Raw genomic sequence first — 113,481 nt, forward strand, 5'->3', positions numbered from 1 at the left:
TGCCCGGGGCGGATTCCAGTTGCTTGAGGGTTTTGCCGCTTTTGTTTTTCCAGGCGGTCAGACCGTTGGCGCTGCCCCCGTGAATGACGGCAGCGGCAGCGCTGGGGGAGGGAAATTCCTCATCCTGGGTGAAGCGCAGGGAGGTGCCGTCGTCCTGGAGGCAGCCGCTCGCCAATAGCTTTTGCCGCAGATGCTGTATCCATGGGCTTTTGACGGCGGAGGGCCGCTCTTCCCTGGACGCCTGGGAGCCTTTGAGTACGGTGAGGCCGCTGGAAGTGAGCTTGCCCTTGGCCACCAGCCCCTTGATTTCGCAATAGAGCAGATTCTGGTGTTCCCCCGGGCCCGTCACGGCGGGCTTGCTGAGAAAGTCTCCGCCCAGCACGGGCAGGAGCTGGTGGATTTTGCCGAGGAAAATCTCCATGTCCTCCCGGTCCGATTCGGGCAGCCGGGCGCCACTTTCCTGCCGGTTCTCAACGGCGGCCCGTTTGGCTTCCTGGGCTTGGGTGATGAGGCGCCCTTCCAGGTAACGGATGTGGGCCTTGGTCAGGTTGTCGTCTTTGCTGATGAAAAAATAGACGTGATTCCAGAAATCTTTGGTCCCCAGATGTTGCCGCAGGCGGTCCCGGATGGATTCTGCCTCGCCGATATAGACCTTGGCTTGGCCGGATTCGGCATCCACACCGGAGAGGAAATAGACTCCGGGGTTCTGGCTTTCTTCCCGCTTTAACAGGGCGTCGGCCTCGCTGCGCGGGGCAGCCACGGCTTTGCCGGTCCAGTTGGATATTTCGGCGGTGCGCAGGCTGCGGGCATCTCCATGAACGAGGAAGAGTTTGATGGTGGCGCTGGGCATGGGGGAGGGGGGCGGAGGTTTCAATGGCTGGGGAGTTTAACCTCTGCTTCCTTTGGGACCCAAATGCCCCCGTCCTGTCCCAGGCAAGGGCGCAAAAAAAAAGCCCCGGGATAAACCCGGGGCAATCCATATCGAGGGTGAGAGGGAAAAGGGTTAGTCCAGGGTGATGGGGACGTAGAGGCGGGCGCTGTCCCGTTGCACCAGGAGGGCGAAATGTTTGCCAGCGGCTTTCACCAGCTTGCGGAACTGGGCTACGTCGCTTACCCGGGTCTGGCCCAGGGCCAGGATTACGTCTCCGGCCTGGATGCCAGCCTTGGCGGCGGGGCCCGTGGCGTCCAGCACCAGGAGGCCGCCGCTGCTTTCGATCTGGGCCGCTTCCGTTTTGCTCAGGGGACGCAGGGCCAGGCCCACCTTGCCGCCGTCGCCGCTGTCCGTGGCGCTTTGCTGTTTGTCTCCGGGAATTTCCGCCAGGGCCACGGTCTTGGTCAGGTGCTTGCCGTCCCGCAGCAGGCCTAGATTGACCCGGGTGCCGGGGGCCGTGTCTCCCACCAGGCGAGGCAGGTCGTTGGCCTCGTCGATGGTCTGGCCGTTAAAGCTGAGGATCACGTCTCCGGGCTGGAGGCCCGCCTTGTCCGCCGGGCTGTCCTTATCCACGGCCGCCACCACCACGCCGCTGGCCTTGGCTAGGCCGAAGGATTCGGCCAGGTCTTTGGTGAGGGGCTGGATGGTGACGCCCAGACGCCCCCGCTTCACCGTCCCCGTGGTCTTTAGCTGGTCCATCACCTTCATGGCCACGTCGATGGGGATGGCGAAGGCGATGCCCTGATAGCCGCCGGTCTGGCTGTAGATTTGGGAGTTGATGCCTACTACTTCACCCCGCAGGTTGAAGAGGGGGCCGCCGGAATTGCCCGGGTTGATGGCCACGTCGGTCTGGATGAAGGGCACGTAGCTTTCATCCGGCAGGGCCCGGGATTTGGCGCTGACGATACCGGCGGTGACGGAGTTTTCAAAACCGAAGGGGGAGCCGATGGCGGCTACCCATTCCCCCACCTTGAGCTTGGCCGGGTCGCCCAGGCGCACGTAGGGCAGGTTTTTTGCGGCGATTTTAATGAGGGCCACATCGCTGCGTTTGTCCGCTCCCACCACTTTGGCCTTGAATTCCCGCTTATCCGTGGTTTTTACCGTCAATTCGGTGGCGTTGGCCACCACATGGGCGTTGGTGAGGATGTAGCCGTCACTGCTGACAATGAAGCCGGAGCCGATGCCGTGGGTCTCCCGGGGCTGCTGGGGCAGGGCGCCCAGGCCGCCGAAGCGGCGCAGGAATTCATAGAAGGGGTCGTCCGGGGACAGGGCGGCGGTCTTGGTGGTTTGGGTGGTGGCGATATTCACCACCGCGCCCCCCACCTGCTGGACCAGATTGCTGAAATCGGGCAGACCGGTGGGGGTGGCCAGCAGGGGCGTTTGCCCGGCGGGGTTGTCCCCAGCCGCCTGGGAGGGGGAAATAAAGGCGAAATCGGAATAGCTGGCGGCGGTGGCGATGCACAGGCCGGCGACGAAGGAGGCGAGGATGCCGTAGGCGGATTTACTCACAGGTTTCCTCCATGGAAAAAGAAAGGACGGGCGCCCGCGACTGATCAGAATCGGTGGGGCATGGCAACAAGATAACCCAAGACTTTTGGCAAAAAGCCCCATGTTACATACCGTTACAGCTTAAACCGGCCTGTTACCGAGATGGCTAAATGGGGACGTTGGCATTTTTCTCAAGCCCGGGGGGCGGTGTCCCGGCGGTGGACGGCACGGGGCGAAAATGCCCCCGGAAAAGGGGGCGGGGACGGGGATCTCAAGGGCCGGAGCAGCCGCCTCCATCCCCCGGGGCGCCCAGGGACGGGGGCGGGAGGCGGGGTGGGGCCGGGGGCCGTGTTAGAATATGCCCCTCTTTCCCGGCTTGGCCGGGGCTGGGGGCCGTTTCCCAGGGCGAAACGGCGGCGCCGCCGAGCTTCCCCGGTCAAACTTTTCCCCATCGGGGGTCCAATTGAGCCAAAACTCCGCCAATCCTCCCTCCCGCATCGTTATCGCCTCCCGGGAGTCCCGCCTGGCCATGTGGCAGGCCGAACATATCCAGAGCCGCCTCCAGGCCCTCTATCCCCGCGCTGAAGTGGTCATCCTGGGTATGACCACCCGGGGCGACCAGATCCTGGACCGTCCCCTGTCCACCATCGGTGGCAAGGGCCTGTTCATTAAGGAACTGGAAGTGGCTATGGCGGAAGGGGCGGCCGATCTGGCCGTCCATTCCCTCAAAGACGTGCCCATGGATATGCCGGAAGGCTTTTCTCTGGCCGCCATTTCCGCCCGGGAAAATCCCCGGGACGCCTTTGTTTCCTCCAAGTACGCCAGCTTGGACGAGCTGCCGGAAGGGGCCGTGGTGGGCACCTCCAGCCTGCGCCGTCAGGCTATCCTGGGGGCCAAGTATCCCCATCTGCAAATCCAGAGCCTGCGGGGCAATCTGGACACCCGGATGCGCAAGCTGGACGAAGGCCAGTACGACGCCATTATCCTGGCGGCGGCGGGCCTCATCCGTTTGGGGATGAAAGACCGTATCCGGGCCGTTTTGACCCCGGAACAGTCCCTGCCCGCCCCGGGCCAGGGCGCCCTGGGCATCGAAGTCCGGGCCGACCGGGCCGATGTGCTGGACTGGGTGGCGCCCCTCCACGACGCCCCCACGGCTCATTGCGTGCGGGCCGAGCGGGCCTTTTCCCGGGCCCTGGGCGGCAGCTGCCAGGTGCCCCTGGGAGGCTATGCCATTCTCACGGACCAGGGCCAGCTCTGGCTGCGGGGCTTTGTCGCCAGCCCGGACGGCCGGTCCATGGTGGCGGACGACATCCGGGGTAATCCGGCGGAGGATGAAATCCTCGGCCAGACCCTGGCGGAACGTCTGCGGGCGGCCGGGGCGGATGCCATTCTCGCCGGTCTGAACAGCGCCGCCTGAGGGCTCTCCCGGGGCCTTTGTCGCCCCGGACCTGCCCCTTTCCTGCCATGACGTCCCCCCCTTCCTCCGCCCCCGGCCCTTTGGCCGGGCGTACCGTGGTCGTGACCCGGCCCCGGGAACAGGCCGCTCCCCTGGCGGAGCGCATCCGGGCGGCGGGGGGCCAGGCCCTGATCTATCCCCTGCTGGAAATTTTGCCCGCCGATCCCCAGGCGGTGCGGGATCGGGTGCCGGATCTGGCCCGGGCCTACTGCGCCTTTTTCGTCAGTCCCAATGCGGTGCAACACAGCCTGCCCCTGATCCTGGCCCAGGGCCCCTGGCCTGCCACCCTGCTCCCGGCGGCGGTGGGGGGCGGAACGGCGGCGGCTCTGGCCCGTTTCGGTCTGGAGCGGGTGGTGGCGCCCCGGGAACGCTTTGATTCCGAGGGCCTCCTGGCCCTGCCAGAATTTGGGCCGGAGCGGGTCGCCGGCAAAGAGGTGCTCATTTTCCGAGGTGACGGGGGCCGGGAACTGGTGGCCCAGACCCTCACGGAACGGGGCGCCCGGGTGAGCTACGTGACCTGCTACCACCGTCGCTCTCCCCAGGATGGGGCCGCACCTCTCCTGGCGGCCTGGGGGGCGGGGAGTCTGGATGCCCTGGTGCTGTCTTCCAGCGAGGCCCTGACCAATCTCTGGTCCCTGCTGGACCCGGCGGGCCGGGCCCGGCTGGCGGCCACCCCGGTTTTTGTGGTCCATCCCCGCATTGCCCAGGTGGCCCGGGACCTGGGCCTGGTTCGGGTGGAAGTCACCGGCCCGGGGGACGAGGGCCTTTTTGCCGGGCTCTGCGCATATAATTGGTAAGCTCGGGTTTGCGCCCCTGCCGGCGGCCCCGGTAGCCCGATTCGGCCTGAAGGAGGGGGCTGCCGTAGGAAGCCCGGACTTTGGGATTTCGGGCCCTTGCCTAGTATTGGGAAGGGTCCCGCCCAGGCCGCCTGGGGCCCCTGTTTTGCTTTGTCCATTTCTATTTTTTCCCCAATCGCCATGCAAGCTGACGCTCCCGACGCCTCTTCTTCTTCCCCTTCCGCCGCTGCTCCGGCCTCTGGCCCGGAAGCGCCCCGGAATCCTGCCGCCGATCCGGCGCCGGGAGCCACGGGGGCGCCCGGTACCCCAGGCGCTGGGACGCCCTTGTTCCCGCCCGTTCCCCCCGTTCGGGCGCCTCGGCACTGGGGCCCCTGGCTGGTAGCCGCCCTGGTGGGGTTAGCCCTGCTCGGCTGGCAGTGGGGCGAGACCCGCTACAAACTGCATCAGGCCCAGGCCGAACTGGCCCAGCGGGTGGATGCGGCGGATAGCGCCAGCAAGGAAACCCGGGGGCTGGCCAAGCAATCCCAGGATGAGGTGGCCCAGCTGGAAGCCAAGGTGGGCGCCCTCCAGGCCAAGCAGGACGAATTCCAGAGCCAGCAGGCCTCCCTGGCCAATCTTTACCAGGACATGGTGCGCAACCGGGATGAATGGACCCTGGCGGAAATCGAGCAGAGCCTGACCCTGGCGGCCCAGCAGTTGCAGCTGGCGGGCAACGTGCCCGGGGCCATCCTGGCCCTCCAGGCGGCGGATGCCCGGCTGGCCCGCTCCGCCCAGCCCCAGTTCCTCGGCCTGCGCCAGGTTCTCAACCGGGATCTGGCCCGGCTGCGGGCCGCGCCCCTGGCCGATCTGCCCGGGATGAGCGTGGGTCTGGAAACGGTTCTGGGCAACGTGGATCGTCTGCCCCTGGCCTTTGAAGCCCGGCCCCGCCCGACCCGGGAAGGGGCCGCCACGTCGGCTCCCACCTGGTGGCAGCGCCTGGGCACGGGCCTCTGGGATGAGTTGAAAGGCCTGGTACGGGTGCAGCGCCTGGACCGCTCCGAGCCCGCCCTGCTGGCCCCGGAACAAAGCGCCTACCTGCGGGAAAATCTCAAGCTGCGCCTGCTTAACGCCCGGCTGGCCATGCTCTCCCGGGATCAATGGACCTTCCGCAGCGAACTGAAACAGTCGGAAGCCTGGCTGGAACGTTACTTCAACACCCAGGACCCGGGGGTGGCCAATGCCCTGAGCACCGTGCGCCAGCTGGCCGGCACCGATCTGATGATTAAGCTGCCGGACCTCAATGAAAGCCTGGGAGCGGTGCGTAGCGTCAAGCTGGGCAAGGAGGCGGGCAAATGAAAGGCCTTTCCTGGTTTATCCTCCTCTTTGCTCTGGCCGCCGGGCTGGCTCTGGCGGCCCAGGGCAACGGGGGCTATGTGCTGGTGGTGTTGCCCCCCTGGCGGGTGGAAATGACCCTGAATCTGGTGCTGGTGGCCCTGGGACTTCTGTTCCTGGCCGCCTACCTGGTGTTCCGGGGCCTTTCCCTGGCCTATGCCTTGCCGGGCAAGGTAAGTGAATTTCGTCTGCGCCGGACCCGGGAAAAGGCGGGCAATGCCTTTCAGGAAAGCGTTCAGCGCTGGCTGGAAGGGCGTTACGGCCAGGCCCAGAAGCGGGCCGGGGATGCCTGGGAAGGGGGCTATGCCCCCCTGCTTTCGGCCCTGGTGGCCGCCCGGGCGGCCCACGCCATGCGCCAGGAGGACAAGGAAGCCCAGTGGCTGGAACGGGCCCGGGGCGGGGAAACGGAACCCTCCGTGGCCCGGCTCATGGTGGAAGCGGAATTTTGCCTGGATGGTCGGGATTTCGATGGGGCGGCTGCCGCCCTGGAACAGGTTCAGGCCCGCTCCGGGCGCCATTTGGCGGCCATGCGCCTAGAACTGAAGGCCCAGCAGGGGCGCAAGGACTGGCCCCAGGTGCTGCGTCTGGCCCGGCAGCTGGAAAAGCGCCGGGCCCTGGCCCCGGAACTGGCCCGGGAAATCAAGCTGCAAGCCCATCGGGAAGCCATCCGCCTGCGGGAAGACGATGGCGGTCTGCTCCTGGCCTATCTGCGGGGGGTGCCGGAAGAGGAATTCCATCCCCGGCTGGTGGCCAGCGCCGCCCGGGCCCTGTATCAGCAGGGCGCCCGGGCCGAGGCCCTGGGCCTGGTGGAAAGCCGCCTGGAAAAGGCCTGTGCCGAGGACGCCTGCTGGAGTCCGGAACTGGTGCGGCTCTACGGGGAATGGGGCGAGGGGGATTTGACCGCCCGTATTGCTCGGGCCGGTAAATGGCTGCAACAAAGACCCCAGGATGGGGAACTGTTGCTGGCCCTGGGGCGTCTCTGTCTTAAGCAACGGCTGTGGGGCAAGGCCCAGAATTATCTGGAAGCCTCCCTGTCCGTGGCCGAAAGCCGGGAAGCCCATCGGGAACTGGCCCGCCTCTTTGAAGCGACGGATCGGAGCGAAGCGGCCAACACCCATTACCGGGCCAGTCTGGAAGTCCCGGCGGCGCCGGGCCGTTGATTTTTGTCCCCTTTTCCGGGGAAGATAAGCACACCGCCACCATACCTTCCGGGGGAAAGGACGCCACAATGCTGGGACTGGATTTACGCAAAATCTACAACTTCTATCCGGTGGAGCCCCCGCCGGACCCGGCGGCCCTGCCCACCGGGGGGGATATTTATTACGAGTGCCTGGATTGCACCACCATCGTCAATTCCGTGCCCCACTTGAAGAGTGCCTGCGCCTGCGGCAATCTGGCGGGGTGCGGTGGCAGTCTGTCGGTGAAAGACCCGAGCCGGGTCCGGGTGGTGCGAGGCAAGCTGAAGTAAGCACTCTCGGACCCCATCAAGGTTCGGACGAAAAAAGGAGCCCTGGGGCTCCTTTTTTTATGGCCGGAAAACGGGGGGAGGGTGGTCCCCGCCCCGTTTTTTCTAGGCAGACTTCCTGCCCTAGACCCAGTCCCGGGGCGGGAGAAAGTCGGTGTAGAGGGCCGCTTCCGGGCTGCCCGGCTCGGGCTGCCAGTCGTAGCGCCATTTCACCACCGGGGGCAGGGACATGAGAATGGATTCGGTGCGCCCCCCGGACTGGAGCCCGAACAGGGTGCCCCGGTCCCAGACCAGGTTGAATTCCACGTAGCGGCCCCGGCGATAGGCCTGGAAGTCCCGTTCCCGCTCCCCGTAGGGCAGGTTACGGCGCTTTTCCAGGAGGGGCGGGTAGGCCAGGAGAAAAGCATCCCCCACGCTGCGGGTCAGGGCGAAGCAGCGCTCGAAGCCCCCCTCGTTCAGGTCGTCGTAGAAAATGCCCCCCACGCCCCGGGCTTCCTGGCGGTGCTTCAGGTAGAAATATTCGTCGCACCAGCGTTTGTAACGGCCATGGACCTCCGGGCCGAAGGGGGCCAGGGCCGTCTGGCAGGTGCGGTGAAAGTGTTCCGCGTCTTCTACAAAGCCGTAGTAGGGGGTGAGGTCCATGCCGCCGCCGAACCACCAGATGGGCTGGTCGTCGGAACCGGCCCGGGGATGGGCGATGAAAAAGCGCACATTCATGTGGGCCGTGGGGCAATAGGGATTGCGGGGGTGGAGCACCAGGGAAACCCCCATGGCTTCGTAGCGGCGCCCAGCCATTTCCGGGCGCACGGCGGTGGCGGAGGCGGGCAGGGCGGCCCCGGCCACGTGGGAAAAATTCACCCCGCCCCGCTCAAAGAGATGGCCTTCTTCGATGAGGCGGCTTACGCCACCGCCCCCTTCGGGCCGCTGCCAGGCATCCCGGCGAAAGGGCTGGCCGTCCTGGGCCGAGAGGGCCTGGACCAGCCGTTCCTGGAGGTCGGTGAGATAGGTGAGGACGGGGGCGGTTTGGGGGGTGTCGGGGGTCATAGGGGCGCTTATTTTAGGAAGGGTCGGTACGGCGGCGCTGGGGGGTGCCGGGGGCCGGATGTCCCGGGTCGGGCTCGGGGGCGGCTAGCTGGTAACGGTTGCGGCCCGCCTGCTTGGCCTGGTACATGGCCGTGTCCGCCTGGCGGATGAGGGTGGCTACGCTGGGGGGCAGCCGGTCTTCCGGCCCGACGCAGGCGATGCCGATGGAAACGCCAATATGGATTTCCTGGCCGTTAATCAGGAAGGGCACGGCAATGGCGTCCAGGCAGCCCTGGGCAATCCGTTCCGCGACCCGGTGGGCGAGGTCGATGTCGGTGAGGAGAATGATGAATTCATCCCCTCCCTGGCGCACCACCATGTCGTCCCGCCGCACGCAGCTGCACAGGCGCAGGGCCACCTCTTGCAAGACCCGGTCCCCCATGTCGTGACCCCAGCGGTCATTGACCGTCTTGAAGCCGTCCAGGTCCAGGAATAGCAGGGCCAGGTGGTGGGGATGGGTGGCCATGATGGCCAGCTCCGCTTCCAGTTTTTCCGTCAGGGGGTCCCGGTTGGCCAGACCGGTGAGGGCGTCCCGGCGGGCCATGGCCGCCAGCTGGGCTTCCTGGGCGGCCAGTTTGTGCTGGAGCTGGTTGAAACTGGTGGCCACCCGGGCGATTTCCTTCAAGGGGGGCACGGGCAGGGGCTGGGCCGGCTGGGTGCCTTCCGCCATGCTTTGGAGCCGCTCCGCTAGTGCCGCCAGGGGTGCCATGAGCCGGTTCACCGCCCAGAGCAGGAGCAGGAGCAGGGGGAGGCCGATGCCCATGGCCAGCAGCACCGTATTCCGTACCGCATTGTCCGCCGGGGCCAGGGCTTCCTTGGCGGGCAGGCGGGCGGTGAGAACCCAGCCCACATGGGGGACGTCCACGCTGGTCACCAGTTCCTCGGCCCCCTGGGCATTGCGTTCGATACCCACGCCCCGGTGGCCGATGGCGATTTGGTCGTGGAGGGGGTCCTGGCCCGGCAGGGGCAGGGGGGCCATGGTCAGGGACGGGTCGGTGCCGGTGACAAAGGCGTTGTCCCGGGGCGCCATGAGTTCATAGGTGCCGCCCCGGCCGGGTCGGGCGGTGATGATCTGGTCCAGGAAGCCCGGGGTGTCCAAAGGGGTAACCCCGAGAACTACGGCCAGGAGATGCTGGCCCCGGTCATAGAGGGGGGTGGCCACGGCCAGGGAGGGGTGGCTGGTGGCCCGGGCCTTCAGGGGCTTACTGAAATAGGTGTGGCGGGTGGCGGTGGCGCCGATGAACCAGTCCCGGTCCGTAAAGCTCTGGGGCCGGTTGGGCATTACCGGGGTTTGGGCCAGCAGGGGGCCCCCGTCCGCCGGCACTATCATGAGGCCGGTGGGGAACAGGGTGTAAATGGCCCGCCGTTCTTCCAGCCAGCGTTGCAGGGCTGGTCTATCCTGGAGCAGTTCCTTGGGAATATTGGCCGCCACCTTTTCCAGGCCTTCCTTGCGCAGGGCCAGTTTGCTGCCGATGTCCCGGGCGATGAAGGTGGTGGTGTCCAACTGCTGCTGCAACACTTCCCGGACGATGTCCGCCTTCAGCCGGTAGGCGGCGATGAAGGTGATGCTGGCCCCGGTAATGAGGAACAGGGCGATGATCAACAGGGCAATACGTCCCCGCAGGCTGCGGGGACAGTAAGTACACCAGCGGTCGATCCAGGAAGCGGGGGCGGCCAGGGAGGGCTGATCGGTGTCCGCTGTCACGGCCGTTAGTGGGCGATGGCCCGGTAGCCGATGTCCCGGCGGTACTGCATGCCCTCAAAGCGGATTTGATTGACCACCTCGTAGGCCCGCTTCTGGGCTAGCTTGACGCTATCCCCCAGGGCGGTGACACAGAGCACCCGGCCCCCGGCGGTGACCGCCTGGTCCCCCTGGTGGGCGGTGCCAGCGTGGAAGACGTGCACGTCTTCACCAAAGCTGTTGCCCTGGGCCGGCAGGCCCACGATCACGTCTCCCTTTTTCGGAGTATCCGGGTAGTTGGCGGCCGCCAGTACCACCCCTAGGGCGATGCGCCGGTCCCATTCGGTTTCGATCTGGTCCAGGGTGCCGCTCACCCCGTGTTCCAAGAGCTTCAGGAAATCGGATTTGAGCCGCATCATGATCGGCTGGGTTTCCGGGTCCCCCATACGGCAATTGAATTCCAGGGTTTTCACCGAGCCGTCCTTGCCGATCATGAGACCGGCGTAGAGGAAGCCGGTGAAGGGAATGCCGTCCGCTTCCATGCCCCGCACCGTGGGCAGGATGATTTCCCGCATCACCTTGGCGTGGATCTGGGGAGTGACCACCGGGGCCGGGGAATAGGCCCCCATGCCCCCGGTGTTGGGGCCCGTGTCCCCTTCGCCGATGCGCTTGTGGTCCTGGCTGGAGGCCAGGGGCAGGACGTTTTTGCCGTCCACCATGACAATAAAGCTGGCTTCTTCCCCGTCCAGGAAGTCCTCGATCACCACCCGGGCCCCCGCATCTCCCAGCTTGTTGCCGGAGAGCATGTCGTCGATGGCGGCATGGGCCTCTTCCAGGCTCATGGCCACCACCACCCCCTTGCCGGCGGCCAAGCCGTCGGCCTTGATGACAATGGGGGCGCCCCGACCGTCCACATAGGCGTGGGCCGCCGCCGTGTCGGAGAAGGTTTCAAAGGCAGCGGTGGGAATCTGGTGCCGGGCCATGAAGCGCTTGGCGAAATCCTTGGAGGATTCCAGCTGGGCCGCTTCCTTGGTGGGGCCAAAAATTTTCAGGCCCCGGGCCCGGAACAGATTGACTACCCCGGCGGCCAGGGGGGCTTCCGGCCCCACCAGGGTGAGGTGAATGCCTTCCTTGACGGCGAAATCCGCCAGGGCCTCCGGATCCGTAATCGGCAGATTTTCCAGTTCCGGTTCCCGGGCCGTGCCCGCGTTACCCGGGGCTACGTAGATTTTCTGGACGCCGGAAGTCTGGGCCAGTTTCCAGGCCAGGGCGTGTTCCCGGCCACCGGAGCCAATGACGAGTAATTTCATGGTGAGGACTCTTGCAAGACGAAAGGGAGAGGGGGCTTCCCGGAGAAGCCGACCCGCTGGTCAGAAGCGGATCTTGCCCCAGAAAAAGAGAATGTTACCGAATCCCCGGCCCCCTGGCACGTAGGCGGATTCCAGGGAAAAGCGGCCGTGCTCCAGGGATGCCATGGGTAGCACGGCGGGAATGGGGCTGTAATGGCCGATGTCGGAGCGAGCGGTGAGAAAGGCGGTATAGCCCAGGCCCCCTTTCCACTCCCGGCCCAGGGGCCAGTAGGTTTTGTAGCCGTAGCCGGCCATGTATTCCGGCCGGCTGTGGGAATCCTGGAATTCCATCACATACAGGCCATGCCAGTCCCCATCCCGGTCATACATGCCTTTGCCGATGCCCAGGCCCCAGGGATCTTCGTTAAAGCTGTCGATCTTGTCCCGGGTATAGGCGAAGCGGAAATGGTGGGTATGGAGGGGAATGTACAGTTCCGGGGTGCCCTGCTGCCAGATGTCCTGGATGCGCTGGCTGGCCCGGTAGAACCAGCCCTGGGCTTCCACCGTCTTGGTTTCCAGGGGCGTGAGCTCGGGCGCCGGGGCCGCCCCTTCCCCCTGGGCGAAGCCAGCCAGCCCCAGGCCAATGGCCAGGAGCAGGGGGCGCCAGAAGGAAGGGGCAACCATGGGCGGGCCTAGTGGCGGAAGTGACGGGCGCCGGTGAAGACCATGGCCAGGCCATGTTCGTCCGCCGCGGCGATGACTTCCGCGTCCCGCACCGAGCCGCCGGGCTGGATCACCGCCAGGGCACCGGCTTCGGCCAGCACGTCCACCCCGTCCCGGAAGGGGAAGAAGGCGTCGGAAGCCACACAGGAACCGGCCAGGGAAAGGCCCGCATTCTTGGCCTTGATGGCGGCGATGCGGGTGGAGTCCACCCGGCTCATTTGTCCGGCGCCCACCCCCAGGGTCATGCCGCCGCCGCAGAAGACGATGGCGTTGGATTTAACGAACTTGGCCACCCGGTAGGCGAAGAGCAGGTCTTCCAGCTGGGCGTCGGTGGGGGCCTTCTTGGTCACCACCTTCAAGTGGTCGGGCTGGACATTGAACATGTCCGGGGTTTGGACCAGCAGGCCGCCGCCGATGCGCTTCAGCTCAAAGGCCTGGTAGGCCCGTTCCAGGGGCACTTCCAGAACCCGCAGGTTTTGCTTGGCGGCGAGCAGGGCTCGGGCCCCATCGGTGAAGCCCGGGGCGATGAGCACTTCGACGAAGTGCTTGCGGGCGCCCATGGCGTTCACCACATCCACATCCACCGTGCCGTTGAAGGCGATGATGCCGCCGAAGGCCGAGGTGGAGTCGGTCTGGAAGGCCTTTTCATAGGCTTCCAGATGGGCGGCGCCGATGGCTACGCCACAGGGATTGGCGTGCTTGACGATGACGCAGGCCGGGGTGGTGAAGGTCTTGACGCATTCCCAGGCCGCATCCGCATCCGCGATGTTGTTGTAGGACAGTTCCTTGCCCTGCAACTGGGTGAAGTTGGCGATGCCCCCGGCCACCGGCTCCGGATCCCGGTAGAAGGCGGCCTTTTGGTGGGGGTTTTCCCCGTAGCGCAGCACTTCGATACGGTCGTAGGCGGTGTGGAAGGCGGCGGGGAACTGCTGGGGCTGATTCTGTTCGTCCAGGCTGGTGAGCCAGTTGGCGATGGCGGAATCGTAGCGGGCGGTGTGGGTGAAAGCCTTCTTGGCCAGGGAGAAACGGGTCTCCAGGGTCAGGGCCCCTTCATGGGCGTGCATTTCGTCCAGCAGGGGCTGGTAGTCCGCCGGATCGGTGACGATGGCCACGCCAGCGTAATTCTTGGCGGAGGAGCGGACCATGGCCGGGCCGCCGATGTCGATGTTTTCAATAGCGTCCGCCAGGGTGACGTCGGGCTTGGCCACCGTTTCCCGGAAGGGATAGAGATTGACGCACACCAGGTCAATCATGGGAATGCCGTGCTTTTCGATGGTGGCCATGTGGGCGGGCAGATCCCGGCGGGCCAGGATGCCGCCGTGGACCTTGGGATGGAGGGTCTTCACCCGGCCATCCAGCATTTCCGGAAAACCCGTGTAGTCGCCGATCTCGGTGACGGTCAGACCGGCTTCCCGCAGCATTTTGGCGGTGCCGCCGGTGGACAGCAGTTTCACGCCCTGGGCGGCCAGGCCCCGGGCAAATTCGAGAACGCCCCGTTTGTCGGAAACGGAGATCAAAGCTTGACGGATTTTCATGATGTCAGTTGTGAAGTGAATGTGTGTGGCGGAATGAAAACGGTGGGCGAAAAAAAGGGGCGGGGCGGGCTCAGGCGATGAGCTGGTACTCCACCAGTTTTTTGCGCAGGGTGTTGCGGTTAATGCCCAGAATTTCAGCGGCCAGGGTCTGGTTGCCTCCGGCTTGGGCGAGTACGACTTGCAGCATGGGTTTTTCCACGCTCTTCAGCACCATGTCGTAGACGGCGGCGGGCTTTTCCCCGTCCAGGTCCCGGAAATACTGTTCCAGAGCCCCGTAAACGCAGGTGGAAATATCATTGTTACGGCTCATGGCCTCCCTGCCTTCTCTCAAAAATAACCCGTTGGCCGTCCCTTGCTCCGTCGAACTGCGGAGTTAGGCGGCCAGATTCCGGGGTGCTGCTTCGGATGCCGGAATCTCCCCTGCCTCCGGCGCGTACTGCAAACGTTCCCCCTGGTCCGCCAGGGAGAAAAAGAAGTCGTTGACCGCCTGCTGCTGCATTTCCAGAGTGGGCAACTGATTCATGTGATGGCGGAAATGGGCCGAGCCCACCAGGCCCCGGGTGTACCAGGAAATATGCTTGCGGGCGATGCGCACTCCGGCTTCCACCCCGTAGAAACTGTAGAGGTCGTCCAGGTGGGCCAGGAGAATCCGGTGGATTTCCCGGACTTCCGGGGCGGGCAGAGTCTGGCCGGTTTTCAGATAGTGTTCGATTTCCCGGAAAATCCAGGGGCGGCCCTGGGCGGCCCGGCCCACCATGACCCCGTCAGCCCCGGTGTAATCCAGCACCAATTTGGCCTTTTCCGGGGAGGTGATGTCCCCGTTGGCGATGATGGGAATGGTGGCGGCGGCTTTGACCGCCCGGATGGTGTCGTATTCCGCTTCCCCGGTGTATTGCTGGCAGCGGGTGCGGCCATGGATGGTCAGGGCCCGGATACCGGCGGCTTGGGCGATTTTCAGAATGGCCAAGGCGTTACGGTTTTCTGCGTCCCAGCCGGTGCGGATTTTCAGGGTGACCGGAGTGTCGGGCACGGCCTGCACCACCGCTTCCAGAATGCGTTGCACCAGGGGCTCGTCCCGCAGCAGGGCGGAACCGGCCATCACATTGCAGATTTTCTTGGCCGGGCAGCCCATGTTGATGTCGATAATCTGGGCGCCCCGGCTCACGTTGTAGCGGGCCGCCTCGGCCATCATGGCCGGATCAGCCCCGGCGATCTGTACGGAAATGGGGTCCGCTTCCCCTTCGTGATTGGCCCGGCGCTGAGTCTTTTTGCTGCCGTAGAGCAGGGAATTGGAGGTGACCATTTCGGACACCGCCAGACCGGCGCCCAATTGCTTGCACAGCTGCCGAAAGGGCCGGTCCGTAACCCCCGCCATGGGAGCGACGAAGAGGTTGTTGCGCAAAGTGTGGCCAACAAATTCCATGGCGGCAAAAAGCTCTCGGTTCAAGCGGTTAGCAAGGGGCAACGGGCGCAAAGGGGGCGGGACGTGCCGGTGGGACAGGGGAGGCCGCGTTCTTGGAAAGGGGCGGCAAGGGGGCGAATTGTACTCCACCCGGCGCTTAAAAAATAGTCACCACCCCGGGTTGGGGTAGGATTTTCCCTACCCGGTTCCCTGGGATGGGGGTGCCCCCTCCCCAGGGGGCGTCCCCTACCTTTTAAGGCCAGGCCCGGGCGCCCCAGATCATGCGCTTGGCGACGAAATGGCGGGCTCCCGGAAAGAGATCCAGGGCGGTGAGGCCCAGGCCCCGGATCAGGCGTAGGCCGGGCTGGTCGTTGGAGAAGAGACGCACGATGGTGTCCGTAAAAAGGGCGCCTCCCTGCCGGTCCGCCCGCCGTCCGGCGGCATAGGCCGCCAGGCGCCCGGCTTCCCCTGGATCGTCTCCGGGCCGTCCGGCATTGAGGCGCCGGGCCAGTTCCCAGGCATCTCGCAGGCCCAGGTTAAAGCCCTGGCCGGAGACCGGGTGCAGGGTCTGGGCGCTGTTGCCCACCCACACTTCCCGGCCCCGGACCAGGGTGGGGCGCACCCGCAAGGCCAGGGGAAAGTGGGAGCGGGGGCCCACGGCGGTAAAGCGGTGGCGCTGGCCGAAGCGTTCCTGGAGCACGGCCAGGAAGGCGGTGTCGTCCAAAGCCAGGAGGCTGTCTGCTTCCTTTTCCCTGACGGTGAACACGATGGCGAAACCGTCCTCCAGGGGCAGGAGGGCCAGGGGGCCGCCGGGGGTGAAGCGTTCCCAGGCCCGGCCACCGTGGCTGCCCTCAATGCGGACCTCGGCCAGCAGGGCCTGTTGGCCGTATTCCCGCACCGGCACCTCCGGGTCGTCGTAGGGCGTGCCTTCCCCGTGCACCAGCAGGGGGGCGCGGAGGATCGTGTTCCCGGTGGGGCCGGTGAGCTGGACGGTCATGGCCCCGTCTTGGGCTTCAACCCGGGTGACCTGGTGGCCATGCCAGAGACTGAGGCCAGGAGCCGTATCCAGCCGGGCGTCCAGGGCCTGGGCCACGGCACCGTAGCGCAGCACGTAGCCCAGGGCGGGAAGCCCGTAATCCCGGGCATGCATCAGGGTGCGACCAAAGCCGCCCCGCTGGGAGACGTGGATTTCTTCGATGGGGGTGGCGGCGGCCGTGTTCCAGGCGTCCAGTTGCCCCAGGAGCTGGCGGGCGCCGTGGGACAGGGCCAGGGCCCGGGGGTCGCCCCCGTAACTGCCCCGGGGGGCTTTATCCACCAGAGCCACCCGGCGACCGCCCCGGGACAGGGCCAGGGCCAGGGTCATACCCACCGGCCCGGCCCCCAGAATGATGATTTCCGGTGCTTCCCGGGGGGCGGCTGGGGTGTCCTGGCTGGTCTGGGGCTCAGGCGTCATGGCGCATCACCGCTTCAATGTCCGCCACGGTCTTGGGGGCGGTGGTGTAAACCGCACAGCCGTCGGCGGTAATGAGAATGTCGTCCTCAATGCGGATACCGATGCCCGCCAGCGCTTCGGGCACTCCCGGGCCCGGGCGCAGGTAGAGGCCCGGTTCCACGGTGACGGTCATGCCCGGTTGGAGCAAGGTCCAGCTGTCCCCGTCCTTGTAGGGGCCCGCGTCGTGCACATCCAGGCCTACCCAGTGGCCGGTGCGGTGCATGTAGAAACGTTTGTAGTCCCCATTCTCCAGCAGGCCGTCCACGCTGCCCTGGAGTAGGCCCAGATCCACCATCCCCTGGGTCAAGACCCGGACGGTGGCTTCATGGGGCGTCATAAACGGTACCCCGGGCCGGGAGGCGGCGATGGCGGCGGCCTGGGACGCCAGGACGATTTCATAGACGTCCTTCTGCACCGAGGTGAAACGGCCGCTCACCGGGAAGGTCCGGGTGATGTCCGAGGCGTAGCCTTCCACTTCGCAGCCCGCGTCGATGAGCACCAGATCCCCGTCTTTCAAGGCCTGGTGATTGCTGTCGTAGTGCAGGGTACAGGCGTTCCGGCCGCCTGCCACAATGGGATTGAAGGAGTGGCCGTCGGCGCCCAGGCGGCGGAATTCGTAGCTCAGTTCCGCTTCCAGCTGGTATTCCATCATCCCCGGGCGGCAGGCCCGCATGGCCCGCAGGTGCCCGGCGGAGCCGATGGCGGCGGCTTTGCCCATGACGGCGATTTCGTGGTGATCCTTGACCCGGCGCATGGCGTCCAGGCGGGAGCGCAAATCCCGAATTTCTTCCGGGGCCCGCTTGCCAGCCCGGGCCTGGGCCCGCACCCCGTTCAAGGCCGTGGCGATGCGCTCATCCCAGGCACTGTCGTGGCCCAGGGAGTGCCACAGGGTGGGGCGGTCCGCCATCAGTTCCGGCAGACGGGCGTCCAGTTCATTGATGGAATAGGCGGCGTCGAAGCCGAAGGCCGTCCGGGCCCCTTCCGGGCCGTAGCGGAAGCCCTGCCAGATTTCCTGTTCTTCATCCTTGTCCCGGCAGAAGAGAATGCTCTGGGGGGCTTCCCCCGGGTGGCGGGGGCCGGCCAGGACCAATACGGCTTCTGGCTCGGGGAAGGCGGTGAGATACCAGAAATAGGAATCCGCCCGGTAAGGGTGGTAGTTATCCCGGTTGCGGGGGCGTTCAGGGGCGGTGGGGATGATCGCTAGCCCGGCGCCCATGTCCGCCAGCAGGCGGGTCCGGCGGGCAGCGTAGGGGGCAAGGTGGGAAGGATGCATGGAAAATGTCCTGGCAAAAGGTCCGGGGATAAAAATTAGGGGGCGGAAGGGGCGGCGAGTTCCCGGTCCAGGCTGGCCAGCCGTTCCGGGGTGCCCACGTCTTCCCAGCGACCCGGGTGTAATTCGCCCCCCAGACGGTGGCCGTCGGCGGCCTGGCGCAGCAGGGGCGCCAGCTTGGCCCCCTGATGGGGCGGGGTGTGGGCGAACAGGGCCGGATGGTAAACCCCCAGGCCGCTGTAGGTGTAGCGCACCGGCCCGGTGTTACCCACCTGGCCCCGGTCATCCAGGGCAAAATCCCCCTGGGGATGGTGGGGCGGGTTGGGCACCAGGACGATGTGGGCTAGGTTGGTACCCAGGTCCAGCTGCCGGGCCCGGGCGAAGGGCCAATCGCAATACACGTCCCCGTTAACCACGAGAAAGGGCTCGTCCCCCAGGAGGGGGAGGGCGGTGGCAATGCCTCCGGCGGTTTCCAGGGCTCCGGGGGGTTCGGGAGAGTAGGCGATGTGCAGGCCCCAAGCCTGGCCCTGGCCCAGGGCGGCTTCGATCTGGGCGCCCAGGTGGGCGTGGTTGATCACCACTTCCCGGAACCCGGCGGCGGCCAGACGTTCCAGGTGCCAGACGATGAGGGGTTTGCCTCCCACGGCCAGGAGGGGCTTGGGGGTGTGGTCCGTGAGGGGGCGCATGCGTTCCCCCCGTCCGGCGGCCAGAATCATGGCTTTCATGGGCCGATCCTAGAAGGTGTAACCCACCTGGCTGACGCTGGGTTCCAACTCTTCCAGCAGGCGCCAGAGGGGGCGCAGCTCCCCGTAACGTTCGCAGGTGCGGCGCAGGTAGGCCATGACCCGGGGCATATCCGCCAGGTAGCCGTCCTTGCCATCCCGGTGATAGAGCCGGGCGAAAATGCCTAGAACCTTGAGCTGGCGCTGGGCCCCCATCCACTCGTAATCCCGGTAGAAGTCGTCGAAGGCGGCGGGCACGGGCAGCTTGGCCCGGCGGGCCAGTTCCCAGTAGCGGATCACCCAATCCAGCTCCTGTTCTTCCTCCCAGCTGATATAGGCGTCCCGGAACAGGGAGACGGGATCGTAGGTGAGGGGGCCGTACACCGCGTCCTGGAAGTCGATGATTCCCGGATTAGGGTCGCTGACCATGAGGTTGCGGGAGTGGTAATCCCGGTGCACATAGCCCTGGGGCTGGGCCAGTACATTGGCCAGGAGCTTCTCCTTGGCGGTCTGCCAGACCTTTTCCTGGGCCGGGGTGAGGGTTTTGCCCAGGTGTTTGTTCACATACCAGTCGGGGAACAGATCCAGTTCCCGTTCCAGTAGGGGCCGGTCATAGGCGGGCAAGACCCCGGGCTGGCTGGCTTGCTGGATGCGGACCAGGGCGGTGAGGGCCTCCCCGTAAAGGGCCGGGGCGTTGTCCTGGTTCAGTACGGCGAGATAGGTGGTGTTGCCCAGGTCGGAGAGCATGAGAAAGCCCAGTTCCAAGTCCTGGGCCAGCACCCGGGGCACATGGACCCCAGCGGCGGCAAACAGGGCCCCCACCTTCAGCCAGGGGCGGCAGTCTTCATGGCCCGGCGGGGCATCCATGACAATCAGGGAAGGCCGTTCGTCGGCGAATTGGAGGCGGAAGTAACGGCGAAAACTGGCGTCCGCGGAAGCGGGTTGAATGTCCAGGGATTCTCCCGGGTACTGGCGGGCAATCCAGTCCCGCAGCAGCTGATTGCGCGGCATGCCGCTTCTCCTTCAAGGGTTAATGCTAAAATGGCGCGATTTTAGCACCCGCGCCGGGCCTTCTTCCCCGGGCTAGAAAACGAATATTCCATGGTATTTCCCCGACGCCCGCTGGCACTTTTGATTTGCTGTGGCTTTGCCGGGGCCGTCGGCGGCCCCCTGGCGGCAACGGCCCAGGCCGGTACTCTGCCGCCCCTGGCGGTGGATCCGGCTCTGCTCGGCCTGCCCCCCTTACCTCCCAAAGCCACCGATCTGGCGCCGGCCCGCGCCGTGGTGCAGCCCGTGACGGCGGCCCCCCTTCCCGCTGCTAGCCCCCTGCCGGAAAGCGCGCCAGTTGCTCCAGCGCCAGCCCCAGCACGGCAGCCCCGGACTGTCGCCCCCGAAAGCAGCGCCGATCTGCCCCAGGCCGCTCCGCCCCGCCGTTCCCGCAAGACGGCCGCGTCCCGGCCCACGCCGGTGGCCGGACCAGCCCCGCTTCCCCAAGCCCAGCCAGCCGTTCCGGCAGCCACCGTGGCTGCTCCTGAGCCCGCCGTGGGGGAGGAAACGCCTCTGGACGTGAGTACCAATCTGCCCCTGGCCATGCGCCGGGCGGAGGATGAGAGCGGGGAAAATGCCCGGCTCACCGGAGCGGATACGGGCCCGGGCCTCTCCCTGCGCCTCGCTAAGTCCATGCCCCCCCTGCCCAAAAACGGGGATGCCCGTCCCACCTTCCTGGCGGCGGACAAAATGTACGGAGTCAATGACCGGGAATCCGTGCTGGAAGGCAACGGAGAACTGCGCCGCTACGGTTCCGTACTCACCGCCGACAAAATGACCTTCCATCAGGTGGAAGACGAGGTGGATGCGGAAAGCAACGTGGTGCTGACCCAGGAGAACAGCGTCATTTCCGGGCCAAAATTACACATGAAGCTGGGGGACAAGATTGGGGCGTTCCAAAGCCCCAGCTATACCTTCCAGCAAGAAGTGACCCAGGAAATCATGGGCCAGCCCATGACCGTGGGTAAGGTGTACGGCAAAAAAATCGTGGAGGGCCGGGGCCAGGCCGATTCCATCGATTTCCAGGGGGAAGACCATTACCAGTTGAACAATGCCACCTATACCACCTGTAAGCCGGGCAATGATGACTGGTATCTGAAAACCGATACCCTCAACCTGGATTACGAACGGGAAGTAGGGGAAGGCCGGGCTAGCACCTTGTACTTCAAGGATAAGCCCATTTTTTATGTGCCTTCCATGGACTTTTCCTTAGCGGACAAACGCCAGTCTGGCCTGCTGCCCCCTACCATCGGCAGTACCTCCACCGGGGGCATGGACATCACCCTGCCCTATTACTGGAATATCGCTCCCAATTACGACGCAACGGTAATCGGTCGGGAAATCACCAAGCGAGGTTTGCAACTGGGGACGGAGGTTCGCTATCTGAACTACGGCTATAACGGTACCTTCCGTTATGAGAATCTGCCCCAGGACAAGCTGGCGGGAATGACTCGGAGCGCGTTGTTCTGGCAGCATAATCAAACCTTTGCGAATGGCTTCTCCGGCCGCTTGGATATCAATAAGGTCTCCGACGACAACTACTTTACTGACTTGTCCAGTCGCATTGGCATTGCTTCCCAGAGCAATCTGGCCCGGGAAGGTAACCTCTTTTACAATTCCACTTGGTGGAATGCCCAGGCCCGGGTGCTCCATTACCAGACCTTGCAGACGGACCCGGCCAATCCGGTGACCAAGCCCTACAGTCTGCAACCCCAGCTGACCCTGAATGCCCGCCGCCCCGATTACCTGGGGGGCACGGATGTGGCCCTGTACGGCCAATACACGGACTTTGAGCATCCCACCTTTGACGTGGGCAAGCGGACCGTGCTTTATCCCCAGCTGTCCCTGCCCATGGTCACTTCCGGGTATTACGTCACCCCCAAGATCGGGCTGCACATGACCCGCTACGATCTGACCCGGCGTACCACCACGGGGGACGACAATGTTACCCGGGATCTGCCCATTTTCAGTGTGGATGCGGGGGCCACCTTTGAACGGCCCCTGGCCGTCTTTGGCCGGGATTACGTCCAGACCCTGGAACCCCGGCTGTACTACCTGAATGTGAAGGCCAAAAACCAGGACAACATTCCCCTCTTCGATACGGGGTTGGCGGACTTTAATTTCGGTCAGATTTTCTCGGAAAACATTTATTCCGGGCAGGATAGGATCGCCGACGCCAACCAGCTGACGGCGGCGCTGACCTCCCGTCTGGTGGATCCCAATACGGGGGTGGAATACCTGAAGGGCATGGTGGGCCAGCGGCTCTACTTCCGGGATCAGGTGGTGACTCTGAACCCGGGGGACGAAGTGCGGACCAACCGTACCTCCGATTTCTTGGCCGCCCTGTCCGGCCGGGTGCTGCCCAAGATTTATACGGATTCCGCCATCCAGTACAACCCCAATGACAAGCGTACCGAGCGCTTCACCCTGTCCGGCCGTTATCAGCCGGATACGGGGAAGGTCTTGAACGCGGGTTATCGCTTCACCCGGGATCTCTTGAAACAGGTGGACTTCTCCGGCCAGTGGCCCCTTTCCGGCGGCTGGAGCGGGGTGGGCCGTTATAACTACTCCATTCAGGACAAGCGCATCATCGAAGCGGTGGGGGGCATGGAATACAACGGGGGCTGCTGGGTCAGCCGGGTGGTGCTGCAACGCTATGCCACCACCACCGGTTCTTCCTCCACCGCCTTCTTCGTCCAGTTGGAGCTGAACGACTTCTCCCGGATCGGCTCCAATCCCCTGGATATTCTGCGCCGTTCCATCCCCGGCTACGGCCGCATCAATCAGCCGGCCGCCGATCCCGTATTCGGCAGCCAATAATTCCTAGCGAGATTGCCATGAAGCGTCTGCTGTTTTGTTTATTTCTCCTTAGCCTGGCGGGCCTGGTCCGGGCCGCCCCCCCTCTGCCCCAGGAGCCGGTGGAAGCGGATCGGGTGGTGGCGGTGGTCAACGATGAAGTGATTACCCTCCACGAACTGCAAAGTCGTCTGGATTCCGTGGTCAGCCAGCTGAAGCGCCAGGGCACGGAACTCCCCCCCCAGGAAGTGCTGCAAAAGCAGATGCTGGAACGGATGATCATGGATCGGATCCAGGTTCAGTACGCCAAGGAAAACGGCCTCCATGTGGAGGACGGGGAACTGGATATGGCTATCAACCGGATTGCGGCCAATAACAAAATGACTCCGGACCAGTTCCGTAAGGCCCTGGAAAAAGACGGGGTGGCCTTCGTCAAATTCCGGGAGGAAATTCGGGACGAAATGCTCATTTCCCGGCTGAAAAACCGGGAAGTGGATAGCAAGATCAACATTTCCGAAGGGGAAGTGGATAACTACCTGGCGGGTCAGGCCCAGGCGGGGGTTACCCCGGAATACCATCTGGCCCACATTCTGGTGCGTACCCCGGAAGGGGCCAGCCCGGAGCAGCTGCAAAAGCTCAAGGCCAAGGCGGAGCAGATCATGGAGCATCTGCGTAAGGGGGATGACTTCGCCCAGGTGGCGGCGGCCTATTCGGATGCCCCCGATGCCCTGGAAGGGGGCGATCTGGGCGTCCGTCCGGCGGACCGGCTACCCAACCTCTACGCGGAAGCGGCGGCCAAGCTCCAGCCCGGGGAAGTGTCGCCCCTGCTCCATAGCCCCAATGGTTTCCACATCGTCCGTCTGCTGGAAAAGCGGGGGGGCGGCGCGGCCCTGCCCCCGGTGCAGCAGACCCATGCCCGGCACATCCTTATCAAGGTCAATGAACTGGTGTCGGAGGACGAAGCCCGGCGCAAGTTGCAAGCGGTGCGGGAACGGCTGGAACATGGGGGCGACTTCGCCGAACTGGCCCGCCTCTATTCCCAGGACGGCACCGCCTCCAAGGGGGGCGATCTGGGCTGGGTTTATCCCGGGGATACGGTGCCCGAATTTGAGCGGGCCATGGACCAGCTTAAAGTGGGGGAAATCAGCCAGCCCGTCCAGACCCAGTTCGGTTTCCACCTGATCCAGGTGCTGGAACGGCGTACCCAGGACGTGTCCGACGAGCGGCGCCGGGTGCTGGCCCGGCAGGTGCTGAGGGATCGGCGGGCGGATGAGGATTATCAGGACTGGTTGCGCCAGATGCGGGACCGGGCCTACGTGGAAAACAAGCTGAACGAAGAATGACCCGCCCCCTGATTGCGGTCACCTCCGGGGAACCCGCCGGTATTGGCCCCGAGCTGTGCCGGGCCCTGACGGAAGAAGATTTCGGTGCCCGCCTGGTGGTGCTGGGGGACCGGCAGCTCCTGGCCCAGCGCTGCGCCGGAAAAGGGGCGGCCGTTGTCTGGCAGGACTATCGGGCGGACCCGGCCTACCTTCCTCCTGCCGGTACCCTGGAAGTGCTCCATCTGCCCCTGGCGGCCCCTGCCCAAGCCGGGGTTCTGGACCCGGCCAACGGGGCCTATGTGCTGTCCCTGCTGGATCGGGCCCTGTCCGGTTGCCGCGCCGGGGAATTTGCCGCCATGGTCACCGCCCCCGTGCATAAGGGGGTGATTAATCAGGCCGGGGTGCCTTTCACGGGCCATACCGAATATCTGGCGGACCACACGGCCACCCCCCGGGTGGTGATGATGCTGGCGGGCCAATCCCCCCTGGGGGGCCACGGTCCCCTGGGCCAGCCCGGCCCCCTGCGGGTGGCTCTGGCCACCACCCATCTACCCCTGCGGGCCGTGCCCGATGCCATTACCCCGGCCCTGCTGGAAGAGGTACTCACCATCCTGCACCGGGATATGGGGCGCAAGTACGGCATCCCCCGGCCCCGCATTCTGGTGGCCGGCCTTAATCCCCACGCGGGGGAAGGGGGCTATCTGGGACGGGAGGAGCTGGATGTGCAAATCCCCGTGCTGGAACGCCTACGGGCCCAGGGTATGGACCTGATCGGCCCCCTGCCCGCTGACACCCTGTTCACCCCACCCCAGCTGGCCCGGGGGGATTGCGTCCTGGCCATGTATCACGACCAGGGCCTGGCGGCCCTGAAATTCGCCACCTTCGGCCATGGCATCAACGTCACCCTGGGCCTGCCCATTATCCGCACCTCGGTGGATCACGGGACGGCCCTGGATCTGGCCGGGACCGGTCGGGCCGATACGGGCAGCCTGAAGGAGGCGGTGCGGGAAGCGGTGGCCATGGCTAAGCGTCAGGGCGGGGCGGTGTTAGTCTGATCCGGTGGCTGGAGCGTCCTGGCTCCAGGCAGAAAAAAGGGGGCGGATTTTTTCCGCCCCCTTTTTTCATGGAATGCCCGATGCCTTGAATGTGGCGATCTGGCCCGACCGCCAATTTTCGGGGGATACGGGCCAGGTTCCCCTGGGCGGCTCTAGCTCAAAGATGGGCCAGGGCAGTGAGGCCGATAACCACCCCGGCGGCCCCCACGCCCCAGGTGGCGTACTGGAGCCAGCGCCGCCGGGCGAGCAGGGTAATGGCGGCCAGGGAAATGGCCACCTGAATGGCGGTCATGGCCTGGGCCCAGCGATGGTGGCTGTGCATATCCACCTCGCTCTGTTCCTCCGCGGCCTTGGCCGACTGCTCCAGGGCCTCCGCCTTGGTTTTGATGTCCGCCTTTTCCTGCTTGTAGCGGGCGATGTCCTGCTGATAACGCTCCCGGGTAGCCGCCGGGCCCATTACCAGGGCCAGTTCCGCCAGATTCTGCTTATTGCTCTTGGCCTGGTAGAAATTCCATTGATCCGACGCCTCCGTCTTGCGGATGGTGGCTTCGTTCTTGTGTAGCAGGGCGTTGTTCTGGGTGGCACCCCCCTGGTAGCTGAAGAGGGCGCCCACGGTGGACAGCACGGCGGTCATGGCTGCCAGCCGGGAGGCGAAATTATCGCCGCTGGCCTCCTGGGTGGCGTGTTCCACCGCATGGTCATGGGGGCCGTGAACGTGAAAATGATCTCCGGACATGGGGGAGTACTCCTTCCAATCAAGCGAGGGAAAACGGGCGGAAGGCCCGGAAAGGGCGCCATTCTAGCCTGCCAAGCTGACCGTTGAATGAACGGTGGCGGGCTTTAGTGAAGACGGAAGCGTACCGGCAGCAGCAGCTCGTCCGGGGCATCTTGGGGCAGGGCTTTGAGGCGCCGGGCGGCGGCCACCGCCGCATCGTCCAGCAGGGCGGCCCCACTGCTCCGCTCCACCCGGGCGGCCAGGGCATTGCCCTGGGCGTCCAGAAACACCCGCACCAGGGTCTCTCCCTCCAGCCCCTGGGCCACGGCGGCAGGGGGGTAAGGGAGATATTCCGCCAGCTGGGCCTGGGCGGCCCGCAGCACCGGGTTGGGGGCTTTCATCACCACCCGGGGCTTGGCTGGGGCTTGCAACTTGGGGACCGGGGCAGGTGCCTGGGCCGGGGGGGAATGGGGGGCCGTTTCCTTGGTTTCTGCCGGGGCCTTGTGGACCACCGGGCTGGCTTTGGGTCGGGGGGGCGGTGCCGGGGGGAGGGACTTGGGGACTGGCTTGGCAGGCAGCGTCGCCCTTGGGGGCGGCGGTGGTGGCATCCGTAAGCGGGCCTCCAGACGGGGCATCCCCCGATCCGGGGACGCCCGCCCCATCCCCCGCCAGGGCGGTGTCACCACCAGACCGTGGAGCAGGAGGGACAGGCCCAGGGCCAGAATCAATCGGGAATTGGGGGAAAAGGGGGGCAAAACGTTGGCGTTTCCATGGACAGGGGGCGGGGAGCGGGTATGGCCTGGCTCCCAGGCTGGCGTAAGTTTAGACTACTGGCCCGGAAAATACAGACGGGCAATGGCGCTGGTAGGCTCGGTGAGCGCCGGGGAGCCCTATGATGAGGGCCTGGTTGGGGCTTATCTGTCCAGAAAGCCGTGGCTTTTCTTCTCCGGCCCTGGCCATACAATAACCCCAGCCGGGGGGCGTTTTGACTGGCGCCCCTATTACCCGTCATCCCCAGGGACTTAACCCCAGACAAGGAATCCTATCCATGAAGGTTTTTCTGCAAGGCAAGGGCCAGGGATTGGCCTGGACGCTGCCCTTTCTCCTGGTTTGGGGGGGGACGGCGGGGGCCCAGGACAGCACCCTCTTACAGGGCGCCAACCGCCCGTCGGTGGCCCGCCCCGCCTCGGCCTCCCAGCCGGAACCCATGGTGCTGCCGGACCCGGTGCGCTTCGGCCATGCCATGGAGCTGGGGGACATGTTCCAGGCCCGGCGCTGGCTGGAGGGGGGGCTGGACCCGGAGTTTGAGGCGGATCGGATTGGCACGGGGCTTATGATCGGCGCTTGGAGCGGCAATATTCCCCTCATGGAACTGTTTCTGGCCCACGGGGGAACGGTGGAACACCGCAACAGCCTGGGGGAAACGGCCCTGCTTCTGGCTGCCTGGAAAGGCCAGATCGGGGCGGTGAGCTGGCTTCTGGACCACGGGGCGGCGGTGAATCGGCCCAACGGGCAGTGGACCGCCCTCCATTACGGCGCCTTTGCCGGTCACCAGGAGGTGGTGGATTTGCTCCTGGCCCGGGGCGGGGACATCAATGCCCGTTCCCCCAACGGTTCCAGTGTGCTGATGATGGCGGTGTACGACGGCCATGAGGCCATGGCCAAGCACCTCCTGGAGCGGGGCGCCGACCCCAAGGTACGCAACGAGTGGGGAGATGGGGCCCTGGAATGGGCGGTGAAGTTTGACCACATGACCCTGGCCCGGGCCATTTCCTCCCCGGAAGAATTCGCCGCCGTGGCCAACCGGCCCCGTTCCGACTGGGGCCTGGCCCGTCGCTCGGAACAGGCGCCGGCGGAACTGGAGCGGCTCCTGCAAATCCGCCGCGCCATGCAGGCCAAGGGTTACAACGTGGAGCGTATCGACGGGCGCATTGCCGCCGCCCGGGCTAAATACGCCCGGATTTCCTCCCAGGCGTTACCGCCTAGCGCCATGGCTCTGGAGATCAGCGCCAAGCGGGCTAATCCCAAGGATCAATCCACCCGTCTGGTGGGCCAGGATAGTCGTAGCGGGCGGACTAAAAAAGCCAAGACCACCCCCTAAGGGGTCAGCGGCCCAAATCCACGCCCCGGGTCTCGGGCAGGTATTTGAGTCCCACCCCCAGGGCCAGGGCCAGGAATAGGCTGGGGTAGATCAGCCCGGCCAGGGGCTGGCCGCTTTCCACATTGATGAGGGTGACCAGGAAAGGAGACAGGCCCCCGATCCAGCCTGCCGCCAGATTGTGGGGCAGGGCCACGGCGGAATAGCGGAAGCGGGCGGGGAACAGTTCCGCCAGAACGGCGGTCTGGGGCCCGGTGATCAGGGCCACCGCCAGGATGGGAATGAGCAGCAGCAGGAACAGGAGGGCGTCCGAACCCGGGGCGGCCCGGGGTCCGGGCCAGCCCGCGGTCTGTAGGGCCGCCTTGATGGCGGCAGGATCGGGGCTGGTTAGCTGCTGGCGGCCTATGGTCAGGACAGGGTGGGGGGCGGGGGCCGTGTCATAGGCCACTCCCAACTGGGCCAGGGATTCCCGGAAGGGACGGCAGCTATTGTGCTCCCCAGGCCACAAGGTCGGGCCGCAGTCCGGCCCCTGGAGCCGTACCAGGGCCTGGGCGTTGAATCGGGCCAGATCCGGATTGCCTATCTGGAGCAGCCCGGCAAACACGGGTAGCAAGCCCACCGCCCCCACCAACAAGCCGGCCAGCAGCACCGGGCGGCGGCCGATCCGGTCGGACAGGGCACCGCAGGCCACGGTGAGGGGAAAGAGGGCCAGGGTGGCGGCCAGCACCAGGGCGCTGGCATGGCTGCTTTCCAGACCCACCACGGTTTTGAGAAACACGGTGCTATACACCTGGGCGGAAAAAAACAGCAGGGAGCCGCCGCTGGAAATGCAGAGAAACAGCAGGGCCATGCGTTTGCGGGTTTCCCCGTCCCCCAGGCAGTCCCGCAGGGGAGTGGCGGACAGCCGCTGTTCCCGGGCCAGCTGGCGGAATACGGGGGATTCGTGGAGGGCGATGCGGCTTTTCAGGGAAAGGGCCAGCAGCAGGGCGGACAACAAAAAGGGCACCCGCCAGCCCCATTGCTGGAAATCCGTGGTGGTCAGGCTGTGCTGGAGCAGCACCACCTGGAGGGTGGAGACCATCATGCCCAGGGGCCCCATGAGCTGGAGCACGCTGGTGAGCCGTCCCCGGGCCTCCGGTGCCGCATGTTCGGTTACGTAGACGGCACTGCCGCCGATTTCCCCTCCCACGGAAAGGCCCTGCAACAGGCGCAGGGCCAGTAATCCCAGGGGGGCCGCCAGACCTACCTGCCCATAGGTGGGCAGCAGGCCCACCCCTACCGTGGCCAGGCCCATGAGCACGATGGTCAGGATGAAAATTTTGCGCCGTCCCAGCCGGTCCCCCAGGGAGCCGAACAGGGCCGCCCCCAGGGGGCGCACTACCATGCCCGCGCCGAAGGTGGCCAGACTGGCCAGCAGACCGGTGGTGGGATGCTCCGGCGGGAAAAACAGGGGCCCGAAATAGGTAGCCAGGGTGGCGAAGGTGAGAAAGTCGTACCACTCCAGAAAGGTGCCGAAACAGGCGGCCAGGAGCACCTGCCGGGGCTGGGAGGAAGAATGGGGGGCGGTCATGGAGCGCCTATCAACAGGGGGAGGGCCATTATCCCTTGATCCCGGAAGCCCGGCCAGGGCGGGGCTTCCGGGATCAAGGGAGCCCGCACCCGCACCCGCACCCGCACCCGCACCCGCACCCGCATCCAAGCCCAAGCCCAAGCCCAAGCCCAAGCCCAAGCCACAGCCACAGCCACAGCCACAGCCACAGCCACAGCCACAGCCACAGCCACAGCCACAGCCACAGCCACAGCCACAGCCACAGCCACAGCCATTCTCGCCGGAGGGGCGCTTGTCAGCTTCCTTTAAGGTTGCTCCCCTATAGTTCCCAGCCGATTCCCCGGGGCGAATAAAGAAAATTCACCCTTCCATCTTGCCTGTCGGGGAATTTGTATAAATAATTATGAATTCAAAACTCAGAATTCAAAGAACTGTGCCCCCGGCTAGAACATTCGGATAAACTGGCTTTTCGTCCTTTGCCCCAGCATTTTTCCTGACTTTAAACGGCCCTAACCCATGCCCTTACCGCCGCCCGCCGCTCCCCGACAACGCCGCCATTGCCGCAGTATCCAGTTGCATGGATACAAGCGGGAAGACGGTTTGTGGGATCTGGAAGCCTGGATGACGGACACCAAGGACCATGATTACCCCCTCTCCACCGGGCTGCGTCAGGCCGGGGAGGCGATTCACCATATGGGCCTGCGCGTAACGGTGGATCGGCATTTCCAGATTTTGGACGCCCAGGGGGTGACCGAAGCCGCGCCCTACGGGGACCATTGCCGGGCCATTGTGCCCGAGTACCGCCGCCTGGTGGGCCTCAATCTGTTCCAGGATTTCCGCCGAGCCCTGCGCCAGCGCCTGGGCGGTGTGGCGGGTTGTTCCCATTTGACCGAATTGGCCATGGTGCTGCCCACGGTGGCGTTGCAGACCTTTGCCAGCGAAACACAAGACAACGAGGATCATGACGGCCGCCAGCCCTACCAGCTGGACCGCTGCCATGCCCTGGAAACCTCTTCGGAAGCGGTGCGGCGCTACTACCCGCGCTGGTATCGCGGCCAGGAACCGGCTAGGGGAGACGCTCCGGCCTTTTGCTCGCAACTTCAACCAAGCAAGGAAAGCGCATGAAAATTCATGAATATCAGGGTAAAGAAATCCTGAGAAAGTTCGGCGTGGTGACGCCGCGGGGCAAACCCGCCTTTTCCGTCGACGAAGCGGTCCAGGTGGCTGAAGAACTGGGCGGCAAGGTCTGGGTGGTGAAGGCGCAAATTCATGCCGGTGGCCGGGGCAAGGGGGGCGGGGTGAAGGTGGCCAAGTCCCTGGAGGAAGTGCGCCAATACGCTAACCAGATTCTCGGCATGCAGCTGGTGACCCACCAGACCGGTCCGGAAGGCCAGAAGGTGCGCCGCCTGCTCATCGAAGAAGGGGCCGACATCAAGAAGGAGTACTACCTGGCGGTGCTCACCGATCGGGCTAGCCAGAAGGTGGCGGTGATGGCCTCTTCCGAAGGGGGCATGGAAATCGAGGAAGTGGCCCACAAGACGCCGGAAAAAATTCTCAAGGAATTCGTGGATCCCCTGGTGGGGCTGACGGACGAACAGGCGGCCCGGCTTGCCCGGGGCATCGGTGTGCCGGAAGCCTCCGTGGCCAAGGCGGTGATCCTGTTCAAGAATCTCTACACCTGCTACATGGAAACGGACGCTTCCCTGGCGGAAATTAATCCCCTGATTCTGGAAGGGGACGGCAATATCAAAGCTTTGGACGCCAAATTCAACTTTGACGCCAACGCCCTGTTCCGCCATCCGGAAATTGTGGCCTATCGGGATCTGGACGAGGAAAACCCGGACGAAATTGAGGCATCCAAGTTCGATCTGGCCTATATCTCCCTGGACGGCAACATCGGCTGCCTGGTGAACGGGGCCGGTCTGGCCATGGCCACCATGGACACCATTAAGCTGTTCGGCGCCGAGCCGGCCAACTTCCTGGACGTGGGCGGTGGTGCCACCACGGAGAAGGTCACCGAAGCCTTTAAGATCATGCTCAAGAACCCCAAGGTGAAGGGCATTCTGGTCAATATCTTCGGTGGCATCATGCGCTGCGACACCATCGCCACCGGCGTGGTGGCGGCGGCCAAGGAGGTCCAATTGTCCGTGCCCCTGGTGGTGCGTATGAAGGGTACCAACGAAGACCTGGGCAAGCAGATCCTGAAGGAATCCGGTCTGCCCATCATCTCCGCCGACACCATGGCCGATGCGGCCCAGAAAATTGTCGACGCGGTCAAATAACCGGAAACGAGGAGTCACTGCATGTCCATTCTGATCAACAAGGACACCAAGGTCATCACCCAGGGCATCACCGGCAAGACCGGCCAGTTCCATACCGAGAAGTGCCAGGAATACGCCAACGGCAAAAACTGCTTTGTGGCCGGGGTGAATCCCAAAAAAGCGGGGGAAAAGGTGTTTGATATCCCCATCTACGCCACGGTGAAGGACGCGGCCCAGGCCACGGGGGCGACGGTTTCCGTCATCTACGTGCCTCCCGCCGGTGCCGCTGCCGCCATCTGGGAAGCGGTGGAAGCCGACCTGGATCTGGCCATCTGCATTACGGAAGGCATTCCCGTGCGGGATATGCTGGAAGTCCGCAACAAGATGAAGGCCAAGGAAGCCTCCGGTGGCAAGAAAACCCTGCTCCTGGGGCCCAACTGCCCGGGGCTGATTACGCCGGAAGAAATCAAGATCGGCATCATGCCCGGCCACATCCATCGCAAGGGCCGCATCGGCGTGGTTTCCCGCTCCGGCACCCTGACCTATGAAGCGGTGGCCCAGCTCACCGAACTGGGTCTGGGGCAGTCCTCCGCCGTGGGTATCGGTGGCGACCCCATCAATGGCTTAAAGCACATCGACATCATGCAGGCCTTCAACGACGATCCGGACACGGACGCGGTGATCATGATCGGGGAAATCGGCGGTCCGGATGAGGCGGATGCCGCCCGCTGGTGCAAGGAAAACATGAAAAAGCCCATCGTCGGCTTCATCGCTGGGGTCACCGCCCCTCCCGGGAAGCGTATGGGCCATGCCGGGGCCCTCATTTCCGGCGGTGCGGACACGGCGGAAGCCAAGCTGGCGGTCATGGAAGAGTGTGGCTTCAAGGTCACCCGCAATCCTTCCGAAATGGGTAAGCTGCTAAAGGCCCTGCTCTAAAGCGCTTCCTTCCAGCAAAAGGGGCGGACCGGTCACGGTCCGCCCCTTTTTTGTCTACAATGGCCGCCCATGAATCCTTATCTCGCACCCGATTCCCTGGCCTTCTGGTGGGCCCTGGCCCAGATTGTGGCGGTGGACCTGGTTTTGTCCGGGGACAATGCGGTGGTCATTGCCCTGGCCTGTCGCAATCTTTCCCTGGCCCAGCGCAAGCGGGGCATGGCTTACGGGGTGGCCGGCGCCGTGGTGCTGCGGGTGCTGCTGACCACCTTTGCCGCCCTGGTAATGCACCTGCCCTGGCTGAAAATGGCGGGGGGCTGCCTGCTGCTGTGGATCGGCATCAAGCTCCTGCTGCCGGAAGACGAAGGGGAGGGGGACATCACTGCGGCGGACAGCCTGTGGGGCGCGGTGCGCACCATCATTGTGGCGGACTTTGTCATGAGCCTGGATAACGTCATCGGCGTGGCCGGCGCCGCCCACGGGAGCCTGCTGCTGCTCTTCCTGGGGCTGGCCGTGTCCATTCCCCTGATCGTCTGGTCCAGTCAGCTGATTCTCCACTTCATGGAGCGCTGGCCCGTGGTGGTGACCCTGGGGGCCGCCCTCCTGGGCTACGTGGCCGGGGAAATGTTCTGGAGCGACCACGGCCTGGCCCGCTGGCTGGCGCCCTACCTGACCGGGGCCCCCCTATGGCTGCCCCAGGCCGTGGGGGTGCTGGGGGCCGTACTGGTGGTGGTTCTGGGAAAAGGCCTAGCCCGGCGTCGCCCGACCCGGCCCCAGCCCTTGGGGGGCGCCTGATAATTTTTTCCGCTGTCCCCTGGGGGCGGCTTTTCATTGCACGCTGTTTTTGAGGAGACCCGGGTGCCCCTTTACCTGAACGAAACCGACGTCCGGCAAATGCTGACCATGCCCCTGGCCCTGGAAGCCGTGGAAACGGCCCATCGGGCCCTTTCCCTGGAAGGCGCCCAGGCCGGCCAGGATACGCCCCGGCAGCGCACCCGCTTGCCCCAGACCGCCCTGCATCTGCTGCAGGCCGGGGTGCCCTCCCTGGGTATTCTGGGCTACAAGGCCTATACCTCCAACCGCAGCGGCAACCGCTTCAATGTTTTCGTCTTCGAGGCGGCCAGCGGCATTCTCCAAGGGGTGGTGGCGGGGGACTTTCTGGGCATGATGCGCACCGGTGCCGCCTCGGGCCTGGCCGCCCGGGTACTGGCCCGGCCGGATGCCCGGGTGGCCGGGGTGTTCGGCACGGGCTGGCAGGCCGGGGGCCATGTGGAGGCCCTGTGCACCGCCTTACCCCAGCTGGAGGAAGTTCGGGTGTTTGGCCGCAAGCGGGACAAGCTGGAAGATTTTTGTGCCCGTCAGGGGGAACGTTTCCCCTCGGTCCGCTTCCTGGCCGCCCCCTCTCCGGAAGCCACGGTGCGGGAGGCGGATGTGCTGGGCACCGTAACCACGGCGGCCAGCCCCCTGTTTGAAGCCGAATGGGTGGCTCCGGGCACCCACATTAACGGGGCGGGGTCCAACGCCATCATCCGCCAGGAACTCTCCGAAGCCATGGTGCGTAAGTGTGATCTGGTGGCGGTGGATACGGTGGACACGGCGGTCAAGGAAGCGGGGGATTTACTCCCCTTGCTGGAAAAAGGTCGGCTCCAGGCCCGGCAGCTGGTGGAACTGGGGGACATTCTGGTGGGCCGCCGCCCGGGGCGGCAAGACCGGGAACAGATCACCCTCTTTGAATCCCAGGGCCTGGGTATCCAGGATCTGGTGCTGGCCCACCGGCTCCTGACCCAAGCCCGGGAGCAGGGCCTAGGGGTGGAGCTACCCTTCGGCGCTTGACGGACCGATGGGACGATAAACGGAGATGTGGGCCGGGCCCGGACCCGGTATGCTAGGCGCCTGGAAACCGCCAGCCCGTCCGCCCTTTTTTGCGGCCCGGGTGCGGGGCACTTGAGGAATGAGGCAATGGCAAGGCTGATTTTGTCCATGGATGGCTTGGTGTTGAAGGAAATTCCCCTGAACAAGGAACGCCTCACCATCGGCCGCAAATCCCACAACGACATCCAGATCGACAATCTGGCCATCAGTGGGGAGCATCTGGCCCTGGTCTGTCTGGGGGAGGATTGCTTTCTGGAAGACCTGAACAGCACCAACGGCACCCTGGTCAATGGTCGGCCCGTGGCCAAGTGCGTGCTCAAGGACGGGGATGAGGTGGAGCTGGGCAAATACAAGCTCAAGTACCTGGTGGAAACCCCGCCCGTGGAGGGGGTGCCCCTTTCCGTTCTGGGGGAAACGGCCCTGCCCGGTCCGGGTAAAAACGGGGGCGCCGACCTGCCCCTGGGCAAAATGCGCCTGCTGACCGGGGCCAACCAGGGCCGGGAACTATCCCTGGTCAAGCCCATCACTACCCTGGGGCGCCCCGGGGTCCAGGTGGTGGTCATCACCCGCCGCCCCCTGGGCTATTCCCTGACCCCGGTGGAAGGTCCCGAACCGCCAAAAATCAACGGCCAGCCCGTACCCGAGGAGAGCCAGCCCCTACGGAATGGGGATCGGGTGGAGGTGGCCGGGGTTGCCATGACCTTCCTCCTGGAAGCTTGATCGCCTTAACCCCCATAAGCCGGAGTGACGCATTTTGAAAGTCAGGGTACTGGGCTGTAGCGGCGGTATCGGCGGGGCGGGGGACACCACCGCTCTGCTGCTGGACGAGGACGTGCTCATCGACGCGGGCACCGGGGTGGCCCGCCTGGAACTGGACTCCCTGTCCCGCATCGACCACGTTTTCCTGACCCATACCCACATGGACCACATCGCCTGCCTGCCCATGCTGGTGGATGCCCGGCAGGGGGAGACTCCCCTGGTGGTGCACGGCCTGCCCCAATCCCTGGAAGTGTTGCGCCGACACATATTCAACTGGCAGATCTGGCCCGATTTCACCACCCTGCCCGATCCCCAGCACCCCAAGCTGGCCTTCGCTCCCCTGGCGGTAGATGAGGCCATTGCCCTCTCCGGTGAGCGCTCCATCACCCCTCTGCCCGCCGTCCATTCCGTGCCCGCCGTGGGCTATTTGCTGGAAAACCCCGCCGGCAGTCTGGCCTTTTCCGGGGACACCTACCTGAACCCGGACTTCTGGCCCCGGATCAACCGCCAAACCAAGCTCCAGGCCCTGATCCTGGAAACCGCCTTCGCCGACACCCACCAGCCCCTAGCCCAAGCCTCCCGCCATCTCTGCCCCCGGTTGCTGGCGGCGGAGCTGGCCTGCTATACCGGGAAGGCCCCGGTGTTTTTGACTCATTTGAAGCCGGACCAAAAGGCAGAAATAGCCGCGGCGGTTCAAGACCTGCTGTCACCCGACCATGGGCTTCAGCGGGTGAGGGCTTTAACCGGGACGCACCGGTTTCAATGGTGATCCGGTATTTTTCCTAGTCGAGTGACCTTTTGCGGCGAAGACCTGCCGGAATTTGTCACTTTGAGATAGGGGGATTTTGGGATTGTGTATTTAGTGCGTTGATTTTTAATAATAAATTTTTTTGGCATCTTACTTGCGAGATAGAGTCCAACGCAACCAAGCGTGAAATTTTTCACATAGGAGGTCTTACCATGAAATCTATGCAAAAAGGCTTTACCCTCATCGAACTGATGATCGTGGTGGCGATTATCGGCATTCTGGCTGCTCTGGCCATTCCGGCCTATTCGGATTACATGAAGAAATCCCGCTTTTCTGAAGTTCAGGGCATTGCGGAAGCTTTGAAGAAGGATGTGGCCTTGTGTGCCGGGGACAATACGGCTAATCCGGGGACGTTTACCGGTTGTACCAATGGAGCTTTGGGTATTCCTCCCAAGCCCACCGCTACGACTAACACCGCCTCCGTTGCAGTGACAGATGGGGTGATTACCGGTACGGCGACAGCTGCTGCTGATGGTATCACTACGGTTTTAACTCCTACGTTGGATGCTTCTGGATCTGGTGTTATCACCTGGACTAATAGTGGTACGTGTGTTAACAAAGGCTGGTGCAAGGCAAATTAATTAAGCCCTGTTTTCCGGCCTGATTAGGCCGTCTGAAAAGCCCCCTCTGGGGGCTTTTTTATGCCTGGGCCGGGCCAGATTAGGTGAGTAAGGAGCGAATTTTAGAAACCGACCAGAATGTCCCTCTAATAAAGCCAGAGCCTGACCAAACCGGGTGACGACCGGGAGGCATTGGATTTGTGTAATGTCCATTCCGAAATTTTTTGCGTAAGTAGCCAATTGATCCAGGTCCTCTGGCGTTAACTTTAAATCGGTGACAGGCCGGCTAGACTGGAGCGCTTCCTTCTGTTGTGCCGCATAAGGGACGTAATACTTGGGGAAATTCTGAATCCCCATGCCTGCCAGGGCAGAGAAAGCTAGGTTGTTTTTTTCTTCTATCTCCGTTGGCGCTTGGGCTGCCACCAGTAGCGGGCCGCTCCAGCTAAGTTGGCGAAAACTGTCTTGTTTCCCCTGAGCCAAATCTTTGGGATCAAGTTCAATGGCCGAGACAACGTGAATTGCTCCATCGGCGTAGACGGCAAATACAGGGCGGCTGGCAAACATGGTGTATAGCCCATAGCTCATGGCGACCAATTGAATAAAGGCAATAACCCCTAAATCAAAGGGAAGGCTTTTTTTTCGGGGATTAAAAATGATTAGGGTGATCAGCGGGCCGAGAACTACATCAATGCCCCCAATTAGTAGCATGAGCTCTTTTCCCCCCATGGCGGAAAGTAGGGCAGGGGGATACCACAATAAAAGCATGGTGGCGAAAATGAGGGTGGAGATGCTGAGGCTGATTGCCAGGTGATAGGAAGCAGCTTGATAACGGGAAATTTTTCTTAAATAGGACATGGCTCTTTGTTAAGCAGCAAAGAACAAAAAGATGACGGAGTTTAAATTATAAAGTCAGGCGCAAGGACCGTCCGCAATACCGTTTGGGTTTCCCCGGCCCGTACCCGGTTAGAAAACCACCATAACGCCCCTTTTTTAATGGTCCAATTGGCTTCCTGTCCCGAGAGGAGTAGGGCGGCGAGGCGGCCCAGGGTGGGTTGGTGGCCCACCAGGAGGACGGCCTGGCTGGCGTCGGGCCAGCGGGCGGCGGCGAGGAGGTCGGCGACCCGGGCGTCTGGGGCCAGACGGCGGCTGGTTTCGTAGGGTAGGCCCAGGGCGTCGGCGGTCTGGCGGGTGCGCAGGGCCGGGCTGACGAGGATGTGCAAATCCGGCGGTAGGCGGGGACGCAGCCAGTCTCCCAGGTGCTTGGCCTGCTTTTGTCCCCGTTTGGTCAGGGGCCGGCTTAAATCCGGGTCTTCCCGGGAGGGCCCGGACTTTTCCCGCTCCCCCCCTTCCTCCGCTTCCGCGTGGCGCCACAGTATCAAATCCATGGATGTCTCCTCCTTTGATCTTATGGCGGTCTAGCTTACTCCCGGCCTGTTGCAGAGGCTTTGCGCTGGCCCCAGGGGGGCGAGGCCTTGTGGTAGTGGGCCAGGGCCGGCGGCAGCTGATCCAGCAGGGCGTCGCTCTTGCCCGCCAGCCAGCCCCGTAACAGAGGCGCCCGGCTGTCCGGCACCAGGGCATCCACCAGGGCCCGGGCCGTGGCCAGGTCGTTGAGTTGGCCCAACACGTCCTGGAGCCCGGTGAGGGCGGTCAGATAATCGGGTTTGCTCCCTTTGGGGGAGGCGGGGCGGTTGGCCGGGGCGAGAAATTCGCTGGTGTAGCGCAGCTTTTTGCAGGCGATGCGCAGACGGTGGCGGGCGGCGTGATCCCCCTTTTGCTGCTTGGCTTCCAGCTGGGTGACCTTGCTGGCCTGGCGTTGCAACTGGTGCTGGGCGAAATCTCCCCAGCGGCCCGGCCGTTCGGCTTCGGGCAGGGTGAACAGGGCGGTGGCGAAATCCAGCAACAGCCGGGAATAGGTGGGGCTGGCAAGGAGCCGCTCCAGGGCTTGTTGGCAGCGCAGCTGCCGGGCTCGGGCCAGGGCCTGGAAATGGGCCACATCCGGGTCTTCCGGAAAAGTGCCCAGGAGGGGAGGCAGGGTTTCCCCCAGGAGCACGTCCCAATTGCGGGCATCCCCCAGTTGGGCCCCCAGGGTCCGCCAGGGTTCTTCCCAATGATCCAGAAAAGAGGCGGGCAGGGCGGGGGCGAACAGCTTCAGGGCGGAGCGCAGGCGGCGAATGGCCACCCGGGCCTGGTGCACATATTCCCCATCCTGCCCCAGGCGGGCGCCCCGTTCATTGGCCTGGAGCTGTTCCAAGCAATTAAGGGCGATGGAGCGGAAAGCCTGGCGGGGCGTGATGTCTTCCCCCAGGGCCAGGGGACGGGCTTTGACCGGGGGGCTTTCCCGCCCGGTGAAGAGCCTGTAGCCCCGTTCCGCCTTGCTGGCCGCCACCGGATGGAGGATTTCCGCCTGGCCCAGGGCCTGGGCCAGGACAAAGAGCTGGGCTTCGTCCCCCGCCAGCAGTTCCAATTCCAGTTCGGTGAGGCTTTCCTTCTGGCCCCGGCTGGCGATCCAGCCCCGGTCCAGGGCCACTTCGATGCGGGTGCCGGGCACCGGACTTAGTTCCCAGGTGAGCCGGGTGAAATCGGTGGTGAACGCCGGTTCCAGGCGGGGCATCCGCTTTTCCAGCCAGCGGCGCAGGTCCTTGTCGTCCACGTGGTCAAAGTGAAACTGGCCAGGCTGGGTGGGGGCCTCCCATTCGCTGCGCCGGGCTAGACCCCCCTGGGCCGGGGCCGCCCCCTTGACCGTGAGCAGCCAGTCCCAGCCTTTGCGGCGCAGGCGCAGGGCCAGGCGGCGCTGCAACAGCTCCAGTTCCGGAGTGTCGTAATAGGTGTTGAGGAGCTTGGTGCGCTGGGGCGGAGTGGCTGTCAGCAGGGGGTGGGAGAGCAGGCGCCGGGCGGCGGTGGGACTTAAGCGGAGTTTCAGTTCGGTTTCAACGGCCATGGGATTGGGGCTCAGAGATCGTAGCGACGCAGGGCTTCCCCGTCGGGAATGTGGATATGGCGGCCTTCCACCCGGATCAGTCCGGCCTCGGCCAGCTCGTGGAGAATGCGGGAAAAATGTTCCTGGGTCAGGTTAAGGCGGGAGGCCAGGACCCCCTTGCTGGTGCTGAGGTGCAGGGTGACCGGCCCCCCGGCCTCCTGCTCCGGCAAATCCCGGAGCAGGAAACCAATGACCCGCTGACGGCCCGATTGGAGGGTGTAGGCCGCCACATCCGTGACCATCTGGTGCAGGCGGCGGGAAAGGCCCGCGATCATTTTGCGCCCCAGGCGGGGCTCCCGATCCAGTTCGGCAAACAGGGCTTCCTTGGCGATGAACAGCAGTTGGCTGTCCGCCAGGGTCTGGCCGTAGACGATGTAGGGCTTTTCCGCAAACATCAGGGCTTCCCCGAAGGTCTGGCCCTGGGACAGCACCTCCACCACCTTTTCTCCCCCCTGGGGCGAAGTAATGGCCAGTTTGACCTGACCGTACACCACCAGATGCATGCCGTTACAGGGATCTCCCTTGTGGAACAGGATCTGGCCTTTGGCGGCCCCCATTTCCCGGGTACCCCGGGCGATAGGGGCCAATTCTTCCGGGCTCAGGCCCTGGAACAGGGGGACGCGGGCCAGCAGGGTGGGAATATCCAAGGGGGCGGACATGGGCATGGGCAGAAAAACGGAGAGGCCCATGGTGACATTAGGGGGGCGGTGAAGCAAGCCGAGGGGGCCGAGCCGGGGCGTGGCCGCGGCCCCTTCGGCTCAGGTGGGACGCCGCAGATGGCGGTACAGGGTGTTGCGGCTGATGCCCAGGCGCCGGGCCGCCAGGGAGAGATTACCCTGGGCGGCAGCTACGGCCCGGGCAATTGCTGCCTCGGACTGGGCTTTGAGATTGTCCCCCGGCTCCCCGGCGGGGGCCGCCGTGAGGGGATCATGGGCCCCGTGTCGTTCCGTAGGGGTGACCAGGGCTTCCGCCAGATCGTCCGCCAGATGGCCCCAGTCGATAATGTCCTCTCCCTCATCCAGGAGGGCCACGGCGGTGTGCAGGGCGTTGGAGAGTTGACGCAGGTTGCCGGGCCAGGCGTAGGTGGCCATGGCCCGGGCCAGACCCGGGGCCAGCATTAGAGGCCGTCCCGGGGCGATCTGGGCGAGCATGGCCCGCACCAGATCGGCAAAGTCCTGGCGCTGGCGCAAGGGGGGCAGGGTTAGACTGAGACCGTTGATCCGGTAATACAGGTCGGTACGGAAATGGCCCGCCTCCACCGCATCCCGCAAATGGCAGTGGGTGGCGCAGATGAGGGCGAAATCCACATCCACCGGGGCGCCGCCTCCCAGGGGTACCACCTGGCGCTCCTGCAAGACCCGCAGCAGGCGGCTTTGCAGGCCCAGGGGCATGTCGCCAATTTCATCCAGGAACAGGGTGCCGCCCTGGGCTTCCCGGATGCGTCCCGGGCTGCCGTCCCGGCGGGCGCCGGTGAAGGCCCCGGGCCGGTAGCCGAATAGTTCCGCCTCGATCAGATGTTCCGGCAGGGCGGCGCAATTCACCGCCACAAAGGGCTGTTCCCGGCGGGGGCCGCTCTGGTGCATGGCCTGGGCGAAACGTTCCTTGCCCACCCCGGATTCCCCCTGGAGCAGGACCGGAATGGGTTTGCCCAGCACCCGGCGGGCCTTGTGCAGGAGCTGGCCGATCTGTTCGTCGGCGCCTCCCAGACCGGCCAGGGCGTCCTGGGGTGGCCGGGATTCCTGTACTGGGGTCAGGGCCGGGTGGGCGTTGCGTACCTGGACGAAAAGGGTCTGGCCCTGGCAACTCTGGACCGCCAGGGCCTGTTCCGGATGGCGCAGCCCCCATTCCCGCAGCCGGTCTTCCGGAATGTCCAGGAGCCGCTTCAGGGGTACGGCCCCCATGTCCCCCGGGGTGAGTCCGAGCCAGGTCAGGGCCGCCCGGTTGGCGGCTACCACCCAGCCATCCTCGCTCAGGGCCGCCACCCCCTCCGCCACGGTGCCGATGCCTTCTTCCCGGGGATGGAAGTGGAGGCGCAGCTGGCGCCGGTGGCGGGAGAGGAGCAGCCGGTTTTCGATCATCCGGGCGGCGGTCTGCACCAGGCCCCGGGTGTGGGGATGGTGGTGGCGCCGGTCACAGGAAATATCCACCACCCCCAGCAGCTGGCCGTCCGGGCCCCGCACCGGGGCGGCGCTACAGGCCAGGATGGCATTGCGTTCGAGGAAATGCTCCGAGCCCAGGATTTCCATGGGGGTGCCTTCCGCCAGGGCGGTGCCGATGGCGTTGGTGCCCCGGTCCCGCTCGTGCCAGGAAGCCCCCGGGGTGAGCAGTACCCGTTCGGCCTTGGTGAGGAAATCCGCATCCCCCAGGGCGTGGAGCAGCAGGCCCCGGCAGTCGGCCAGAATCACCATGCTGTGGGTGTCCCGCACCTGATCGTAGAGATATTCCAGAATGGGCTGGGCGTGGTCCAGAAATTCCCGGTGCTTGTCGAGGAAGCGGCTTAAGGCCGGGCCTCCCAGCCGGGATTCGCCCCGAGCCTGGCCCAGGGGTTGCAACCCGGCCTGGCGACTGCGTTGCCAGGAGAGGATCAGACGGTCATCCACCAGACCGGGGGGAATCTCCCGGCCTTCCAGAAAGAGGTGGCGGGCCTGGCGCAGGGCGGTGCCCGGCGGCCCAGCGGGATGGGCGGTGTGGGTCATGTCTCCTCCTATTGTGGTCGCTAAGCCTCTGATGGGCCTGGGAATCCGGCATGGGTCGGATCGAGTCAGTATAAAGCGGCGGATTTTGGGAGCAAGGGTTTTCCCGGAGTTTTTGAGGGGGCTGTATCACTTTGGGACAGTTGTGCTGATTCGGGGCGAACAGGAGGACAGTCCGGCATTTTTCGGGGCGGGGCAGAAAACGGGAAGTTATGGGGAATCATGGGGTTGGCAGGTGCGCTCCCGGCCGGTGTGGGATGGCACGGGCCTTGTATAGGCCTCCCGGCTCCCCAACAGGGGCGGCATTTACTTACACAATAAAGGAGACTCCATGCTTTATGCCTATCCCGGCACCCCCGGTGCCAAGCACGAGTTCAAAACCCGTTACGACAACTTCATCGGCGGCAAATGGGTTCCCCCCGTTTCCGGCGAATACTTTGAAGTTATCACCCCCATCAGCGGTAAACCCTTTACCCAGGCCGCCCGTTCCGGCGCTGCCGATATTGAACTGGCTCTGGATGCGGCCCACGCGGTCGCCGATTCCTGGGGCAAAACCTCCGCCACCGACCGGGCCAATGTGCTGCTGAAAATCGCCGACCGGCTGGAAGCCAATCTGGAAAAGCTGGCCTATGTGGAAACGGTGGATAACGGTAAGCCCATCCGGGAAACTCTGAATGCGGACGTGCCCCTGGCCATCGACCACTTCCGTTACTTCGCCGGTTGTCTGCGGGCCCAGGAAGGCGGCCTTTCCGAAATCGACGAAAACACCGTGGCTTACCACTTCCACGAACCCCTGGGGGTGGTGGGACAGATCATCCCCTGGAATTTCCCCTTGCTCATGGCCGCCTGGAAGCTGGCTCCCGCCCTGGGCGCCGGTAACTGCGTGGTGCTGAAGCCCGCCGAATCCACCCCCATCAGCATTCTGGTCCTGGCGGAACTGATCGCCGATCTGCTGCCGCCCGGGGTGCTCAATATCGTGAACGGCTTCGGTCGGGAAGCGGGCATGCCCCTGGCGACCAGCAAGCGCATCGCCAAGATTGCCTTCACCGGTTCCACCGCCACTGGCCGGGTGATCGGTCAGGCCGCCGCCCAGAACCTTATTCCCGCCACCCTGGAACTGGGGGGCAAATCCCCCAACGTGTTCTTCTCCGATGTGTGCAGCAAGGACGATGATTTCCTGGACAAGGCCATCGAAGGTCTGGTGCTCTTCGCCTTCAACCAAGGGGAAGTGTGCACCTGCCCGTCCCGCGCCCTGATTCAGGAAGACATCTACGACCAGTTCATTGAACGGGTGCTGGGCCGGGTCAAGGCCATCAAGCAGGGCAGCCCCCTGGATACGGAAACCATGATGGGTGCCCAGGCTTCCCAGATGCAGATGGACAAGATCATGTCCTACCTGCAAATCGGTAAGGAAGAAGGGGCCACCTGCCTCATCGGTGGGGACCGGGCCCAGCTGGGCGGGGATTTGTCCGACGGCTATTACATCCAGCCCACCCTGTTCAAGGGGCACAACAAAATGCGCATCTTCCAGGAGGAAATCTTCGGGCCGGTGCTGGCCGTGACCACCTTCAAGACGGAAGCGGAAGCCCTGGAAATCGCCAATGACACGCCTTATGGCCTGGGCTCCGGCGTGTGGACCCGGGACATGAACACCGCCTATCGCATGGGTCGGGGCATCAAGGCCGGTCGGGTGTGGACCAACTGCTACCACGCCTATCCGGCCCACGCCACCTTCGGCGGCTACAAGGAATCCGGTATCGGTCGGGAAACCCACAAGATGATGCTGGACCACTATCAACAAACGAAAAACATTCTGGTGAGTTACAGTCCCAAGGCGGTGGGCTTCTTCTAACCCGGAGCTTTTCACCCCTTGCGCCGGCCCCGCCATGGGGTGGGGTCGGCCTGAATCCACTACAACGAGGAGACAGGATTATGACTACCAGTACTTTTTTTATTCCCAGCGAAAACATCATGGGGGCGGGTTGCCTCAGCGACGCCGTACAGGTTATCCGCCAGAAGGGCTTTAAGAAGGCCCTGATCGTCACCGACAAGCCCCTGAAGGAACTGGGGGTGGCGGGCCGGGTTCTGAGCCTGTTGCAAGGGGCCGGCATGGACGGCGTGATTTACGATGGGGTCAAACCCAACCCCACCACCGCCAATGTGGACGCCGGTCTGGCCCTGCTCAAGGGGGACCAGTGCGATTTCGTGATTTCCCTGGGGGGCGGGTCCCCCCACGACTGTGCCAAGGGCATCGCCCTCTGTGCGGCCAACGGCGGCAAGATCGCCGACTACGAGGGGGTGGATCAGTCCGCCAAGCCCCAGCTGCCCCTGGTGTCCATCAACACCACCGCCGGCACGGCCAGCGAAATGACCCGCTTCTGCATCATTACGGACGAATCCCGGCACGTGAAAATGGCCATTGTGGATCGTCACGTCACCCCCATTCTTTCCGTCAATGATCCGGAACTGATGGCTGGTATGCCCAAGGGCCTGACCGCTGCCACCGGTATGGATGCGTTGACCCACGCGGTGGAAGCCTATGTCTCCATCGCCGCCACCCCGATTACGGATGCCTGTGCCCTGAAGGCGGTGCGCCTGATTGCGGACAATCTGCGTAGTGCCGTGGCCAACGGGGCCGATATGGGCGCCCGGGAACAGATGGCCTACGCCCAGTTCCTGGCCGGGATGGCCTTCAACAACGCTTCCCTGGGCTACGTCCATGCCATGGCCCACCAGTTGGGCGGCTTCTACGATCTGCCCCACGGGGTCTGTAATGCGGTGCTCCTGCCCCATGTGCAGGAATTCAATGCCCGGGACGTGGCGCCCCGCTTGAAGGAAGTAGGGGAGGCCATGGGCCTGAACCTCTCCGGACTGACGGCAGAAGCCGGGGCCAAGGCGGCCATCCAGGCCATTCGCCAGCTCAGCGTGGATGTGGGCATTCCCCCCAACCTCACGGCCCTGGGCGCCAAGGCGGAAGACATTCCCACCCTGGCCGCCAATGCCATGAAGGATGCCTGCGGTCTGACCAATCCTCGGCGGGCCAGCCAGGCGGAAATCGAAGGGATTTTCGCCGCCGCCATGTAACGGAACAACGGTGGGCGCCCGTCCCGGTGGATTTACGCCGGGATTGAAGGGGGCAAATACCCGGGGCGCCTACCCCCAATTGCATCATCTCCTCCTCTTTGGGGACGGTCGCAAGACTGTCCCCATTTTTTTCGGTGATGTTTCCCCGGTGCTTTGGGGGGCAATTCCTCCCTGTGGTGAACAAAAATAAGGGCATCCCGTGGGATGCCCTTATGGTTTGGCTTCAGGCTAAAAAAGGCCTGGGGGAGGCATAGGGGCGCTTGCGGGGGCCTAGCTCCACACCCCGGTGCGCCGGTCTTCCACCCGTTTGGCCTTGTGGGTGGCCCGGGGCAGGGTTTCCGGGGCCAGGATGGAGACTTCTCCCATAATCCCGGTGACCGCCTTCAGGCTGGTCTTGAAGCGGGCCGCTAGGTCGGCGTCGCTGCCCTGGTAGAGGTGGCTTTTTTCCACTTCCACGGTGAGCCGGTCCAGGTGATTCACCCGTTCCAGGATGAGCCGGTATTCCCCGGTGTAGAGGGCGTGGTCCTTGCGCACAATGGCTTCCACATCGCTGGGGAACACATTCACCCCCTTGATGATGAGCATGTCGTCCAGGCGCCCGTGTACCCCCAGCATGCGCATGGAGGTCCGGCCGCAGCGGCAGGGCTCCTTGGTGAAGGAGACAATGTCGTTGGTGCGGAAGCGGATCATGGGCCGAGCGGACTTTTTCAGGGTGGTGAGCACCAGTTCTCCCCGTTCCCCGTCCGCCACCGGTTCCCCGGTCTTGGGGTCCAGCACCTCCACCAGAATGTGGTCTTCCGCCCAGTGGAGGCCGTCCTTTTCCTCGCACATCCCGGCGCAGGAACCGAAAATGTCGGAAAGGCCGTAGTAGTCATAAACATCGGCGCCCCACAGGGCTTCGATGCGGCTGCGGGTTTCCGGAATGGAGCCGCCGGGTTCGCCGCAGACAATGACCTTATTTACCGCCAGATCTTTCTGGATATCCAGGCCCTGCTTGATGGCGGTTTCCCCCAGATACCAGGCGTAGGACGGGGTGGTCCAGATGGTGGTGGCCTGGAACTGTTGCAGGATGGCCAGGAGTTTTTCCGAGGGCAGGGTGCCTGCGTGGACGGTCAGGGCGCCCAGCTTCTGGGCCCCCAGGACGCAGGGACCGCCGACGAAGAGGGAAAAGTTCAGGGAGTGGCAGTAGCGGTCCGTGGGGCGCAGGCCGCTGGACCAGAACTGGCGAGCTTCATAATCGATCCAGTCGTCAAAGTCCTGGGCCGTGAAGGGGGAGGCGGTGGGCACTCCGGTGGAGCCGCTGGAAGCGGAGATATAGACGATGTCCCGTTCCGGCACAGCGACCAAATCGCCAAAGGGCGGCACGGCAATCTGCCGGTCCCGCACCAGCTTTTTGTCGATAAAGGGGAAGCGGCGCAGGTCATCCAGGCTTTTGACCTGATCCGGATGGACCCCGGCGGCGTCCCAGGTGCGGTGGTAGTAGGGGGAGCCCAGGTAAGCGTGGCGCAGGTGGCTCTTGAGCAGATCCAGTTTGAGTCGATCCCAATCGGCCCGGCTTTGGGTCTCCAGCTTCTGATCCCAGTAGGCGGGATCGGGGGCGGTGGATTGGAGGGCGATAGCCATGATGGTGTTTCCTGTGGGTGTCGCGAGTGCGGCGATGGGTATAACTGTAAAGTATCGATATTCCTCTTGTGAGAATGAATGGCTATAAACATGGTGCGGAAAGGAATAAGGACCCGGATGGCATGCACTGCCCATTTGCGCCCCTTTTGCTCCGGCAGGCCCGAGGCCGGGGACCGGGCGCGTTATACTGTGCCCCTTTTCTCAACAACCCTTACCGGCACCGGTCCCTGACCCCTGCCCTGGCTTCCTACCCCTGGAGATTTTCATGGCTGCTGCCGCCGATACCATCAACATGGCCGTTTTCTGCGACTTCGAGAACGTCGCCCTGGGGGTGCGGGACGCCCAGTACGAGCGTTTCGACATTAAGCCGGTGCTGGAGCGCCTGCTGGTCAAGGGCAATATCGTGGTGAAAAAGGCCTACTGCGACTGGGAGCGCTATAAAGGCTTCAAGGCGGGGATGCACGAAGCCAATTTCGAACTCATCGAAATTCCCCACGTGCGCCAGTCCGGCAAAAACTCCGCCGATATCCGGCTGGTGGTAGATGCCCTGGACCTTTGCTACACCAAAGCCCACGTGGATGCCTTCGTGATCATTTCCGGAGACTCGGATTTCTCCCCCCTGGTTTCCAAGCTGCGGGAAAACGCCAAACGGGTGATTGGGGTGGGGGTGAAACAATCCACCTCCGACCTGCTCATCGCCAACTGCGACGAATTCATTTTCTACGACGATCTGGTGCGCCAGCGGGAAGCCAAGCATGCCCGCAAGGAAGCCCAGGCCCCCCGGGAGCCCCGCAAGGTGGAAGGGGAGGGCAAGGAAGAAGGCAAGCGCCGGGACGACCTGGAAACCCGGCGCAACAAGGGGGTGGAGCTGGCGGCCACTACCTTCGAGGATCTCATGGCGGAGCGGGACGACAGCGACCGCATCTGGGCCTCCGTGCTTAAGGAGGCCATCAAGCGCCGCAGCCCGGGCTTCAACGAGTCCTACTACGGCTTCCGGGCCTTCGGCAATCTGCTGGAAGAAGCCCAAAACCGGGGCCTGCTCACTTTTGGCCGGGACGAAAAATCCGGGGCCTATGTGATGCGCCACCAGGGGGCGCCCCTGGTGAAGGCCGATAGCCAGCTCCGTCCGGCCCACCCGGTCCACGAGGTGACGGAAGTGGAATTGGCCAGTGCGCCGGAAGAAGCGCCGGTGTCGGTGGCCGCCCCGGAAAGCACCCCTGAGCCTCAGGTCACCCAGGCGCCCGTTAGCGCTCCCGTGGCCAAGGAAGGGGGCCGGGAGGGGGCTCGCAGCACTTCCCGGCGCCGTCGCCGCAATACCCGTTCCCCGGACGTGAAGGGAGCCTACGTGCCCGGCCAGGAAGAGGACATTAGCCCGGCGGAGGCCGCTGCGCCGGGGTCGAGCTCGGAGGAAGTCTCTGCCCCCGCCGAAGCCCCTCGGGCCGCAGCTCCCACCCCGGTGGTAGAAGAGGCTGCCTCCGCTCCGGCTCCGGCTAAGTCCCGAAACTCAAGAAGCGCGGGTTCCAAGACGGGGAAAACCGGGAAGAAAACCTCCGGCACCCAAAATTCCCGGCGCCGGAAAAGTGACGCTCCCGTCGTCAGCGAAGGGGCCGCCACGCCCAGTCCTGCCCCGGTAAGCGCTGCGCCTGCCAGTGCCGCCCCGGAAGGGAGCGGGGAAGCCGCCCCTGCCGGGAAAAAGCCCCGGGCCCGCCGTCCCCGCAAGGCCAAGGCCGCCACGGAATAAGCTCGGATCAGCTCCCAAGCCCCCGGCTAGTCCGGGGGCTTGTTGTCTTATCTGGGCAGAGAGCGGGGATCGGGGCGGTGGAATGGCGTTACGCCTGGCTCCCTGACCCGTTTGGGCGGCAGCCTACCGTCCCCGCCGTCTGCCAGAGAGCGCCTCTGCCCATGCCCAATAAAAAAGGGAGACCGGTTTCGGTCTCCCTGTGGCTGACGCCCGTAAATACTTAGGCGGCGGCTTGGGTCGGCACCTGGTGGCCCTTACGCACCACCCGGTTTTGGGAATCCACGTAAATCAGGGTGGGTTCCAGCTTGGCCAGTTCCACTTCGTTAAAAATCCCGAAGGTGGCGATGATGAGAATGTCTCCAGGAGCGGCCTTGCGGGCGGCGGATCCGTTCACGGAAATGACGCCCGATCCCCGTTCCGCCTTGATGGCGTAGGTGGTGAAGCGTTCGCCGTTATTCACGTTCCAGATGTCGATCTGCTCGTATTCGCGGATATTCGCGGCGTCCAGCAAATCCTCGTCGATGGCACAGGAGCCTTCGTAGTTAAGTTCCGAGTGGGTCGTGGTCACCCGGTGGATTTTGGACTTGAGCATGGTTCTTTGCATGGCTAACCCCTATGCAAGAAGTGTTGGGGGAAGGCATTGTAGCGGCTCAGGGTCGCCTGTCAACGCCCAGGGGTGAGAATCAAATCTCAATGTTATCAATGAGTCGAGTCTTGCCGAGACGGGAAGCGGCCAAAACCACAAGGGCTGGGTCATCGCTGCCGGGAGGCTGGAGGTCGGCTTGGCGCCGCACGGAAACATAGTCAGTTTTCCAGCCATGGCTGTCAAGAGCGGCGGCCGTGGCAGCTTCCAGGCGGGGGAAATCCCGTTCTCCCCGGCGTACCGCATCCGCCAGCTGGCTCAGTTCCTGATGCAGACGGGGAGCTTCCGCTCGCTCTGCCGCCGTCAGGTAGCCGTTCCGGGAGGAGAGGGCCAGACCGTCCGGGGCCCGGACGATTTCCCCGCCGATGATGCGGATGGGCAGGGCGAACTGGCGGGCCATGTTGCGCAGGATCATGAGCTGCTGATAATCCTTTTTGCCGAACAGGGCGGCCTGGGGCTGGACGATGTTGAAGAGCTTGAGCACCACGGTGGCGGCACCGACAAAGTGGCCGGGCCGGGTTTCCCCTTCCAGCCAGTGCTGGATTTCCGGCACTTCCACCCGATAGGTCTGGGGTTCCGGATAGAGGTCTTCCACCCCGGGGGCGAAGAGAAAATCCACCCCGGCGGCTTCCAGCTTGGCCTGATCCGCTTCCAGGGTGCGGGGATAGGCGGCGAAGTCTTCTTTGGGCCCGAACTGGAGGGGATTGACAAAAACGCTGGCGATCACGGTCTGGCCGTGCTGACGCGCCTGTTGCATGAGGGAAATATGACCGTCGTGGAGGTTGCCCATGGTGGGTACCAGGACGATTCCCTGCCGGTCCCCCAGGGCGGCCCGCAGGGCGGAGACGGCGGAAAGCACTTGCATCGGTTTGTTCTCCTGAAAAGGGCGGGCCGGACCTAGCGGCGCCGTCTTATGGGTGCTGCACAAAAAACCGCCGGTACGGGACCGGCGATGGAATGGTGCTGGGCGGGATGGGCCTCAATAACAGTGTTCCGGCGCCGGGAAGCTGCCGTCCTTCACCGCCTGCACATAGGCGGCCACGGCAGCGCCGATGGAGGGCTGGCCCGCCATGAAATTGCGGACGAAGCGGGCTTTTTTGCCCGGGGCCACGTCCAGCATGTCCTGGAGTACCAGCACCTGGCCAGCGCAGGCCGGGGAAGCGCCGATGCCGATGGTGGGAATGGTCAGGGTAGCGCTGATACGCTCCGCCAGGGGTGCGGGAATGGCTTCCAGCACCAGGAGGCTGGCCCCGGCGGCGGCAATGGCCTGGGCGTCATCCAGCACCCGGGCGGCGGCGGCCTCATCCCGGCCCTGGACCCGGTAGCCCCCCAACTGGTGTACCGATTGGGGGGTAAGGCCGATGTGACCGCAGACCGGAACGCCCCGGGCGGTGAGAAATTGCACCGTGGGGGCCATTTCCCGGCCCCCTTCCAGCTTCACCATCTGGGCGCCGGCGGCCATCAGGGGCACGGCGTTGCGCAGGGCTTGGGCCGGGGATTCCTGGTAGCTGCCGAAGGACATGTCGGTAACGATGAGGGGGCGCTGGCTGCCCCGGGCCACGGCGGCGGTGTGATAGGCCATGTGTTCCGTGGTCACGGGCAGGGTGGAATCGTGGCCCTGGACCACCATGCCCAGGGAATCACCGATCAACAGGGAATCCACTCCGGCGGCGTCGCAGCAGCGGGCAAAGCTGGCGTCGTAGCAGGTGAGCATGGCGATTTTTTCGCCGCTGGCCTTCATTTTGGCCAGGTCGGCGAGGGTCAGACGACGGGTCTGGGTCTGGGCGGACATGGATTCATACTCCCCGATTGAAATACTCCCGATGGCTGCGCAGGGTCGCCAGCCGTTCCAGCAACAGGGAAAAGTCGTCGTCCCGTTCCACGAAATTCAGGTGGTCCGAGTTCACGACCATTACCGGGGCCGCATTGTAGTCGTAAAAGAAGCGGCTGTAGCTTTGGGATAGGCGGGCCAGATAATCGTCTCCGATTTTTCTTTCCCGTTCCAGGCCTCGGCGGCGCACCCGGGCCACCAGTTGTTCCGGGCTGGCCTGGAGATAAATGACCAGATCCGGAGCCGGAATATGGGGCGCCTGGGCCTGGTAAATCTGCCGGTAGAGGGCGTACTCGTCGTCCTCCAGATTGAGCCGGGCGAAGAGGGCGTCCTTGTCGAACAGGTAGTCCGCCACCACGGTCTTGGCAAAAAAATCCGGCTGGCACAGGTCCCGGAGCTGATCCAGGCGCTGGAAAAGAAAGCACAGCTGGGTGGCCAGGGCGTAGCGGGGCCGATCCTGGTAAAAACGTTCCAGGAAGGGATTGAGTTCCGGCTGTTCCAGCACCAGTTCCCCCTCCAGATGGGCCGCCAGGCGGCGGGCCAGGGAGGTTTTGCCCACCCCGATGGGGCCTTCCACCACAATATGGCGGGCCCGCTCCAGCAGGCCCGGGGCCTGGCTCATGGCCGGGCCTCAGGGACCTGACGGGGGAAGCGGTAAAGCTTAGTCATGGCTCATGCAGAGAATATCTGGACTGGCCGCACCGGCCTGGGCCATTCGTTCCAGGCAGTCCAGCACCCCGTGACTGGAGGTTTCCATCTCTTCCAGCAGAGTCACGCCGCCGACAAAATCCCCGGTCTTGAGCTTTTCCAGGGCAGCCTTGCCGGTCTGGTGCACCTGTTGATGAGGGCCTTCCATGGCGGCATAGCCATCCAGTTGGGAGAAGCAGTCCCGCCCTTCCCCCTGGTAATACCATTTGCCCAGGCGGCAGGTGGTATGGCTGGAGAAGTCTTCCGCCGATTTGCCACTGGCCCCCATGAAGGCCTTGTACACCTCGAATTTGAAGACCAGGTGGTCCATCTTGGCTAGCTCGGTGAAGCTGCGCAGGGCGGAGACCGCCAGGGCCTGCTCAATGCGCTTGGAGAGGCCGATGATGTTGTCCAGGCTTTCCGTGGCCTTGGCTCCGTCGCTGCCGAAGGATTCCGCTTGCTCTGCCAGGGTGGCGATGGTGGTGTGGGCCGCGTGGGTGTCCTGCTGGATGGCATCCACCAGGATGGAAATGTCGTGGGTGGCCTTGGTGGTGCGCTCCGCCAGCTTGCGTACCTCGTCCGCCACCACGGCGAAGCCCCGGCCCGCTTCCCCTGCCCGGGCGGCTTCAATGGCCGCATTCAGGGCCAGCAGATTGGTCTGATCTGCCACTTCCTTAATCAGGTTGAGGATGCCGCCGATTTTTTCCGCATTGACGTTGAGGCCGTTCATCTGGGTCATGGCGGAACGGGAATGGTCCGCCAGATTGACCAGATCGGCGCTGATGCGGTGCATCAGGTCCTGGCTGCCTTCCGTGATGTGGCCAGCGCTTACCGCCTCGGATTTTTCTTCCCGCAGGGTGGTGGCCATGAGGGCGATGGTGTCCTGGGAATGGAGCAGGCTGTCCCCGAAACGGGCCATGTTTTCCAGAAGGTGGGCACTTTGGGCGGCCTGGAGCTCACTGCGGTTGCAACGCTCCGTCAGGGCCTGCTGCTCCGATTCCAGGGCGTTTAAGCGCTGGCGCAGCTGATCTGCCTCCGCCTGCAAAGCGGCGTTCTGGTTTTCCAGTTGTTGTTCCCGGGCGCTGGTTCCAAAAATTCCCAAAATAACCTCCTGTTTTTGTACAACGTTTTATATGCTGAAAGACATAGGCATCCCGAAGCCATCTTACCTGATGGTGGGGGACAGGGGGAGCTCAGGCACCGTTTAGGTGCGGAAAATGAAAAAGACTGCGCCAAAAATGCACAGGGCGGCCCACAGGTAGTCCAGCTTCACCGGCTGGCCCATGTAGAGCACGGCAAAGGGCAGAAATACGGTGAGGGTGATGGCTTCCTGGAGAATTTTCAGCTGGGGCAGGGTGAGGTGGGTGTGGCCGATGCGGTTGGCGGGCACCTGGAGCAGGTATTCAAAAAGGGCGATGGCCCAGGAGGCCAGGGCGGCGATCCACCAGGGCCGGTCCGCCAGGTTGCGCAGGTGGGCGTACCAGGCGAAGGTCATGAAAATATTGGAGGCCGTGAGGAGCAGCACGGTCTGCCAGAGGACGGGTAGGCGTTCCCACATAGCGGTCAGGGCGCTGGCGTCGCCAGGCGATCAATGCGTTGATTGGCAACTGCGGGCAGCCAAGCGGCCAGGCGGCCCCGGCCCGGTAGGGCCAGATCGGGGGCGATTTCCCCCAGGGGCACCAGGACGAAGGCCCGCAGATGGAGGCGGGGATGGGGCAGGATCAGGTCCGGGGTATGGACCACCGCCTGGTCATAGAGCAACAGGTCCAGATCCAGGGTACGGGGGGCATTGGGGTAGGACCGCACCCGGCCGAAACGGGCTTCCACCTCCAGGAGGGTGGCCAGAAGCCGGTGGGGGTCCAGGTCCGTGGCCAGTTCCGCCACGCCGTTGATGAAATCCGGCTGGTTGCGTACGCCCACGGGGGCGGTGCGGTAAAAGGAAGAGCGGCGTACCAGGGCGCTGTCCGGGAGTTCGTCCAGGGCGGCCACGGCCGCCTGCAACTGGGCTACCGGATCATTCAGGTTGGCCCCCAGGGCCACATAGGCCCGGTGGGCGTAAGGGGAGGAAGAGGTCACGACGGCAGAAACGTGTAAGGGAGAAAAGGCGGAGAAACGGGAGAGGTAAAGCGGCGGCGGCCGGATGGCCGCCGTCAGATCAGGCCTGGGCGGGAGCGTCCGGGGCACCGGCGGGTTTGCGGCGACGCCGCCGACGCCGGTTCTTGTCGCCGCTGGTGGCGGGCATGAGCAGGGCGTGGCGTTCATCCCCTTCCGCCTGGAGAAAGGCTTTCCACCAGTCGGCCAGTTCCTGGTCCACTTCCCCGGCGGCGGCCCGGAGCAGGAGGAAATCGTAGCCCGCCTTGAAGCGGGGCTGTTCCAGCAGGGCGTAGGGGCGCTTGCCGGAGCGGTTTTCAAAACGGGGCTGGAGGGCCCAGATGTCCTTGATGTCCCCGGCGATGCGGCGGGTGATGGCGAGTTTTTCCGCCTGGACTTCCAGAGCCTCGTCCATGGCTTCAAAGAGGGCGGGAATGGGCCGTTCCCCTTCCGTCTTGCGCTTTTCCCAATGGGCCAGCACCTCGTTCCAGAGCAGGGTGGCGAACAGGAAGCCGGGGGAAATGGGCTTGCCTTCCCGCACCCGGCGATCTGTGTTTTCCAGGGCCAGGGCGATGAAGCGCTTGCCTTCCGGCTGCTCCAGCACCACGTCCAGCAGGGGTAGGAGCCCCCGGTGCAGCCCCTCTTCCCGCAGCTGGCGCAGGCAGGCCAGGGCATGGCCGGAGGTGAAAAGCTTGAGCATTTCGTCAAAGAGCCGGGCGGCGGGGACGTTTTCCAGCAGGGCTCCCATTTCCCGGATCGGGTTGCGGGCCGCCGGGTCGATGGAGAGGCCCAGCTTGGCCCCCAGGCGCACCGCCCGGAGCATGCGCACCGGGTCTTCCCGATAGCGCACCTTGGGATCACCGATCATGCGCAGGGTTTTCTGCTGCAGATCCGCCACCCCGTGGTGGTAGTCGTGGATGGTTTCTTCCGTGGGGTCGTAGTACAGGGCATTGACGGTGAAATCCCGGCGCGCTGCGTCTTCCGCCATGGAGCCAAATTCATTGTCCCGCAGCACCCGGCCGAAGCTGTCCGTGGGGGCGTTGTTGGCGTGCATGGCCCGGAAGGTGGTGACCTCAATGGTCTCCGCCCCCATCATCACATGGACGATCTGGAAGCGGCGGCCGATGAGGCGGGAGCGGCGGAAGCAGGACTTGACCTGTTCCGGCGTGGCATTGGTGGCCACGTCGAAATCCTTGGGGGGCAGCTTGGCCAGCAGGTCCCGCACCGCTCCCCCTACCACGTAGGCTTTGAAACCCCGCTGTTGCAGGGTTTCCACTACCCGCCGACTGCCGGAACTGAGATGCTCCCGTTTAATGCCGTGGCGCTTGAAGGGAATGATGGCGGGGTCGCTGGCAGGGTCAGCGGGCGCGTCTTTCTTGCCGAAAACGCGGTTGAGAAATTTGCGGATCATCGCGATGTGAGGTGGGCGGAAAGCGCCGAAAAAATCAAAAAGGCCAAAGAAGGGGCCTGAAAAATCAATTGATTATAGCCCAGAGCGGCGGCTGCGTCGGGACAAACCTCAGCGCAGGCTGAGGATTTGCCAGTTTTCCTTCTCGGCCCGGCGCCGCAGGGTGGGGTCCGGATCCACCGCCACCGGGTGGCTGACCCGCTCCAGCAGGGGCAGATCGTTGTGGGAGTCGCTGTAGAACCAGCTGTCCGTGAAACTCCCCCAGCACAGGCCCAGGGATTCCAGCCAGGCCTCCACCCGGGTGATTTTGCCCCCCTGGAAGGAGGGGTGGCCCCGTACGTCGCCGGTGAATTGGCCCTGTTCCTGGGCCGGAATGGTGGCAATCAGGTGGGGAATGGCGAATTCCCGGGCGATGGGACCGGTGACGAAGGCGTTGGTGGCGGTGACGATGGCGGTGAGATCGCCCCGCTCCAGGTGGCGCCCCACCAGTTGTCGGGCCGGGGCGCCGATCATGGGCAGAATGCGCCGGGCCATGAAGTCCCGATGCCATGCATCTAGCCGTTCCCGGGGGTGGGCGGCCAGGGGCTGGAGCTGGAAGTCGAGGAATTCCCCGATGTCCAGGGTGCCTTCCTGGTATTGCTGGTAGAAGCGCTGATTGCGGGCTTCCTGGATTTCCCGGTCGAGAACGCCCTGTTCAATGAGGAACTGGGCCCATTCAAAATCGCTATCGCCGGAAAGCAGGGTGTTGTCGAGGTCGAAAAGTGCCAGATTCATGGGGATGCGGGATGAGGAGTGGAGGGGCGGTGAAAACCGCTATGGAAGAGGGGAACCCGGACCAGGGGGCAGCGGCCCCGCTGGGTGGGGGGCAGGGGGGCGACCCGGGGCCAGGCCCGGCGCAGGCGGCTGATGGCCGGGGGCGTGATGGGTTTCATCGGTTTTCTAAGCCTCCTTCGTGTTGCAGCACTTCCCGCAGCAGGGGCAGGGTGATGGGCCGTTGCTGTTCCAGGGAATAGCGATCCAGGGCCACCAGCAGGGCGCTTAAGCTGCCCATGTCCCGGGCGCTGCGGGAGAGGAGATAGGTGAGGGCGTCCCGGCCCAACTTGAGCTTGCGGGCGGCGGCCTGGGCCCCCAGGGCCGCCAGCTTTTCCTCATCGGAAAGGGGCAGGAGGCGGAAGATCAGGGCGGAGCCCAGGCGGGTGCGCAAATCTTCCCGCAGGGCCAGGGCGGCGGGGGGCTGGTCCGAGGCCACCAGCAGCTTGGCCCGGTGGCCGTTTTCTCCGGCCAGACGCAGGCGGTTGAAGTGGTTGAAGAGGGCCACCTGGCCCGCTTCGCTCAAGGCTTCCCCGTTATCCACCGCTAGGCCCGGGGCATCCCCGGGGAGGTTGGCCAGATCCGGGTCCTGCCGGGCATCCCCGTAGCAGAGGCCGGAAGCCCGCAGCAGGTGGGTTTTGCCGCTGCCGGTTTCACCCCAGAGGTGAAAGCTGAGCTGCCGGTCCCCCAGCCAGGCGGTGAGGGCGGCCAGGGCGGTGCCGTTGCCCCCGGGGACGAAATTGTCCAGGGTGGGCGGGGTGTCGGGAACCAGGTCCAGGAGCAGTTGGCGCATCAGGATTTCCGGTAGAAGGGGCTGGCCAGATAGGCGGCCTTCAATTGGCGCAGTCCCACCAGCAGGGCAGCGGAGGCGGGCAGGGCCAGGAGGATGCCGAAAAAGCCGAACAGCTGGCCGAAGGCCAGGAGGGCGAAAATGACCGCAATGGGGTGGAGGCCGATCCGATCCCCCACCAGCAAGGGGGTGAGGATAAAGCTTTCCAGCACCTGACCCAGGCCGAACACGGCCGCCACCCCCAGGGGGGTGCCCCAGCCGTCGAACTGGGCCAGGGCGGCCAGGCAGGCCAGGACCAGACCGGAGCCGTAGCCCACGTAGGGGACAAAGACCAGGAGCCCGGTGAGCAGGCCCACGGGCAGGGCGAAATTGAGGCCCACCAGCCACAGCCCCAGGCTGTAGTAGGCGGCCAGGATGACCATGACCAGGAGCTGGCCCCGGAGGAATTCGGCCAGCACCGCATCCACTTCCCCGCCGGTACGCCGGGCCCGTTCCTGGAAGCGGGGGGGCACGAATTCCAGCAGGCGGCCCACCAGCATGTCCCAGTCCCGGAGCAGGTAGAACAGCACCACGGGGAGGAGAAAGAGATTGGCCACAAAGGCCACCAGGGCCAGGCCCCCGTTACCCAGGGTGGCCAGCAGATGGCGGGCCAGTTCGGAGAGCACGTCCTTGTGTTCGCTGGCCAGTTGGCCCAGGGCGGCCCCGTCCAGGGGCAGGGCCAGGCCCAAGTGTTGCTGAACCCAGGGGGCCACCCGGGTCTGGAGCATGCCCTGGGCGGCGGGCAGGCCGTTGATGAGGCGGGTGGCCTCCTGCTGCACCATGGGCACCAGGGTGAGCCCTAGGAGCACCACCAGCAGCACCAGGCCGAGCAGCACCAGGAGGGCAGCGGCGCCCCGGGGCAGGCGGTGACGGGTCAGCCAGCCCACCAGGGGATTGCCGATGTAGGCCAGAATGGCCGCCAGCAGGAAGGGAGAAAGGACGGGCGCCAGTTCTAAAGCCAGCCACAGACAGGCGGCGGCGAAGGCCGCCCAGAGCAGGGACTGGAGACGCAGGGTACGGGAGTCGGGCATTTACGCTAAAATGCGGCTTTAACTCAGCTTTTCGGGCGCCCATTCTACCATCCGGGCCGTCCGTCCCACCCATCTATGAGCCAAGACGCCAAGCAAAACACCACCCAGTCCGCCTCCTCCGACCCCAAGACCGCCCTTTCCTACCGGGATGCGGGGGTGGATATCGACGCGGGGGACGCCCTGGTCGAACGCATCAAGCCCTTCGCCAAGAAAACCCTGCGGGACGGCGTCCTGGGCGGCATCGGCGGATTCGGTGCCCTTTTCGAGGTGCCGAAAAAGTATCAGGAACCGGTGCTGGTGTCCGGTACGGACGGGGTGGGCACCAAGCTCAAACTGGCTTTCCAGCTCAATCGCCACGACACCGTGGGCATCGACCTGGTGGCCATGAGCGTCAATGACATTCTGGTCCAGGGGGCCGAGCCCCTCTTTTTCCTGGACTACTTCGCCTGCGGCAAGCTCTCTGTGGATGCGGCGGCGGATGTGGTGAAGGGGGTGGCCACGGGCTGCGAACAGGCGGGCTGCGCCCTGATCGGCGGCGAAACGGCGGAAATGCCCGGCATGTACCCGGACGGGGAATACGATCTGGCGGGCTTTGCCGTGGGGGTGGTGGAAAAGCGCAAGATTATCGACGGCTCCACCATCGTTCCCGGGGACGTGGTCCTGGGCCTGGGCTCCCACGGGGCCCACTCCAATGGCTATTCCCTGGTGCGCAAGATTATTGAACGGGCCCAGCCGGACCTGAACGCCAAGTTCGACGGGGACAAAACCCTGGCCGACGCGGTAATGGCCCCCACCCGTATTTACGTGAAGCCCCTCCTGGCCCTGCTCCAGGCTCTGCCGGTTAAGGGCATGGCCCACATCACCGGCGGCGGCCTGACGGAAAACGTGCCCCGGGTGTTGCCGGACACGGTTACCGCCGTGCTGGACAAGTCCGCCTGGCAGCGTCCCAAGCTCTTCGACTGGCTCCAGGCCGAAGGCCAGGTGGCGGACGACGAAATGCACCGGGTCTTCAACTGCGGTATCGGCATGGTGGTGATTGTGGCCAAGGAACACGCCGCCCAGGCCCTGGCCCAGCTCCAGGCCGCCGGGGAAAAGGTGTGGGAAATCGGCACCATCCGGGCCCGGCAAGGGGATGAAGCCCCGACCCAGGTGATTTGATTTGCCTTAAAACCAAGAAGAGGAGCTTGTCCATGAAACTCGTCCTGACTTGCATCGCCACCCTGGCCGCCACCGCCCTGATCAGCGGTACGGCCCAGGCCTCCGAAGCTTTGGCCAAGTCCAAGAACTGCATGGGCTGCCACACGGTGGATAAAAAGCTGGTGGGCCCGGCTTACAAGGATGTGGCGAAGAAATACGCCGGCAACAAGGGGGCGGAAGCCGAACTGACCAAGCGCATCAAGGGCGGCAGCAGCGGCCTCTGGGGCGGCGCCCCCATGCCCCCCAACACCAATGTGTCCGATGCGGAGGCCGCTACCCTGGCCAAATGGGTGCTGTCCCTGAAGTAATCCGTCTCAAGATCGTTTCCCCAAGCCCTTCGCCCGCTGCCGCGGCCGGAGGGCTTTTTATTGGGGGCTTTTCCCGGCGGGTTGGCCCCAGGCTCAAGTCCTGAGCCGGGAACGGCGGGGGCGGGTCGGCTTAGGGGGCCTGGGGTTGCCCTGGGCGGCCCGGGCTCGGAGGGCGGCTCCCAGGGCGGAGCGGGCCCAGTCCAGGAGGACATCCGGGGAATCCAGGGCTTCTTCCGGCGCCCGGTAATAGTTCATGGTGGCGGTCTTGCCCGCCCGCTGATAGGAAAAGGGGGCTAGGTCCCGAGCCAGGAAGCGGGGCCGGTTTTCCCCATCCACCTTGAGCCAGAGTTCGTCGTCGATAACGATGGCGAACATCATGCCGTCCAGAAACAGGCCCTTGCCGCTGAACATACGCCGTACCCCCACCGGGCCCAGGGGGGCCAAGCCTTCCAGCAGATAGTCCAGATACTCCGAGCTGACCGCCATGGGTCTAGGCCTGGAGAAAGGCCCGCACCCGGGTGGCCACCTGGGCGCTGAGGTCGGGAGCCAGGCAGTCGAATACCTCCGCCGTGGGATCGGCCCGCAGCCAGGTGATCTGGCGCTTGGCCAGCTGACGGGTGGCGAAAATGCCCCGGTCCGCCAGTTCCACCGCCGGGGCCTGTCCTTCCAGCACCTCCCAGGCCTGGCGGTAGCCCACGCAGCGCATGGAGGGCAAGTCCCCATGGAGCTGGTATTTGGCCCGCAGCATGGCCATTTCTTCCATGAAGCCCGCCTCTAACATGGCTCGGAAACGGTCGGCGATACGCTGGTGCAGCGCCGACCGGTCCGTGGGAGCCAGAGCCAGGGGCAGCAGTCGGTAGGGCAGGGGGGCGGGGCGCTGTTCGGCCAGCAGGGCGGACATGGGCCGCCCGGTGAGGCGGATGATTTCCAGGGCCCGCTGGATGCGTTGGGGATCGGTGGGATGGAGACGGGCGGCGGTGGCCGGGTCGAGCCGGGCCAGTTCGGCGTGGAGGGTGGGCCAGCCCCGCTCCCGACCATCCGCCTCCAGGGCCGCCCGCAGGGCTGGATCGGCCTGGGGCAGGTCGGACAGGCCCTGGCGCAGGGCTTTGAAATAGAGCATGGTGCCCCCCACCAGGAGGGGAATGCGGCCCCGGGCGGCGCTTTCCCCCATGGCGGCCAGGGCATCCTCCCGGAAGCGGGCGGCGGAATAGGCTTCCTCCGGGCTGAGAATATCCACCAGCCGGTGGGGGAAGCGGGCCAGGGTGGCCCGGTCCGGCTTGGCCGTGCCGATGTCCATGTCCCGGAAGACCAGAGCCGAATCCACGCTGATCAGGTCCACGGGCAGGGCGGCTGCCAGCTCCAGGGCCACGGCCGTTTTGCCGCTGGCGGTGGGCCCCATGAGCAGCAGGGCGGGGGGCAGGGGGGGGCTCAGGGACATGGGGGTGTTTCCGGGCAAGGGGCGCGGCGGAGGGGGCGCCCGGGGGCTAGGGCCGGGCTGACGTGGGCCAGGGCCTTGGTGTTCGGAGACGGAGGCAGGGCTTCCGGATGGTCTAGTCCACCGGGGCTGGTGCGGCCCATTGCTTGAACGGGAGCCATTACTGGCCCCGTAAAAAGAGCTTGTCCAGGTCCGCCATGGTCAGCTCGGTCCAGGTGGGGCGTCCGTGATTGCATTGGTCTGCCCGTTCCGTGGCTTCCATCTGACGCAGCAGGGCGTTCATTTCCGGCACGGTGAGCAGGCGGTGGGCGCGCACCGCCCCGTGGCAGGCCAGGGTGGCCAGGAGTTCATTGCGTCGGGCGGTGGTCACCTGGGTCACCCCGTGTTCCTGCAATTCGGCCAACAGGCTGCGGCTTAAGGCCGCCGGGTCGCCCCCGGCGAGCAGGGCAGGCACGGCCCGCACCGCCAGCTGGGCCGGTCCGGCGGGGGCGATTTGAAAGCCTAGGGTTTCCAGCACTTCCCGGTGTTCCTCCACGGTGGCCAGTTCCAGGGGGGAGGCGCCGAACAGGGCAGGGATGAGCAGGGTCTGGGTGGCCACGGCCTTGCCGTCGTAGGCCGCCTTGAGCTTTTCGTAGAGGATGCGTTCGTGGGCTGCGTGCATATCCACCAGCACCAGGCCCCGGGGAGTCTGGGCGAGCACGTAGACCCCGTGGAGCTGGGCCAGGGCATAGCCCAGGGGAGGGACCCCTTCCTGCTCGGCGGGCAGGGCCACCGGGCCGGTGGGGGCGCTATTCCCGGGGGCCGAGCCAGGGGTAGGAGCGGCCCCATCCTCCCGGGCCTGGGCGGCCAGGGCCAGATAGGCGGTGGCGGCGGGCTCGGCCAGGCCCAGGGAGCTTTGCCGGGGCGTGTAATGACCCGGGGCGTAGGCAGCGGGGCGAAATCCCGGGGTGGGGGCGGCACTGTAGCTGCCCTGGGAAGCGGGTAGGGACCCCAGGGCCGGTACGCTTCCGGGCACGGTGCCCCCTGGAGAGCCCGCCGGAATCTCCCCCGCCCGTTCCCCGATGGCCCGGGAGAGGGCCTGCTGCACCCCGTGGAAGACGAACTGGTGTACCGCCCGGCCATCCCGGAAGCGCACCTCGGTTTTGGCCGGATGCACATTCACATCCACCGCCCCCGGGTCGATTTCCAGGAACAGGCAATAGCCCGGATGGCGGCTGTTGTGCAGCATGTCCTGGTAAGCCTCCCGCAGGGCGTGGGCGAGGAGTTTGTCCCGCACGAAACGGCCATTGACGAAGACAAACTGGGCGTCCCGGCCGGGGCGGGACCAGGCGGGCTGGGCGGCGTAGCCGGTGAGGGCGATGCCGCCGCTTTGGGCGTCCACCCGACGGGATTCGGCGAGAAAGTCGTCCCCCAGAATGGCCCCCACCCGGGCCGCCAGATCGCCCCGGGTCAGGCTCAGGCTGGCCCGACCGTTGTGGCTGAGGCTGAAAGCCACGTCCGGGTGGGCTAGAGCTACCCGTTTCAGGGCGTCCACGCAGTGGGCGAATTCGGTGGCAGCGGATTTGAGAAATTTGCGCCGGGCCGGGGTGTTGTAATAGAGATCCCGCATTTCCACCACCGTACCCCCTAGAAGGGCGGCGGGCTCCGGCACGCCGTCCCCATGGGCGGCCAGCTTCCAGGCATGGCCGGATGCAGGATCGTCCCCCAGGCGGCTGGTGAGGGTGAGGCGGGCCACGGAGGCCACGGAGGCCAGGGCTTCCCCCCGGAAACCCAGGGTGCCGACCCGTTCCAGGTCTTCCAGATTGCGAATCTTGCTGGTGGCGTGGCGGGTCAGGGCCAGGGCCAGATCGTCCCGGGCCATGCCCCGGCCATCGTCACTGACCCGGATCAGCTTGACCCCCCCTTCTTCCAACTGTACCTGGACGCTGGTGGCGCCTGCATCCAGGGCGTTTTCCAGCACCTCCTTGAGCACGGAGGCGGGGCGTTCCACCACCTCGCCGGCGGCGATCTGGCTGATGAGAAGGTCGGGGAGAACCTGGATGCGGGGTACGGGCATGGGGGGCGGCAAGGGCAAAGAAAGGAATTATAGCCGCAGGGGGCGGCGTGAATTGGTTTCCCGGCTGCCCGGTGCTTGCGGCTATAATCTTCCGAACGTCATGTACTGAACGGAAGTCCATGCTTGGAGACCCTGCCGCGCTAGGCCCCCTGCGCGTCCTCTTTGTTGATGATTCGGAATTCGACGTGGAATTGGCCGTGGGCGCTCTGCGCCAGGCTCAGCTCACGGTGGATTGGACCCGGGTGGATACGGCCGCGGGCCTGGAGTCCTGCCTGGCCCGGGGCGCCTGGGATGCGGTGGTGTGCGACCACAATATGCCGGATTTCGATTCGGTGAGCGCCCTGTCCCTGTTGAACGCCCGGGAGACGGACATCCCCTTTCTCATTGTCTCCGGCATGATCCCGGACGGGGTGGCCATCGAGGCCATGCGCCTGGGGGCTCGGGATTTTCTCAGCAAGGACCAGCTCAACCGGCTGGCCCCGGCCCTGCGCCGGGAGGTGGGGGAGGCCCGCAATCGCCACGCCCTGCGCCAGGCCCAGGCAAGCATTGACCACCTGCTCCATTTCGACGCCCTGACCGGGGTGGCCAACGGGGATTCCCTCCTGGAACATCTGGATCAGCGTCTGGCGTGCACCCCCCATCAACCCTTTTCTCTGGTGCTGGTGGATTTCAACCGCTTCCGCAAAATTATGCGGGGCCTGGGGGTGGTGGTGGGCAATCGGGTGCTGCGGGCGGCGGCCCAGCGTTTGGCCGCCCTGCTGGGCCCCGACGACTTCATCGCCCGCCTGTCCGGCGACCGCTTCGCCCTGATTTTTGCGGGGGCCGCCGAGGCGGCCGGTTGCCACGGAGCGGTGACCCGCATCCAGGAAATTTTCCACCAGGGGTTTACGGTGGATCAGCACGAGCTGTTTTTCACCTGTTGCATGGGGGTGGTGCCCTATCCCAGCCACCACGGCTCTTCTTCCCAGTTGATCCAGTGGGCGGAAGCGGCCCTGGACGTGGCCAAGCAGGCCGGTCCCGGCCAGGTGCGGGTCTATGAAAGCCATATGGGGGGGCGGGATCAGGGCCGGGTGGTGCTGGAAACCGAGCTGTACCACGCCCTGGTGAATCAGGAATTCGTCCTCTATTACCAGCCCCAGACCTCCCTCTCCGATGGCCGTCTGGTGGGGGTGGAAGCCCTGCTGCGCTGGCGCCATCCCAGCCGGGGCCTGGTGCCTCCGGGGGAATTTATCCCCATCCTGGAAGAAACCGGGCTCATCGTGCCCGTGGGGGAATGGGTGCTCACCGAAGCCTGCCGCCAGAGCGTGGCCTGGCGTCGCCAGGGGGTGGGGCCTTTCCGGGTGGCGGTGAACCTTTCCGCCCTCCAATTCCAGCAGCCCGGTTTGGCGGAACGGGTGGGAGAAATCATTCTCCGGGAAGGGGCCCGGCCCCAGGATATGGAACTGGAAATCACGGAAAACGTGGCCATGAATAACGAAGAAGAGGTGCTGGCGACCCTCATGCGCCTGAAAGCCATTGGCGTGGCCCTGGCCATCGACGATTTCGGTACCGGCTATTCTTCCCTGTCCTATCTCCAGCAGTTTCCCGTGGATCGGCTAAAAATCGACCAGTCCTTCGTGCGCGGTGCGGCGGCGGGGGAATCCATGAAACTGGCCCGGGCCATCGTTGCCCTGGGCACCAGCCTGGGACTGGAAACCATTGCGGAGGGGGTGGAAACCCGGGAACAGGCGGAGCGTCTGGAACGCTTCGGCTGCGCTCTGGCCCAGGGCTTCTGGTTCGCCCGGCCCATGCCCCCGGAAGCCATCACTGCCCAATGGCAGGAGCGCCTCGCCTCATGAGGCGCTGGGCCCCCCTGATCCGCTGGGGTATGGGGCCCTGGGTCGTCCTGCTGCTCCTCTGCTGGAGCCTGGGGGCCCAGGCCCTGTCCTTGAGCCCTGGGCAAAGCCAATGGCTCAAGGACCATCCGGTGCTGCGCCTGGGGGTGACGGACCTGCCGCCCCTGTTGCTGCGGGATAAGGCGGCGGGACGCTACGTGGGCCTTTCCATGGATCTGCTCCGGGCCCTGGAGACGCGCCTGGGGGTGCGCTTCCAGCCCGTCTATTACGCCAATCTCCAGGAGCAGATGGAGGGGGCCCGGAAGCGGGAGGTGGATGTGCTGGCGGCGGTGGTGCCGAGCCGGGAGCGGAGCGCCTACCTGAATTTCACCGACCCCTATGTGAATCTGGACAACAAAATCCTGGTGCGGCGGGATTCGGGCCTGCGGGATTTGACCTTGGCCCAGCTGCGGGGGCGCAAGATTTCCCTGCTGGCGGGCAGTTCCACGGAAGAACGCCTGCGCCGCCTGGGCTACGGCCCCTCCCTGGTGCCCGCCCCGGATGCGGTGAGCACCCTGACCAAGCTGGCCTTCGGGGAAGTGGATGTGGCCATTCTGGATCTGGCCCGGGCTTCCTACTTCATCCAGCAGGAAGGCCTGTCTACCCTGGAAATCGGTGGCAGCGCCGAACTGCCCGTGGTATTTGCCCTGGGCAGCCGGAATGACTGGCCCGAGCTGAGCCCCATCCTGCAACGGGCCCTGGACGATTTCCCGGACCAGGACCGGCAGGTGATCCAGAACCGCTGGCTCAATCTGGGCGGGGTGGATCGGGAAACGGTGGAGCGCTGGTGGTTGTGGGGCGGCACGGCCTTCGCCGGGGTGCTCCTCCTCCTCGGCCTGATCCTGCTCTGGAACCGCACCCTGCGCCATCAGGTGGAGACCCGGACCCGGGAGCTCCACGCCCGCATGGCGGATCAGGAGCGGGTGGATCAGGAACTGCGGGAAAGCGAAGCCCGTTTCCGGGATCTGGTGGAACTGTCCTCCGACTGGTGGTGGGAACAGGACGCCCAGCTGCGCTTTTCCTTTCTCTCGGACAATTCCCGGCTCAAGGGCCAGGTGCCCATCGACTATTACCTGGGCAAAACCCGGGGAGAACTGGGGGTCCAGGGGGTCACCGGGGAGGAACTGGCCCGCCATGAGGCGGATCTGGCCGCCCGGCGGCCCTTTGTGGATTTCACCTACCGCTTTCGGGGCCAGGACGGGGCCTACCACTGGTATAGCGTCAGTGGCCGCCCCCTGCTGGACCGGGAGGGGAATTTCTTCGGCTACCGGGGCGTGGCCCGGGACATTACCGGGGAACGGGAAGCCCAGCTGGCCCTGGCGGCCAGCGAACGGCAACTGCGGGGCCTCTTGGACAGCACCGAATCCTTCCTGGGCCTGCTGGACCCATCGGGAGTGATCCTGGAGGCCAACCGTTCCTTCCTGGCGGGCAATGGCCTGGACCGGGCCCAGACCGTGGGGCGGCGGGCCTGGGAAGTGGGCTGGTGGAGCCAGGTATCCGCCTCGGCGGAACGCCTGCGCCAGGGGGTGGAGCGGGCCGCCGCCGGGGAAACCGTGCGCTATGTGGCCGAATTCCCCGATCTCCAGGGCAATCCGGGCTGGCTGGATTTTTCCCTCACCCCGGTGCGCAACGAGGCGGGCCAGGTGACCTGCATCATTCCCGAGGGCCGGGACGTGACCGAGCGCCACCGGGTTCAGCTGGCCCTGGAGCTGCTGGTGAAAAATACGGCCACCGTCTCCGGAGAAGCCTTTCTCCGCTCCCTGGTAGGCAATCTGGCCGATCTCTTCAACGCCCGGGCCGTGTTTGTCAGCCGCCTGGGGGATGAGCCGGACCGGGTCCGCACCCTGGCCTACTGGTGCGATGGCATGGTTCAGGACAACCTGGTGCTGGATACCAGCGCCTCCCCCTGCCAGGCGGTGTTGGAGGAGGGGCCGCTCCTGGTGGCGGACGGGGTGCTGGAGCGCTATCCCCATTCCGCCTTCCTTTCCAGCCTGGAAGCCCGCAGCTACCTGGGGGCCCCCATCCTGGGCACGGACCAGCGGCCCTTGGGGGTGCTGGCGGTGATTGACGACCGGCCCCTGGCCCTGGCCTCCGATTTTCTTCCCCTGCTGGGCCTGTTTGCCCTGCGGGCGGGGATGGAAATGGGGCGCATGGATCACGACGAAGCCATCCGTTCCCTCAACGGGGAACTGGAACGCCGGGTGGCGGAACGCACCCGCCAGCTGGAATCCGCCAATCAGGAGCTGGAAGCTTTTTCCTACTCCGTCTCCCACGATCTGCGGGCGCCCCTGCGCCATGTGGCAGGCTTCGTGGAGCTGCTGGGGGACGATCGGGGCAATCGCCTCACCGGGGAAAGCCTGCGTTACCTGGGCATCATCACCGACGCGGCCCGGCGCATGGGGGAACTGATCGACGGCCTGCTGGCCTTCTCCCGCATCGGCCGGGCCCAACTCCATCCCGGCCCGGTGGATGTGAATAAGCTGGTGGCCGAGGTGCGGGACGAACTGTCCGGGGAAGCCCAGGCCGGGGAGGTTGTCTGGCAGGTTTCCGATCTGCCCCAGGTGTGGGCCGACCGCACCCTGCTGCGCCAGATCTGGACCAATCTCCTGGCCAATGCCCTGAAGTATTCGAAAAACCGCAGTCCGGCCCGCCTCTGGGTGGATGCCATGCCCGGGGAAAAGGAATGGGTGTTTCGGGTCCAGGATAACGGGGTAGGATTCAATATGAAGTACGTGGCCAAGCTGTTCGGCGTTTTCCAGCGCCTGCACAGCAGTGTGGATTTTGAAGGCAACGGTATCGGTCTGGCCAATGTGCGCCGCATGGTGGAACGCCACGGTGGCCGGGTGTGGGCCGAAGGGGCGCCGGACCAGGGCGCCAGCTTTTATTTCTCCCTGCCCCGGCGGCCAGAGGCAGAAGAAGCCTGATCCCGGGGTGATTAAGCCCCCGGCCTGCCCTGGATGGGGCAGCGGGGGATGACGGAGGGTGATCATGGAACTGAAGCGTATTCTGTTGGCGGAAGACGATCCCCGGGATGTGGAACTGGCCCTGCAAGGCTTGGACGCCTCCCATCTGGCCAATGAAGTGCAGGTGGTCAATGACGGGGAGCAGGCCCTGGATTACCTCTACCGCCGGGGCGCCTTTGCCGACCGGCCGGAAGGCCTGCCCGCCCTCATACTCCTGGATCTGAAAATGCCCCTGGTGAGCGGTCTGGAGGTGCTCCAGGCGATCAAGCGAGACCCGGTCCTCCACTCCGTGCCCGTGGTCATGCTCACTTCCTCCCGGGAAGAACTGGATCTGGAAGAGGCTTACCGCCTGGGCTGCAATGCCTATGTGGTGAAGCCGGTGAAATTCCGGGATTTCATTGAGGCGGTGAAGTCCCTGGGCCTATTCTGGGCCGTGCTCAACGAGCCGCCCCGGGGTTCCCTGCGCAAGTAAGGTAAAATCCCGGCTTCATCCCTTTCCGGCGGCTCTGCCGAGCCGCCGTCCCGCCATGGATTTGCTCAGCGCCTTCATCGATATCGTTCTGCACCTGGATGTGCACCTTTCCGCCCTGGTGGTCCAGTACGGCCCCTGGATTTACGCCATCCTGTTTTTCATCATTTTTGCCGAAACCGGCTTTGTGGTGACCCCCTTCCTGCCCGGGGATTCCCTGCTGTTCGTGGCGGGGGCCCTGGCGGCCATCGGCGACATGTCCCTGGCCCTGCTCCTGGTGGTGCTGTCCCTGGCCGCCGTGCTGGGCAACAGTCTTAATTACGCCATCGGCCGCTGGCTCGGGCCCCGGGTGTTCCAGTGGGAAAACTCCCGCTTCTTCAATAAGGACGCCCTGCTCAAGACCCACGCCTTCTACGAGCGCCATGGGGGCAAAACGGTGATCCTGTCCCGCTTCCTGCCCCTGTTCCGTACCTTCGCCCCCTTTGTGGCCGGGATCGGCGCCATGAGCTACCTGCGCTTCGGCCTCTTCAACCTGATCGGCGGCATCAGCTGGGTGGGGGCCTTGACCCTGGCTGGCTACTGGTTCGGTAACCAGCCCTGGATCAAGCAAAACCTCACCGCCGTGATTCTGGGCATTGTGGTGGTGTCCCTCCTGCCCGCCCTGATCGGCTACCTGCGCCATCGGGCGGCCTCCCGGGCCGCCTAGGCGGGCCATGGCGGCGGGCGTGCCCTTTCCCTCGGTCGGCCCACGGCGCCCTGGCTGGCTTTGGCGCTGGTGCCTGGGGGTGGCCCTGGGCCTGCTCCTGGGCCAGCTCTGGGGCTGTGCCACCCGTAGCGGGCCCGACGGCCATCAGGAAAGCCGCTTTGATCCCCGGGCCCTGGCCAAAACGGACATTGACCGGGTGGCGGAAATCGACCAGCGGGAGGTCATGAGCGGTCTCCATCGCCTGGCGGAAAAACTCTACCGGCGTAATCCCCGGGAGTGGAAGAAGGCCAACCAGACGTCCCTAGAAGGGGCGGTGGAGCGGATTTTCTTGACCGTTCCCCGGCCAGGCGGCGAGGACCCCTGGCCCGAACTGGAGGGGCGGCGGGAAGGCAAGGCCGCCTCCCTGGCCTTCCGGGAGGATTATCATGGAGACCGGGTGCTGGCCCTGATGGTGGGGCTGGTGACCATGGCCCGGGCGGCTTTCGAGAACAAGACGGAATTTTTTCTTTTCGACAGCCTCAATGCCCAGAAGCTTTACAACTCTGCCCGCAACCTGGAAATCGCCTCCTGGCGCCTGAACCATTCCCGGGACGGGGCCGGGGAACTGTTCCTGCTCAGTAACGATCTGGACGGTGCCAGCCGCAACCTGTCCTTTGAGCGGGAAATGGGGCGCATGATTGCCCTCCTGGATTTTCTCGCCCTGGTCATGGAAGACAAGACCGGGCGCACCGTCAATCAAGTGGCCCAAAACCTGGCGACGGCCGTGTTTCTCCCCGTCGCCGCCTTAAGTCCGATCAAATGAAGAAAAACGTCGTTATCCTGATTTCCGGCCGGGGCAGCAACATGGAAGCCCTCCTGACGGCCGCCGCCGATCCTGCCTATCCCGCCCGGGTGGCGGCGGTACTGAGCAACCGCCCCGATGCCCGGGGCCTGGCCACGGCCCAGGCCGCCGGGGTGCCTGTGGCGGCCCTGGACCACAAGGCTTACCCGGACCGGGAGGCTTTCGACCGGGCCCTCATGGAACGCATCGACGCCTTTGCCCCGGATCTGGTGGTGCTGGCGGGCTTCATGCGCATTCTTTCCGAAGCCTTCGTGGTCCATTACGCCGGGCGCCTGATCAATATCCATCCTTCCCTGCTGCCCGCCTTTCCCGGCCTCCACACCCACCAGCGTGCTCTGGAAGCGGGCTGCCGCATCCACGGCTGCACGGTCCATTTCGTCACCCCGGCCTTAGATCACGGCCCGGCTATTATCCAGGCCGCCGTGCCCGTGTTGGATGGTGATGACGAGGACCGTCTGGCGGCCCGGGTGCTGGCCCAGGAGCATCGCATCTACCCGGCGGCGGTGCGCTGGTTTGCGGAAGGTCGCCTGACCGTGGCCAACGGTCGGGTGCTGCGGGTCGGCCCGGCGGAGGAGGGGGCGCTACTTGCGCCGTCTTTGGACTAAACCCGTGATTAGCCCGAAGCGGGCTCTGGGACTGGCGCTGTTCCTGTCCCTCCTGGTCCATCTGGGGCTCCTGTTCGGGCCCCAGGTGGACTTGCCGTCCCTGTTGGACAATCGGACGCCACCCCTGTCCGCCGAACTGCGCCAGCCTCCCAAGCCCCTGCCGCCTCCGGTACGGCGCCATCGCCTGCCGCCGCCCCATCCGGCGCCAGCCCCGGCCCCCCAGCCCGTTAGCGCTCCGGCTGCTCAGGCGGAGAGCGCCCCAACGGCGGACAATGATCCCTCCTCCAAGGAGGTCTCAGAGGGTGGGGCCACCAAGACTGGCCCGGCGGCGGAGGGGAGCACGTCCGCCGCTCCTTCGTATCTGCTGCCGGAACCGGCCGGGGACGTGAATCCCCGGCTGCCCAAGAGCGGCAGCATCCGTTTTCTCGTCTCCCGGGGGGTGCAGAAATTCGAGGTGGGCCAGACCACCCACCGCTGGAAAATCCAGGATGGCCACTACCGGCTTACCGGGGTGACGGAGACCACCGGTCTGGCGGCGGTTTTTCACCCGGCCAAAATCACCTACACCAGTGAAGGCAAGGTGACGGCGGAGGGGCTCCAGCCCGAGCATTTCAGCGTCAAGCGCCACGGAGAAGAAAGTCAGGAAGGGGCGGAATTCGACTGGGGGAAAAATCAGGTGGCGGTGCAGCATGGCGCCCCCGTGCCCTTGCAGCCCGGTTCCCAGGATTTCATCAGCTTCTATTACCAATTTGGCTACCGGCCCCTGGCGGGGGGGCGGGATGTGATGGTGGCCACCGGCAAGAAATACGACCGTTTCCACTTCCAGGTGGTGGGTACGGAGGACCTGGACCTGCCCCAGGGCAAAATTAGCACGGTGCACCTTAAAATGACGGGGGACAGCACCATGGAAATCTGGCTGGCCCAGGATTATTACCTGGTGCCGGTGAAAATCCGTTATATCGACCGCAAGGGTGACCTGTACGATCAGATCGCCTTCGACATCAATCTGCCCAAAGAACCATGAAAAATACCCCTGCCCTGGCGCCCGCCCTGTTTAAACATGCCGCCGCCGTACTTGGCCAGGTGCTGGAATTCCAGCATCCCGCCGATGCGGTGCTTTCCCACTATTTCCGGGCCAACCGGACCCTGGGGCACCGGGACCGGGGCTTTGTCGCCGAGGCGGTGTTTGCCGTGCTGCGCCGCCGCCGTACCCTGGAATTCCTCAGCCGTCCCGAGCCCACCCCCCGGCGTCTGTTGCTGGCCCTGCTGGCCTGCCTGCGGGGGGAAAACCTGCGCCAGCTGGAAGGCCTGGCCCAGGCTTCTGAACAGGCCTGGCTGGGTCAGGCCAAGGGGGAATGGGCCAGCCTGCATCATCAGCTGGAACAGCCCGGTGGGGCGGAGAATGGGGCTCCGGAAGGGGCGTCGCCGGAGCTGGCCCAGCTTTCCCCGGCGGCCCGCCTGGATTTGCCCGATTGGCTCTATGAGCGCCTCTGCGCCCAATGGCCGGCGGCTCAGGTGGCCGCCCTGGCCCAGACCATTAACCAGCCCGCCCCCTTGGATCTGCGCGTCAATCCATTGAAGGCCACCCGGGACGGGGTGCTGACCCGTCTCGCAGCCGATGGCATCGGTGCCCAGCCTACCCCCTATTCCCCCCTGGGCCTGCGCCTGGAGGACAAGCCCGCCCTATCTCGTCATCCCCTGTTCCTGGACGGCAGTTTCGAGGTCCAGGACGAAGGCAGCCAGCTCCTCGGCTATCTGGGGGCCCCCAAGCGGGGAGAAATGGTGGTGGATTTCTGCGCCGGGGCGGGGGGCAAGACCCTGCTGCTGGGGGCCCTCATGCGTTCCACCGGGCGCCTCTACGCCTGCGACGTGTCGGAAAAGCGTCTGGCCAATCTGAAACCCCGGCTGGCCCGCTCCGGCCTCTCCAATGTTCACCCCATGCGTTTGGAACATGAGCATGACGCCAAGCTCAAGCGCCTGGCGGGCAAGGCGGACCGGGTGCTGGTGGATGCCCCCTGTTCCGGCCTGGGCACCCTGCGCCGCAATCCGGATCTGAAATGGCGCCAGTCCCCCGAGGCCCTGGCGGAGCTGAACCAAAAGCAGGCCGCCATTCTGGCCGCCGCCGCCCGTCTGGTGCGCCCCGGCGGCCGTTTGGTCTATGCCACTTGCAGCCTGCTCCGGGAAGAAAACGACGGGGTGGTGGACGGCTTCCTGGCCGCCCATCCGGATTTTGCCCCCGTGTCCGCCGCCGCTATCCTGGACAAGCAGGGCATCCCCGTCCCGGGCCTGGGGGAACGGTTCGCCCTGGTGCCCCAGGTACACGGCTGCGATGCCTTTTTCGCCGCCGTCCTGGAACGTCGCAGTTAAGAGGAGAGGGCCATGGAATTGCCTGCCATGCTGGCTGACATTCTGGACGACCTGCAACAGCCCAATGTGTTCTGGCAGGTAGCCTGTCTGGCCGTTTCCCTGTCCCTGGCCGGCTGGCTGGCCTATGCCTTGCGATCCCGGGTGCGGGGCGCCCAGGAGGGCAACTGGCGGGTAGGACGCCGGGGGGTGGCCCGTCTGCTATTCCCTGCCTTCGCCCTGGCCTTCGTGCTGACCCTGCGGCCCCTGCTGCGGCCCTACATGCACGTCAATCTCTTCAATCTGGCCGTGCCCCTGCTCCTTTCCCTGGGCATGATTCGCTTGGTGGTCTATATCCTGCGCCAGGCCTTTGCCCCTTCCGGCTGGCTGGCCGTCTCCGAGCGTTTCATCGCCCTGGTGGTGTGGGGGGCGGTGGCCCTCAACATCGTCGGTTTGGACGACGGGGTCATCGACCTCATGGAGCAGGTGAGCTTCAGAGTGGGGCGCCAGGAACTGAATCTGTGGATGCTGCTCCACGGCCTAGTGACCATCTTCGTCACCGTCCTGGCCGCCCTCTGGCTGGGGGGGCTGGTGGAAGGGCGCCTGATGCGCACGGAACAGCTGGATTCCTCCCTGCGGGTGGTTCTGGCCCGGGTGGTGAAAGCCCTGCTGACCCTGGTGGCCGTGCTCATCAGCCTTTCCCTGGTGGGCATCGACATCACCACCCTGTCCGTCTTCGGTGGCGCCCTGGGGGTGGGCCTGGGCTTTGGCTTGCAGAAAATCGCCAGCAACTACGTGTCCGGCTTCATCATTCTGCTGGACCGCTCCATCCGCCTGGGTAATCTCATTACCCTGGATGCGGGCACCACCGGGGTGGTGACCCAGATCACCACCCGCTACACCGTGCTCCGGGCCCTTTCCGGCATCGAGCACATCATCCCCAACGAGTTTTTTGTCGCCAACGTGGTGCAAAACCAGTCCTTTACCGACACCCGGGTATTTATCAAGACGGCGGTCCAGGTGGGTTACGGCTCGGATATGGAACAGGTGTTGGATGTGTTGGTGGAATTGGCCAAAGCCCATCCCCGGGTGCTCCAGGACCCGCCCCCCCGGGCCTATCTGGTGAATTTCGCCGACAGCGGGGTGGATATGGAAGTGGGCTTCTGGATCAACGATCCGGACCAGGGCACGGGCAACATCCGCTCCGACATCAACCTGTCCATCTGGAAGCGTTTCAAGGAATTGGGTATTGAAATTCCCTTCCCCCAAAGGGAGGTCCGCCTCCTGGGCAGCGCCCAGGTGCAACTGGCGGGGGCCTCCGGGGCGGAGCGAAACGCCGGATAAAGGCGGAGCCAGGCGCTGCCAGGGTTGGGAGAGGTAAGTGGGCTTTGTGGCGCCCCGGGAATCGGAGCGCTGGCCACCTTGGGAAGGTGGTAAGGGAAGGGCGGTGAGGCGCCTGATGGGGATTGATCGGGCGGTTTTTTGAACCGAGGAACCGGTTCTCCGGAGAGCGGGGCCTGCCCCAGGGTTTTATCCCCTGGGGCAGGCCCCGGGTAGGGTTGGGGAAGAGCCGGAACCCGGTCCCCCCGCCCCCCGGGTCAGTGTTTCCCCGTGCTGCCGAAGCCCCCGGTGCCCCGGTTGCTTTCCTCAAACTCGCTCACCAGATTGAAATTCACCTGGAGCACGGGAACGATGACCAGCTGGGCGAGCCGGTCCATGGGATTCAGCACAAAAACTTCCTTGCCCCGGTTCCAGGTGGAGACCAGGATTTCCCCCTGATAGTCCGAATCGATCAGACCCACCAGATTACCCAGCACAATGCCGTGTTTATGCCCCAGGCCGGAGCGGGGCAGGATCATGGCCGCCAGGCCCGGGTTGGCCAGGTGAAGAGCGATGCCGCTGGGAACCAGGATGGTTTCCCCTGGGTGGATGTGTACCGGGGCCTCGATACAGGCCCGGAGATCCAGACCGGCGGAGCCGGGGGTGGCGTATTGGGGGGGCAGCTGGCGCAGCCGTTCGTCCAGGATTTTGACGTCAATAGAGGGCTTCATCGGAACTCCGTAAAGGGGGGGCGGATCGGGGATTAAATCCGGACCGGGGCGGCCAGCAGTCCGGCCAGGTGGGCGACGATCTGGGCCGCCAGCCGGGCCTTGCTGGCGGGGGCTAGGGGGTGGGCGCCATCCCCATCGAACAGCACCACCTTGTTTTCTTCGCCCCCAAAGGCATCGCTGAACAGATTGCCCACCACCAGGGGCAGGCGTTTCTTTTGCCGCTTGGCTTCTGCGTAGGCCTCCAGATTTTCGCTTTCCGCCGCAAAGCCGACGCAGAAGGGAGCGTTAGGCAAGGCCGCTACCTCCGCCAAAATGTCCGGATTTTTGACCAGATTCAGGGTCAGGTTTTCCGCCGTTTTCTTGATTTTCTGGGGGGCGGCCTGTTCTGGCCGGTAGTCCGCCACGGCGGCCACGGCGATGAAGACCTGGGCTTCTCCCACCCGGGCCAGTACCGCTTCCCTCATTTCCCGGGCGCTGCCCGCAGCAATCCGCTCCACCCCCAGGGGGCAGGGCAGGTTTGTTGGGCCGGAAACCAGGGTGACCTGGGCCCCCGCCTGCTGGCAGGCCCGGGCCAGGGCGTAGCCCATGCGCCCCGAAGACAGGTTGGTGATGCCCCGCACTGGATCGATGGCCTCGTAGGTGGGCCCGGCGGTGAGTAGCACCCGGCGCCCGGCCAAATGCTTGGGTTGGAAAAAGCCCACCAGGGCCTCTTTCAGGGCTTCTGGCTCCCACATGCGGCCGTCACCCACTTCGCCGCAGGCCTGGGGCCCGGCGTCCGGGCCCAGAAGCACCACCCCGTCCTCCGCCAGCTGGGCTGCATTGCGCTGGGTGGCCGGGTTTTCCCACATCTGCCGGTTCATAGCCGGAGCCACCAGCAGGGGACAGTTACGGGCCAGGATCAGGGTGGAAAGCAGGTCATCGGCCCGACCCTGGGCGATTTTCGCCAGCAGGTCGGCGGAGGCAGGAGCCACCAGAATGGCGTCCGCCTGACGGGACAGGTCGATGTGGGCCATGTTGTTACCCACCCGGGCGTCCCACTGATCCACGAATACGGGCTGACCGGACAGGGCCTGGAAGGTGACCGGAGTGACGAAATGGGTGGCGGCGGCGGTCATGGCCACCTGGACCTGGGCCCCGGCCTTGATCAAGAGGCGGACCAGTTCCGCCGCCTTATAAGCGGCGATGCCGCCGCTCACCCCTAGCAGGATGCGCTGCCCGGTCAGTTCCCCGATGGGGGAAAGGGAGGCGGCAGGCGTCTGGAATAATTCGTTTGTCATTAAATCGAAAGCTCGCGCTAGAATGGCGAATCCCCCGATTCTACTGGAAAGCCATGGCAATTACCGACTGGCCGGAAGCGGAGCGTCCCCGGGAACGGCTGCTGCGTCACGGCGCCGCCCATTTGTCCGACGCGGAACTGTTGGCTATTTTTCTGCGGGTGGGGGTGCGGGGCAAAAGCGCGGTGGATCTGGCCCGGGACCTGTTGCACCGCTTTGGCGGCCTGACCGGACTGTTTGCCGCCGAACGCCCCGCCTTCGCCCAGGTGCCCGGCATGGGGGACGCCAAATACGCCCAGTTGCAGGCAGTTCTGGCCATGGCTCGGCGCGCCATGGGGGAGGCCATGAGCCAGCGGGCCGGGCTGTCTTCCCCGGAAACGGTACGGGATTATCTGCGTCTGGCTTTGGCCCAGCGTCCCCAGGAAGTGTTCCTAGCCCTCTGGCTGGATGCCCAGAATCGCCTGCTCCTGGCGGAAGAATTGAGCCAGGGCACCCTCACCCAGACTTCCGTTTACCCCCGGGAAGTGGTGAAAGCCGCCCTGGCGCACAATGCAGCCGGGGTTATTTTTGCCCACAACCATCCTTCCGGGGTGGCCGAACCCTCCGGGGCCGACCACCAATTGACCCGGGCCCTGAAGGACGCCCTGGCCCTGGTGGAGGTGAAACTGCTGGACCATTTCATCGTCGCCGGCACGGCGCCGCCCCTATCCTTTGCGGAGCGGGGCTGGCTTTGAGGCGGGGCGGACGGAGGGTAAAATCCACCGGTCACTCCCTCCAGCCTATTGGATCAGGGCGGTATCGGTGTTCCTTCCCCAGGGAAAAGCGAAAAAACGCTTGAAATTCATCCGGATTTTAAAGTAGAATCACCGGCTTTCCATTCCAAGTTTCCGGAGCAACAATCATGGCGCGAGTATGCCAAGTGACGGGCAAGGCCCCCATGGTGGGAAACAACGTTTCCCACGCTAATAGAAGAACCAAGCGCCGCTTCCTGCCGAATTTGCAATACCGCCGCTTCTGGGTGGAAAGCGAAAACCGCTGGGTGCGTCTGCGCGTTTCCAACGCCGGTCTGCGCATCATCGACAAAAAGGGTATCGACGAAGTCCTGGTGGACCTGCGTGCCCGTGGCGAGATCTAAGGAGATAGGCCATGCGTGAAAAGATCAAGCTGGAGTCCACCGCCGGTACCGGACACTTCTACACCACCACCAAGAACAAGCGGACCAAGCCGGAAAAGCTGGAGATCAAGAAATACGATCCCAAAGTCCGGAAGCACGTGGTCTACAAGGAAACCAAGCTGAAGTAAGCCCCCTGGCTTGGCTCAGAAAAAACCCGCCCTATGGCGGGTTTTTCTTTATGGGCTTCCGGCGAAGGGTGGAGGCACCAGGTTCGGGCCTTTGGGCCCGGGACAGGTTCTGGGTTATGCTCAAAGGCTGTGTTATTGGGACAGCCTAGGACGGGCTGAAGGTATGGGACGACTGATTTTTTGGGGATTGGTGGCTTTTCTGCTGTGGCGCTGGTGGAGCCGGCGCCGTCCGGCCGTGGCCCGGGCGCCTCAGGCCCTCCGGGAAGGGACCATGTGTCAATGTGACCATTGTGGCGTGTATTTCCCCGTGGAAGAGGCGGTGCAGGCCGGTCCCCGACATTACTGCTGCCCGGCCCATCGGCTGGCGGATGAAGCCCGTGGCCGCTGATTACCTGCCGTCGGACGGGCCCACGGGGCCGGAGGCGGCCGGGGTGAGGGAGTCCTACTGGCGCTCCCTGCACTACTACAATCTTTACCGTTGCATCGTCGCCAGCCTCCTGCTCCTTTCCCCGGATTTCCGTCCCTTTGATTTTGATCTGCTGACCCAGGGCAGTCGGGAGCTGTACCAGTACGGGGTGGGCTTTTACTTCCTCTGCACCCTGTCCGCCTTGTTGGTGCTCAACCGCTGGCGGCACCGTTTCAGCCTGCAACTCACGGTCCAGGTGTTGCTGGATGTGGGGGTGATGACCCTCCTCATGTACGCGGGCAATGGCCCCAAGGGGGGCTTGAGCGCCATGTTGCTGGTCTCCCTGGCGGGGGCCGGGCTGGTGGGCCAGGGGCGCATGGTGCTGTTTTATGCGGCGGTGGCTACCCTGGCCCTGTTATTCGAACAGGTGCTCCAGGCCCTGCAAAGCCACTTTGACCCCATGAGCTTTTTTGAGGCCGGGCTTTTAAGCGCGGGGTTTTTCACCACTGCCGTTTCCGCCCGCCTGCTGGCCCGGCGGGTAGTGGCCAATGAGGAACTGGCCTGGCGCCGGGGGGTGGAACTGGGGAACCAGATCCAGATTTCCCAACGGGTAATCCAGGAAATGCAGGACGGGGTACTGGTGGTCTCTCCCGCCGCCAATGTGCGTTTGCATAATCCCCAGGCCGAGGCCCTCCTGGGGGTGCCCCAGGGGTATCGGGGCAGCCTCCAACCCTATGGGCCGGACCTTTATCAGCATTTTCTCCAGTGGCGCCAGGGCCGGGGGGAAGGGGCGGTGGAACTGGTGGCCCCCGCCACGGGCAAGCAACTCTTCGCCCGCATTCTATCCACCGCCAGTAGCGAGGGGGATGCCCTGGTGCTGCTGGAGGATATGGACCGGCTCCAGGAAGAGTCCCAGCAGCTTAAGCTGGCGGCCCTGGGGCGCCTTACCGCCAATATCGCCCACGAAATCCGTAATCCCCTGTCCGCCATTAATCATGCGGGGGAACTGCTGGGGGAAGGCTGCGCCAATGAGGTGGATCGGCGCCTAGTACGCATCATCCTGGATAACGCCGGGCGCCTGGAACGGATTGTTCGGGATGTGTTGGAAGTGGGGCGGCGGGACCGGCGCCATGAGGAATGCCTGGATATTTCCGCCGCCCTGCCCCTGTTTGCCGAGGAATTTGTGTCCCGGGAAGGGCTGGATCCGGCGGTGCTGCTGGTGAGCTGTCCGCCCGGAGTGATGCTGGGCTTTGATCGGGCCCACCTCAATCAGATTCTCTGGAATCTCCTGGCCAACGCCCTGCGCCACAGCCGCCGGGAGCCGGGCAGTGTGCGCCTCTGGGCCGTGGCCAATGGCACCGACGGGGTGGAAATCCATGTGGCGGATGACGGCCCGGGGGTTAAGCCCGAGTTGGCGGAACAGATTTTTGAACCCTTTTTTACCACCCATAATCAGGGGACCGGCCTGGGTCTGTATATTGCCCGGGAACTGGCGGAGGCCAACCGGGCCCGCCTGGAACTGGTAGATGACGGGCCGGGCCAGGGTGCCCACTTCCGTCTCCTGGGGAGGAGTCACAAACTATGTCAGTCGTAAAAGGGGAACGGCGTTCCCGGGGAGAATTGCAGCGGGTGCTGGTGGTGGATGATGAGGCGGACATCCGGGAGCTGCTGGACCTGACCCTGTCCCGCATGGGCTTGGCGGCGGATTGCGCCGGTACGGTGGGGGAAGCCCGGGAGCTGTTGGCCGCCCATCCTTACCAGCTATGCCTCACGGACATGCGTTTGCCCGACGGGGAAGGCCTGGAGCTGGTGCGCCTCATCGGGGAGCACTACAGCGCCACGCCGGTGGCGGTGATCACCGCCTTTGGCAGTGCCGAAAACGCCGTGGCGGCCCTGAAGGCCGGGGCCTTCGATTACCTGGCCAAACCCGTGGCCCTGGATCAGCTGCGCAGCCTGATTAAATCAGCCCTGGAAATTCCGGGGCAGCCTGCCGCCCTGGCGGCGGAAGGGGGCCTGATCGGCGCTTCCCGAGCCATTGGGGAAGTGCGGGAAATGATCGGCAAACTGGCCCGCAGTCAGGCCCCGGTCTACATTTCCGGGGAATCGGGGAGCGGCAAGGAACTGGCCGCCCGCCTTATCCACCAGCAGAGCAACCGGTCCGAGGGGCCCTTTGTGCCGGTAAATTGCGGCGCCATTCCGGAAAATCTCATGGAAAGCGAGTTTTTCGGCTACCGCAAAGGAGCGTTCACCGGGGCGGAAGGGGACCGGGAGGGCTTTTTCCAGGCCGCCAGCGGGGGCACCCTGTTCCTCGACGAGGTGGCGGATTTGCCCCTCTCCATGCAGGTCAAGCTGCTGCGGGCCTTGCAGGAGAAAAAAGTGCGCCGCATCGGCGCTACCGGGGAAGAGGCGGTGGATGTGCGGGTGATTTGCGCCACCCACAAGGATTTGCAGGCCGGGGTGGCGGCGGGGAGCTTCCGCCAGGATCTCTATTACCGGCTCAATGTGATTGAGCTATTCATGCCCCCCCTGCGGGAGCGACCGGAGGACATTCCGGATTTAGCCATCGCCATCCTGGCCCGTCTGGCCGGGTCGGGCCAAACGCCCCATCTGGACGCCAGCGCCATGACAGCCCTGAGCCGCTATGCCTTTCCCGGCAATGTGCGGGAGCTGGAAAACGTGCTGGAGCGGGCCTTGGCCCTGCACAACGGCCAGGCCATTCTGGCCGACGATTTGCGCCTTTCCCGGGACGACGGGGAGGCGCCGGAAGGCCCGGACCTGGCAGCGGAAACCCTGGATGCCTATCTGGCCCGGGTGGAGCGCCAGGCTATCGGGGAGGCGGTGGCCAAAACCCAGGGCAACCGCACGGCGGCGGCCCGGCTGCTGGGGGTGACCTTCCGTTCCCTGCGCTACCGCATGGAACGCCTGGGGATGGACTGACATGGACAAGTCACAAGCGCCCCGTGAGGCCCCCGACTGGCAGTGGGATGGGGCGGGCTGGCTGGAGGGGGTACGGCATACCCCTTCCCCCAATTTCGATCTTCGCCCGGAGGGGGGCCGGGTGCATCTGGCCGTGGTCCATTCCATCAGCCTGCCTCCGGGGGAATTCGGTGGCCCCTGGGTGACGGATTTCTTTACCAACCGGCTGGACCCGGCCGCCCATCCCTATTTTGCCCAAATCCACGGCATGGAAGTGTCATCCCACTTTTTCGTACAGCGGGACGGCCAGGTGGTCCAGTTCGTCTCCTGCGATGCTCGGGCCTGGCACGCGGGAAAGTCAGAATGGCAAGGGGTTTCCCGCTGCAACGATTTTTCCGTGGGCATTGAACTGGAAGGCTATGACAGCGACCGCCAGGGCTTTACCCCGGCCCAGTATGGGAGCCTCAACCGCCTCCTGGGGGCCCTTGCCCGGCGCTACCCCCTTACGGGAGTGGCGGGCCATAGCCACATTGCTCCGGGGCGGAAAAACGATCCCGGGCCCTGCTTCGACTGGACTCGGGTTTACGAAGCTTTTCCCGATTTGATCTATCCGGAAGTCCTGTTTACCGAGAAAATCCTTGCCCCCAGATAAAGGGCCCCCTAGAATTAGCCGAATTTCATATCTGGCACACAACATTTAGTGGTTGCTGCGTGGTGAATTCCTCCACCGTTCTTCTTTGGCGCCCCCGTAAGGGCTCGGCGCCCATCCGCCCCCGCTCCCTGGGGGCCAGGCCTGCGCCCGTTCTGGGCGCCCGCTGACGGAGGCCGGGAAATGATCCGTCTTTTCCCGCCTGTTCCTTTCCCGGAGCTTTTCCGTCTCCGCCGCTTTTCCCTGGTATTCCCCGTTTCCTTGAGGTCCTGTTCTCCCATGGGGGGAGCGGATGTGCTTTGGCCTTTGGGCCCGGTGTTCGACGCCGGATCTGGGCCTTGTTTTTCCCATTCTTTGCCGCCGTCCGGGGACGACGGCATGAATGATCCGCGCCGCTTTGGCCGGGTCGGACAGTGGGTGTCGGTCATACGTTTTCGAATCCGGAAAATCTGGAAAAGGAGGTAGTTCATGGCAGCAAAAAAAAGCAAAAGCGATGGGGATAAGGAAAAGAAATCCCTGACCAAGGCGGCGAAGGTGGAAAAAGCGGAAAAGGGGGATAAAACCCCCGCCAAAGCCGCCACCAAAAAGGCGGCCACGGCGGCGCCCAAGAAGGTAGAGAAAAAGGCGGAAAAGAAAGCCGAGGACAAAAAGGCGGTGAAAAAGGCGGACAAGCAGGAAAAAGCACCGAAAGGGGAAAAAGCGGCCAAAGCCCCCAAGGCGGAAAAGCCCGCCAAAGCGGTGAAAGCTGCCAAATCCGCCAAGCCCGCCAAGCCCGTGGCGGCGGCCAAGGTAACGGAAGCCGCCAAGGCCCCGGTGAAGGCGGTGAAAGCCGCTCCGGTGAAAAAAGCGGTAACGGCCAAAGCGGCTCCCAAGCCCGCTGCCAAGGCCGTGGCAAAACCGGCTGCCGCCAAGGCTCCGGCCAAAGCGGCGAGCAAGGCTGCCCCTAAACCTGCTGCCAAGGCCGCTGTGACCAAGGCTCCTGCTACCAAAGCCAAAGCCCTTGGCAAAGAGGCCCCTGCCGCCAAGCCTGCCAGTAAGGCCAAGGCGGTAACTCCGGCCAAAAGCGCGGCTAAACCGGCGCCAAAGCCAGTCGCTAAAGCAGCTCCCAAGCCGGCGGCTAAGAGTGAAGTAAAGGCAGCCCCCAAGGCTGCTACCAAGGCCACTCCCGCTAAAGCTCCGGCGGGGAAAAAGGCCACTCCAGCCAAGGCGGTGAGCAAGACGGCCAAGGCCCCTGCTCCGGCCAAGGCGCCCGCTGCGGCCAAGAGTGCTGCTCCCAAGGCGGCTAAGGCTGCTCCAGCTGCGAAGAAAGCCGGGGAGAAAAAGCCCGCCAAGGCGGAAAAGGCGGCGACGCCTCCTTCCACTGCCGCTGCTCCGGGCCGCAAATCCGTGCTTAACCCGGCCGCTGCCTGGCCCTTTCCCTCCGGCTCCCGGCCGAAGTAAGGGGGAACGCTCCTGACAAAAAAGCCTTTCCCTCGGGAAAGGCTTTTTTTATGGGGGGGCCGAAGCCTTCGTTGCGGAGGCTGGATGGCTCGATGATTGGGGAAAGGGGCGGGCGGTGGGGCGGGTATGCGGACCTTTTTACCCCTCAAGCCCTGGGGGGAACGGAGCTAGGAGGTAAGAGGACCGGCTAAATCCGGGCTACCGCCCGGATTCTGATGACTCCCGTCCTATCGGCCGAGAAAGCGCCGGATGCGGGCGACTCCTTCCAGGAGCCGCTCCCGGTCCGCCGTGTAGGCTAGGCGTATGTGGCGAGCCGCCTGGTGCTGGCCGAAGTCGATGCCGGGGGTAACGGCCACCCCCCCTTCTTCCAGCAGATTCCGGGCAAAGCTGAAGCTGTCGTCCGTAAAGGCGCTGCAATCCGCGTACAGGTAGAAGGCGCCCTGGGGCTGGGTGGCTAGGCGGAATCCCGCCTCCTGCAGGGCGGGCATGAGGGCGTCCCGGCGCAGGCGGAATTGCTCCCGGCGGGCTTCCAGGATGGCGATGGTTTCGGGCTGGAAGGCCGCCAGGGCAGCGTGTTGGGCCGGGGTGGAGGCGGCAATGAAGAGATTCTGGGCCAGCTTCTCCACGTCCCGGACAAAGCGGGGGGGCATGACCAGCCAGCCCAGGCGCCAGCCGGTCATGTGGAAGTATTTGGAAAAGCTCTGCACCACGAAAATATCTTCTCCCTGGGCCAGGGCCGTGGGGGCGTCCAGGCCGTAGGTGAGGCCGTGGTAAATCTCATCCACGATGAACTGTCCGCCCCGCTGGCGGATGAAATCCGCCATGGTGCGGAGCTGATCGGCGCTGAGCAGGGTGCCCGTGGGATTGGCGGGGGAGGCGAAGAGGGCCCCGTCCGTACGGGGCGTCCAATGGCGTTCCAGGTCTGCCAGGGTCGGTTGGTAGTCGCTCTCCGGGCCCACCGGGATACTTACCGGCACGCCCTCGAAGGCCCGAATGAAATGGCGGTTGCAGGGGTAGCCCGGATCGGTGACCAGCCATTCCCGCCCGGGGGTGGCCAGACAGGCCAGGGCCAGGGTGAGGGCACCGGAAGCCCCGGCGGTCACGGCAATGCGTTCCGGTGCCACCGTAACCCCGTAACGGCTCTGGTAGAAGCCCGCGATGGCTTCCCGCAGCTGGGGCAGGCCCAGGGCCGGGGTGTATTGCACCTGACCCCGGCTCAGGAAGTCCTGGGCGGCGGCCAGGATGGGGGCGGGAGTGGGAAAGTCCGGTTCCCCCACTTCCATATGCACGATGTCCCGCCCCTGGGCTTCCAGTTCTCGGGCCCGGGAAAGGAGTTCCATGACGTGGAAGGGGGCGATGTCGGCGAGGCGGGGGGCGGAGGCAAGCATGGGCGGACAGCGGTCCGGGATGGACCCGGGCAAAGGATGGGAAAGGGGGAGAATTTTACTCCCCCGGGGCTGGCTCCATGAAAAAGCCGCCCCGGAGGGCGGCTTTTGAGGGGAAGGGAAGACGGAGATCAGACCGCCGTCTTGTCCAGACCCAGTTCGAACAGTTCCCGCTTGATGGCCAGTTCCCGGGGCAGACGGTCGCCCATTTTGTCGAACCATTCTTTGTGGGAGGCCAGTTCGGTCTTCCAGGCATCCCCGTCCACCGTGGTCAGGGCGTCGAACTGTTCCTTGGAAATATCCAGATCGGTCCAGTCGATGTCGCTGAACTTAGGCATCCAGCCCAGCACGGTTTCCTTGGCGCCAACCTTGCCTTTGACCCGTTCGATGATCCACTTCAGCACCCGCATGTTGTCGCCGAAGCCGGGCCACATGAATTTGCCGTCCTGATCCACCCGGAACCAGTTCACGCAGAAAATGTGGGGCGTGTGTTCCACCACGTGACCCATCTTCAGCCAATGGTTGAAGTAATCGCCCATGTGGTAGCCGCAGAAGGGCAGCATGGCGAAGGGGTCGCGGCGCACCACGCCTTGCTTGCCGGCGGCCGCAGCGGTGGTTTCGGAACCCAGGGTGGCGGCCATGTAGACGCCGAAGTTCCAGTTGAAGGCTTCATAGACCAGGGGCACGGTGGTGGCCCGCCGACCGCCGAAGATAAAGGCGGAGATGGGCACCCCTTGGGGATTTTCCCAGGCCGGGTCGATGGACGGGCATTGGGAGGCGGGGGCGGTGAAGCGGGAGTTGGCGTGGGCGGCCTTGCGACCGTTTTTGCCGTCTTCCGGGGTCCAGTCCTTGCCTTGCCAGTCGATCAGATGGGCCGGGGCTTCCTTGGTCATGCCTTCCCACCACACGTCCCCGTCATCGGTGAGGGCCACGTTGGTGAAAATCACGTTCTGACGCAGGGTGGCCAGGGCGTTGAAGTTGGTCTTTTCGGAGGTGCCGGGGGCCACGCCGAAGAAGCCGGCTTCCGGGTTGATGGCGTAGAACTTGCCGTCTTTCCCGGGCTTGATCCAGGCGATGTCGTCACCGATGGTGGTGATTTTCCAGCCGTTGAAAGTCTTGGGCGGGATCAGCATGGCGAAGTTGGTCTTGCCACAGGCGGAGGGGAAAGCCGCCGCCACGTAGGACTTTTCGCCTTCCGGGGATTCCACGCCCAGGATGAGCATGTGTTCGGCCAGCCAGCCTTGGTCCCGGGCCATGTTGGAAGCGATGCGCAGGGCAAAACACTTCTTGCCCAGCAGGGCGTTGCCACCGTAACCGGAACCGTAGGACCAGATTTCCCGGGTTTCCGGGTAATGGACGATGTACTTGGTGGTGGGGTTGCAGGGCCAGCGGGAATCTTTTTGCCCGGCTTCCAGGGGAGCGCCCACGGAATGGACGCAGGGCACGAAAGTGCCGTCGCTACCCAGCACGTCGAAGACGCCCTTGCCCATGCGGGTCATGATGCGCATGTTGGTTACCACGTAGGGGCTGTCGGTCAGTTCGATGCCGATGTGGGCGATGGGGGAACCCAGGGGGCCCATGGAGAAGGGCACCACGTACAGGGTGCGGCCCTTCATGGCGCCTTGGAAGAGGCCATTCAGCGTTTCCCGCATCTTGGCCGGTTCTTCCCAGTTATTGGTGGGGCCCGCATCTTCCTTCTTGGCGCTACAGATGAAGGTGCGGTCTTCCACCCGGGCCACGTCGGAGGGATCAGAGCAGGCCAGGTAGGAGCCGGGGCGCTTTTCCTGGTTGAGGCGGGTCAGCATGCCCGCTTCCACCATCTGATTGCACAGCCGGTCGTACTCTTCCTGGGAACCGTCGGCCCAGTAGACGGCTTCAGGCTGGGTCAGGTTGGCGATGTCCGCGACCCATTGTTTGATCCCCTCATGTTTGACATAGGCGGGGGCGTTGATGTTGGTGATGGTAAACGTGTTGCTCATAGCTTCCGAATCTCCTAGTTCTAGGAATATTTAAGGAAACGGGTGACACGGGGAGACATCCCAGGATGGGCGGCTAGCAGGGAGGCGCCAGGGATGTTCGGCAAGGGCGGTTGAAACTTCCGTCGCCCTATGGTGGTATGCGGGTTCGCGCATGATAGGCGGTCAGGAGGGAGACCGGGGCCGGGTGGCATTGCGCCGTGGCGCACTCCGAATTCCCCCTCGAAAGAGGGCTGGATTATGCCATAAGAGCCATTTGATAGGAACTCGCCAGAAGAGTTCCCGGCCTTTATACTTGGTCTACAAATTTCATAATACGAGACATCATTGTATATAGTGAATCCCACCATGGAAAAAAACCAATTGAGCGAGGCGGCGCTGGCTTATCACCGCCAACCCCATCCGGGGAAAATCTCGGTCCAGCCCACCAAACAGCTGACCAACCAATATGATCTGTCCCTGGCCTATTCCCCCGGGGTGGCGGCGGCCTGCGAGGAAATTGTCGCCAATCCGGCGGAAGTGTCCGCCATGACCTCCCGGGCCAATCTGGTGGGGGTCATCACCAATGGCACCGCCGTGCTGGGCCTGGGCAACATCGGGCCTTTGGCGGCCAAGCCGGTGATGGAAGGCAAGGGGGTGCTGTTCAAGAAATTCGCCAACATTGACGTCTTCGACCTGGAAATTCAGCAGCCCAACCCGGACCTGCTCATCGAGACCATCGCCAGCCTGGAGCCCACCTTCGGCGGCATCAACCTGGAAGATATCAAGGCCCCCGAGTGCTTCTATATTGAGAAGAAGCTGCGGGAGCGGATGAAGATCCCCGTCTTCCACGATGACCAGCACGGCACCGCCATTGTGGTGGGGGCGGCCATCCTCAACGGTCTCACCTATCTGGGCAAGGACCCGAAAAAGATCAAGCTGGTGACCTCCGGCGCCGGGGCCGCGGCCCTGGCCTGCCTGGACCTGCTGGTGATGCTGGGCATTCCGGTGGAAAACATCTGGGTGACGGACATCAAGGGGGTGGTCTATGAGGGCCGCACCGAGGAAATGGATGACATCAAGGCCCGCTACGCCAAGGTGACGGACGCCCGGACCCTGGGTGAGGTGATTGCGGACGCGGACGTTTTCCTGGGCTTGTCCGCGGGCGGGGTGTTGAAGCCGGAGATGGTGGCCAAAATGGCGGCCAAGCCCCTGATTATGGCCCTGGCCAATCCCACCCCGGAAATTTCCCCGGATGAGGTGAAAAAGGTGCGGGACGACGCCATTATTGCCACGGGCCGTTCCGACTATCCCAATCAGGTGAATAACGTCCTCTGCTTCCCCTTCATTTTCCGGGGGGCCCTGGACGTGGGGGCCTCTACCATTACGGAGCAGATGAAGCTGGCGGCGGTCCAGGCCATCGCCGAACTGGCCCGGGCCGAGCAGAGCGAAGTGGTGGCGGCGGCCTATGGGGAGGAAGCCACGGGCTTTGGCCCGGAATATCTGATTCCCAAGCCCTTCGATCCCCGCCTCATCGTCAAGATTGCCCCGGCGGTGGCCCAGGCGGCCATGGATTCCGGGGTGGCCACCCGGCCCATCAAGGATTTCAACGCCTATGTGCAGAGCCTGAACGAGTTTGTGTACCACTCGGGCCTGATCATGAAGCCCGTCTTCACCGCCGCCAAGAAAAACCCCAAGCGCATCGTCTATGCGGAAGGGGAAGATGAACGGGTGCTGCGGGCCGTCCAGGTGGTGCTGGACGAAGGCATCGCCAAGCCCATCCTGGTGGGCCGGCCCCAGGTGATCGAGCAGCGCATCGAGCGGGCCGGGCTGCGCCTCAAGGCCGGGGAGGATTTCGAAATCATCAACCCGGACTACGATCCCCGCTTCAAGGAATACTGGAGCGAGTACCACCGGCTCATGGAGCGCAAGGGGGTGTCCGTGGATTACGCCAAGCGGGAAGTGCGGCGCCGTTCCTCCCTCATTTCCGCTATGACCGTGCGCCTGGGCTACGCTGACGGCATGATCTGCGGCACCTTCGGGCGCCACCAGCTGCACCGCTTCTACGTCTCCAACATCATCGATCTGGAGCCGGGGGCCACCAGCTATTACGCCATGAACCTGGTGATGCTGCCGGGTCGTACCGTGTTCATTGCGGACACCTATGTGAATTACGATCCCACGGCGGAGCAGCTGGCGGAAATGACCATCCTGGCGGCTTCGGAAATCCGCCGCTTTGGCATTACCCCCAAGGTGGCCCTCCTGTCCCATTCCAGCTTCGGCACGGAAAATACCCCCACCTCTCTGAAAATGCGGGAAGTGCTGCGCCTTCTCAATGAGCGGGAGCCGGGTCTGGAAGTGGAAGGGGAAATGCACGGGGACGCGGCCCTGGACGAGGAAATCCGCCTGCGGGTGTTCCCCAATTCCCGGCTCAAGGGCCAGGCCAACCTGCTCATCATGCCCACCCTGGATGCGGCCAATATTTCCTTCAACCTGCTCAAGTCCGCCGCTGGGGACAATCTCACCGTGGGGCCCATTCTCCTTGGGCCTTCCAAGGCGGTGCACATCCTCACCCCCACGGCCACGGTGCGGCGCATTGTGAATATGACCGCCCTCACCGTGGTGGATGCCCACCTGCACGGTTAGGGTTTCCTGCCGAAAGCCGCTTTTTCGGAGGGGCGGGTATTTTTCCGCGCCGTTATTTCGGAAGGGCGGCCTTTCCCTAGCCCGGGAACGGGGGGTAAGACTTAAAAGGGACCGCTTCGGCGGTCCCTTTTTTTCAGCCGTTCTGCCTTCGTGGGCGGGCGCCGAAATATTAAGCCCCTCATGCCTATGGGGTTTTTGTGGGCCGTCGGCTTTTGAATTTGTTGGGGAAATTACCTCATAAAAGCTTTCTATCCTATTGGTTCAATTAATGTATTCAGGTAAAGCCCCAAACTGACGTAAAATAAAGGTAATAACACTGCAGGAGAGATCAATGCGGAAGCATCTCGTCAGAGCCATGCTGCTGGGACTTTCTGTCGCCGTCGGCACTGGTGCGTACGGCCCGGCTGAAGCCGCCAGCCATCACAAGGCCAAGAAACACCCGGCGACCGTCGCCGCCAAAGCCCCCGCCAAGGCCACCAAAACGGCCAAGGCGGAAAAGTCCAGTAAACTGGCCCGCTCCACCAAGACCGGCGCCAAGCTGGCCCTGGCCGGCAGCGCCGCCGTGGTAACCCACCACGCCATCCGCCACGCTTCCGCCGCGCCGGACGATCTGGGGGCCGCCCGCCGTTTGGCTGTCCAATCCAGCGCCGCCATGGTGCTGGATCAGAGCAGCGGTGAGGTGATTTACCAGAAGAACGCCTCCTCCATCATGCCCATCGCTTCCATTTCCAAGCTGATGACGGCCATGGTGGTGCTGGATTCCAAGCCGGACATGTCCGCCCCCATCACCATTGCCGCCAACGACGTGGATACCCTGCGCAACAGTCGCTCCCGTCTGCCCGTGGGCACGGTGCTGACCCGGGAACACGCCATGCTGCTGGCCCTCATGTCTTCCGAAAACCGGGCCGCCCACGCCCTGGCTCGTAGCTACCCGGGTGGTCTGCGCGCCTTTGTGGATGCCATGAACCGCAAGGCCCGTTCCCTGGGCATGAACGAAACCCACTTTGAAGATCCCACCGGCCTGACCAGCAACAACGTGTCCACCGCCGCCGATCTGGCCAAGATGGTGGCCGCGGCCCACAACTATTCCCAAATTCGGGACTTCACCACCACCTCCGGTGCCACCGTGGAAATTCACGGCCGGGTGGAAGAGTTCCATAACACCAATGCCCTGATCCGCAACCACAACAGCGCCTGGGATATCGGCCTGTCCAAGACCGGCTACATCCAGGAAGCGGGCAAGTGCCTAGTGATGCAGGCCCGGGTGGCGGAAAAGCCCGTGGTCATCGTGCTGCTGGACTCTGCCGGTGCCATGACCCGGATCGGCGACGCCCAACGCATCAAACACTGGATGGAAAGCGCCTCCCTGGGCCGTCGTTCCAGCCCGGTGTAATCCTGCTTCCGACCGGAGATTGGCCTCCGGTCTCCATAAAAAAAAGCCGCAGTATTGCGGCTTTTTTTATGGGCGGATGGATGGCGCTCCGGCTGGGAGAGGGGGGGCGGAGAGGCGCTCCATGAGCTTTTGCCTTCTGTAGCCCCAGAGGCACTTCCCCCGTGCCGCCCTCTCAAGCCCCGCTTTTCTTCCGGTGCCGCCCAGATGGGCGCGGCTTAACGCTGGGGCCGGAGATAGCCCAGGGCCTGGGAAATGGCGTCGGCGAAGTTTTTCACCTGGATGGCCCAGTCCTTGTTGTGCCGGTCCGCCGGGGCGGAAACGGAGAGGCCGGCCACCAGAACTCCCTCGTCGTCCCGGATGGGGGCGGCGACACAGCGCAGGCCCACTTCCGCCTCCTCGTTGTCGAAGGCCACGTGGTGGCGGCGAATCCAGTCCAGTTCCTTTTCCAGGGCGGCCAGGGTGGTCAGGGCGTGGGGGGTCTTGCCGGGCAGGCCGGTACGCTTGGCGTAATCCCGTACTTCCTGGGGTGTGGCTTCCGCCAGGTAGAGCTTGCCTACGGAGGTGGTGTGGAGGGGGGCGCTGCCTCCCACCAGATACACCACCCGCACCAGGGAGCGGCCCCCGGAGGTGCGCTCGATATAGACCAGTTCGTCGTCCCGCCGCACCCCCAGATTAATGGCTTCCCCGATGACCTCATGGAGCTGCTGCATGAAGGGCAGGGCCACTTCCCGCAGATTGATGCGGGACTTCACCAGATTGCCCAGTTCCAGCAGGCGGATACCCAGGCGGTAGCTGCCCGGCTCCTGCCGTTCCACAAAGCGGGCGTGGGTCATGGCCGCCAGGATGCGGTGGGCGGTGGAGGGGTGGAGCTGGGTAGCCTGGGCCAGCTGCTTCAGGCTCACCGGGTCCGGCGTGGCCGCCAGGGCGTCCAGCAGGGACATCATGCGGTCGATGACCTGGATGGAGTTGCGATGTTCCCCGGATTTTTCCTGGGCTTTTGCTGCTGTGTTCTCCGCCATGATGTTTTTGTCGCTTTCCGTGTCGCGCCGGGGTGAAGGCACCCACTATAATTCGGGCTTGGTTTTTTGAAAGGCGCCTAATTTTCGCATTATGGAATTGTGCGCTGCAATACGTAGAAACCCGATAAGGGGAAAAAAGTGGGGTTTCCGGCGCAAAAAAGCGGTCTATGGTGGGGATGCTTGCCTTTGCCGGAAAGGAAACTGCCCCTGTCCGCTCCCCCACCGGCTATCCGCCGATGGGGAGCCCCGCCGCCTTTGCCCCGCCCCTGGACCGGTCTAACCGAAAGGATGTTTGCCCATGCTGCTCAATGCTGAAGACGCTCCCGCCCTGCCGTTGTGGATTAATGGCCGGGCCTTTCTCACCATGGCGCCCAGTTTCCTCGATGTGGTGGGCGGTCCGGACGGTCAGGTGCTGCGCAAGATTCCCCTGTGCGGGGCGGACGAGGTGGAAACCGCCGTGTCCGGCGCCCGCCTGGCCCTGGGGGCCTGGAACGGCAGCGACGGGGAAACCCGCCGGGGCTGCCTGACTCAGCTGGGGGAAAGCCTGGGCCGTTACCGGGACCACTTCGCCAAATTGCTGGGGGAAGAAACCGGGCGGGACGGGGCGGACTGCGCCGCTGAAGTGGATCGGGCCCTGGCCCTGCTGGCCCGGATCGAGCCCCGGGACGCCGCGCCCCAGGTGGCGGGGTTGCTTTATGACCATCAGGCGCCCCTCTTGGCCCCCCTGGTGCTTTCCGCCCAGGTGCTGGCCGATGGCGGGGTGGCGGTGCTGAAACCCAGTACCAAAGCTCCTTCCTGTGGGGTGGCCCTAGCCGAACTATGGACTCGGGCCGGTCTGCCCGACGGGGTGTGCAACCTGGTTCAGGGGGACGAAGCGGCGGTGCTGGCCCTGGCCGCCCACCCGGGGGTGGATCGGCTGGCCCTGGCCGGGGCGGCGGGCTGGCGGGAAAAGGTGAAGCAGCGCCTGGGGGCCAAGCCCGCCTTTGAGGCGGAGGCGGATGAGGTCCTGGGGGCCGCCTGGGCCGGGGCCCTGGCCGGAAACTGAGGCGCCACGCCCCGGGGCGCGGGGTTCCCTCCCCCACCACCGGGAAATTTCCAGGGAAGCCGGACTTCCCTGGAAGGCTTGCCCCCTGTCAGGGGAAGGGATTGCCATGGAACACATCGTTTATCTGGAAGGGGACGGCCTGCCCGTGCCCCTGCGTCGCCCGGCCTTTCCCCATGAATGGCGGGAATATCCCCGCACGGCGCCGGAAGAGGTGGCCGAACGGCTGGCGGACGCCACCGTGGCCATTGTGAACAAAGCCCCCTTGAGCGCCGCCGTGCTGGCCCGCCTGCCCCGGCTCAAGCTGGTGGCCGTGGCCGCCACGGGCACCAACAACGTGGATTTGGCCGCCGCCCGGGAGCGGGGTATTCGGGTTACCAATATCCGGGGCTACGCGGAACATACGGTGCCGGAACACGTGCTGGCCATGCTTCTGAGCCTGTTCCGCAACCTGCCTGCCTATGGGGCCGCCATGGCCCGGGGGGCCTGGAGCGCCGCGCCCCAGTTCTGCTGGTTCGGCCCCCCCATCCGGGACCTGCATGGCGCCACCCTGGGCCTGGTGGGCCGGGGCAGCCTGGGTCAGGGCGTGGCCCGGCTGGCGGAATCCTTTGGTATGACCGTGCTGTTTGCCGAACACCGGGGCGCTTCCCTGATCCGCCCCGGCTACACCCCTTTTACCGAAGTCCTGGCCCGGGCCGACGCCCTGAGTTTGCACTGCCCCCTCACCGACGCTACCCGCCACCTCATCGGCCCAGCGGAACTGGCGGCCCTGAAGCCCGGCGCCGTGGTCATCAATACGGGGCGGGGCGGCCTGGTGGATGAAGTGGCCCTGGCGGCCGCCCTGCGCTCCGGCCATCTGGGGGGCGCCGGGGTGGATGTGCTGAGCCAGGAACCGCCCCAGCCGGATCATCCCCTCCTGGCCCCGGACCTGCTGGCCAATCCCCGCTTCATTCTCACGCCCCACGTGGCCTGGGCCAGCCTGCCGGCCATGGGGGCCCTGGCGGAACAGCTCATGGCCAATCTGGAAAAGGCCATTCTGGACAACCAATATCCGAATCGGGTGGCGTAAAGCCTAGAGGGCGTCGGCCAGTCCTTGGGGCCGATCCCCGGGCGGGCCTGGCGCTATCAGGCATAAGGACAGTCAATGCGTATCGTCTTGCAACGGGTGGCCCGGGCGCGGGTGACCGTGGATGGCCGGGAAACGGGGGCCGTGGGCCGGGGCTACCTGCTCCTGGTGGGCTTTGAGACGGCGGACGGGGATAACCCGGATCTGGGCCGGGAAATGGATGCCCTGGCGGCCAAGATATTGAAGCTGCGCCTCTTTCCCGACGGGGAGGGGGTGATGAATCGGAATCTGGCGGAGGCGGCGGGAGGCCTGCTGGCGGTGAGCCAGTTCACCCTCTTTGCTGCCACCCGCAAGGGTAACCGGCCCTCCTGGAGTCGGGCCGCTCGCCCTGAGGTGGCCGCCCCCCTGTTCCAGGACTTCGTCGCCCGTCTCTCCGCCGCCTGGGGCCAGCCCGTGGCCACCGGCGTGTTCGGCGCGGACATGGCCGTGGAGCTGGTGAATGACGGCCCGGTGACCCTGATCCTGGACAGCCGGGCGCCGGAATAGGCGGAATTGGGGCGGGACCCCGGGTTGCTGGGAAAGCTCCGGGAAACCCTCGGGCAGGGTGGGGGATGGCTCGCGGGCCGTTTTCGATGGGCCAAAAAACTGCCTGGAGAGGGGCGTGCTTTGGCGTTCTATGTTTCCCCTGGCTGGATAAGCCCGAACCAGGCCCCTCTCCAGCCCCCCACTCCCCTGGGGCCGGGGGGACGGACGTGGTAGCCTATGCCTGGAGGATAGGCCCGTCCCCGGCCCGATGAGCGGCCCCAGGGATCGGGGGCAAGAGGGAAGCCGGTTCCCGGGCAAGTTGGGCCCGGACGAGTCCCAAAGGCTGGGGCGCCCACGGCCCCCTCTGCTGCTTCCCTCCGCCCTTGACGCCTTTGGGCTGGGGCGGTTTTCTTGACGGCCCCGGCCCCGGCCCCGGCTACGCCTACGGCTACGGCTACGGCTACGGCCCAGGCCCAGGCCAAAGCCAAAGCCAAAGCCAAAGCCAAAGCCAAAGCCAAAGCCAAAGCCAAAGCCAAAGCCAAAGCCAAAGCCAAAGCCAAAGCCAAAGCCAAAGCCAAAGCCAAAGCCACCCCCGGCCTGCCCCTCCGCCCCTTCCCTCGGGCGCCTGTCCCCCGCCCTCTGGAGACTGCCATGACCCCCATCCCTCCTGCTTCCCCCAGTTCCCCCGCCCGTCCCGCTCCGATCCTGTGGCATGCCCTGAGTCCGGAAGAGGCCCTGGCGGCCCTGGAGGGGGACGGGGAGGGGGGTCTGTCCTTGGCCCAGGTGGCGGAGCGGCGCGCCCGCTATGGGGAAAACCGGCTGCCCGAGCGGGCCGGGGCGGCCCCCTGGCGTCGCTTCCTGGCCCAGTTCGCCGCGCCCCTGGTGCTGGTGCTCCTAGCCTCCGCCCTGATTACGGCCCTGCTGGGGGAATGGGTGGATGCGGGGGTGATTTTTGCCGTCACCCTGGTCAATGGGGTGATCGGCTACCTTCAGGAAGGCAAGGCGGAGGCGGCCCTGGCGGCCCTGGCCCGGAGCGTGGCGAGCCAGGTGCCCGTGCTCCGGGAGGGGCGGCGCCAGACCGTGGCGGCGGCGGAGCTGGTACCCGGGGACCTGGTGCTCCTGGCCGCCGGGGACCGGGTACCGGCGGACCTGCGCCTGCTCCGGGCCCAGGAACTGCGGGCCATGGAAGCCGCCCTTACCGGGGAATCCCTGCCCGTGGCCAAGTCCGTGGCCCCCCTGGCTCCGGGAACCCTGCTGGCGGACCGGTCCAATCTGGCCTACGGGGGCACGGTGGTGGTGGCGGGGAGCGGCCTGGGCCTGGTGGTGGCCACCGGCCTGGAAACAGAAACCGGGCGCATCTCCCGCCTCCTGGCGGAGGCCGTGTCCCTGGACACGCCCCTGACCCGGCGCATGGCCCGGTTTTCCTCCCTGTTGCTGTGGATCATCGGCGCCCTGGCCCTGGGCACCTTTGCCATCGGCCTGGCCCGGGGGGAGCGGGCCTTCGACATGTTCATGGCAGCGGTGGCCTTGGCCGTGGGAGCCATTCCGGAAGGTCTGCCCGCCGCCATCACCGTCACCCTGGCCATCGGCGTGGGGCGCATGGCCCGGCGCCGGGCCATCGTGCGCCGTCTGCCCGCCGTGGAAACCCTGGGCAGCACCACGGTGATCTGCACGGACAAAACCGGCACCCTGACGGAAAACCAGATGACGGTGCGGGAGCTCTGGGCCGGCGGCCGCCGCTGGCAGGTGAGCGGCACCGGCTATGCTCCGGAAGGGCGCATTACGCCCCTGGACAATCGGGCGGAAGAAATGGCCGGGGCGGGGGCAATGGGGGCTTTCCAGGTTCAAAGGGGGGCGGGGAAGCCGGGAGTGCTGGAAAACGCGGAAAACGCGGATAAGGCGGATAAGGCGGATAAGGCGGATAAGGCGGAAGCTCCCTCCCTCTCTCTGGCTTCAGACCAGCCCCAGGCCGCCAGCGCGGTGGCCAATTCCTCCCCCTCCGCCCCAGTCTCAAGCCTGCCCGGGCTGGGGCAGGCGGGGGCCAACCTGGGCGCTCCGGCTGACTCCGCGGACGCTGGGACGTCCGTCCCGGCGGGGGGGCTGCCCCCCGTTGTGGAAACCTGCCTCCTGGCCGGGCTGCTCTGCAATGACGGGGCCCTGGTCCAGCAGGAGGGGCGCTGGGCCATCAGCGGCGATCCCACGGAAGGGGCCCTCATCGTTGCCGCCCGCAAGGCCCGGCCCGACTGGGCTGGCTTAAGCGGCACGGCTCGGAGCGGCGCCTATGCCCGGCTGGACGAAATCCCCTTCACCTCAGAGCGCCAGTTCATGGCGACCCGCCACGCTACCCCGGCCGGGCCCCGGCTCTTCGTCAAAGGGGCGGTGGAGCGCCTGCTGGGCCGTTGTGCCAGCCAGATGGGGCCCCAGGGGCAGCCCCAGCCCCTGGATACGGAGGTGGTGCTGGCCCAGGCTCGGGAAATGGCGGCCCAGGGCCTGCGGGTGCTGGCCCTGGCCCAGGGGGAGGGCCAGGAGGGGCCCCTCACGGAAGCCAGCCTGGCCGGGCTTTGCCTCCTGGGGCTGGTGGCCATGATCGACCCGCCCCGGCAAAGCGCCGCCCGGGCCGTGGCCGCCTGCCGCCGGGCGGGCATCCGGGTCAAGATGATTACCGGGGACCAGCCCGGCACCGCCCTGGCCATCGCCCGCCAGGTGGGCATCGCCGACCCGGGGGACGGGGTGCTCAGCGGTCGGGACCTGGGGGAAATGGAGGCCGCCGAATTGGCCCAGGCTGCCGGGCGCATCCACGTGTTCGCCCGGGTGGCCCCGGAACAGAAACTGGATCTGGTGCGGGCCCTCCAGGCCAGCGGCCAGGTGGTGGCCATGACCGGGGACGGGGTCAATGACGCCCCGGCCCTGAAACAGGCGGACATCGGCGTGGCCATGGGGCAGGGGGGCACGGAGGTGGCCAAGGAGGCGGCGGCCATGGTGCTCACCGACGACAATTTCGCCACCGTGGAAGCGGCGGTGGAAGAGGGCCGGGGCATTTACGACAATCTGGTGAAATTCATCACCTGGACCCTGCCCACCAATTTCGGGGAGGGGCTGGTGATCGTGGCCGCCATTGTGGCGGGGGTGACCCTGCCCATCACCCCCCTGCAAATCCTCTGGATCAACATGACCACCGCCGTGCTCCTAGGCCTCATGCTGGCCTTTGAGCCGGTGGAAGGGGCGGTCATGGAGCGGCCCCCCCGGCCCCCCCGGCCCCCCCGGGCGCCCATTCTGGACCGGGTGCTGCTGTGGCGCATTGTGCTGGTGTCCGTTTTGCTCCTGGCCGGGGCCTTCGGCCTCTTTCTCCTGGAACAGGCCCGGGGCCATTCCCTGGCCTTGGCCCGCAGCGTGGCGGTGAATGTGTTTGTGCTGGTGGAAACGGTCTATCTTTTCAACTGCCGTTCCCTGACCCGCCCGGCCTTTGCCCGGGACCAGGGCAACAATCCGGCGGTATGGTGGGGCGTGGGCCTGATGCTGGTGCTCCAGGGCCTGCTCACCTACTGGCCCCCCCTCCAGTCCATTTTCGCCATGGCCCCCCTGGGCTGGCAGGAATGGGGGGAATGCCTGGCCGTGGCCCTGGTGGCCGGGGGGGTGGTGGAAGGGGAAAAGGCCTGGCGCCGGCGCTGAGGGCCTGACCCTGAAGTTTTTTAAACGGAGGGAGGAGGGGACCGGCTACTATGCCGCCCAGCCGCCCAGCCCAGCCAGCCCCTCCCCGGAGCCTGCCGAAGCCCATGGTAAACTCAGGCCTCCCCCGCCGCTTTTCCCCTGGGGGCCTTTTTTTTGAGCCCTTTGCTGCCCATGTCTTTTTCCCTGTTGCGTCCCCGGTTGGTGGGCGGGCTGCTGGCCCTGGCCGCCACGCCTGCCCTGGCTGCCCCCTTCGCTCCCCTGACTCTTGCCGGGATTCCCACCGAATTTCTCCTTTTCGGACTGACCCTCCTGGGGGTGGCCCTGTTCCAGAACCATTCCCTGGCCGTGGGCCTTTCCGGACTGACCGCGGTGTCCCTCTACAAGGGCCTGTGCACCGATTTTGTGGCCGGGCCTGGGCTGTCCGGCTGGCTGGGGCAGGTGGGTCGGGAATGGGTGACCCTGGTGAATCTGCTCGCCCTGCTCCTGGGCTTTGCCCTTCTCTCCCGGCATTTTGAAAAGACCCGGCTGCCGGCCCTGTTGCCCCGCTTTTTGCCCCGGGATTGGAAGGGGGGCTTTCTGCTCCTGGTCATGGTGTTTGTGCTTTCCAGCTTTCTCGACAATATCGCCGCCGCCCTGATCGGTGGGGCCATGGCCCACCAGCTGTTCCGGGCCAAGGTCCATGTGGGTTATCTGGCGGCCCTGGTGGCCGCTGCCAATGCGGGGGGGGCGGGGAGCGTGGTGGGAGATACCACCACCACCATGATGTGGATCGACGGCATTGCCCCCGCCGTGGTGCTGGACGCCTATGTGGCCGCCGGGGTGGCCCTGGTGCTGGTGGGGGTGGTGGCGGCCCGGCAGCAGCACGCCTATTCCCCCATCCTCCACCACGCCCACCAGCATGTGCAGGTGGATTGGCTGCGCTTGGCCCTGGTGGGGGCCATTCTGCTGGCGGCGGTGGGCACCAATGTGGTGGTGAATACGGCTTTCCCCGCCCAGGCGGACCGGTTCCCCTTCCTGGGGGCGGCGGTGTGGTTGGCTATTCTGGTGACCGCTGGCCTGCGCCGCCCGGACTGGGAAGTGCTGCCCCAGGCCTTTACCGGCGCCCTGTTCCTCCTTTCCCTGGTGCTTTGCGCCTCCATGATGCCGGTGGCCAATCTGCCGCCGCCCTCCTGGCAGACTGCCTTTGGCCTGGGCTTTGTTTCCGCCGTTTTCGACAACATTCCCCTGACCGCCCTGGCCCTCAAGCAGGGAGGCTATGATTGGGGTTTCCTGGCCTTTGCCGTGGGTTTCGGCGGTTCCATGGTGTGGTTTGGTTCCTCCGCCGGGGTGGCCCTCTGCAATCTCTTTCCGGAAGGCCGATCCGTGGGGCGCTGGCTGCGCTACGGCTGGCCCGTGGCGGTGGCTTACGTGGTGGGTTTTGCCACTCTGCTACTGGTGCTGGGCTGGCATCCGGATACGCCCCATAAGGCGGCTCCCACGGCGGTGGCGCTGCGTAACTGAGTTTTCGGCGCTCCCTGGCCCAGGGACGGCATGAAGGCGGGCCCCCCGGCATTTTTCTCTGAAAATCCGGGGGCTGTAGGGCAAAATGTCCCCGTAAGTGGCGATATTTCTGACGCGGGGCTGACGAATGGCCTCCATTCCTTATAATGGGAGCCATTCCCATGCCCGATTTCTCCCCCGCCATGCTCACCCCCCTCTCCAGCGTCCTGCTGCTGCTCACCCTGGGGGTGGCCTTTGTGGCCCTGGCCCGGGCCCTGCGCCTGCCCTCCCTGCTGGCCTATCTCTCCATCGGTATGTTGCTGGGTCCCCACGGCTTGGGGCTCCTGGTGGAGACGGAGCAGACCAGCGATGTGGCTGAATTCGGGGTGGTCTTCCTGATGTTTTCCATCGGCCTGGAATTCAGCCTGAGCCGGCTCTTCTCCATGCGCCATCTGGTCTTCGGCCTGGGGGGTGCCCAGGTGCTGATTACCCTGGGGGGCACGGTGCTGGTGACCCTGCTGGTCTATGGTCAGGACTGGCGGGTAGGAGTGGCGGTGGGGGCGGCCTGCGCCATGTCTTCCACGGCCATTGTCAGCAAGGTGCTTTCCGAACGTCTGGAACTCCACTCCCAGGCCGGGCGCCAGACCATGGCCGTACTCCTCTTCCAGGATCTGGCCGTGGTGCCCCTGTTGATCCTCATTCCGGCCCTGGGGGCCCGTTCCGAACACCTGGGGGAAGCCCTGTCCATCGCCATGGGCCAGGCAGCTCTGGTGCTGGTGGCCATGGTGCTGGTGGGTCAGCGCCTGGTGGGGCGCTGGTTCAACGCCATCGCCCGCTTGAAATCCGCCGAACTGTCCATGCTCAATGTGCTGTGGATAGTGGTGGGCCTCTCCTACCTCACCTTCCACGCCGGGCTGTCCATGGCCCTGGGGGCCTTTATCGGCGGCATGCTCATTGCTGAAACCCTCTACCGGCATCAGGTGGAAGCGGACATCCGGCCTTTCCGGGACGTTTTCCTGGGCCTCTTTTTTGTCACCATCGGCATGTTGCTGGACCTGCCCTATGTGCTGCGCAACCTGCCCGCCGTGCTCCTCGCCCTGGTGCTCCTGATCCTGGCCAAGGCCGGGGTGGTCCTGGTGCTGGGCCTACTTAAGCGCAACAGCCCGGAAGTGGCCCTGCGTACCGCTTTCCAACTGGCCCAGGGGGGGGAATTCGGCTTCGTGCTCCTGGATTTGTCCCAGGATAACCGGCTGATCCCGGGGGATATTTTCCAGGTCACCATGGCCGCCATGCTCCTTTCCATGTTCCTCGCCCCCCTGCTCATCGCCCGGGCGGCCCACTGGGGCGGTCGTCTGTCGGCCCGGGAATGGCAGCAGCGCACCACCATGGTCCATCAGGTGGCGGTACGCAGCATGGGCATCGAAGACCATGTGATTCTCTGCGGCTTCGGCCGCACCGGCCAAAGCCTGGGCCGTTTCCTGGACCGGGAGCAGATTCCCTTCATCGCCCTGGACATCGACGAGGCCCGTATCCACCAGGCCGTGGAAGCGGGGGAAAACGTGGTGTTCGGCAATGCGGACCGGCGGGAAATTCTGGTGGCGGCAGGCATCGAGCGGGCCCGGGCCCTGGTCATCACCTACGGGGATCTGCCCGCCACGGAGCGGGTGCTGGAGCTGGTGCGGGATCTGCGGCCCCAGCTGCCGGTGATTGTCCGGGCCCATGACGACAGCCAGCTGGAACACCTGAAAACCCTGGGGGCCACGGAGGTGATTCCCGAGGTGCTGGAAGGCAGCCTGATGCTGGCGGCGGAAACCCTGTCCCACCTGGGGGTGCCCACGGAGCGCACCATGGAACAGGTGCGGGAGGTCCGTTCCCACCGTTACGACACCATGCGCTCCTTCTACCGGGGGGAATCGGACCGGCTGAAAAAGCTGTCCCTGAGCAAGGCCGTGTTTCCCGTGGAGCCGGGTAGTTTTGCCGTGGGCAAGAGCCTGACGGAACTGGAACTGGGCAACGTGGTGGTGGCCGCTATTCGCCGCCACGGGGTGAAGGGGGAGGCCCCCAGCCCAGAAACCCGGGTGGCGGCGGAAGATATCCTGATCCTGGAAGGTCACCCCAACGCCCTGGGGGCGGCGGAACGCTATCTGCTGAGCGGCAAGCGCTAAGCTTTGCCGGGAAAGCTCCCGAGGGGGCGGCGGGGAAACCGGGCCACGCAATCCCGTCGCTTCGGCCTTGGGCGAAGCGGCCTTTTTTGAGGAGAGAAAACTATGGCGGGGCAGCCCAGGGGCTGGTGGATTTTTTTCCTGATCTTGACGGCCCTAGGGGGCCTGGTGGTTTGGGAAGGGGCGGGGCTGCCTAGCCAGGTAGCCTCCCATTTCGGACCGGGGGGTGCCCCGGATGGCTACTCTTCCCGGGCGGTCTACCGGAGCCTCATGCTGGCCCTGGTCTGGCTTGGCCCCTTGCTCATGGCCGGGGGCAGCGCCTTGGTCCTGGGGCGTCCCGGCATTCCCATCCATATTCCCCGGGGGGATTACTGGCTGGCTGCCCCCCGGCGTTCCGCTACCCTGGCCTATCTCACTGCCCACATGCAGGCGGCTGCCCTGTTTCTGGCCGGCTTTCTCGCCTATGCCAATCATCTGGTGGTGACCGCCCAGGGACGTCAGCCGGTGGCGCTGGATAACGCCTCACTCTTCCTGGGGGTGGGCCTGTTTTTTGGGGCCCTGCTGGTGCTGTTTGGCACATTGAACCGTCATTTCCGTCGGGTCCCCGGGGACGCCTAGTCTGGCGCCGGGAGGCCGACGCTTCCCTGGTGTGCCGTGCCGGGAGCGGAGCGGCGGGGGACACTTCTAGGAAGCCCTGGGGCGAGGGAACTTCTTGAGTCTATTGTTATATTAGTATAACCTTATATTCATGAAGACCCAGACACCCCAAGCCGCCCTGCAAGCCCTGTCGCCCCGTCTCCGCAAGGGGGCGTGGCTGGCCTTGTCCGTCCTCGGCCTAGGGGCTGCCGTCTGGGCGATGTCCCCCAGTGGTCGGGCCCATGCGGCCAACGGCGCCCAGACCCTGCCGGCTCTGCCCTTGCGCACCGTCCAGTTGCGCCCCGTGGCTCTCAGCTTCCCCGCCGATGGGGTGGTGGAGGCTTTGCGTCAGGCCACGGTGGCGGCCCAGGTACCGGGCCGGGTGCTGGAAGTGAAGGTGGATGCGGGCCAGCCGGTGAAGGCGGGACAACTCCTGATGCGCCTGGATGTGCGGGAAGCGGCGGCTTCCACCGCCGCCGCCCGGGCCACGGCCATTAACGCCCAGGCCAATTACGAGCGCATGGTGAAGCTGCACCAGCAGAACTTCATTAGCCGGGCCGGGCTGGACAAGGCCAAGGCGGATTACGACGCGGCCCGGGCTAATCTGGGGGCCGCCGGGGCTACCGCCAGCCACGGGGCGGTGACTGCGCCCCTAACGGGCATGGTGGCCCAGCGCCTCACGGAACTGGGGGAAATGGCCGAACCCGGCCGTCCTCTCTTTATTCTTTACGATCCGGCGGCCCTGCGGGTCACGGTCAATGTGCCCCAATGGCGCCTGAGCCAGGTGCGGGCCACGGGCCAGGCCATGGTGGAATTTCCGGAATTGGGGCGGCGCCTGCCCAGCGCCTCGGTGCAGCTGCTGCCCGCCGCCGATCCGGCCACCCACACCGCCCAGCTGCGGGTGAATCTGCCCGCCGGGGCCGGTCGGGACATTGTGCCCGGCATGGCCGCCCGGATTCATCTCACCGTGGGCCGGGCCAATAAATTGACCGTGCCCCCCGCCGCCGTGGTGCGCCGGGGCGAGGTGGCCGCCGTCTATGTGCAGAGCGGCGGCAGTCTGCGGCTGCGCCAGTTGCGCCTGGGCGAGCCGGTGGCGGACGGGGAACTGGAAGTGCTGGCCGGGCTGGCTCCCGGCGAAACCATTGTGCTCGATGCGGTAAAGGCGGGAATTGCGCTGAAGCAGGCGACGGGCCGGTAAGGTTTTTCCAGGCGGCAGAGACCGCCCCTTTCCACAAGCCACTGGAGGAGACACCATGGCCCATATCATCATCGTCGGCGCCGGTCTGGGGGGGATGCCCATGGCCTATGAAATGCGCGCCCAGTTGCGTCCCGGGGATAAGCTCACCGTGGTCGCCAACACGGACCGCTTCCACTTCGTGCCCTCCAATCCCTGGGTGGCGGTGGATTGGCGCCAGCGCTCGGAAATTGAGCTGGAACTGGCGCCCCTCCTGGCCCGCAAGGACATTGGTTTCATTCCCGTGGGGGCCAAGCGGGTCCATCCCGGGGAAAACCGCCTGGAGCTGGAAGACGGGCGCTGTCTCGATTACGACTTTTTGATTCTGGCCACGGGCCCGGAGCTGGCCTTTGACGAAATCCCCGGCCTGGGCCCAGGGGCCCACACCCAGTCCATTTGCCACGTGGCCCACGCGGAAAAGGCGGCCCAGGTGTGGGAAGACTTTGTCGCCGCCCCCGGCCCCATCGTGGTGGGAGCGGTGCAGGGGGCTTCCTGCTTCGGTCCGGCCTACGAATTCACCATGATCATGGAAACGGATCTGCGTCAGCGCAAGCTGCGGGACCAGGTGCCCATGACCTTCGTCACCTCCGAACCCTATTTGGGCCACCTGGGCCTGGCCGGGGTGGGGGACTCCAAGGGCATGATCGAATCCATGTTCCGCCAGCGCCACATCAAGGCCATCTGCAACGCCAAGGTGGACCGGGTGGAGGCGGGCAAAATGTTCGTTACCGAGCATGACGAGGAGGGCAAGCCCCGCAAGCAGCACGAGCTGCCCTTCGCCTATTCCATGATGCTGCCCGCCTTCCGGGGCGTGGGGGCGGTGCGGGGCGTGGAAGGCCTGGTCAATCCCCGGGGCTTTGTCCAGATCGACCCCCACCAGCGCAATCCGGCCTATCCCAATATTTTCGCCGTGGGGGTGTGCGTGGCCATTCCCCCGGTGGAAACCACCCCGGTGCCCACGGGCACCCCCAAGACTGGCTACATGATCGAATCCATGGTCACCGCCACGGCGAAAAACATCCGGGCCGTGCTGGACGGTCGGGAGCCGGTGGCCAAGGCCACCTGGAATGCGGTGTGTCTGGCGGACTTTGGCGACAACGGTGCGGCCTTCGTGGCCCTGCCCCAGATTCCACCCCGTAATGTGAGCTGGTTTTCCGAAGGCAAGTGGGTCCATCTGGCCAAACAGGCTTTCGAAAAGTATTTCCTACGCAAGATGAAAAACGGGACCACCGAGACGGTGTACGAAAAAATCGTCATGGAGGCCCTGGGCATCATGAAACTGAAAAAATGAACCCGCCCCGGGGCGGACGGTATTGACCGCCCGCCGCCGGGGTCCGGCTGCATCCGGCTGTCGGGCGTCCCCCAGGGGAGCGCCCAGATGGCGGGGGAGGTCGGACTCCGGTGGGGACCAACTGCGGAAACACCATGAGTCTAGGAATTTCCGGGCGTATCGCCCAAACCTTCCAGGCGTCACCCATGACGCCCCTGCTGGCCCTGGTGCTCATGCTCCTGGGCCTGTTCGCCGTGCTGGTGACGCCCCGGGAAGAAGAGCCCCAGATCGACGTCACCATGGCCAATGTGCTGGTGCCCTTTCCCGGCGCCTCCAGCAAGGACGTGGAAAACCTTATCGCCACCCCGGCGGAGCAGGTGTTTTCCCGCATGGAAGGGGTGGATCACGTCTTTTCCGTGTCCCGGCCGGGCATGGCGGTGATTACGGTGCAATTCAAGGTGGGGGTGAAAAACAAGGACGCCCTGGTGCGCCTTTACGATACCTTCCACTCCAACCAGGACTGGCTGCCCGCCAACCTGGGGGTGGGCCAGCCCGTGGTCAAGCCCCGCAGCATTGACGACGTGCCCATTGTCTCCCTGACCTTCTGGACCCCGGACCCCCACCGCTCTGCCTACGATCTGCAACAGATTGCCCGGGCCACGGAGGTGGAATTCAAGCATCTGGCGGGCACCCGGGACGTGACCACCATCGGCGGCCCGGACCATGTGATCCGGGTGGCCATGGACGGGGAAAAGATGAACGCCTACGGGGTCACGGCCCAGGATATCCGGGATACCCTCCAGGTCTCCAACAGCCTTCAGCCCTCCGGTTCCCTGGTGCAGAACAACAAGGAACTCCTGGTGCATACGGGCACCTACCTGGAATCCGCCAAGGATGTGGAACAGCTGGTGGTGGCGGTGCGGGGGGAAGGGGATCTGCGTAAGCCCATTTACCTCTCCGACGTGGCCCGGGTGGAGGATGGCCCGGATCAGCCCAAGCATTACGTCTGGCTCGGCCTGGGCCGGGCGGCGGGGGATGAGAGCGGGGCCGCCGGTGCGGGGGGCAAGGTGCTGGGTGGGGCCCGGGCCCAGTCTCTGGACGGCACCTTTCCGGCGGTGACCCTGGCCGTTTCCAAAAAGCCCGGTACCAACGCGTCCGATGTGGCGGATTCGGTCATTGCCCGGGCTAACGCCTTGAAGGGCACGGTGATCCCGGACGGGGTGGAAGTGACGGTGACCCGCAATTACGGCCAGACCGCCACGGAAAAAGCCCAGAAGCTGATCGGCAAACTGATTTTTGCCACCTCTTTTGTGGTGCTCCTGGTGTTTTTCGCCATGGGGCGGCGGGAAGCCCTGATTGTGGGGGTGGCCGTGTCCCTGACCCTGGCCGCCACCCTGTTTGCCTCCTGGGCCTGGGGCTTCACCCTGAACCGGGTTTCCCTCTTTGCCCTGATTTTTTCCATCGGCATTCTGGTGGATGACGCCATTGTGGTGGTGGAAAACATCCACCGTTGGAAAGCCCTCCATCCGGATAAGCCCCTGCTGGAGCTGATTCCCCCGGCGGTGGACGAGGTGGGAGGGCCCACCATCCTGGCCACCCTCACGGTGATAGCTGCCCTTTTGCCCATGGCCTTCGTCACCGGCCTGATGGGGCCCTACATGAGCCCCATTCCCATCAATTCCTCCATGGGCATGGCCATTTCCCTCACCGTGGCCTTTGTCATTACCCCCTGGCTGGCAGGCAAGCTGCTCAAGGGGCATGGCCATGGGGCGGCGGAAAGTTCCGTATCCACTGGGTCTCCAGCCACTCCCGCCCGGGGCCTGGGCCGGGTGGCGGCCGTCTTTTCCCCCACGGCCTTAAGCGCTTTTTTCCACCGCATCCTCTTGCCCTTCCTGGATGAGAGGACCGGGGCCCGGGCCCGGCGCAAGCTCTTTCTGGGGGTGGCGGTGGCCATTCTGGTTTCCGTCTCCCTGCCCGTCTTCCAGCTGGTGGTGCTGAAGATGATGCCCTTTGACAACAAGAGCGAATTCCAGGTGGTGCTGGATATGCCCGTGGGCACCCCGGTGGAAGACACGGCCCGGGTGCTCAAGGAAATCGGCGGCCGTCTGCAACAGGTGCCGGAGGTGACGGATTACGAGGCCTATGCGGGCACCGCCAGCCCCATCAATTTCAACGGTCTGGTGCGCCAGTACTACCTACGGGCCAACCCGGAAATGGGGGACATCCAGGTGAATCTGGTGGGTAAGCACGAGCGCTCCCGCCAGTCCCACCAGATCGCCATGGCCGTGCGCCCGGATGTGGAAGCCATCGCCCGCCGCTACGGGGGCAATGCCAAGGTGGTAGAAGTGCCCCCCGGACCCCCGGTGATGAGCCCCATTGTGGCCGAGGTGTATGGGCCCGAGGAGCCGGGGCGGATTGCGGTGGCCAAGCAGGTGCGCCGGGTCTTCGAGCAAACCCCGGATTTCAATTCGGTGGATGATTCGGTGGAAGCGGATGGGGGCAAGGCCGTGCTCCATGTGCTTCAGGCCAAGGCCGCCCTGCTCGGGGTGAGCCAGAAGGACATTGTGGAGGTGGTGCGCATGGGCCTGTCCGGGGAGGATGTGACCCCGGTCCATAACCAGGATTCCAAGTTTGAAATCCCGGTGCGGGTCACCTTGCCTGCCAACACCCAGAGCACCCTGGAAAACCTCATGAAGCTCAAGGTGCGCAGCCGCAGCGGTGCCCTGGTGCCGGTGTCCGAACTGGTGGAGATCCGCCCCCAATCCCGGGAAAAGGCCCTCTACCACAAGGATTTGCTGCCCGTGGTCTATGTGTATGGGGACTTAGGGGGCCATCTGGATTCCCCCCTGTACGGCATGTTCGAAGCCCGGGCTAAACTGGTGGGCCATTCCCTGGCCCAGCTGCCCGGCGCCGGGGGTACCCTGTCCGATTACTTCATCCGCCAGCCCGCCGATCCCTATGCGGGATTTGCGGTGAAGTGGGACGGGGAATGGCAGATCACCTATGAAACCTTCCGGGACATGGGGGCGGCCTACGGGGTGGGGCTGATCCTCATCTATCTTTTGGTGGTGGCCCACTTCAAGAGCTACAAAGTGCCCCTGGTGATCATGGCCCCCATCCCCCTCACCATTATCGGGGTCATGCCCGGCCATGCCCTGTTGGGGGCCCAGTTCACCGCCACCTCCATGATCGGCATGATCGCCCTGGCCGGGATCATTGTGCGCAATTCCATTCTCCTGGTGGATTTCATCAAGGAAGAGACCGCCGACGGTATGCCCTTCAAGGAGGCCATCGTGGCCGCCGCTGCCATCCGGGCCAAGCCCATCGCCCTGACCGCCCTGGCCGCCATGCTGGGCGCTCTCTTCATCCTGGACGACCCCATTTTCAACGGGCTGGCCATCAGCCTCATTTTTGGCATCCTGGTTTCCACCATGCTGACCCTGGTGGTGATTCCGGTGCTTTATTTCGCCGCCTTCAAAAAGGAGCACACACTATGACCGTGGATCGGGCCATTCGCATTATGGCCGGCAGCTTCATCCTCATTTCCCTCGCCCTGGGAGTGGAAGCCAGCCCCCTATTTGTTTCCAAGTACTTTCTCTGGCTCACCGCCTTTGTGGGGGCCAATCTGCTGCAAAGCGGCTTCACCCGCTTCTGCCCCGCTGAGCTGGTGATGGTGAAGCTGGGCTTGAAGCGCAGCGAAGAAGCCTGCTGTGGTAAAAAGTAAGCCTGGACCCGAGGACCGGGGAAAGGGAGAGAACAGGGGGCTCAGGCCCCCTTTTTTTGCGCCATTTTTCCAGAGCTCCCCACCCTAATGGGGCCGCAATGACGCCGAACAGAGGCCTGGGAATTAGGGAAATCCACTAGGCCTCCACCCTGGGGGGACCGCCCGGTTTCCGCTAGACTGGACGCCCTTTTCCGTCTTTCCCTTCTTTCCCCCGCCTGAGGAGACGACCTATGCACATTGGCTTTATCGGTCTGGGCATCATGGGTCGGCCCATGGCCCTCAACCTCCTTAAAGGCGGGCATAGGCTCACGGTCTGGGCCCGGCGCCCCGAATCCCTGACGCCCTTACTGGAGGCCGGGGCCAGCGCCGGGGAAAGTCCGGCGGACTTGGGCGCTCGCTGCGATCTGGTGATTTCCATGGTGGCGGATAGCCCGGACGTGGCGGAGGTAATGCTGGGGGAACAGGGGGTGGCCAGCCATCCCGCCCCCGGTCTAGTGGCGGTGGATATGAGCACCATTTCCCCCCTGGCGGCTCGGGACATTGGCCGCCGCTTGGCGGAGAAAGGCGTGGCCTTTGTGGATGCTCCGGTCTCCGGGGGGGAAGTGGGGGCCATTGCCGGCAGCCTGTCCCTCATGGTGGGAGGGACTGAGGCGGCAGTGGCCAAGGCCATGCCCGCCTTCCAATGCCTGGGCAAGAACATCGTCCACGTGGGGGATTCGGGGGCGGGGCAGGTGACCAAGGCCTGCAACCAGATCTGTACCGGGGTGGGGGTGCTGGCGGTGGCGGAAGCCTTTAACTTCGCCCGCAAGGCCGGGGTGGACCCGGCCCGGGTGCGGGAAGCCCTGCTGGGGGGCTTTGCTGCCAGCCGCATTCTGGAAAACCACGGCCAGCGCATGCTGGATCGCAATTTTCAGCCCGGTTTCAAGGCCTGGATGCACCAGAAGGATTTGCACATCGTCATGGAAAGCGCCCACCAGCTGGGCCTGGCCTTGCCCGCCGCGGCGGCCACGGCCCAGATGTTTAACGCTCTGGTGGGCAGCGGCCGGGGGGAAGCGGATTCCATCGCCGTGCTCCAGTTGCTGGAAAGCCTCTCTGGAGGAAATTCGGAGGCGGGGGACTGAGGCTTCTGGCCCCGTTTCCCCCTAGTTCGAGCGGTGGAAACCGGGGCTAGCCCTTCCTTTTCCGATCTTTAGCCAGCCAGGAATTTCATGGAAAACGTCGGTTTCATCGGCCTGGGCGTCATGGGGCGCCCCATGGCGGAACATCTGCTGCAGGCCGGATACGCCCTCCACGTCTGGGCCCGGCGCCCGGAAAGTTGTGGGCCCCTAGTGGCGGCGGGCGCCCAGGTCTGTGCCTCTCCGGCGGAGCTGGCGGCCCGCTGTTCCCGGGTCATTACCATGGTGACGGGCAGCGGGGATGTGGCCAGCCTAGCGGAAGGGCCGGAGGGGCTGGCCGCCCATTTGGCGCCGGGCAGCGTCTGGATGGATATGAGCACCATCGCCCCGACCACCGCCCGCCAGGTGGGCGCCCTGCTGGCCGCCCGGGGCGTGGATTTTCTCGATGCCCCCGTGTCCGGTGGGGAACAGGGGGCCCGGGACGCCAGCCTCTCCATCATGGTGGGCGGGGAGACCCGGGTGCTGGCCTCGGTACAGCCCCTGTTGGCTTGCCTGGGCCGCACCGTGACCCACATCGGCGGTATCGGCGCCGGGCAGGTGGCCAAGGCCTGCAATCAGATGATTATGGTGGCCGCCATCCAGGCCTGTGCCGAGGCTATGCACCTGGCCCAGGCCTTTGGCCTGGATCTGGCGGCGGTACGCCAGGCCCTGGGCGGTGGCTCGGCGGCCAGCCGGGTGCTGGAAGTAATGGGGGCGCGCATGGTTCGGGGCGATTACGCCCAGGGGATCGAAGCCCGGCTGCACCACAAGGATTTCGGCATTCTGCTTCAGGCCGCCCATGACCTGGGGGCGCCCCTGCCCGTGGCGGCCCAGGTGGAGCAGCAGCTCAACGCCCTGATGGCCCGGGGCTGGGGGCGGGAGGACACGGCGTCTTTGCTGCGGGTGCTGGCCGCCACCGACGGAGATAACGGCCCGGCGCGGGTCTGAGAAGGATAGGGGGCCGTGGCTCCGGGGAAAACTTTTAGCGGAAGAAGGGGAAAAAGGGGCCAGGAGCGGTCGCCTTTTTCTTCTACCACCATGACGGGCCCATAGGCGGCCCCGGGGGAGCGGGGGAGGCGTCGTTTTCCCCTTCTGGAGCGGGTTTCCGCCCGGGGCCAGAATTAGGAAATCCTTGCCGGGCGCCGGGGCGGTAGGCTATCGTTGCTCAAGTTGAGCAACATGTAGCCTGAAAGCCCGTTTTCAGACCGTAAAATCCGCCCCATGGAAATCAAGAACCTGCGCAAATTTCGGTCTCTGGTCCGAAATCAACTGCCATTTATCGACACCTTGTCCGACTACGACATCGTGGTGGAAATCGGCTATCACCAAGAGCTGCGCCGGCCTTTTTCCCTCAAGCAACTGCTCCTCTCCGAATTTGCCCCTCCCGCCACCATCCGCCGTCGTCTGTCCCGGCTGGTGAGCCTGGGGGTAGTGGTGAAGCGGGTGGATCGGGATGATGGTCGTTTCGTCCGCCTTACCCTGGAACGGGAGCCTTACCGGCGTTTACGCCACATGGCCCGTCTGGTGGAACCGGTGGGCGTCCGGGTCGCTACCTGAGCGTTCCCGGGATTTGGTGCGGCTGAGCGGCGGGAGCTCCCCGGCCGCCGGAGGATGTGTGCTCCAGCAAGGGGCAGGCGCCCCGTTTTCCCCATGCTTTACCCGCCCCTGGTTTGGCCATCGCGGGTGCCCGACCCTTCCGTTCCCAAGGGGTTTGGGGTGTACCGCTCTTTTCCCCCGGGCCCCGATGTCCCTTTTCCCCGCCTAATCCTGCTTGCCGTAGCTGGCGAATTTTTCCAGGGCTTCCTCCATTTGGGCCGGGTCCAGCAAAACCGGCTGGCCCAGCTGGCAGGCGCGCCAGTATTGCTCGCACAGGGTTTCCAATTCCACCCCTAGGCCCAGGGCCTGTTGTAATTCCCCTCCGAAAACCAGCATGCCGTGATTGGCCAGCAGGCAGGCCCGGCGTCCCGTCATGGCCTCCACGGCGGTGTCAGACAGGGCCTGGGTGCCGAAGGTGGCGTAGGCCGAGCAGCGCACCGTGTCGCCGCCGAAGCGGGCGATCATGTAGTGAAAGGGCGGAACATCCCGGCGCAGGCAGGCCAGGGCCACGGCAAAGGGGGAATGGGCGTGGAGCACGGCACCCGCTTCCGGCCGGGCCAGGTACACATCCCGGTGCATGCGCCATTCGGAGGAGGGTTTGCGGGGCCCGGTGGGGGCGCCCGAGGCCAGGGCCACGAAGGGAATGTCCTGGGCCGTGAGGCCGCCGTAGTCCATGCCCGTGGGGGTGATGTAAAAGCCATCTTCCCCCGCCAGACGAGCCCGGCAGGAGAGATTGCCGGCGCTACCCTTATTGAGGCCCGCCGCCACCATGGCCCGGGCCGTATCTGCCAGGGCCTGACGCTGGGCGGTCTGGGCGGCCCAGTCCGGGGGCAGGGGGGTGGGGTCAGAAGGGTTCATGGTTTTCTTCCGGATAAAGGGCCAGCAGGCCTTCCCGGCTGGCGGGGCAACTGCCCCGTTCCGTGATCAGGGCCTGAACCAGGCCATGGGGGGTCACGTCGAAGGCCGGATTGGCTACCTGGCAATCGTTATCCAGCTGGCGCAGGCGTTGGCGATGGCCCTGGTTGTCCAGGCCCGTCACCAGGCGCAGTTCGTCCCCGTGCCGTTCTTCAATGGGAATATGGGCGCCGGAAGGGCAGGCGAAATCCACCGTGGAACGGGGGGCGGCCACGTAAAAGGGCACCCCCGCCTCCCGGGCTGCCAGGGCCTTGAGGTAGGTGCCCACCTTGTTGGCCACGTCCCCGTTGGCAGCGATCCGGTCGGCCCCGACGATGGCCCCATCCACCCGGCCCTGGGCCAGGAGCAATCCCGCCGCGTTGTCGGCGATGACCGTGTGGGGCACCCCATGCTGGGCCAGTTCCCAGGCGGTGAGCAGGCCCTGGTTGCGGGGCCGGGTTTCGGAGACCCAGACGTGGATTGGCCAACCGGCGTCAAAGGCCGCATAGACGGGGGCCAGGGCCGTGCCCTGATCCACGGTGGCGAGCCAGCCCGCGTTGCAGTGGGTCATGATTTCCAGGGGCCGGTCTGCCGGGCGCAGGTTGCGCAGCAGGGCCAGACCGTGCTGACCCAGGGCTCGGTTCTGGGCCACGTCTTCCTCCGCAATGGCCCCCGCTTCCTGCCAGGCCGACTCAATGCGCCGTTCCGGCGCCAGGGGGCGCAGGCAGCGTTCCATGCGGGCCAGAGCCCAGTGGAGATTGACGGCGGTGGGCCGGGTGGCGGCCAGGGTGGCTAGGGCCGCGTCCAGGGCCGGGTCCCCGTTGTCCCGCACCATGGCCAGGGCTACCCCGTAGGCGGCGGTGGCGCCGATCAGGGGGGCGCCCCGCACCTGCATGGTCCGGATCGCCCGAGCCACTTCTTCCAAGGTGACCAGACGCCGCTCCCGGTAGCGCTGGGGCAGCTCGGTCTGGTCGATGATGTCCACCGCCATGGCGCCGGGCACGGGGCGGATGCAACGGGTGGGAATGCCGTGGATATTCATGGATGCAATTATTGTCCCATTCGGTTCAGGGGAAAACGCCGGCCCCCCGGGGAAAGGCCGGGCCGGGGGCGCATTGAACCCGGAAACGGTGGCCTGGGCAAGGGTAGGGGGCCGCCAAGGGAGGGCATTCTCCCTCCCCTAGGGCGGAGAATGAGGCGGGGTGGGGCTCCTAGACCCGGCGTCGCCGGAAGGCCCATAAGCCTCTATACTTCCAGCCCTCCATCCAATTCCGGTGCGACATTCGGACGCATCCTCCTTCATGGCCCAATGCAATTGTTACCACTGCGGTCTCCCGGTTCCCGAAGGGAGTGATTTCCACGTGACCATCCAGGGAGAAGCCCGGGACATGTGTTGTCTGGGCTGCCAAGCGGTAGCCCAGGCCATTGTGGAGAACGGCCTGGAGGATTATTACCGGACCCGGGACGCCCTGCCCGAGTCCCCCCGGGAGGCGGTGCCCGAGGTGCTGGAAGGGCTGCGCCTCTACGACCACGCGGAATTCCAGAAGAGCTTCGTCAAAGAATTGGGGGACCATGAGCGGGAGGCCTCCCTATTGCTGGAAGGGATTACCTGCGCCGCCTGCATCTGGCTGAACGAACGCCATCTGGCCCAATTGCCCGGGGTGACGGCGGTGGATATTAATTATGCCAACCGCCGCGCCCGGGTGCGCTGGGATGAAGAGCGCATCCATCTTTCCGACATTCTCGCCGGGGTGGCGGCCATCGGTTTCCGGGCCTATCCCTATGATCCGGCCCGGTCCGAGCAGCTGGCCAAAAAGGAACGGCGTACCGCCCTGTGGCGGGTCTGGGTGGCGGGTTTCAGTTCCATGC

The 113,481-nt window shown here is 65.0% G+C and carries 99 protein-coding genes (2 of these 99 running past the window's edge); 56 read left to right on the top strand and 43 right to left on the bottom strand.

What is annotated here, in order from left to right:
- Positions 1-850 carry the 5' portion of a GIY-YIG nuclease family protein gene (locus Azoinq_RS10135; RefSeq protein ID WP_216129442.1) on the bottom strand. The gene continues 26 nt to the left of window position 1, outside the view, so only the first 850 of its 876 coding nucleotides appear in the window; the start codon lies at positions 848-850; the stop codon falls past the left edge of the window.
- A 153-nt stretch (positions 851-1,003) separates the two neighbouring features.
- Positions 1,004-2,440 carry a DegQ family serine endoprotease gene (locus Azoinq_RS10140; RefSeq protein WP_232368455.1) on the bottom strand — a complete coding sequence of 479 codons (1,437 nt, stop codon included), beginning with the start codon at positions 2,438-2,440 and terminating at the stop codon, positions 1,004-1,006.
- A gap of 508 nt (positions 2,441-2,948) precedes the next feature.
- Between Azoinq_RS10140 and hemC the strand changes: the two genes are divergently transcribed.
- The 5 genes from hemC (at position 2,949) to Azoinq_RS10165 (ending at position 7,511) form a co-directional block, all read left to right on the top strand.
- Positions 2,949-3,836, top strand: coding sequence for a hydroxymethylbilane synthase (gene hemC / locus Azoinq_RS10145; RefSeq protein ID WP_408627117.1), 888 nt, complete (start codon positions 2,949-2,951; stop codon positions 3,834-3,836).
- Positions 3,837-3,883: 47 nt separating this feature from the next.
- Positions 3,884-4,672, top strand: coding sequence for a uroporphyrinogen-III synthase (locus Azoinq_RS10150; protein ID WP_216129436.1), 789 nt, complete (start codon positions 3,884-3,886; stop codon positions 4,670-4,672).
- A gap of 180 nt (positions 4,673-4,852) precedes the next feature.
- The gene (locus Azoinq_RS10155; protein WP_216129434.1) at positions 4,853-6,007 is read left to right on the top strand and encodes a uroporphyrinogen-III C-methyltransferase; all 1,155 of its coding nucleotides are present in this window, start codon (positions 4,853-4,855) and stop codon (positions 6,005-6,007) included.
- Positions 6,004-7,203, top strand: coding sequence for a heme biosynthesis HemY N-terminal domain-containing protein (locus tag Azoinq_RS10160; RefSeq protein ID WP_216129432.1), 1,200 nt, complete (start codon positions 6,004-6,006; stop codon positions 7,201-7,203). The genes Azoinq_RS10155 and Azoinq_RS10160 overlap by 4 nt, the downstream gene beginning before the upstream one ends.
- Before the next feature lie 68 nt (positions 7,204-7,271).
- The gene (locus tag Azoinq_RS10165; protein WP_216129430.1) at positions 7,272-7,511 is read left to right on the top strand and encodes a hypothetical protein; all 240 of its coding nucleotides are present in this window, start codon (positions 7,272-7,274) and stop codon (positions 7,509-7,511) included.
- A 120-nt stretch (positions 7,512-7,631) separates the two neighbouring features.
- On the opposite strand, the gene hemF is transcribed toward Azoinq_RS10165, so the two are convergent.
- The 11 genes from hemF to Azoinq_RS10220 all read right to left on the bottom strand — a co-directional run bounded on the left by hemF (position 7,632) and on the right by Azoinq_RS10220 (position 19,716).
- Positions 7,632-8,552 (bottom strand): oxygen-dependent coproporphyrinogen oxidase, encoded by a 921-nt coding sequence (gene hemF / locus Azoinq_RS10170; RefSeq protein ID WP_216129428.1) that lies wholly within the window; start codon positions 8,550-8,552, stop codon positions 7,632-7,634.
- 13 nt (positions 8,553-8,565) lie between these two features.
- Entirely contained in the window at positions 8,566-10,296 is a 1,731-nt protein-coding gene (locus Azoinq_RS10175; RefSeq protein ID WP_216129426.1) for a GGDEF domain-containing protein, read from the bottom strand.
- Between the two features lie 5 nt (positions 10,297-10,301).
- Entirely contained in the window at positions 10,302-11,582 is a 1,281-nt protein-coding gene (gene purD, locus Azoinq_RS10180) for a phosphoribosylamine--glycine ligase (RefSeq protein WP_216129424.1), read from the bottom strand.
- A gap of 60 nt (positions 11,583-11,642) precedes the next feature.
- Positions 11,643-12,245, bottom strand: a complete 603-nt coding sequence (pagP, locus tag Azoinq_RS10185) for a lipid IV(A) palmitoyltransferase PagP (RefSeq protein ID WP_216129422.1) — start codon at positions 12,243-12,245, stop codon at positions 11,643-11,645.
- An 8-nt stretch (positions 12,246-12,253) separates the two neighbouring features.
- Entirely contained in the window at positions 12,254-13,819 is a 1,566-nt protein-coding gene (gene purH, locus Azoinq_RS10190; protein WP_216129420.1) for a bifunctional phosphoribosylaminoimidazolecarboxamide formyltransferase/IMP cyclohydrolase, read from the bottom strand.
- Between the two features lie 70 nt (positions 13,820-13,889).
- Positions 13,890-14,129 (bottom strand): helix-turn-helix domain-containing protein, encoded by a 240-nt coding sequence (locus Azoinq_RS10195; RefSeq protein ID WP_216129418.1) that lies wholly within the window; start codon positions 14,127-14,129, stop codon positions 13,890-13,892.
- Between the two features lie 63 nt (positions 14,130-14,192).
- Positions 14,193-15,242: a tRNA dihydrouridine synthase DusB gene (dusB, locus tag Azoinq_RS10200; RefSeq protein WP_216129416.1), complete on the bottom strand. Its 1,050-nt coding sequence runs from the start codon at positions 15,240-15,242 to the stop codon at positions 14,193-14,195.
- Positions 15,243-15,474: 232 nt separating this feature from the next.
- Entirely contained in the window at positions 15,475-16,674 is a 1,200-nt protein-coding gene (locus Azoinq_RS10205; RefSeq protein WP_216129414.1) for an FAD-dependent monooxygenase, read from the bottom strand.
- Positions 16,664-17,986 carry an aminopeptidase P N-terminal domain-containing protein gene (locus tag Azoinq_RS10210; protein ID WP_216129412.1) on the bottom strand — a complete coding sequence of 441 codons (1,323 nt, stop codon included), beginning with the start codon at positions 17,984-17,986 and terminating at the stop codon, positions 16,664-16,666. Before Azoinq_RS10210 ends, Azoinq_RS10205 begins: the two co-directional genes overlap by 11 nt.
- Positions 17,987-18,021: 35 nt before the next feature.
- On the bottom strand, positions 18,022-18,708 hold the full coding sequence (gene murU, locus Azoinq_RS10215; RefSeq protein WP_232368457.1) for an N-acetylmuramate alpha-1-phosphate uridylyltransferase MurU: 687 nt from the start codon (positions 18,706-18,708) through the stop codon (positions 18,022-18,024).
- A 9-nt stretch (positions 18,709-18,717) separates the two neighbouring features.
- Entirely contained in the window at positions 18,718-19,716 is a 999-nt protein-coding gene (locus tag Azoinq_RS10220; RefSeq protein ID WP_216129410.1) for an aminoglycoside phosphotransferase family protein, read from the bottom strand.
- Between the two features lie 90 nt (positions 19,717-19,806).
- Here Azoinq_RS10220 and lptD point away from each other — a divergent pair, with 90 nt between their 5' ends.
- The 3 genes from lptD to pdxA are packed head-to-tail and all read left to right on the top strand — an operon-like array spanning position 19,807 to position 24,925.
- Positions 19,807-22,572, top strand: coding sequence for an LPS assembly protein LptD (lptD, locus tag Azoinq_RS10225; RefSeq protein WP_232368458.1), 2,766 nt, complete (start codon positions 19,807-19,809; stop codon positions 22,570-22,572).
- A gap of 17 nt (positions 22,573-22,589) precedes the next feature.
- Positions 22,590-23,891, top strand: a complete 1,302-nt coding sequence (locus Azoinq_RS10230) for a peptidylprolyl isomerase (protein WP_216129408.1) — start codon at positions 22,590-22,592, stop codon at positions 23,889-23,891.
- Positions 23,888-24,925: a 4-hydroxythreonine-4-phosphate dehydrogenase PdxA gene (pdxA, locus tag Azoinq_RS10235; protein ID WP_216129406.1), complete on the top strand. Its 1,038-nt coding sequence runs from the start codon at positions 23,888-23,890 to the stop codon at positions 24,923-24,925. Before Azoinq_RS10230 ends, pdxA begins: the two co-directional genes overlap by 4 nt.
- A gap of 157 nt (positions 24,926-25,082) precedes the next feature.
- Here the strand turns inward: pdxA and Azoinq_RS10240 are convergent, their stop codons facing one another.
- Both Azoinq_RS10240 and Azoinq_RS10245 read right to left on the bottom strand, forming a co-directional pair.
- The gene (locus tag Azoinq_RS10240; RefSeq protein ID WP_216129404.1) at positions 25,083-25,661 is read right to left on the bottom strand and encodes a DUF4337 domain-containing protein; all 579 of its coding nucleotides are present in this window, start codon (positions 25,659-25,661) and stop codon (positions 25,083-25,085) included.
- 104 nt (positions 25,662-25,765) lie between these two features.
- Complete coding sequence (locus tag Azoinq_RS10245) at positions 25,766-26,395, bottom strand: TonB family protein (protein ID WP_216129402.1); 630 nt, start codon at positions 26,393-26,395, stop codon at positions 25,766-25,768.
- Positions 26,396-26,688: 293 nt separating this feature from the next.
- Between Azoinq_RS10245 and Azoinq_RS10250 the strand changes: the two genes are divergently transcribed.
- Positions 26,689-27,741 carry an ankyrin repeat domain-containing protein gene (locus Azoinq_RS10250; RefSeq protein WP_216129400.1) on the top strand — a complete coding sequence of 351 codons (1,053 nt, stop codon included), beginning with the start codon at positions 26,689-26,691 and terminating at the stop codon, positions 27,739-27,741.
- A 4-nt stretch (positions 27,742-27,745) separates the two neighbouring features.
- On the opposite strand, the gene Azoinq_RS10255 is transcribed toward Azoinq_RS10250, so the two are convergent.
- Positions 27,746-29,308, bottom strand: a complete 1,563-nt coding sequence (locus tag Azoinq_RS10255; RefSeq protein WP_216129398.1) for an MFS transporter — start codon at positions 29,306-29,308, stop codon at positions 27,746-27,748.
- A gap of 495 nt (positions 29,309-29,803) precedes the next feature.
- Between Azoinq_RS10255 and Azoinq_RS10260 the strand changes: the two genes are divergently transcribed.
- The 8 genes from Azoinq_RS10260 to Azoinq_RS10295 all read left to right on the top strand — a co-directional run bounded on the left by Azoinq_RS10260 (position 29,804) and on the right by Azoinq_RS10295 (position 36,501).
- Positions 29,804-30,412, top strand: coding sequence for a DUF2889 domain-containing protein (locus Azoinq_RS10260; RefSeq protein ID WP_216129395.1), 609 nt, complete (start codon positions 29,804-29,806; stop codon positions 30,410-30,412).
- Complete coding sequence (gene sucC, locus Azoinq_RS10265) at positions 30,409-31,569, top strand: ADP-forming succinate--CoA ligase subunit beta (protein WP_216129393.1); 1,161 nt, start codon at positions 30,409-30,411, stop codon at positions 31,567-31,569. Before Azoinq_RS10260 ends, sucC begins: the two co-directional genes overlap by 4 nt.
- Before the next feature lie 21 nt (positions 31,570-31,590).
- Entirely contained in the window at positions 31,591-32,484 is an 894-nt protein-coding gene (sucD, locus tag Azoinq_RS10270; protein WP_216129391.1) for a succinate--CoA ligase subunit alpha, read from the top strand.
- A 69-nt stretch (positions 32,485-32,553) separates the two neighbouring features.
- Positions 32,554-33,276: a TerC family protein gene (locus tag Azoinq_RS10275; protein WP_216129389.1), complete on the top strand. Its 723-nt coding sequence runs from the start codon at positions 32,554-32,556 to the stop codon at positions 33,274-33,276.
- Positions 33,277-33,339: 63 nt separating this feature from the next.
- The gene (locus tag Azoinq_RS10280; protein ID WP_216129387.1) at positions 33,340-34,314 is read left to right on the top strand and encodes an ornithine cyclodeaminase family protein; all 975 of its coding nucleotides are present in this window, start codon (positions 33,340-33,342) and stop codon (positions 34,312-34,314) included.
- A 126-nt stretch (positions 34,315-34,440) separates the two neighbouring features.
- Positions 34,441-35,073: an FHA domain-containing protein gene (locus tag Azoinq_RS10285; RefSeq protein WP_216129385.1), complete on the top strand. Its 633-nt coding sequence runs from the start codon at positions 34,441-34,443 to the stop codon at positions 35,071-35,073.
- Positions 35,074-35,107: 34 nt separating this feature from the next.
- Positions 35,108-35,881, top strand: coding sequence for a 3',5'-cyclic-nucleotide phosphodiesterase (locus tag Azoinq_RS10290; RefSeq protein ID WP_216129383.1), 774 nt, complete (start codon positions 35,108-35,110; stop codon positions 35,879-35,881).
- Positions 35,882-36,072: 191 nt separating this feature from the next.
- On the top strand, positions 36,073-36,501 hold the full coding sequence (locus Azoinq_RS10295; RefSeq protein WP_216129381.1) for a pilin: 429 nt from the start codon (positions 36,073-36,075) through the stop codon (positions 36,499-36,501).
- On the opposite strand, the gene tfpZ is transcribed toward Azoinq_RS10295, so the two are convergent.
- From tfpZ to Azoinq_RS10320, 5 genes are all read right to left on the bottom strand, one after another.
- Positions 36,502-37,335: a TfpX/TfpZ family type IV pilin accessory protein gene (tfpZ, locus tag Azoinq_RS10300; protein WP_216129380.1), complete on the bottom strand. Its 834-nt coding sequence runs from the start codon at positions 37,333-37,335 to the stop codon at positions 36,502-36,504.
- A 41-nt stretch (positions 37,336-37,376) separates the two neighbouring features.
- The gene (locus tag Azoinq_RS10305; protein WP_216129378.1) at positions 37,377-37,865 is read right to left on the bottom strand and encodes a SixA phosphatase family protein; all 489 of its coding nucleotides are present in this window, start codon (positions 37,863-37,865) and stop codon (positions 37,377-37,379) included.
- A gap of 35 nt (positions 37,866-37,900) precedes the next feature.
- A complete protein-coding gene (locus Azoinq_RS10310; RefSeq protein ID WP_216129376.1) occupies positions 37,901-39,418 on the bottom strand; it encodes a CYTH and CHAD domain-containing protein in 1,518 nt (505 codons plus the stop codon).
- An 11-nt stretch (positions 39,419-39,429) separates the two neighbouring features.
- Entirely contained in the window at positions 39,430-40,116 is a 687-nt protein-coding gene (locus tag Azoinq_RS10315) for a Crp/Fnr family transcriptional regulator (protein WP_332460825.1), read from the bottom strand.
- Between the two features lie 99 nt (positions 40,117-40,215).
- Positions 40,216-42,153, bottom strand: coding sequence for a sigma-54-dependent Fis family transcriptional regulator (locus Azoinq_RS10320; protein ID WP_216129375.1), 1,938 nt, complete (start codon positions 42,151-42,153; stop codon positions 40,216-40,218).
- Between the two features lie 328 nt (positions 42,154-42,481).
- On the opposite strand from Azoinq_RS10320, the gene adh reads away from it, so the two are divergent.
- Positions 42,482-44,002, top strand: coding sequence for an aldehyde dehydrogenase (gene adh, locus Azoinq_RS10325; RefSeq protein ID WP_216129373.1), 1,521 nt, complete (start codon positions 42,482-42,484; stop codon positions 44,000-44,002).
- A gap of 80 nt (positions 44,003-44,082) precedes the next feature.
- On the top strand, positions 44,083-45,234 hold the full coding sequence (yiaY, locus tag Azoinq_RS10330; protein WP_216129371.1) for an L-threonine dehydrogenase: 1,152 nt from the start codon (positions 44,083-44,085) through the stop codon (positions 45,232-45,234).
- A 270-nt stretch (positions 45,235-45,504) separates the two neighbouring features.
- On the opposite strand, the gene Azoinq_RS10335 is transcribed toward yiaY, so the two are convergent.
- Complete coding sequence (locus tag Azoinq_RS10335) at positions 45,505-46,857, bottom strand: phenylacetate--CoA ligase family protein (RefSeq protein WP_216129370.1); 1,353 nt, start codon at positions 46,855-46,857, stop codon at positions 45,505-45,507.
- Positions 46,858-47,122: 265 nt separating this feature from the next.
- On the opposite strand from Azoinq_RS10335, the gene Azoinq_RS10340 reads away from it, so the two are divergent.
- Positions 47,123-48,598, top strand: a complete 1,476-nt coding sequence (locus Azoinq_RS10340; RefSeq protein WP_216129368.1) for an NYN domain-containing protein — start codon at positions 47,123-47,125, stop codon at positions 48,596-48,598.
- Between the two features lie 220 nt (positions 48,599-48,818).
- Here Azoinq_RS10340 and panD read toward each other — a convergent pair whose 3' ends face one another.
- From panD to Azoinq_RS10395, 11 genes are all read right to left on the bottom strand, one after another.
- Positions 48,819-49,190, bottom strand: a complete 372-nt coding sequence (gene panD, locus Azoinq_RS10345; protein ID WP_269751296.1) for an aspartate 1-decarboxylase — start codon at positions 49,188-49,190, stop codon at positions 48,819-48,821.
- A 91-nt stretch (positions 49,191-49,281) separates the two neighbouring features.
- On the bottom strand, positions 49,282-50,106 hold the full coding sequence (gene panC / locus Azoinq_RS10350; RefSeq protein WP_216129364.1) for a pantoate--beta-alanine ligase: 825 nt from the start codon (positions 50,104-50,106) through the stop codon (positions 49,282-49,284).
- 114 nt (positions 50,107-50,220) lie between these two features.
- Positions 50,221-51,033, bottom strand: a complete 813-nt coding sequence (panB, locus tag Azoinq_RS10355; RefSeq protein ID WP_216129362.1) for a 3-methyl-2-oxobutanoate hydroxymethyltransferase — start codon at positions 51,031-51,033, stop codon at positions 50,221-50,223.
- Positions 51,034-51,037: 4 nt separating this feature from the next.
- Complete coding sequence (locus Azoinq_RS10360) at positions 51,038-51,676, bottom strand: deoxynucleoside kinase (protein ID WP_216132049.1); 639 nt, start codon at positions 51,674-51,676, stop codon at positions 51,038-51,040.
- A gap of 57 nt (positions 51,677-51,733) precedes the next feature.
- On the bottom strand, positions 51,734-52,861 hold the full coding sequence (locus Azoinq_RS15125; protein WP_269751297.1) for a methyl-accepting chemotaxis protein: 1,128 nt from the start codon (positions 52,859-52,861) through the stop codon (positions 51,734-51,736).
- Positions 52,862-52,963: 102 nt separating this feature from the next.
- Positions 52,964-53,317 carry a DMT family protein gene (locus Azoinq_RS10370; protein WP_216129360.1) on the bottom strand — a complete coding sequence of 118 codons (354 nt, stop codon included), beginning with the start codon at positions 53,315-53,317 and terminating at the stop codon, positions 52,964-52,966.
- 5 nt (positions 53,318-53,322) lie between these two features.
- Complete coding sequence (gene folK, locus Azoinq_RS10375; protein ID WP_232368459.1) at positions 53,323-53,835, bottom strand: 2-amino-4-hydroxy-6-hydroxymethyldihydropteridine diphosphokinase; 513 nt, start codon at positions 53,833-53,835, stop codon at positions 53,323-53,325.
- Positions 53,836-53,914: 79 nt separating this feature from the next.
- The gene (pcnB, locus tag Azoinq_RS10380; RefSeq protein WP_216129356.1) at positions 53,915-55,261 is read right to left on the bottom strand and encodes a polynucleotide adenylyltransferase PcnB; all 1,347 of its coding nucleotides are present in this window, start codon (positions 55,259-55,261) and stop codon (positions 53,915-53,917) included.
- A 108-nt stretch (positions 55,262-55,369) separates the two neighbouring features.
- On the bottom strand, positions 55,370-56,032 hold the full coding sequence (locus tag Azoinq_RS10385) for a histidinol-phosphatase (RefSeq protein ID WP_216129354.1): 663 nt from the start codon (positions 56,030-56,032) through the stop codon (positions 55,370-55,372).
- Positions 56,033-56,186: 154 nt separating this feature from the next.
- The gene (locus Azoinq_RS10390; RefSeq protein WP_216129352.1) at positions 56,187-56,861 is read right to left on the bottom strand and encodes an HdaA/DnaA family protein; all 675 of its coding nucleotides are present in this window, start codon (positions 56,859-56,861) and stop codon (positions 56,187-56,189) included.
- Positions 56,861-57,928: an AI-2E family transporter gene (locus Azoinq_RS10395; RefSeq protein WP_216129350.1), complete on the bottom strand. Its 1,068-nt coding sequence runs from the start codon at positions 57,926-57,928 to the stop codon at positions 56,861-56,863. The genes Azoinq_RS10390 and Azoinq_RS10395 overlap by 1 nt, the downstream gene beginning before the upstream one ends.
- 75 nt (positions 57,929-58,003) lie before the next feature.
- Here Azoinq_RS10395 and purM point away from each other — a divergent pair, with 75 nt between their 5' ends.
- Positions 58,004-59,086: a phosphoribosylformylglycinamidine cyclo-ligase gene (gene purM / locus Azoinq_RS10400; protein ID WP_216129348.1), complete on the top strand. Its 1,083-nt coding sequence runs from the start codon at positions 58,004-58,006 to the stop codon at positions 59,084-59,086.
- A 32-nt stretch (positions 59,087-59,118) separates the two neighbouring features.
- Entirely contained in the window at positions 59,119-59,433 is a 315-nt protein-coding gene (locus Azoinq_RS10405) for a c-type cytochrome (RefSeq protein ID WP_216129346.1), read from the top strand.
- Between the two features lie 93 nt (positions 59,434-59,526).
- On the opposite strand, the gene Azoinq_RS10410 is transcribed toward Azoinq_RS10405, so the two are convergent.
- From Azoinq_RS10410 to mutL, 3 genes are all read right to left on the bottom strand, one after another.
- Positions 59,527-59,919 carry a TfoX/Sxy family protein gene (locus Azoinq_RS10410; protein ID WP_216129344.1) on the bottom strand — a complete coding sequence of 131 codons (393 nt, stop codon included), beginning with the start codon at positions 59,917-59,919 and terminating at the stop codon, positions 59,527-59,529.
- 4 nt (positions 59,920-59,923) lie between these two features.
- The gene (gene miaA, locus Azoinq_RS10415; RefSeq protein WP_216129342.1) at positions 59,924-60,871 is read right to left on the bottom strand and encodes a tRNA (adenosine(37)-N6)-dimethylallyltransferase MiaA; all 948 of its coding nucleotides are present in this window, start codon (positions 60,869-60,871) and stop codon (positions 59,924-59,926) included.
- A gap of 157 nt (positions 60,872-61,028) precedes the next feature.
- Complete coding sequence (mutL, locus tag Azoinq_RS10420) at positions 61,029-62,924, bottom strand: DNA mismatch repair endonuclease MutL (protein ID WP_216129340.1); 1,896 nt, start codon at positions 62,922-62,924, stop codon at positions 61,029-61,031.
- 119 nt (positions 62,925-63,043) lie between these two features.
- Here mutL and Azoinq_RS10425 point away from each other — a divergent pair, with 119 nt between their 5' ends.
- The 9 genes from Azoinq_RS10425 to Azoinq_RS10465 all read left to right on the top strand — a co-directional run bounded on the left by Azoinq_RS10425 (position 63,044) and on the right by Azoinq_RS10465 (position 74,069).
- Entirely contained in the window at positions 63,044-64,762 is a 1,719-nt protein-coding gene (locus tag Azoinq_RS10425) for a putative bifunctional diguanylate cyclase/phosphodiesterase (protein WP_216129338.1), read from the top strand.
- On the top strand, positions 64,759-67,722 hold the full coding sequence (locus Azoinq_RS10430; protein ID WP_216129336.1) for a PAS domain-containing protein: 2,964 nt from the start codon (positions 64,759-64,761) through the stop codon (positions 67,720-67,722). Before Azoinq_RS10425 ends, Azoinq_RS10430 begins: the two co-directional genes overlap by 4 nt.
- Before the next feature lie 64 nt (positions 67,723-67,786).
- Positions 67,787-68,233, top strand: coding sequence for a response regulator (locus Azoinq_RS10435; protein ID WP_216129334.1), 447 nt, complete (start codon positions 67,787-67,789; stop codon positions 68,231-68,233).
- 55 nt (positions 68,234-68,288) lie between these two features.
- On the top strand, positions 68,289-68,936 hold the full coding sequence (locus Azoinq_RS10440) for a DedA family protein (protein ID WP_216129332.1): 648 nt from the start codon (positions 68,289-68,291) through the stop codon (positions 68,934-68,936).
- A gap of 19 nt (positions 68,937-68,955) precedes the next feature.
- A complete protein-coding gene (locus tag Azoinq_RS10445) occupies positions 68,956-69,738 on the top strand; it encodes a hypothetical protein (RefSeq protein ID WP_232368460.1) in 783 nt (260 codons plus the stop codon).
- Positions 69,735-70,382, top strand: a complete 648-nt coding sequence (gene purN, locus Azoinq_RS10450; protein WP_216129330.1) for a phosphoribosylglycinamide formyltransferase — start codon at positions 69,735-69,737, stop codon at positions 70,380-70,382. The genes Azoinq_RS10445 and purN overlap by 4 nt, the downstream gene beginning before the upstream one ends.
- Positions 70,383-70,386: 4 nt before the next feature.
- Entirely contained in the window at positions 70,387-71,406 is a 1,020-nt protein-coding gene (locus Azoinq_RS10455) for a DUF3108 domain-containing protein (protein WP_216129328.1), read from the top strand.
- Positions 71,403-72,749 carry an RsmB/NOP family class I SAM-dependent RNA methyltransferase gene (locus Azoinq_RS10460; protein WP_216129326.1) on the top strand — a complete coding sequence of 449 codons (1,347 nt, stop codon included), beginning with the start codon at positions 71,403-71,405 and terminating at the stop codon, positions 72,747-72,749. Before Azoinq_RS10455 ends, Azoinq_RS10460 begins: the two co-directional genes overlap by 4 nt.
- Before the next feature lie 12 nt (positions 72,750-72,761).
- Complete coding sequence (locus Azoinq_RS10465) at positions 72,762-74,069, top strand: mechanosensitive ion channel family protein (RefSeq protein ID WP_216129324.1); 1,308 nt, start codon at positions 72,762-72,764, stop codon at positions 74,067-74,069.
- Positions 74,070-74,323: 254 nt separating this feature from the next.
- Here Azoinq_RS10465 and dut read toward each other — a convergent pair whose 3' ends face one another.
- Both dut and coaBC read right to left on the bottom strand, forming a co-directional pair.
- Positions 74,324-74,776 (bottom strand): dUTP diphosphatase, encoded by a 453-nt coding sequence (dut, locus tag Azoinq_RS10470; RefSeq protein WP_216129322.1) that lies wholly within the window; start codon positions 74,774-74,776, stop codon positions 74,324-74,326.
- A gap of 32 nt (positions 74,777-74,808) precedes the next feature.
- A complete protein-coding gene (gene coaBC / locus Azoinq_RS10475) occupies positions 74,809-76,053 on the bottom strand; it encodes a bifunctional phosphopantothenoylcysteine decarboxylase/phosphopantothenate--cysteine ligase CoaBC (RefSeq protein ID WP_408627064.1) in 1,245 nt (414 codons plus the stop codon).
- 53 nt (positions 76,054-76,106) lie between these two features.
- Here coaBC and radC point away from each other — a divergent pair, with 53 nt between their 5' ends.
- The 8 genes from radC to Azoinq_RS10515 all read left to right on the top strand — a co-directional run bounded on the left by radC (position 76,107) and on the right by Azoinq_RS10515 (position 82,763).
- On the top strand, positions 76,107-76,784 hold the full coding sequence (gene radC, locus Azoinq_RS10480; RefSeq protein WP_216129320.1) for a RadC family protein: 678 nt from the start codon (positions 76,107-76,109) through the stop codon (positions 76,782-76,784).
- Positions 76,785-76,951: 167 nt separating this feature from the next.
- Complete coding sequence (gene rpmB, locus Azoinq_RS10485; protein ID WP_216129318.1) at positions 76,952-77,185, top strand: 50S ribosomal protein L28; 234 nt, start codon at positions 76,952-76,954, stop codon at positions 77,183-77,185.
- An 11-nt stretch (positions 77,186-77,196) separates the two neighbouring features.
- Complete coding sequence (rpmG, locus tag Azoinq_RS10490; protein WP_216129316.1) at positions 77,197-77,352, top strand: 50S ribosomal protein L33; 156 nt, start codon at positions 77,197-77,199, stop codon at positions 77,350-77,352.
- 163 nt (positions 77,353-77,515) lie between these two features.
- Entirely contained in the window at positions 77,516-77,740 is a 225-nt protein-coding gene (locus Azoinq_RS10495; protein WP_216129315.1) for a PP0621 family protein, read from the top strand.
- Positions 77,730-79,352, top strand: coding sequence for a two-component system sensor histidine kinase NtrB (locus tag Azoinq_RS10500; protein ID WP_232368461.1), 1,623 nt, complete (start codon positions 77,730-77,732; stop codon positions 79,350-79,352). Before Azoinq_RS10495 ends, Azoinq_RS10500 begins: the two co-directional genes overlap by 11 nt.
- Complete coding sequence (locus Azoinq_RS10505) at positions 79,340-80,695, top strand: sigma-54-dependent transcriptional regulator (RefSeq protein ID WP_216129311.1); 1,356 nt, start codon at positions 79,340-79,342, stop codon at positions 80,693-80,695. Before Azoinq_RS10500 ends, Azoinq_RS10505 begins: the two co-directional genes overlap by 13 nt.
- A 1-nt stretch (position 80,696) precedes the next feature.
- Positions 80,697-81,326, top strand: a complete 630-nt coding sequence (gene ampD, locus Azoinq_RS10510; protein WP_216129309.1) for a 1,6-anhydro-N-acetylmuramyl-L-alanine amidase AmpD — start codon at positions 80,697-80,699, stop codon at positions 81,324-81,326.
- A 465-nt stretch (positions 81,327-81,791) separates the two neighbouring features.
- Entirely contained in the window at positions 81,792-82,763 is a 972-nt protein-coding gene (locus Azoinq_RS10515) for a hypothetical protein (protein WP_216129307.1), read from the top strand.
- 227 nt (positions 82,764-82,990) lie between these two features.
- Here the strand turns inward: Azoinq_RS10515 and Azoinq_RS10520 are convergent, their stop codons facing one another.
- Both Azoinq_RS10520 and Azoinq_RS10525 read right to left on the bottom strand, forming a co-directional pair.
- Positions 82,991-84,151, bottom strand: a complete 1,161-nt coding sequence (locus tag Azoinq_RS10520; RefSeq protein WP_216129304.1) for a pyridoxal phosphate-dependent aminotransferase — start codon at positions 84,149-84,151, stop codon at positions 82,991-82,993.
- 128 nt (positions 84,152-84,279) lie between these two features.
- Positions 84,280-86,127, bottom strand: a complete 1,848-nt coding sequence (locus Azoinq_RS10525) for a phosphoenolpyruvate carboxykinase (GTP) (protein ID WP_216129302.1) — start codon at positions 86,125-86,127, stop codon at positions 84,280-84,282.
- A 345-nt stretch (positions 86,128-86,472) separates the two neighbouring features.
- On the opposite strand from Azoinq_RS10525, the gene Azoinq_RS10530 reads away from it, so the two are divergent.
- Both Azoinq_RS10530 and Azoinq_RS10535 read left to right on the top strand, forming a co-directional pair.
- A complete protein-coding gene (locus tag Azoinq_RS10530) occupies positions 86,473-88,749 on the top strand; it encodes an NADP-dependent malic enzyme (protein ID WP_216129300.1) in 2,277 nt (758 codons plus the stop codon).
- 331 nt (positions 88,750-89,080) lie between these two features.
- Complete coding sequence (locus tag Azoinq_RS10535; protein WP_216129298.1) at positions 89,081-90,142, top strand: serine hydrolase; 1,062 nt, start codon at positions 89,081-89,083, stop codon at positions 90,140-90,142.
- A gap of 215 nt (positions 90,143-90,357) precedes the next feature.
- On the opposite strand, the gene Azoinq_RS10540 is transcribed toward Azoinq_RS10535, so the two are convergent.
- A complete protein-coding gene (locus tag Azoinq_RS10540) occupies positions 90,358-91,161 on the bottom strand; it encodes an IclR family transcriptional regulator (protein ID WP_232368462.1) in 804 nt (267 codons plus the stop codon).
- A 298-nt stretch (positions 91,162-91,459) separates the two neighbouring features.
- On the opposite strand from Azoinq_RS10540, the gene Azoinq_RS10545 reads away from it, so the two are divergent.
- The 14 genes from Azoinq_RS10545 (at position 91,460) to Azoinq_RS10610 (ending at position 110,679) form a co-directional block, all read left to right on the top strand.
- Positions 91,460-92,206 carry an aldehyde dehydrogenase family protein gene (locus tag Azoinq_RS10545; RefSeq protein ID WP_216129296.1) on the top strand — a complete coding sequence of 249 codons (747 nt, stop codon included), beginning with the start codon at positions 91,460-91,462 and terminating at the stop codon, positions 92,204-92,206.
- A gap of 106 nt (positions 92,207-92,312) precedes the next feature.
- On the top strand, positions 92,313-93,272 hold the full coding sequence (locus tag Azoinq_RS10550) for a D-2-hydroxyacid dehydrogenase (RefSeq protein ID WP_216129294.1): 960 nt from the start codon (positions 92,313-92,315) through the stop codon (positions 93,270-93,272).
- A 75-nt stretch (positions 93,273-93,347) separates the two neighbouring features.
- Positions 93,348-93,815: a D-aminoacyl-tRNA deacylase gene (dtd, locus tag Azoinq_RS10555; RefSeq protein ID WP_216129292.1), complete on the top strand. Its 468-nt coding sequence runs from the start codon at positions 93,348-93,350 to the stop codon at positions 93,813-93,815.
- A 630-nt stretch (positions 93,816-94,445) separates the two neighbouring features.
- On the top strand, positions 94,446-97,463 hold the full coding sequence (locus Azoinq_RS10560; protein ID WP_216129291.1) for a cation-translocating P-type ATPase: 3,018 nt from the start codon (positions 94,446-94,448) through the stop codon (positions 97,461-97,463).
- Between the two features lie 171 nt (positions 97,464-97,634).
- Complete coding sequence (locus Azoinq_RS10565; RefSeq protein WP_216129289.1) at positions 97,635-98,963, top strand: SLC13 family permease; 1,329 nt, start codon at positions 97,635-97,637, stop codon at positions 98,961-98,963.
- Positions 98,964-99,124: 161 nt separating this feature from the next.
- Complete coding sequence (locus tag Azoinq_RS10570; RefSeq protein ID WP_232368463.1) at positions 99,125-101,107, top strand: monovalent cation:proton antiporter family protein; 1,983 nt, start codon at positions 99,125-99,127, stop codon at positions 101,105-101,107.
- Positions 101,108-101,251: 144 nt separating this feature from the next.
- The gene (locus Azoinq_RS10575) at positions 101,252-101,722 is read left to right on the top strand and encodes an SdpI family protein (protein ID WP_216178413.1); all 471 of its coding nucleotides are present in this window, start codon (positions 101,252-101,254) and stop codon (positions 101,720-101,722) included.
- A gap of 130 nt (positions 101,723-101,852) precedes the next feature.
- Positions 101,853-102,938, top strand: a complete 1,086-nt coding sequence (locus tag Azoinq_RS10580; protein WP_216129285.1) for an efflux RND transporter periplasmic adaptor subunit — start codon at positions 101,853-101,855, stop codon at positions 102,936-102,938.
- Positions 102,939-102,993: 55 nt separating this feature from the next.
- The gene (locus Azoinq_RS10585; protein ID WP_216129283.1) at positions 102,994-104,265 is read left to right on the top strand and encodes an NAD(P)/FAD-dependent oxidoreductase; all 1,272 of its coding nucleotides are present in this window, start codon (positions 102,994-102,996) and stop codon (positions 104,263-104,265) included.
- A 134-nt stretch (positions 104,266-104,399) separates the two neighbouring features.
- A complete protein-coding gene (locus tag Azoinq_RS10590; RefSeq protein ID WP_216129281.1) occupies positions 104,400-107,741 on the top strand; it encodes an efflux RND transporter permease subunit in 3,342 nt (1,113 codons plus the stop codon).
- Positions 107,738-107,968 carry a YgaP family membrane protein gene (locus Azoinq_RS10595; RefSeq protein WP_216129279.1) on the top strand — a complete coding sequence of 77 codons (231 nt, stop codon included), beginning with the start codon at positions 107,738-107,740 and terminating at the stop codon, positions 107,966-107,968. The genes Azoinq_RS10590 and Azoinq_RS10595 overlap by 4 nt, the downstream gene beginning before the upstream one ends.
- 230 nt (positions 107,969-108,198) lie before the next feature.
- A complete protein-coding gene (locus tag Azoinq_RS10600) occupies positions 108,199-109,089 on the top strand; it encodes an NAD(P)-dependent oxidoreductase (RefSeq protein WP_216129277.1) in 891 nt (296 codons plus the stop codon).
- Between the two features lie 87 nt (positions 109,090-109,176).
- On the top strand, positions 109,177-110,070 hold the full coding sequence (locus tag Azoinq_RS10605) for an NAD(P)-dependent oxidoreductase (protein WP_216129275.1): 894 nt from the start codon (positions 109,177-109,179) through the stop codon (positions 110,068-110,070).
- A 273-nt stretch (positions 110,071-110,343) separates the two neighbouring features.
- Positions 110,344-110,679, top strand: a complete 336-nt coding sequence (locus Azoinq_RS10610) for a hypothetical protein (protein ID WP_216129273.1) — start codon at positions 110,344-110,346, stop codon at positions 110,677-110,679.
- A 204-nt stretch (positions 110,680-110,883) separates the two neighbouring features.
- Here the strand turns inward: Azoinq_RS10610 and Azoinq_RS10615 are convergent, their stop codons facing one another.
- Together Azoinq_RS10615 and mtnA are read right to left on the bottom strand one after the other, a co-directional pair.
- Positions 110,884-111,576 carry a class II aldolase/adducin family protein gene (locus Azoinq_RS10615; protein WP_216129271.1) on the bottom strand — a complete coding sequence of 231 codons (693 nt, stop codon included), beginning with the start codon at positions 111,574-111,576 and terminating at the stop codon, positions 110,884-110,886.
- Positions 111,563-112,654: an S-methyl-5-thioribose-1-phosphate isomerase gene (gene mtnA, locus Azoinq_RS10620; RefSeq protein ID WP_216129269.1), complete on the bottom strand. Its 1,092-nt coding sequence runs from the start codon at positions 112,652-112,654 to the stop codon at positions 111,563-111,565. Before mtnA ends, Azoinq_RS10615 begins: the two co-directional genes overlap by 14 nt.
- A 259-nt stretch (positions 112,655-112,913) precedes the next feature.
- Between mtnA and Azoinq_RS10625 the strand changes: the two genes are divergently transcribed.
- Positions 112,914-113,481: the 5' end (the start) of a heavy metal translocating P-type ATPase gene (locus Azoinq_RS10625; protein ID WP_216129267.1), read on the top strand. Its footprint extends 1,883 nt past the window's final position; the window shows 568 of its 2,451 coding nt (coding positions 1-568); the start codon lies at positions 112,914-112,916; its stop codon lies off the right edge, out of view.

The sequence above is a fragment of the Azospira inquinata genome (assembly GCF_018905915.1).
Taxonomy (GTDB): Bacteria; Pseudomonadota; Gammaproteobacteria; order Burkholderiales; family Rhodocyclaceae; genus Azospira; species Azospira inquinata.

Coding starts and splice junctions, on each gene's coding strand:
- purM (WP_216129348.1), top strand. CDS start 58,004: ATGAGCCAAGACGCCAAGCAAAACACCACCCAGTCCGCCTCCTCCGAC.
- rpmG (WP_216129316.1), top strand. CDS start 77,197: ATGCGTGAAAAGATCAAGCTGGAGTCCACCGCCGGTACCGGACACTTC.
- Azoinq_RS10435 (WP_216129334.1), top strand. CDS start 67,787: ATGGAACTGAAGCGTATTCTGTTGGCGGAAGACGATCCCCGGGATGTG.
- Azoinq_RS10610 (WP_216129273.1), top strand. CDS start 110,344: ATGGAAATCAAGAACCTGCGCAAATTTCGGTCTCTGGTCCGAAATCAA.
- Azoinq_RS10335 (WP_216129370.1), bottom strand. CDS start 46,857: ATGGCTATCGCCCTCCAATCCACCGCCCCCGATCCCGCCTACTGGGAT.
- Azoinq_RS10390 (WP_216129352.1), bottom strand. CDS start 56,861: ATGCGCCAACTGCTCCTGGACCTGGTTCCCGACACCCCGCCCACCCTG.
- mutL (WP_216129340.1), bottom strand. CDS start 62,924: ATGCCCGTACCCCGCATCCAGGTTCTCCCCGACCTTCTCATCAGCCAG.
- Azoinq_RS10460 (WP_216129326.1), top strand. CDS start 71,403: ATGAAAAATACCCCTGCCCTGGCGCCCGCCCTGTTTAAACATGCCGCC.
- Azoinq_RS10605 (WP_216129275.1), top strand. CDS start 109,177: ATGGAAAACGTCGGTTTCATCGGCCTGGGCGTCATGGGGCGCCCCATG.
- Azoinq_RS10160 (WP_216129432.1), top strand. CDS start 6,004: ATGAAAGGCCTTTCCTGGTTTATCCTCCTCTTTGCTCTGGCCGCCGGG.
- Azoinq_RS10220 (WP_216129410.1), bottom strand. CDS start 19,716: ATGCCGCGCAATCAGCTGCTGCGGGACTGGATTGCCCGCCAGTACCCG.
- Azoinq_RS10525 (WP_216129302.1), bottom strand. CDS start 86,127: ATGAGCAACACGTTTACCATCACCAACATCAACGCCCCCGCCTATGTC.
- Azoinq_RS10370 (WP_216129360.1), bottom strand. CDS start 53,317: ATGTGGGAACGCCTACCCGTCCTCTGGCAGACCGTGCTGCTCCTCACG.
- Azoinq_RS10315 (WP_332460825.1), bottom strand. CDS start 40,116: ATGTCCGCCCCCTTGGATATTCCCACCCTGCTGGCCCGCGTCCCCCTG.
- Azoinq_RS10320 (WP_216129375.1), bottom strand. CDS start 42,153: ATGACCCACACCGCCCATCCCGCTGGGCCGCCGGGCACCGCCCTGCGC.
- Azoinq_RS10275 (WP_216129389.1), top strand. CDS start 32,554: ATGAATCCTTATCTCGCACCCGATTCCCTGGCCTTCTGGTGGGCCCTG.
- pagP (WP_216129422.1), bottom strand. CDS start 12,245: ATGGTTGCCCCTTCCTTCTGGCGCCCCCTGCTCCTGGCCATTGGCCTG.
- murU (WP_232368457.1), bottom strand. CDS start 18,708: ATGAAAGCCATGATTCTGGCCGCCGGACGGGGGGAACGCATGCGCCCC.
- Azoinq_RS10260 (WP_216129395.1), top strand. CDS start 29,804: ATGCCCTTACCGCCGCCCGCCGCTCCCCGACAACGCCGCCATTGCCGC.
- Azoinq_RS10430 (WP_216129336.1), top strand. CDS start 64,759: ATGAGGCGCTGGGCCCCCCTGATCCGCTGGGGTATGGGGCCCTGGGTC.
- Azoinq_RS10560 (WP_216129291.1), top strand. CDS start 94,446: ATGACCCCCATCCCTCCTGCTTCCCCCAGTTCCCCCGCCCGTCCCGCT.
- Azoinq_RS10590 (WP_216129281.1), top strand. CDS start 104,400: ATGAGTCTAGGAATTTCCGGGCGTATCGCCCAAACCTTCCAGGCGTCA.
- Azoinq_RS10515 (WP_216129307.1), top strand. CDS start 81,792: ATGGCAGCAAAAAAAAGCAAAAGCGATGGGGATAAGGAAAAGAAATCC.
- Azoinq_RS10580 (WP_216129285.1), top strand. CDS start 101,853: ATGAAGACCCAGACACCCCAAGCCGCCCTGCAAGCCCTGTCGCCCCGT.
- dtd (WP_216129292.1), top strand. CDS start 93,348: ATGCGTATCGTCTTGCAACGGGTGGCCCGGGCGCGGGTGACCGTGGAT.
- adh (WP_216129373.1), top strand. CDS start 42,482: ATGCTTTATGCCTATCCCGGCACCCCCGGTGCCAAGCACGAGTTCAAA.
- purN (WP_216129330.1), top strand. CDS start 69,735: ATGAAGAAAAACGTCGTTATCCTGATTTCCGGCCGGGGCAGCAACATG.
- purD (WP_216129424.1), bottom strand. CDS start 11,582: ATGAAATTACTCGTCATTGGCTCCGGTGGCCGGGAACACGCCCTGGCC.
- Azoinq_RS10425 (WP_216129338.1), top strand. CDS start 63,044: ATGCTTGGAGACCCTGCCGCGCTAGGCCCCCTGCGCGTCCTCTTTGTT.
- Azoinq_RS10305 (WP_216129378.1), bottom strand. CDS start 37,865: ATGGATTTGATACTGTGGCGCCACGCGGAAGCGGAGGAAGGGGGGGAG.
- Azoinq_RS10570 (WP_232368463.1), top strand. CDS start 99,125: ATGCCCGATTTCTCCCCCGCCATGCTCACCCCCCTCTCCAGCGTCCTG.
- rpmB (WP_216129318.1), top strand. CDS start 76,952: ATGGCGCGAGTATGCCAAGTGACGGGCAAGGCCCCCATGGTGGGAAAC.
- Azoinq_RS10410 (WP_216129344.1), bottom strand. CDS start 59,919: ATGGCGGTCAGCTCGGAGTATCTGGACTATCTGCTGGAAGGCTTGGCC.
- Azoinq_RS10405 (WP_216129346.1), top strand. CDS start 59,119: ATGAAACTCGTCCTGACTTGCATCGCCACCCTGGCCGCCACCGCCCTG.
- Azoinq_RS10230 (WP_216129408.1), top strand. CDS start 22,590: ATGAAGCGTCTGCTGTTTTGTTTATTTCTCCTTAGCCTGGCGGGCCTG.
- Azoinq_RS10565 (WP_216129289.1), top strand. CDS start 97,635: ATGTCTTTTTCCCTGTTGCGTCCCCGGTTGGTGGGCGGGCTGCTGGCC.
- dut (WP_216129322.1), bottom strand. CDS start 74,776: ATGAAGCCCTCTATTGACGTCAAAATCCTGGACGAACGGCTGCGCCAG.
- Azoinq_RS10505 (WP_216129311.1), top strand. CDS start 79,340: ATGTCAGTCGTAAAAGGGGAACGGCGTTCCCGGGGAGAATTGCAGCGG.
- Azoinq_RS10615 (WP_216129271.1), bottom strand. CDS start 111,576: ATGAACCCTTCTGACCCCACCCCCCTGCCCCCGGACTGGGCCGCCCAG.
- yiaY (WP_216129371.1), top strand. CDS start 44,083: ATGACTACCAGTACTTTTTTTATTCCCAGCGAAAACATCATGGGGGCG.
- Azoinq_RS10545 (WP_216129296.1), top strand. CDS start 91,460: ATGCTGCTCAATGCTGAAGACGCTCCCGCCCTGCCGTTGTGGATTAAT.
- pcnB (WP_216129356.1), bottom strand. CDS start 55,261: ATGATCCGCAAATTTCTCAACCGCGTTTTCGGCAAGAAAGACGCGCCC.
- Azoinq_RS10240 (WP_216129404.1), bottom strand. CDS start 25,661: ATGTCCGGAGATCATTTTCACGTTCACGGCCCCCATGACCATGCGGTG.
- Azoinq_RS10395 (WP_216129350.1), bottom strand. CDS start 57,928: ATGCCCGACTCCCGTACCCTGCGTCTCCAGTCCCTGCTCTGGGCGGCC.
- Azoinq_RS10385 (WP_216129354.1), bottom strand. CDS start 56,032: ATGAATCTGGCACTTTTCGACCTCGACAACACCCTGCTTTCCGGCGAT.
- Azoinq_RS10255 (WP_216129398.1), bottom strand. CDS start 29,308: ATGACCGCCCCCCATTCTTCCTCCCAGCCCCGGCAGGTGCTCCTGGCC.
- coaBC (WP_408627064.1), bottom strand. CDS start 76,053: ATGACAAACGAATTATTCCAGACGCCTGCCGCCTCCCTTTCCCCCATC.
- Azoinq_RS10595 (WP_216129279.1), top strand. CDS start 107,738: ATGACCGTGGATCGGGCCATTCGCATTATGGCCGGCAGCTTCATCCTC.
- panD (WP_269751296.1), bottom strand. CDS start 49,190: ATGCTCAAGTCCAAAATCCACCGGGTGACCACGACCCACTCGGAACTT.
- mtnA (WP_216129269.1), bottom strand. CDS start 112,654: ATGAATATCCACGGCATTCCCACCCGTTGCATCCGCCCCGTGCCCGGC.
- sucD (WP_216129391.1), top strand. CDS start 31,591: ATGTCCATTCTGATCAACAAGGACACCAAGGTCATCACCCAGGGCATC.
- miaA (WP_216129342.1), bottom strand. CDS start 60,871: ATGTCCCTGAGCCCCCCCCTGCCCCCCGCCCTGCTGCTCATGGGGCCC.
- Azoinq_RS10585 (WP_216129283.1), top strand. CDS start 102,994: ATGGCCCATATCATCATCGTCGGCGCCGGTCTGGGGGGGATGCCCATG.
- dusB (WP_216129416.1), bottom strand. CDS start 15,242: ATGGAATTTGTTGGCCACACTTTGCGCAACAACCTCTTCGTCGCTCCC.
- Azoinq_RS10165 (WP_216129430.1), top strand. CDS start 7,272: ATGCTGGGACTGGATTTACGCAAAATCTACAACTTCTATCCGGTGGAG.
- sucC (WP_216129393.1), top strand. CDS start 30,409: ATGAAAATTCATGAATATCAGGGTAAAGAAATCCTGAGAAAGTTCGGC.
- Azoinq_RS10495 (WP_216129315.1), top strand. CDS start 77,516: ATGGGACGACTGATTTTTTGGGGATTGGTGGCTTTTCTGCTGTGGCGC.
- Azoinq_RS10440 (WP_216129332.1), top strand. CDS start 68,289: ATGGATTTGCTCAGCGCCTTCATCGATATCGTTCTGCACCTGGATGTG.
- Azoinq_RS10600 (WP_216129277.1), top strand. CDS start 108,199: ATGCACATTGGCTTTATCGGTCTGGGCATCATGGGTCGGCCCATGGCC.
- pdxA (WP_216129406.1), top strand. CDS start 23,888: ATGACCCGCCCCCTGATTGCGGTCACCTCCGGGGAACCCGCCGGTATT.
- Azoinq_RS10465 (WP_216129324.1), top strand. CDS start 72,762: ATGGAATTGCCTGCCATGCTGGCTGACATTCTGGACGACCTGCAACAG.
- Azoinq_RS10310 (WP_216129376.1), bottom strand. CDS start 39,418: ATGGCCGTTGAAACCGAACTGAAACTCCGCTTAAGTCCCACCGCCGCC.
- hemC (WP_408627117.1), top strand. CDS start 2,949: ATGTGGCAGGCCGAACATATCCAGAGCCGCCTCCAGGCCCTCTATCCC.
- Azoinq_RS10150 (WP_216129436.1), top strand. CDS start 3,884: ATGACGTCCCCCCCTTCCTCCGCCCCCGGCCCTTTGGCCGGGCGTACC.
- Azoinq_RS10535 (WP_216129298.1), top strand. CDS start 89,081: ATGCGGAAGCATCTCGTCAGAGCCATGCTGCTGGGACTTTCTGTCGCC.
- lptD (WP_232368458.1), top strand. CDS start 19,807: ATGGTATTTCCCCGACGCCCGCTGGCACTTTTGATTTGCTGTGGCTTT.
- Azoinq_RS10210 (WP_216129412.1), bottom strand. CDS start 17,986: ATGCATCCTTCCCACCTTGCCCCCTACGCTGCCCGCCGGACCCGCCTG.
- panB (WP_216129362.1), bottom strand. CDS start 51,033: ATGTCCGCCCAGACCCAGACCCGTCGTCTGACCCTCGCCGACCTGGCC.
- Azoinq_RS10155 (WP_216129434.1), top strand. CDS start 4,853: ATGCAAGCTGACGCTCCCGACGCCTCTTCTTCTTCCCCTTCCGCCGCT.
- purH (WP_216129420.1), bottom strand. CDS start 13,819: ATGAAAATCCGTCAAGCTTTGATCTCCGTTTCCGACAAACGGGGCGTT.
- ampD (WP_216129309.1), top strand. CDS start 80,697: ATGGACAAGTCACAAGCGCCCCGTGAGGCCCCCGACTGGCAGTGGGAT.
- Azoinq_RS10540 (WP_232368462.1), bottom strand. CDS start 91,161: ATGGCGGAGAACACAGCAGCAAAAGCCCAGGAAAAATCCGGGGAACAT.
- Azoinq_RS10205 (WP_216129414.1), bottom strand. CDS start 16,674: ATGACGCCTGAGCCCCAGACCAGCCAGGACACCCCAGCCGCCCCCCGG.
- Azoinq_RS10295 (WP_216129381.1), top strand. CDS start 36,073: ATGAAATCTATGCAAAAAGGCTTTACCCTCATCGAACTGATGATCGTG.
- Azoinq_RS10250 (WP_216129400.1), top strand. CDS start 26,689: ATGAAGGTTTTTCTGCAAGGCAAGGGCCAGGGATTGGCCTGGACGCTG.
- panC (WP_216129364.1), bottom strand. CDS start 50,106: ATGCAAGTGCTTTCCGCCGTCTCCGCCCTGCGGGCCGCCCTGGGGGAC.
- Azoinq_RS10340 (WP_216129368.1), top strand. CDS start 47,123: ATGGCTGCTGCCGCCGATACCATCAACATGGCCGTTTTCTGCGACTTC.
- Azoinq_RS10520 (WP_216129304.1), bottom strand. CDS start 84,151: ATGCTTGCCTCCGCCCCCCGCCTCGCCGACATCGCCCCCTTCCACGTC.
- tfpZ (WP_216129380.1), bottom strand. CDS start 37,335: ATGTCCTATTTAAGAAAAATTTCCCGTTATCAAGCTGCTTCCTATCAC.
- hemF (WP_216129428.1), bottom strand. CDS start 8,552: ATGACCCCCGACACCCCCCAAACCGCCCCCGTCCTCACCTATCTCACC.
- radC (WP_216129320.1), top strand. CDS start 76,107: ATGGCAATTACCGACTGGCCGGAAGCGGAGCGTCCCCGGGAACGGCTG.
- Azoinq_RS10285 (WP_216129385.1), top strand. CDS start 34,441: ATGGCAAGGCTGATTTTGTCCATGGATGGCTTGGTGTTGAAGGAAATT.
- Azoinq_RS10550 (WP_216129294.1), top strand. CDS start 92,313: ATGGAACACATCGTTTATCTGGAAGGGGACGGCCTGCCCGTGCCCCTG.
- Azoinq_RS10530 (WP_216129300.1), top strand. CDS start 86,473: ATGGAAAAAAACCAATTGAGCGAGGCGGCGCTGGCTTATCACCGCCAA.
- Azoinq_RS10195 (WP_216129418.1), bottom strand. CDS start 14,129: ATGAGCCGTAACAATGATATTTCCACCTGCGTTTACGGGGCTCTGGAA.